Below are 105,296 nucleotides of genomic sequence, written 5' to 3'. Positions count from 1 at the left end.
CATTCTGATCATGGCTGGCATTATAGACATATTTCATACAAAAACTTTCTGCGAAAAAAAGGCGCTGTACAAAGTATGTCCAGAAAAGGAAACTGCCTTGATAATGCAGTAATTGAAAACTTCTGGGGAACCTTGAAATCAGAATGGTTTTATCTTAATAAGTTTTCTTCAGTTGAAATATTTCTGGAACAACTAGAACATTACATTTATTATTTTAATTATGAAAGAGATTCAGGTGTCCTTAATTATCGGACACCTGTTGATGTTCGTAATGAAAAACTGGTAGCATAAAAACTGTCCAAAAAATTGGGTTCAGTTCACTTCCAGGGCCCGCTAACGCTCGGTCTTTTTGCCCGCCAAGGCGTGCAAAAATCCTTGCCTTCGGCAACCCTTCCAGTGCCTCACACATCTAAAATCATTCAATCACAATTTATTACCAAATAATCTGAAAAATAAATTACTTGCATCACTGTATATTATAATATACAATTAAAGCATGTACAGTATTCTCCAGACTGAAACATACAAAAAATGGTTCAAAAAGCTGAAAGACCAGACTGCTAAATTCGCGATAGGTCAAAGACTTGAACGAATGAAAACTGGAAACTTTGGTGATTCAAAAACTGTTGGAGAAGGAGTATTTGAATTAAGAATTGATGTCGGTCAAGGATACCGAGTCTATTTTACAAATGATGGCAAGAAAATAATAATTCTGCTTGTAGGCGGAAATAAAACCTCACAAGATTCTGACATAAAAACAGCCAAGAAAATGGCTAAGGAGTTTTAGAATGGAAAAATTAACAGAATTTGACATGGCAGAATATCTCGATACAGAAGAACTTCAGAAAGGATATCTTGATTACAATGCAAAAGAAGGAACTCCAGAAGATTTACTCAGTGCTATAAATACAGTTGCTCGCGCAAGAGGAATGACTAAAACCGCTAAAGAAGCTGGCATTACAAGAGACGGTCTATATAAAGCCTTGTCACCTGATGGAAATCCAACTTTTTCCACAGTCTGCAAAATTCTTCGCGCAATAGGCTATACATTAACACCTACACCAATTGCTCATAATGTAAATGTATAATAACAATAATCGAAAAAAGAGTTAAAAAAAATCAACCTCAGATTTATCCGGTAAGTTCTTCATTATGAAAAAACGAATTTTTCATAACAGTGATGCCTCCAAGTCAGTCGCCCCTATAAACTCAGACTTAGAGGGAAGTGATTAAAGATTTCATTATGCAACAACTCGTATCAATTATATTTTTAACCCTAATTGTTTAGCCTTTACTGTTAAAAAATGTTCATAAGCTTCTTTTCCATAAAACTTTCGCATATGTTCAGCTTCTTCCTTTATTTTTGGCTCATCAATCAAATCTAACAAATCATCGAAAGAGTTAATTCTTGACTTTAGCTCTTCAAGAGAATCTTCTTTTTTCTCATCTGCTACTAAACTTTCAGATGAAGTAACTTCTGCATCAGATATATTATTGCAAGAAAGTTTTTCTAATTTAGATTCAACCATACTTTCCAAAGCTTTGATCTCTTCATATGTAGCAACCTGCCAAGCATATTTATCATTAATTATAAATAACCTAATAACGCCTATTACACCGCAAACTAAAAACCCTAACCAAGAATAATCTTCATACTTCCAACTATCCTTCATCCAGTTATAAACACAAATACCAATAATCACCCAACTCACAAGCGCAAGAATTGCATGAATACGATTTAATAAAGTTTTAACCTCAACATTAATTTTTTCTGTCATAATCAACCTCTCAAAAAAAATATCATACGTTTAGTTAATTTCTCATATGAAATATTTTTAATATGTTCTCAATTAATGAGAACCCAACCCCTTTTCTTTTTTTTACCTCCTATATTTTAATCTTCAAGATAATAACCTATGAAGTTCATCTGAAAAATCAAATTCGAAAGAATTAATTTTGTCCATATCTAGGCCAATTAAAAAACTAGAAAATATAAAAACTAAAAAAATACTTTTAATTCATATTCAATTACATATTTATAACACTATGTAATTACATAAATATTAACTTCAATAACATAATCTGTCAAATTTCAATTACACAAATTGTTTACAATTTAATTATGAGTAAATTACAAGAAGAGTTCAAAAAGAGATTAATCGATGAATTGAATTTTCAAGAAATTTCAAATAAAGAATTTGCTCAAAAAGTGGGGATAAGTAATAGTACATTAAGCATGTATCTCTACCGCGGTTCCATCCCCGCCGCTGATGTTGCCGTAAAAATGGCAGAAGTTCTTCACACAACAACAGAATATCTTATTTTAGGAATTGATAAAAATAACCCAAATACAAAACAATCCACAAAATCCGACTGGCAAAAACGCGAACTAACAAACATCGCAAACAGTCTTTCTTCAACACAATTAGACAACTTTCTGGAAATTGCCCGAGCATTTAAGAATGCAGTTTCAAATCATCAAGATTTCGAAAATTAGAAATTTCAGAATAAATTTTCTTCAAATATTCTTGGAAAAATAAATTTCTATCGTCATTAAAATTTGAATGTACTATGGTTCCATCATTTTTAAGTAAAATGGATTCTGCAGTCTTACAATCTTCAAAGCAGACATCATTTTCTGTGTATGTAATTAGAATACCGTCTTTTTCACAAAACTCTTTTCGCATAACCTACCCCCTTTCTTGTCTTATTATATCACACCTTTTAAAATAAAAAAGACGCTCAACCGAGCGTCTTTTTCATCTATTAGAACTTAGCTTTTCTCAAGCGTACCTGTTCGATGTCCTCACAGAACAACTGTCTCAAGTCATTCAATCCAAGTGCCATCAAAGCCATACGGTCAATACCGATACCCCAGGCAAGAACAGGAACGTCAATTCCCATTGCGCGGGTTACTTCCGGACGGAAGATACCTGAACCACCAAGTTCGAACCAGCCCAGAACAGGGTGTTTGATGTGAACTTCAATAGAAGGCTCTGTGAACGGGAAGTAACCAGGAACGTATTTAACTTCTGTTGCACCGGCAATTTCTGTAGCAAACATCTTAAGCATACCAAGAAGGTTGCGGAGGTTTGCATCCTTTCCTACGATAATACCTTCTGTCTGGTAGAAGTCTGAAAGGTGAGTTGCATCAACTTTGTCGTAGCGGAAACAGCGGGCAATACCGAAGTATTTTCCAGGAATTGTTGCCTTGTGAAGCTGATGAGCTGACAAAACAGTTCCCTGAGAGCGGAGGATAAGGCGGCGTGTGAACTCGTTATCAAAAGAGTAGTTCCATCCGCGGCTTCCTGTATTTCCGCCAGTTTCATGGGCAGCCTTAACGTTGCTCAAATATGGTTCTTCAATAAATTTTGCGTGAGTAGGATTTTTGATGCGGTAAACATCGTGAATATCGCGGGCAGCGTGGAACTGAGGCATGAAGAGAGCATCGCCGTTCCAGAATTCAGTTTCTACAAGCGGACCGTCAAACTCTTCAAAACCAAGAGAACAAAGCTTGTCTTTTACAGATTCAAGGAACTGAACATAAGGGTTTGTGCGGCCAGGAATAATACGAGCAGGAGGAACAGCAATGTTGTAACCGCGGAAGGTACCGTTTTTCCAGTCGCCAGTTGCAAGCATTTTTGGTGTGATTTCACCAATTTCGTTACCAGTAATTCCGGCCTTTTTAAGTTCTTCAGTAACCTTTGCAAAGGCTTCTGTAAGTTTGTAAGTTACAGTTTCGCGTTCTATCATCTTGAAAGGAGAATCTCCGGCACCACGTTTTTTAGCCAAAGTAGAAATTACTTCAACTTCGTCAGCGCTTAAATCATCCTTATTCAAGATTCCGTCAGTAGCGGCAGCACCCTTCTTAATAATTTCAGAAGCCTTTGTAACACGTGCAGGAAGTTCAGCACCTGTATATTCAGCCTTCTTTTCTGCATTCATCTTAAGAACGCCTTCCTTAGAAAGGGGACCGAAAGCAGAACCAATGTCTTTATTTTCAATTGCAAGGGCAGCGGCGATTTCCGGCAAAGCGTGAGCGCCGTTGTCGCGAAGGTAATTTACCATGCGCTCTTCAACAGTTCCTGTTTTTGCAAGAGCCTTACCCAAGTCTGTGATTTCATAATATGTGTGAGGAGTTCTGCGGATTTCCTTAAGAAGCTCTTTTCCACCCAGCCAGCTGAATGCCTGGTTAGCGTGACCTTCTTTATAATCCAATTCCTTCTGGAGTTTTTCTGAAGTAAGTTCATCCTTTGCTGTGTATTTGAGCAAAACTTTAATTTCAAGCGGATGAAGATTTTTGATGATGTTTTTGATATCCATTTTTTAGATCCTGTTAAAAAATAAAACCGACAGCCTTTTGACTATCGGTTTTATTCTACAATATTTCACATAAAAACTGAATAGGTAGATGGAGTTTATTGTGCTTCTGCTTCAGAAGTCTCTTTAGTTGCACCTTTTACAGTTTTCATATTGCTTTTTTCTACCATCTGAACGTAGCAGAAATAAACAGTGTACTTCTTCTTAGGTTTAGCTTCCTTATCAATATAAGAGCTTTCCTTTGGAGTCTGGAGATATTTATATTTTGTATATCCATGCTCCTTCTGGAAATCCTGGAGAACTGCAAGAACAGTATTCATTGCTTCACCCTGATCATATGATGCAAAACTTGTTGTATAGGTTACTCGAACTTCATCGTACATAGGATTGAATTCAAGTTCAACTTTTGCATTCTTATCTACAGTATGCTGATTTTCAGGAACAATCTTTATTGTTTTTGTTTTCTGCTCTTCATAGCGTTCTTCAGCAGACATATTTTCAAAGATTTCATCTGTTTCCTGATCAGCAAAAACAGAACCAGCTACCAAAAACAACGTTGTAAGAACTAATAATAATTTTTTCATGCAAAACTCCTCAATAATAGTTGAATTGTTGTTAAATGCTAACTACGTATTTTAGTACGTTGTATACTTAATTATTCTATCGCGTTCTAGGAAAAAATCAAGAAATATCGCATATTGCCCTTCTGTAATTCCAACAAGAGGAGGATTTCTGATTAAGACCGAACCGGAAATTTCCTTGGGTTTATTTTTGATTTCCGCACGGTAGCGGGCACGAACAGCTTCTTTTAAGGCATTTTTTGCTGCATTTTCAATTCCCTCAAAACCGTCAGAAATCTTTCCAAGTCCACGTCCCTTAATCACAGAATTTTGAATTCCGCTCCAGAGCTTATAATTCTGAATCTGATAATCAGTGCGTTCGTACTCGCACCAGACAGTAACCTTATTTTCTTCAAAAAACTGATCCGAATATCGAATTTTTGCTTTATCCTGTTCAGTAAATGCAAGCTCAGGAATAACTTCCAGATACTCCTCTACTCTGCGAACTTTATCCGAAGGAGTGTAAACAAACTTCCAGCCGTAAACCATTCCTTCCATTAAAAACTCGCTCAAGTCTTTAATTCGGGTTCGAGTATAAGAAAGCATATCATCACTTTTTTCATAAAGCCCGGGATAGGCATCAAGTTCCGCCCATACAGCAAACCTTATCGTTCTGAGATTAACAGGACTCTGAGCCAGAATAAGTGAAAAATTAAGGGCAAGAGCCGCAAAAATGAGCATTTTTTTTACAAAGCGCATTTTTAATTTCATCTGTAAGTGTCCCGCCAGATTTTAAGAGGATGAATTCCCATTCTCACAACAAAGTAAATCCAGGCTGCAAGGAAACCAAAAAGATGAGTCATATGAGCCACGCCCGAAGCCGGATTAAACTGACTGAAAAATTCAATTGCCGCGTAAATTAAAACCAGAACCGGGGCAGGAACAGGAATAATTCCCCAGATAAAAATTACAGAGCGGGGAAAGAAAACCGCATAGGCAAACAAAACCGCATAAACAGCTCCGCTGGCACCCATCAAACGAACGCTATACTGCCCTGTGTACAAATAAACCAGATAAGAAAGAGCTCCGCTGGCAATACCGCAGAAAAGGTAAAAAAGCACAAATTCCTTAGAACCGATTGCTTTCTCCAGCTGCAGGCCAAATACCAGAAGACCAAGCATATTAAAAAGAATATGACGAATGCCCGAATAATCATGAACGAACATATAAGTCAAAAACTGCCAGTACATGTGATATTTTTTGACTGCCACCGGATTCATCGGGCCATAGTAGTAAATGTATTGAGCAAGTTCTCTGTAAAGCTGTGCAATTCCGTAAACTGCAAAATTTAAAAGAATTATTAAGATTACGCGATGTTTATATTCGTATCTGAACGGATGTCTAAAAAAGATTTTTCCCATTTGCCTATTATCGTGAATTATCAGGCTTTCTGTAAAGAGTTACGCGGTTTCGGCCTTTACTTTTAGAAATATAAAGGGCCTGGTCAGCCTGATTAACAAATTCATTAGGTGAATTAACAAGATTATCAGTTGCATCAAAAACAGAAACACCGCAGGAAATCGTTACGTGAAGATGCATATTATTATAGATAAAATCGTGAGTATCGATTGCGGCGCGAATTCTTTCTGCAACAAGAATTGCTTCTTCTGTCTTTGTATTTGGAAGAAGAACCGTAAACTCTTCTCCACCGTATCGGCTTGCAGTATCACTTTCGCGAAGGCTCTTACGGATAATATTTGCAACTTCCACAAGAACGTAATCACCGCATTCGTGTCCGTGCGTATCATTAAAATTCTTAAAGAAGTCGATATCAAACATCAAAACGCCGATATTTTCATTCTGCAAAAAAGCCTGGTCAATTGCTTCCGAAAGGATATTAAAGAAGTAGAATTTCAGTTTCAGGTGAGTCATCATATCAGTTGATGACTGTTCGATAAGGGCCGCATTATTAATTGCCACCGACGCAAGGGAAGCAATCGACATAATCTGGCTCTGCTCATACTCGGTGTAGGAAACATCGTCTTCAATCGCAATTCTTTCCTGCAAAATCAGAAGACCGTTAAGGTGAGTTTTCTGAATGAGCGGAACAATAAGAGTTGGCGAAAGAGCCTTTAAAGTTTCCAGAGTTTTCTGATCATCAATCAAAAGTTTCAGCTCTTCAAAGGTAATAGGCATCTGAACATCCAGAAGCTTCTTTGTGATTGGTGATGAAACAGGAATAGAAGGCTTGTCGCTGTCATCAAAAAGGTCTTTGGCAGTTTCAAGCACGTAGTTTTCATTAGTGATTAAATCTCTTACAAAAATTTCGGCGCCCAGAACATGCATCTGAGCCATACAGATATAAACGATGGATTCAAGAAGGTTATCAAAATCAAGGTTCTGGCAGAAAGATTTAGCAATATCGAGCATCTGCTCAAGGTCGTAAATTTTCTTTTCATATTGAAGTGACAAATCAAGAGCGTCAGTTTTCTTTTCTAATGAGGAAATTTCTTTTTTTGCTTTGGAAACGACTTCGTTTACCTTACTTCTTCTGCTCATTTTTTACATCACTTGTATTAATAATAACATAGTTTTTCATTATCTCAAAAAATATTTTCCAGTTAGGGAACTGATAATCTAACAAATTAGTTCGGTCTTTGTTACGCGAAGACAGAAGCAATACTTTTAAATTCTGAATGATTTCGCTTGAAGGCTTTTTAGCATCCGCAAGCAGCTCGCCCAGCTCTTTATGAAGAGCCCAGAGATTTGTTACATGTGTCTGAAGAAGATTGTGGGCTTCGTTATTTACGGTAACAACCATTTTTTCAAGGCGAGTATAGAAGGATTTATCTTTTCTGCTGTCTTTTATGTAGCCTTCCATAACGGCAATACTGTTTTTTTCGTTCATTGAGAAGGAATTTTCAAAGGCATAGAAATCCTGGTCAGCATTAATTGCCGCATAAACAATCTGAGAAAATGATGTTTTATAGGTAGAATTATTGAAAAATCCTTCAATTACAATGTCATCAAGCAGGGCTTTAACACCATCAGAGATGTACTGCTTTTCAAAAGTCTTAAGAACCCTGATAGGCAAAATCCACTGGAAAGACAAAGGAGTTTCTGCCTGAAGTTTTTCGCTGTAATCCTGATTGTAGCCCTGAACTTTTTCAAGTCCATTTTCAGGGAAGAGAGTCTGAATTTCCTGAGTAAGCTTTTCATCCTGAATTTCAGATTTAATGCGCTGTTCGTCTGAATCAAATTTTGACTGAAGCATTGTGGCAAATTCCTGACGAGGAGAACCTGTATACTGGGCAACGGCAGGCTCGTAATTCGGGTCGGCCCTGAAATAACGGATAATTGCCTTAAGCTTTTCAGGCTGAAGAACCTGCTTGATTATGTAATTTATTTTTTTCAGATTTCCAAGAATGCTGTTTTTTTCAGAAGGTTCCAGGTCGGCACACCTTCTCAAACGGTAAAGGGCAAGAACGGCAGCTCCCGTTGAATTTGAAATGTTAAGTCCGTAAAGCTGATAATAAAGGTCTTCCAGAAGATTGATTGCCTTTCCTACATCAACTTCGCTGTATGCCGGTGTATAAGTGCTGTCAGCAGGAACAAAATTGCTGTCAAAAAGCTGCATGAAAGGCACATAATTATAATGACAGAAATCTACAAGCTGACGCAGCATTAAAATATCGCGGTCAATTTTTTTGAACTGTTCGGAATTAAGATCTTTAAGGATTTTATCAAGAAGGTGGCGCTGATGGATGTAAATTCGTTCAGAATTATTAAACTCTGCAAGAATATCATCTTTTCGGTTCTGAAACTGAAGTTCCGAAACAATTTCCTGATCTTCTGCATTATAGCCGGTGATTACAAGCTGAGCCTCAAAACGGTGGCGGCGGGGCAAATCATTTGTGCTTACAGTCTCAATAAAAAGGCGGTCAAGAATACCGCAGTTTTTATAAAGTGTAAAAATTGCCTCTCCAAAATTCGGCTGCAAATAACCGGACTTACAAATCATGGGGGAAAAGCCCTGAATTTCAACGTCCATCTTTTTTAAAAGCTGCTTTCGCTGAACTTCCGGTGAAGAACGTCTGAAAATTGAATCAAATATATCAATAAATGTTCCAATTAAACTCATTCCCTAAATTTCCCCAATAAACTCAAAATATCCTTATAGTACAAAAATACTAAAGATTTTGCTTTTATTCTACTTTATAATTGGCCATTTTGCGAATTTTCTTCTTCAAATGCCTGTAAAACAGGCTCAAAAATCTTCTTATAATCTTCGACAGTGCTTGCGTGAACAATCTGAAGGCGAAGGGCTGCGCCGTTGTGAATTCCTTTAGAATATGCAGCAAAACGCTTTCGCATTTCCATGCAGGCGTGCTTTTCTTCCGTGTCTTTAACAAGGCGTTCAAGCTCGGCAAAGCCTGTTTTTATGCGGACATCAGGAGGAACAGGCTGATAGCTTCCGGTCTGCAAAAGTGAGGTTGCGTCTTTAAAAATAAAAGGATTTCCCATTGCGCCGCGGGCAAACATAACAGCATCTGCACCGGTTTCTTCCAGCATTTTTTTAGCATCTTCCGGCTTAAAAAGGTCGCCCGAGCCAAAAACTGGAATTGATGTTCCGTGAGATTTGTTCCACTCGCCGACAAATTCTACCAGAGCCTTCATTATGCTCCAGTCAGAATGCCCTTCGTAGCCCTGAGCGCGGGTTCTGGGGTGAATTGTAATTGCGCTGGCTCCTGCTTCCAGGGCCGCCTGAGCCGCTTCCTTCCAGGTAATCTGGAACTTTTCCCAGCCCGAGCGGATTTTTACGGTGACGGCACGGTCGCCGGCAGCGTCTACTACCGCCTTTGCAACTTTATAGAGCCTGTCAGGGTCGCGTGTTAAAGCGGAACCGGCTCCTGTCTTTACGATTTTAGGCACCGGACAGCCGCAGTTAATGTCGATACATTCGCAGTTTGTCTTTTCAAGAACGATATGAGCCGCCGCATTCATAATGTCAGGCTCCGGCCCGAAAATCTGCACGGAATAAACGTCTTCATTGTAAGCGCGGCGCATCAAAATCTCTGTTTTCAGATTCTTTCGCACAAGAGCTTCTGCGCTGACCATTTCGGTATAGGTAAAGCAGGCCCCGTTTTCTATGCAGACAGAACGAAAGGCCATGTCGCTGTAACCGGCAACAGGCGCTAAAAAGAGATTTCCTTTGAGTTCAATGTTTTTTATTCTTACAGGATGATACAGTTCCACCTGTGTCTCCCGTTACATTTCAGGTAAATTGAAAGCCTTGCAGCTGTTCTTCCAGAGCTGAACGCTGAGTTCTTCCAGATCCATATCCAGCATTTCGGCAAGGAAGCGGGCTGTAGAAGGCAGCATGGTTGGCTTTGTGCGCTTTTTCTCACGGAATTCAGCCGGAATCATAAACGGACTTTCAGTTTCAATCAAAATGCGGTCAACCGGGATGTTCAAAACTGTCTCGTGAAGGTTGCGTGCATTGCGGTAAGTAAGGTTACCTGCAAAACTGAACCAGACGTTCATATCAAGACATTTTTTTGCATAAGCGGCATCTTCAGAATAGCAGTGGAAAATGGCACCGGCATCAGGCAAACGTTCTGTCAAAACATCATAAATATCTTTTCCCGCATCACGGTTATGAATAATTACAGGCTTGTTGTATTTCTGAGCAATTTCAAGCTGAGTGATAAAAAGCTCAATCTGGCTTCTCTTGTCACCAAACTGCTTGTAGTAGTCCAGACCTGTTTCACCAACTGCAACTACATTTGGCAGAGAAAGAGACTTTTCGATTGTGTTAATCCAGTCCGGGCCCGGATTTGTTACTTCAGACGGAGCAACACCTACCGCGTGATAAATTCCGCTTACAGATTTGAGGGTAGCATAAACCTTCTGAAAATCCATAAGAGAGTTATTAATGCTTATGATACGTGTAACTCCAGCCTGCTTTGCCTGCTGAATAACGCGTAATTGTTCAATAGGATCATCGTATATAAGCCCGATGTGAGCGTGAGTATCAAAAAAATTCATGGCTTTCTTCCTAGAAAAATTGTGATGAGAAGAGCGAAAAAGTTTTTTTAACGCTTCTTTTTTAATTATTTATAATAAAGATAACACAGGTTTTTCTACTCGTCAACGTAATATCTGACGATAATAATAGCAAAAATGCACCTGATGCTTTAGCAGCAGGTGACAGCCGGTTCGAGCACCTCGGAAACTGTCAGGAAGCCTTTTCAACCGGCGCAATAATTAAACAGTAGAATTTATAAATGCAGAATGCTATAATTTTATGATTTATTATTGAAGATAATGAGGTCTAATATTGCCTAAAACACAAAAAGCCATGAAAAAGATGGAAAAGCGGGCTGTCTCAAACCTTGCGCAGAATTTTTCTTCTGCCTTCCGTTCGATCGGTTCTGCCTTTGTTAAACTTTTTCGTATTTTTGACAGCAAATTAACAATAATGATTGTTCCTCACTCTCAGAGCAAAGTGCTGAATTTTCAGACTAACGTATTTGCGCTTTTATTTGGGCTTTTGCTTTTTATTGGAATCCTGGTTTCCTTCTTCTACTTCAATCATCATTCAATTTCTGCAAACATGCAGATTAACAGCCTTACAGAACAGAACCGCGCTACCCTTGCCAGCCTTGATGAACTCCGTGATGAAAATGCTAACCTCTTCCAGGCCGCAAAAAGATTCCAGACATCTCTTTCACAGAGCCTTTCACTTTTGGGAATCTCTCAGGGCGAAAACACAAACAATTCTACAATTTCTTCAAGCGACCTTTCATCAATGTTTAATTCAACAGAAATTGCAAAAGGAACAACTCGAGAACTTGCTGATATCCGCGAGCTTACTTCTTACCTTGAAAACTCAATTGAACCAATCGAGCAGGTTGGTAAGATGCTTAAGACTCAGCAGAACCTGTTTACAGAAATTCCAAGTATCAATCCTGTAAAAAATCCTAACGTTCACGTTTCAATGCCTTTTGGTCCTAACGTTCACCCGCTCAACGGAAACTGGTACATCCACAAGGGTATGGACTTCTCAACATGGCGTTCAGGTGACCCTGTAATGGCAACTGCCAGCGGTCAGGTTGTAACAGTAGGTTTTGACAACAGCTTTGGTAACTTTGTAATCATCAAACATAACCACGGTATTTATACACGTTACGCTCACTTGAGTTCCTTCAGAGTAAAGCGCGGTCAGCTTGTTGACCAGGGACAGATTATCGGAAATATCGGTAACACAGGTATTTCTACTGGTCCTCACCTTCACTATGAAGTTCACATCGGTTCTGATGTAGTAGACCCTGCAAAATATATCAACATCAATCTTCAGAAGTAGGCTTTTATGGCATTCAAAATTGACGACATTTCAATCAACACAATCATTGGTGGCGGTTCGGCAATTCAGGGAAACATAAAGGTCAACGGTTTTGTCCGTGTTGACGGTGACATAGACGGAAACCTTGATACAGACGGAAACATCATTATCGGTGAAAACGCAAGAATTCGCGGAAACGTAAATGCAAAGGCAATTATTGTGGGCGGAATCATTCTTGGTGATGTTTTTGCAAATGAAAGCGTAAAGCTTCTTTCAAAGGCAGCAGTTGTAGGAGACATTGTTACCCACAAAGTTCAGATTGATGACAACGCCCTCTTCCATGGAAACTGTATTGCAGTAAAAGATGATGAAGAATACAACCGCCTTTCTTCAGAATTCCTTCAGTCTAAGGCTATCAAGCAAAAGGCAGCGCTTTAATGGCAGAAATTGATTCTTTAGGAACGAATTTTTACTATGCAGGAGTTCAAAACTCCCAGAATCAGGCGCTAAAAAATCAAAAGGCAGAAAAATCAGAAAAAACAAAGGGTTCTAAGTTTGCAGATTTAATAAAGGGCTCAAAGGCTGAAGAAACGACAGCACCAAACGGACTGCCAGCTGAAATTCAGACAATGAGCATTGATGAAGCGGTTATCTTTTTACGTGACCGCGTAGACAATGCCGGTAATGCCCTTTCAGAAGAACTTACAAAAGAAAATCTTGATAACTTCAAGGAAGCCGTAGGGCAATTCATTAAGTATATAGTAGATAATAATTTTGAAGTGAACGCCCGCAGGCCCCGCCGAATGCAGATTGTTTCACCGACAAACTTTTTTTCAAACTATTCGATGCCGGCCCATCCAAAAGATCCGAAAGTTCAAATAAATGTTATCAATGAAAAACTTGATAACCTGACACGAGATATGCTGAGCACCCAGATGAATAACCTGAAAATTCTTGCCCAAGTCAACGAAATCAAGGGTTTAGTTGTCGACTTGCTCCGCTCCTAAATGCTATAATTTTACAAATTAAGTTGGTAAAAAATGAGTGATATTTTTGAAAGTGATATAGACGATCAGACAGAAAACCTTTCTGAACTTGAAGACGATGAGGGGATTTCTGATACTTCCGAATTAACAATAGATACTCCCCTTTATAACCTTAAGCTGGATTACTCCTGCGAAACCCTTTACGCAAAAGTTCCTGAAAAAATCAATCTTAAGGCAGGTGATTTTGCAATTATTCCGACCCGCTATGGAAAAGATATGGCCCGTGTTCTCGGTATTGCAAAAAAGCCGATCGGAATCAAACAGTCTGACATTGTAACTGTTGAACGCAAGGCAAGCGAAAAAGATTTGGAAAAACGCGCTGAACTCAAGCAGAAGGAAAAAGATGCCTTCCCTATTTTCAAGGAAAAAGTTGCCGCACATAAGCTTGAAATGAAGCTTGTAGAAGTTCACTTTTTGACAGAAGAATCTAAGGCCCTCTTCTTCTTCAGCTCTGATAACCGAGTAGACTTCCGTGAACTTGTTAAAGACCTTGTTTCAATCTTCAAAATGAGAATTGAACTTCGCCAGATTGGTGTACGTGATGAATCACGCATTACCGGCGGACTTGGAATTTGCGGACGCCCGTTCTGCTGCCACGGAGTTTCTGATAAACTTCGCCCTGTTTCAATCAAAATGGCAAAGGACCAGAATCTTTCGCTTAATTCAATGAAGATTTCTGGTCAGTGCGGAAGACTTTTATGCTGTCTTTCATACGAATACGACTGGTACAACGAAGCTCGCCGCAAGCTGCCAAATGAAGGCGTTCGTCTTTTTTACGACGGCACTGACTTCAAGATTACAGAAGTAAATCCTCTTACTTCAATGGTAAAAATGATTGGCGAAGACGGCCGCATGCTTGAAGTAAATGCTAAGCGCTTTTATAAAGAAAATAATCGCTGGAAAATCAACTAAATAACAACTTTTTATATCTTGAATTTACTGTAATTTGTTTTATAATAAATTGTATATGATTTATATAAAAAAATGGCTTGAAAATTACGGTGAACTCTTTCCGATTGCAGACTCACAGATTGATTTTTTTGATAAAATAGGCAAGGAATTTTCTTCCCCTGTCAAATTTGTAAGCCTTGAATGTGGTACTGCATCGCTTGCTCAAGAACTCCTGATGCACAATTTTGACGTTACTGCTACAGATTCTTTTAAGGAATTTATTGATTTAATTAAGATAAAAAGCGCAAACTCAGAACCAAAAATTAAATCATTTAACCTTTTCCCTCAGGACATTGGCCGTTACCTGGGAAAAAATTTCTATAATATCATTTACTTTGGTGATTACCGTGTTGTTTTTATGCGCGACAAAATTTACATTTCAAAACTGATGATGGACGCTAAAGCTATGCTTACAGACGGCGGCTATCTGATTTTTGATTTGATTAACTTTACGAAATTCGATTTCTCTAATGATGAAATCCAGCTTCCGAAAAAAACTTCTTCCCGCGCAACCCTGCATTCATGGATTACAAAGGATAAGGAAAATGTAACTTACCTTTTGAACCAGCAGGTTGAAACTTCAAACGGAAAAATCATTGATGAAGTAAAAGACGAACCTATTACTCCTATCAGCCTTGAATCTTTCCAGAAGTTCGCTAAGGAATTAGGATTTTCATCATTTAATTTCTACGCAGACTACAAGATGAATCCTCTCACAGCTGATTCAGAAAAGATTGTGTGCGTACTGAAGAAATAAGACGACGGTCGTAATCCACACTACAGGTATGCGGTGCCTGGAACCGTCTATAACTTGCGCAAGCGCAAGTTGTTGCAACGTTTTTCAACTAAAATCTCCCTAGATTGTAATTAAGTGCATTTTTCAATAGAATAATTACTATGAAAGCAAGTAGAACTATTATCTCAACACTGCGCGAAGCTCCAAATGACGCAGTAATTGCAAGCCATCAGCTTATGATGCGCTCTGGTCTTATCAGAAAACTTGGAAACGGTCTTTATGTTTATATGCCGCTCGGCTACCGTTCTTTAATGAAGGTTCAGAAAATTATCCGCGAAGAACTTGATAATGCTGGTCTTTTGGAAATTAAACCTACAGTAATTCAGCCAGGTGACTTATGGCGCGAATCTGGCCGCTGGGATAAAATGAGTGGAGAAATGCTTACTGCTCAGAACCGCCAGGGTCAGGATATGGTTGTTTCTCCAACAGCCGAGGAAGCTTTTACAGCCATTGTACGCGACGGCCTTTCTTCTTACAAGCAGCTTCCATTCACTCTCTATCAGATAAATACAAAATATCGTGATGAAATCCGCCCCCGCTACGGTGTAATGCGCGGCCGCGAATTCACTATGATGGATGCTTACTCTTTTGATAAAGATGAAAAAGATTTAAACGCATCTTACGACAATGTTGCAGCTGCTTACCGCCGCATCTTCAAGCGCATGGGACTTAACACAATCAGCGTAAAGGCTGATACAGGTTCTATGGGTGGTTCAGGTTCAGAAGAGTTCATGGTAGAAAGCCCAGTTGGTGATGATACTTTGCTTTTGTGTCCTAACTGCGATTATGCCGCAAATGTAGAAAAAGCTGCTTGCGCAACAGAAGTTCCTTTGAACAACGAAGGAAAGCCACAGGTAAAAACAGACCTTCCATATGAAGAAGTTGCAACTCCAAACGTTTTCAGCATTGAAGACATGGAAAAATTCTTCAACGCAAAACCTACAACTTTCTTGAAATCACTTGTTTACAAGGTTTACAACAGCGCTGTTGGCCTTACAAAACACGAATTCTACAAGAATGCAGAAACTGTTACAGAAGGCGGACAGACTTACATTCCAGAAAGCTTTGTATGCGTAATTATCCGCGGTGATCTGGAAGTAAACGAAGCTAAACTTGCTGCAGAACTTAAAGCAAGCGGCGCAGAACTTGCAAGTGACGAAGATGTTCTTAAATATTCAGGTGCTCCACACGGATTTGTTGGTCCAGTTGGAATCAAAATCCCTGTAATTGCAGATAAATCTACTGTTGATATGCACGACTGTATCACTGGCGCCGGAAAAGCAGGCTATCACATTCAGCATGTTGAACCAGGCCGTGACTTTACAGCTTTCATTACAGCAGATGTTCGCACTTGTAAAGAAGGCGACAAGTGTCCAGACTGTGGCGGAACTTTCTACATGAAAAAAGGTAACGAGCTTGGACATATCTTCAAGCTTGGAACAAAATATACAAAATCAATGAACGTAACATACCTTGCAGAAAACGGAAAACCAGTTACACCTCTTATGGGATGTTACGGAATTGGTGTTGACCGTACTCTTGCAAGTATCATCGAAGGTCACAACGATGAAAAAGGTATCTGTTGGCCAATGAGCGTTGCTCCATATCAGGTTGCAATTATTCCTATTCAGTACAAGGGACAGATGCAGGAAGTTGCAGACAAGCTTTACGATGAGCTTACAAAAGCCGGCATAGAAGTTATTCTTGATGACCGCAACGAGCGTCCAGGTGTTAAGTTCACAGACTCTGAACTTATCGGTTACCCGGTTCGCATTATTGTTGGTGACAAGAACCTTCCTAACGTTGAGTTCAAAATCCGTACAGCAGAAGCCGCTGAAATGGTTCCTGCAACAGAAGCTGCTAAAAAAGCCGCTGATTATGTACGCGACGAACTTAATAAATTAAATAATTTTTAAAATTAATCTATTATGTAAAACTGGCTCCCAGTCGCGGAGCATGTGACAAAACCGCGCGATATCGCGCTACACGCTGATTGTTGCAAAGAAACTATAAAATTGACCGCTTTCGCGGTCACAACAATCAGAGTGTTTTTGCCCCACGCTCCACTCCTTCGCGCCAGTTTTACTTTATAGGGCTCTTTTATGAAAAAATTATTATCTTCATTTTTTACCTTTATTTTATGTGCAGGACTTTTTTCAATGCCTGTTTTTGAATCCTATATTCCTGATACCTCTGGTGAATTTGTTTACTATCAGGATAAATCTTTTGAACGCGTAAGCTACGTGGGAATCCTTTATTATGATGACGAAACTTTCCAGATTCGCTATTATGCTCCAAAAGATGAAGCAAAGTTCTTACCTGAAAAGGAAATCAACCTTCTTATTTCTGTAAATCCAGAGGCTGACCACTGGGACATGACTGGAGAACGAATTCTTACAAGCATCAGCCCGGATCCGGCAAGTGATGACGCTCAGATTGTAAACTACCTGCACGATTTGCTTTACGAATTTTCATCACGCCGTTCTCACCGCCCTGTAATTAATTTTCAAAATCAGCAGGAAGAAAGCTTTTTCACAGACTTTGTTCAATTCGGCGGAAACGTAAAGGTTGTCTATGACTGCATCGTACCTCTTTTCAATATCCGTTCAATTGAAGACACAAATGGCAACAAAGTATTTGACTGTGTTACAATCGGTCAGATTAAAGATACAAACGATCCTACTTTTGATGATTTTAAGGGATTTGAAGCTATCTGCAGAACCGATGAAAAGAAGGTAAAAACCTACAGCAAGGCTAAGGCCCTCAATGTTACTTTCCAGAACCAGCAGCTTACGCTTGATAAAAGCTGGAATCAGCAGCTGGAAAACTTCTGGACTTTGAATGAAGATTCATTAATCGCCCTTTCATCAATTCCGAATTTTTATGATGATAAGGCCAAGAATAACTGCTTTATTATCAGAAAACTTCTTTTGAGTGCCAAGGAGTCCTATACAGTTTTCAATGCAACTGAGTATTTTATCAAGGACGGAAAAATCAAAATTGTTTCAAAAACCGCTCAGACAAACTCAAACCGCATGATTTGCAATACAAAGCTGCTCTGCAAGAATGAAAAGAATAAGAATCTGGATTATTTTTCAATCGCAACCTACGAGAACGCCTATAAGGCAAATCAGGGGTATTTTGAAAAAATAATTAAATCTTACAAAAATTAAAGCAAAAAAAAAAGCGGGTCCCAGCGACGGCGTAAATCAAGGTATCACCCCCTCACGGGCAAAACGCTTTATACCGTCGCGTTTTGCCTTACTTTCCGCCTGCGTCCCACTTTTTTTTATCTTACAATTGTCAGCTTTTCTAGAAACTAGATTTGCTTAAAGGCGTGTCTATTCTAATTCCTTCTTCACCCAAGAATTGTTTTTTCTGCCCATTAATAAGGAACTGCACGCTGCTGACTGTAGAAAAGTTAGTAGCTGTGTAGACAACCTGCATCAGCTGATTAATCTGTCCTACAGTACCTTCCTGATTGAATTCAAAATTATCACTGAAATTAAGATAAGCAACGCCGTTACTTACACGGGCGCCAAGAAGTTTTGTTCCCTTTGGAATAAAACTTGTAAGGTTTCTTTCTGCAGCATTTGAGTAATCTGGTCCTGCAAGAAGAAGATTTATTGCAGTTGTAAGAGGTGAATCATTTTTTGGAACCGAACGCTTAATCATTTTGCGAACGACGCTTCCGTCTGCATCAATAACTGTAAAGCAAAGCTGAAGTTCTGTTTTTGTTACAGGCTTTGGCGCAGGTGTTTTACTTTCAACCTTCTTAGGCTCTTCAGGCTTTTTCGCAATTTCTTCTTTTTTTGTCACTTCAGGCTCAGTATACTCTTCTTCTACAGCCGGGCGGTTATAATCAAGGTTTTCACTTTCACCCTTAAGCTCATTGATTGTAATTGTTGAATCGTTATTTTCGGCTTCAGGCTTAGTCTGTTCTTCTGCAGAACCGTCTCCGCCTTCCGAACTTGAATCACCGCGAAGGTTCAGAATTACAGTATCACCATCTTTTGATGCAGAAGGCTTTGTTTTTCCTTCCTGCTCACTGATAAAAGTCGGTGTATTTCCAAAAACGCGGTCAAAAAAAGCGGTTTCTTTAAGATTATTTGATATCTGATCTTTCTTTACAAGAAAGGCAATGGCTATTATTAAAAGCCCAAGGGCAAGACAAGCAGCACCAAAAAGGTTAGCCTGTTTTTTTTTGTTATTTTTTGATTTTGATTTGTCGTTCTTGTGTGTAAGCATAGTACTTATATTATCGGAATATAAAATTGAAAGTTTATATCTACCACAAAAAACAAAGCTGCGGGTCCCAGCGACGGCGTAAATCAGGGTACCACCCCCTCACGGGTTCCCCCCTAATTTCCGCCTGCGTCCCACAGCTTCATTTTTTGAACTAGACTTACATTTTCTTTTTCGAAAAATTAACCAGCAAGATACTCATTAATTGCTTCAGCAGCTTTTCTTCCTTCACCCATCGCTAAGATAACGGTTGCGGCACCAAGTACGATGTCTCCACCGGCCCAAACTTTTGTGTGGGAAGTAGCCTGCTTTTCATCAACTGTGATGTGGCCTTTTTTGTCTGCATTCAAACCTGGTGTTGTTTTTACAAGAAGTGGGTTTGAACCGTTACCAAGAGCAACAATCATAGCATCACATTCAACGTCATGTTCACTGCCTGGAATTGCAACAGGAGAGCGGCGACCAGAAGCATCTGGTTCACCAAGTTCATAAGAAAGGCAGCGTACACCACGAACCTTTCCTTCTTCGTTTCCAAGAACTTCAACAGGATTTTCAAGGAAGCGGAACTTAATTCCTTCTTCTTCTGCGTGAGCAATTTCTTCCAGACGGGCTGGCATTTCGTTGCGGGTACGGCGGTAAACAACATCAACTGTTTCTGCACCAAGGCGGAGAGCCATACGGGCAGCATCCATTGCAACGTTTCCGGCACCACAAACTACAACGTGTTTAGCTTCGTAAACCGGAGTTGCGGCGTGCTCTTTGTCATAACCCTTCATAAGGTTAGCGCGGGTAAGATATTCGTTAGCAGAGAATACACCAATCAGGTTTTCGCCCGGAATGTTGAGGAACTTAGGAAGTCCGGCACCTGTTCCTACGAAAGCGGCATCAAAGCCTTTTTCTGTAAGAATCTGTTCCAGAGTATTTGTACGGCCAACAAGGAAGTTCAATTCGAACTTTACGCCGATTTTCTTAAGATTGTCGATTTCTGCCTGAACGATTGCTTTTGGAAGACGGAATTCAGGAATACCGTACATCATTACACCGCCGGCTTTGTGGAAGGCTTCAAATACTGTAACTTCGTGACCAGCGCGGGCACAGTCAGCAGCAACTGTAAGACCTGCAGGACCGGCACCAATAATTGCAACCTTCTTTCCTGTAGCAGGAGCACATTCCGGAAGAGCAACCTTACCATTTTCGCGTTCCCAGTCAGCAACAAAGCGTTCAAGACGACCGATAGAAACAGCCTTTTCTGCACTCTTGAAAACTTTACCTACAGTACATTTTCCCTGACACTGTTTTTCCTGAGGACAAACACGTCCGCAGATTGCAGGAAGAAGGGATGTCTGCTTAATGATATCAACAGCACCCTTGAAGTTTTCGTTTGCAATTTCCTTGATAAAAGCCGGAATATTGATGTTTACAGGGCAGCCTTCCATACAGAAAGGCTTTGCACACTGAAGACAGCGGTTAGCTTCAACAACTGCCATTTCCTTTGTGTAGCCAAGGGCTACTTCACCCATTTCGCGGGCACGCTTTTTAGGATCGCGTGAAGGCATTTCCATCTGAGGAATTGCATTGCGGTCCTTTGCAGTAAGTTTTCCACCGTTAGCGGCAAGCAAATCCTTGATTTTGTTATATTCTTTTACGGCATTTTCTGCCAATTGTTCGTTTGTCATACTATTCTCCAAATCGATTGTACAACTTCCGCGAAGCGGAAGTTAAGCAAAGGTACGGTTCTCTCACGTGTATCAGAGCCTTACGACCTTTGCAAATTATTTTGCAAGTGCATCAGCCTGAGCCATCATCTTACACTTGTGATAATCTTCCTGTTCGCGGGCCTTGAAAGACTTCATACGAAGGGCCATATTATCCCAGTCAACCTGGTGAGCATCAAACTCCGGACCATCAACACAAACAAACTTTGTCTGTCCACCAACACTTACACGACAGCCGCCGCACATACCGGTTCCGTCAATCATGATTGTATTCAAAGAAACTGTAGTCGGAACATTGTATTCTTTAGTTGTAAGGGAAACGAACTTCATCATAACCGGAGGTCCGATTGCGATTACTTCTGCAGGTGGAGTCTGGCTTTCGCAGGCTTCCTTTACAGGAACTGTAGATACCCCCTGACGTCCGGCAGAACCGTCATCAGTCATAATGATAACTTCATCAGCAATAGCCTTCATTTCATCAACAAAAATCAAAAGATCTTTGTTGCGGGCACAGATAACCATAATTACTTTGTTTCCGGCTGCCTTGTGAGCCTGAACGATTGGATAACAAGGGGCAACACCAAAACCGCCGCCAACAATCATAACAGGACCGTCTTTCTTTTCAATAATTGAAGGATTTCCCAGCGGGCCGAGTACAGCAGGAAGTTCGTCACCAACATTTTTGAGGGAAAGAAGATAAGAAGTTTTTCCAACTGCCTGGAAAACCAAGGCAATCCAGCCTTCTTTAGCATTTGCATCTGCAATTGTAAGAGGAATTCGCTCACCGAATTCTTCTTCAACCTGAACAATTACAAACTGTCCGGCTTTTCTGTTACGTGCAATCTCGGGAGCTTCGATTTTCATGTAATTTACGTCCTGAGACAACTGACGTTTTTCGATAATTTTGAACATGTAGAGCCTCTTATTAAAAACTTTAATCCCATTTTGACATAAAAAAGGCAAAATGTCATTAGTTTGAGTAATTTAATAAGAGTAAAATTATTTAGTATTATTAAATTTTGCAGCAAAAACGAATTAATATCATATCTTTACAGCAAAAAGGCCGCCTATTCCAGTTCCGGCTAAATAATATTCTCCAAAAATAAAAGCTATACCCACCGCCTGATACAGTAAGTATAGCTTATAATTACAATTCTAACAATTTTTTTAGACGGAAAATTCTGTTAAACCGTAAACTGATCGATTTCCTCACCGATTTTCTTAATAGAATCGCTGACCTGACTTGAAATTTCAGAAAGGGCCGCACTTGTCTGATTCATGCTCTTGGCTCCGGCAGACATTTCCTGCATACTGTCCTTAATGACAAGTGTTGTATTCTGCAGGTTCTGAACCTCACCAAGAATCATCTGGTTTCCTTCCTTCATTTCATGCGAAGCATTTTTAACTTCAAAGGTGTTATCATTCATAATCTTGATAGAATCAAGAATCTGCTTAGAACCTTCATTCTGTTCTTCCATTGCCGAGCGGATGTGGCGTACAAGCTCGTCGGTTGCACCAATCAGCTCAGAAACCTGGGCAAAGCTTTCAGAAGTCTTCTGGGAAGCTTCTACAACACTGTTAATTGTTTCAACAATCTTGTGAAGTTCCGCACCAATTCTCTTTGACTGCTCAGATGAAGTTTCAGAAAGCTTACGGATTTCATCAGCAACAACCGCAAAGCCCTTTCCTGCTTCACCGGCATGAGCCGCTTCAATTGCCGCGTTCATGGCAAGGAGGTTAGTCTGGCTGGCAATGCTTGCAATAGCATGGTTGGCATCCTGCAGGGTCTTAGACTGCTCAGCAACTTCAGAAACCTGACGGTTAACAAACTGCTGCTGTTCAATTCCCTCTCTTGAGTTTTCCTCCAGAGCTTCAAAAGAATGAGCCATCTTTTCTACCGACTGATTTACGGAATTAATGTTTCCTACCATTTCTTCAACCGCAGAGCTTGCAGTAGAAACACCACTCGCCTGTTTTTCAATCATGTTTTCAAGACTGTTGATGTTTTCTGCAATTTCGGCAACAGCCGCAGAAGTCTGACTTACCGCATTTACCTGATTCTGAACCTGAGTTCCAACGCTTTCTATATTAGAAAGAATTTCCGTAATAGAGCTTGAAGCATCATGAACGCTGGCACCAAGGCTTTCCTTAACGTCATTAAGGTTATCCTTAGAGCACTGAATCTGAGAAATAATATCCTGAAGCTTTTCTACGAACTTGTTAAAGCCGGTTTCAAGGCTTCCGATTTCATCATTACTGTCAACCTTAAGACGCTGGGTCAAATCTGCATTGCCCGAAGCAATCTGATTTACGGTTGTATCTACAGTTTTGATAGGATTTACAATCTTTGTTGCAAAAATAAAGGCAATAATAATTGAAACAACAAGGGCAATTACAGCCATTACAACAATTGTCGTAACGTTCTGAACAAATGCCTTGAAAATTTCACTTGAGCGGCCGACCGTTACAAAAACCCAGCCGTTTGATTTAGCAATAGGAGCACAGGCAAAATACCAGCCCTTTGTATTGAGATCCAGGAAGGAATCACCAAGGCGGGCCTTATGACCTGCAATATCCTTGTAATCATCAAAGAAGTTTGCGTTCATGATTTTTTTGGTATCTTCATTGGTAAGGTAATTTCCGTTTTTATCAATAAGGAAAGACAAACCACCGTCTGAAATTTTAAGGTTACCAATCATCGAATGAAGGGTATCCAGCATGATATCAATACCAAGAACACCGCGAACATATCCGCCGGTTCGTGATGCATAAGAAACAGAGGAAACAAGAGAGCCTGTAGTTTCATCAACATAAGGCTCAGTATAAATTACATCCCCCGATTTTACGGCATCATCATACCAGTCACGGCCTTCTTTATTGTAATTCTCATCAGGAACCCAGTTATCGCTGGAAATAAAGCGGCCGCCACGGTTCATAGGAACAGCATCAGCATAGTAAAGACAATAAAGCGAAGGATCCCCCTTTATCATGTCAAGGAAGTCCTTTTCTGTCTGCTTCTGCTCAAGAGGAGCCCGTTCCACATACTTTGCAGCTGCCTTTACAATGTCAGCCGGTTTTGACAAAAAGGAATCAATAGAAAGTGTAGCTGCCTGCATCTGCGATTTGGCTATAGCGTTAAGATTTCCCTTAATTTCACTAACCTGAGTTACCAGAATAGGTACGGAAATCAAAAGAATAGAAAAGATAACAACAAACATGTAGCCAAGCAGCAATTTTGCGCGAATTTTCTTCATGTAAAGTTTACCTCATATTATAGAAAATAATGTTATATCATTTAAAATGATACACCCGAATTCCCCACTTGTAAAATTTTAGTGAAGAATTCGGGTGCCGATGAAGAAAAAAAGAGGGGGAAGTCTCCCCCTGCGCGCACACTTCGTTGTGCGCTACCCTCTCTGCGGGCTCAATCGCCGCCCGCAACGCCTGCTCTCTTATTTATTAAAGAAAGCTGCAAATGGATTGTAGCTCATGCCGTCATCGCTGCCGGAATTGTAGTTACCGCGGCCACCGTTGCGGTTATTGTTGCCGCCCCGGTTAGCATTTGCGTTTCCTGCAGATCCGCTTCCAGCCTTTTTTACAACAACTACGCGCTTTTTACCGTCGCCGGCAGCTCCTGTAGAAGCAGGCTTTGTGCCTCTTCCCATTCCGCCGCCCTGCCCGATTCGGCTTGCAGCGTCGCTCTTCAAAGAAAGACCGATTCGGCGCCTGTCTTTATCAAGCTGAATGATTGTAAACTCAAATACATCGCCAACTTTTACAACTTCCATTGGGTCGCTTACAAAGTTGTCGGAAAGCTCACTTACGTGAACAAGACCTGTTTCATGAAGACCGATATCAACAAAGGCACCAAAGTCTACTACGTTACGGATTTTACCGGTAACCTTCATGCCTTCCTTCAAATCTTCAAACTGCAGAACGCCCTTCTGCATGATAGGGGCTGGATAGCCGTCACGAGGGTCGCGATTAGGCTTCTGAAGCTCATCAATAATGTCATTAATTGTTGTTTCACCGATATTATATTTTTCGCAGAGTGCCTTGCGGGTTTCGTTAGAGATTTTTTCACCTTTTTTAACTGCATCGTAAACTTCACGGGCAACATCATAGTTTTCCGGGTGAACCCAGGTGTTATCAAGAGGGTCAGAGCTTTCTGCAATCTTAAGGAAGCCGGCACACTGTTCAAAGGCCTTTGGACCAAGACCAGGAACCTTTTTCAAATCTTCGCGGCTTGTAATTTTTCCGTTAGCATCGCGGTAAGCAACGATTTTTTTAGCAGTACTTACATTAATACCAGAAACGTACTTCAAAAGCATGTAAGAAGCGGTGTTCAGGTTTACGCCAACCTGGTTTACAACCGAGCCTACAACTTCATCAAGCTGCTCGGCAAGCTTTTTCTGGTTTACATCGTGCTGGTAAAGACCAACGCCAATTGCCTTAGGGTCAATTTTTACAAGCTCAGCAAGAGGGTCCTGAAGACGGCGACCCATAGAAATAGCACCGCGAACCATTACGTCAAGGTCTGGGAATTCTTCTGTTGCAACAGGGCTTGCAGAGTAAACCGAAGCACCAGATTCATCAACAACAGTAAATTCAACATCGCTGTCCTTGTAGTTTTCGCTGATAACCTTACTTACGATAGCCTGAACTTCCTGAGAACCAGTTCCGTTTCCAACAGCCAGAACCTGAATGTCATACTTATCGATTGCGTCGTTGATTGCGTCGTAGGCACCCTGTGGATCCTGCTCCTGGAAAATCTTAAAGAAGCCAAGATATTTTCCTGTTTCATCAAGGGCGGCACACTTTGTACCGTTGCGGTAACCTGGGTCAACACCAAGTACGCGGCTTCCCTTAATTGGCTGCTGCATCAAAAGGTTTTTAAGGTTTTCACTGAAGATTCCAATTCCGTGGTCATCTGCATCATCAGCTTCGTCACTGCGGATTTCACGAACAACAGCAGGGCTGAGCAAACGAACAACACCGTCTTCAATTGCGTCTTTATGATAGTGATTGTGGATTGCGGCTTTTTTCTGAAGATCAGCAACTGCCGCATCAACATCAATGTCGATTGTAACTTCAAGAGCGCCCTCACGTTCACCTCGGTTAATAGCAAGAATGCGGTGAGGTTTAACCTGATTAAGAGGCTCTGAGTAGTCCCAGTACATCTGGTAGGTAGAAGTTTTTTCTGCCTGTTCAGCGTCCTGTCCGTCTGGAACAATCCCCTTTGTTACGATATTTCCTGTAGCAAGGTAAAGGTCGTGGATTGCTTCACGGTTCTTTGTTTCCTGGCTTACGCGCTCAGCAATAATGTCCTGGGCACCGGCAAGGGCGTCAGCGGCAGTTTCAACATTAAGAGCGGCATCTTCATTATCAGTTTTGATGAATTTTTCAGCTTCTTTTTCGCATGCTGCATCGTCGTTTTCTGCAAGGATAAAGTCTGCAAGAGGTTCCAGTCCTTTTTCCTGGGCAACCATACCGCGGGTCTTCTTCTTTTTCTTGAATGGAGCCCAGAGGTCTTCCAGAGCTGTAAGAGTTGTTGCGCTCATTACTGCATTGTAAAGTGATTCTGTGAGTTTTCCCTGAGCAAAAATGCCCTTTACAATTTCAAGGCGGCGTTCTTCAAGATTTTTATATGATTTGAAAAGGTGGTCGCAGTCGCGAACCTGAACTTCGTCCAGATTGTCAGTTTTGTCTTTGCGGTAGCGGCTGATGAAGGCGATTGTACAGTCTTCATTAATCAGGCTGATTACAGCGCTTACCTGCTGCACGCGGATGTTGAGCTCCGTTGCAATTTTTTTCATGATTTCCACTTCGTTAACAACGAGTGCGTCGATTGATTCTTGTGTAAATTCCATAGTAGAGGAAGTTTAACGGAATTTTGACTTTTGAGGAATATGAAAAAGACTAAATCCTGTCTTCTTCGATGTCGTTCAATTCTTCAACTTCTGCGTCCAGACCTTCAATGCTGAACTTGTTGTAAATCTGGTTGAGAAGGTTCTTGCAGTTTGCGTTCATAAGCTGATAGATGTTTGGAACCAAAAGCTGTTTGATACGCTGATCAAGACCGTTTGCGCCGGTAGAAGAAACAAATGCGAATACATAAAGCTCTTCACCATTTACGGGACGCTGCATAATCAAAACTGCATCAGAACGGAACATAAAGCCGCGGATATTAAAGTGGAAGTCGGAAATCTTTTCGTACATCTGAACAGAAAGACGTCCTTCCGGGAATACAAAAGAGAAATGAGAAAGACTTATATCCTGCAAAACACCGTTGTGAGTCTGGTTGTTTACAGTGCAGGAGAAAGTACAGGCCTTAGTACAGAGGGCACGAATGTTCTTACGGCGTCCCTGAGCCTGGTTTGCATACAAAATCTTTTCGATAATGCCGAAGTTAGATTTTTTCTGATATTCAAGCTGAATACAACCACAGGCAAGTCCGATTTCGTAGAGATATTTATATTCAAGCTTTGTTTTTTCATCTTTAGACTGGCGTTTTGTATAAAGAACGCCAATACAAGCCTGATTTCTGTACTGTTCGGTAATACGTTTAATGAAAAGAGGCCATTCTACATCAGGAATGTTATAATCGATATTAAAGAAGATAATTACGTCGTGAAAAATCGAAATCAGAATGTCTATTTTCTTTTTCAGACTGATTCGCTTGTCGTACTCAATAAAATAGCACTCATAACCTAGGGCAAAATAATCTTCCAGAAAAACTTCCGGGATAAGCGAGGTATCTGGTGTAATAAAAAATGTCTTGCGGCCTGCGACTATCTCTTTGATTGAAATGCCCAAAATCTTCTCCTATGTCATTAAATTATAACACTAAATCGCAAAACCACAAGAATTTTCCGAAGCAAATTAAATAAAATGCTGAGCCTTATGATGCTCGATTGTTTTATTCTTTACGGCAATCAGATAGCTTCCGTACATGGCGGTAACAGTATCAAAAAGCATAGAGAATGAACAGATTATAAGGGATGCAGGCTTGAGTAAAAGGAAGCTTGTTTCAAAACCGCGGGCATAATTCTGGCACAAGATTGTTACAAGAACAAAGGCGCAGCCAGAAGGAAGTCCGCCAAGCAGGAATGAGAATACAAAAGAAAATCCGAAAATCCAGAGAATATCACCAAGAGGAATATTCAGGCTGGAATATGAACGCCAGATTACGATAAAACTGATTACGCTTACCAGAGCCGAACCACCGCGGGAGAAAATCGAAAAAATCGGGAAGGTAAAGCCCGAAGTACGGCGGCGAATTCCAAGACTTTCTTTTCCGTGGCGGATTGTAAGAGGCAAAGCAAGGTTAGCGTCGCCACCAATGAAGGAAAGCAGAGCAGGCGCAATTGAAGCATACAAAACGCGATAAGGATATGGGTCGTGACAGATATAGCGGATAATCACAGGATAGATAATTCCTGCAACAATCACAAAGTCTACTATAAACATAATCAGCATTGGTGTGTAAATTCCTGAGAAGATGATTGTACGGAATTCAACAAACCACTTTGTCATAATCATCACCATCATAAAGGCCATGATTTCTGTGATGAACTGAGCAATATTATAGAAAAGTTTAGAAAGTGAGTCGAAAAGCTGATAAACGGGTTTAAATAGCGGAGTATCTACGGCTGTTGCGCTTTCAAATCCTATCAAAACGGCAAAAATAAAGCTTACCAAAAGGAAGGAACCTTCTGTGAGGGCCGCAAAAGCTGATGTCGGGAAGAGGGATAAAATCAGGCTTGCAATATCAAGCTTAAAGAAATCTGAACTTGTATCAACTGTGATAGGAATTCGAGGGAGCTTTACAATCAGAATTGATAGCATTCCCACGATTGTCATAATGAAGGTTGAACAGAGGATTACGATTGCAGTCCAGCGAACAGTCTTAAAAAAGAGCTTTGAAGAACGAAGCTTGTTTACAGAAACGATTGCTGTTGAAAAAACTAGAGGCACTACAAGATAGCGGCCGATACGAACGAATAATTCAGTTACAAAATTTATAAAAGAAGAAATAGCCGGGTTATTAACCGGAAGCAGAATGGCAGCAAGAATGCCAAGTAAAATTGCAAGTAAGTATTTTATCCAAAGTTTCATATTTTAATTATAGCATAGAAAGTAGATAATCGGCAATTTGTGATGTATAATCAAAACATGGCTAAAATGTTACTTATTGGAAAAGATATTCCCGAGGGCTATGATTTTGCCAAGGGACTGGCAGGAGCGGAAAACCAGGTTTTTTGCGCTGAGTCAGATTCAAATACAGACAGCGGAGACTTAAACGAAAGGATTTTTACTGCATCCTGGAACAAGGCTTCGGCAATTTCGGCTCATTCACTTTTAATTAAGGCTGAAACCAGGCTTGAAACAATCGAAAACGTAATTTTTTATTTTGACGCTGACTACCTTTCCAGCAGATTTCTGGATAACAGCACGGACGAGATTTCTACAGCAATCGACACAATGATTACACCTTTCCTCTATATTACAGCTGAACTTTTGAGACGCGCTGAGCAGAAAGGAAGCAAACTTTGCGCTGGTTTTATTGTAAAAAATCTCAGGCCGGAACAGACAAGCGGAATCGTTAAGATTGCAGAGGCAGCTTTTTGCCAGCTGGCAGAAAACTTTGCCCAGAATGTAAGTGACCGCGATTACCTGAGGGTTTTCCTTGCAAAAAGCAGCGCCCTCACCGAAGCGTTGGCAGGGGAAGCAGCGCTTGGAGAGTGGGCTGCCAAGGCTTTAGGCGACATTTCAGATAAAAAGCAATCTGTAAAGCAGGCGACGGCATGGAACAAGGCCGGAGCAAAACTTGGAGCCGGATTTCCATTTTTCAAATAGGGGGCATAGACAGCTATGATTGATTTCCATTTACAGGACACATTATTCAACCACACAATCGTGATTTTTTTGATGCGGGCTTTTTTGAGCGTTTTCTGCGGCTTCTGCCTTGGACTTGAACGCAAAATCAAAAAGCATCCGGTGGGAATCAGAACCCTTGTTTTTCTCAGCCTTTCTTCCTGCCTTTTTGGTATAACTTCCATTACCATGGCAAAACAGGGAATTATGACCGGTGATACAACCCGTATTGCAGCCGGAGTTGTAAGCGGAATCGGATTTTTAGGCGCCGGCGTAATTGTTCACCAGGGTTTTAACATTCACGGTCTTACTACCGCAGCGATTATTTTTATGGCAAGTGCCCTTGGTCTTGCCTGTGCCGACGGACTTTACATTCCGGTTTTCATTACCCTGGCCCTCTGCCTTATCGTTATGACTTTGATTGAAAGACTGGAATACGTTTTATTCCCGCCAGAGACAGCAAAGCTTGTAAAAATTGATTTTTCTGATGATAACGTTGATGAAAGTGAAATTGAAGTTATCTTTAAGAGATGTAAATTAAAGCTTGCAGATAAAAACTACAATTACAACATTGAAGGAAAAACTGTTTCTATCGCCTATAAGGTTTATAAGCCCAACAAATTTGATTTTTCAGATTTTTCTCAGAAAATCCGCCAGATCAAAAATGTACGGGCCTTCAGCATAACCCAGGGCGATATAGACTAAAATCTTCCTGTTGTCAGATAGCGGCGGATTTCATCACAGAATTTCTTTGCTGCTTCTGACTCAGGCATAAAGGCCGAAGAAAGAGCATCAGCTCGGGCACCATAACGGCAGCTTGCCGCAAAAAAGCGCACATCATCAGCCTGAACGTCAAAACTTTCACCACGAAGGGCAACCGGCGCCAGCTGGCTTCCCATAGAAAGAGCAGACTGAATGTCTTCTGTCAAAAGTTTCTGAATAACCTTATCATTTACATTCTTTTTTGAAAGCTTGATTGCGCAAAGCGATGGCGCAATAAGAGCGTGATCTACCTGACCTGAAAGAACAGGAACTCTTTCGGTAGAAAAATCACGGATAAGTTTATATGGAATATTTCTGTGAACTGAAAGTTTTGTAAAAAGAAGGGCAACCTGGCCGTCTTCTACAAAGGCAAGGATATCACGGTATTTTGCATGGAACCAGTTAGGATGAACAATGCCGTTTTCCTGCCAGCTTCTGAAAAGATCCAGAACAGACTGGAGGGTCAGCTCTTCCCCTGCCCCGGAAGCCCCTTTTAGCCCTGCATCAGCAAGTTTTAGAGTCATAAGCTTTTCGGCAGAAGGCGATTTTTTAAGGGCTTCTACAAAAGTGCTGTAAGCCTTATAGCCGCCTTTTGCTTCGATAATTGCAGAAATCAAACCAAGCAAAATCTCATCATCACCGCCGTTAGTAAAAAACGGAGTAAAAGTATATTTCTTGGCTTTTTCAAGGTAGGTCAGCATTTCGTCAAAAGTCTGAGGATTTTCCATCGCGATTTTTGATTCAACCAGTTTGCTGTATGAAAATTCAAAATGATCGAGAATGATCGGAATAGACTTGCGATCATTTGGCTCGTTCTGACGGCGCAAAGATGTCGGAAGATAATTAAAAAGTTTGGAAGGAATATTGGCAGCTTTTGCCTTGATAGCTTCTGAGGCAAGGCCGTCGTAAGTAAAAACAAGGTCGTATGATTTGGCGGCCTTATCCTTTTTCAAATCATCAAAAGAAACTGTCTTGAAAGTTACCCTTCCGATTTCAGCTTTTTTGATGTTGTCTTCAAGAACCTTTGCCTGTTTTTCCGGAATATTATAGAAAGCAACGTTTACGTTTTGCTGTGCGGCAGACTTTCTTTGCCTGATAAAAAGGAAAGAAAGCGCCACAAGAAAAAGAAGTGAAAAAATAGTAATTAAGACTACTTTTTTATTCATATTATTAGTCAGTAAAACGTACTCGCTGCCAGATGTTGTAGAATTTTTCTACGTTATCACCAAGATCTTCTTTAAGAGTACAGGTATTTGCCTGCTCTGGTGGATACATAGAAGGTTTTGTTGTGTACTGCAAAGCTTCTGTGTTTACGATACATGGATAGCGGAAAGTATCGATGAAGATTGCATACATTTCAGGGCGGTGAATAAAGTTGATGAACTCATTAGCAAGTTCTGGATTTGGCGCATCCTTAAGGATTACCATACAGTCCATTGTTGCAGGACCACCCTCCGGCGGAATAAAGAATTCAATTGTATCTTCCCAAAGGCTTTCGTCTACTTCGCCGTAAACGATTTCAGGGTAACCCTGACAGAGCCAGAAGTCACCGTTTGCGAAAGATTTACCAAAACCTTCAGCATCGAATTTTACAAGGTTAGGACTCCACTTGTTTTTTACAAGGTCTTCAGCTTCTGCAAGTTCTGCATCATTAAGGCTGTTCAAATCATAACCGAGGTGAACAAGGGCACAGCCGAGAACTTCGCGCATTTCATCCATCATAGTTGCGTGGCCTGCAAAGCGGGCATCTTCAAAAATGCTGTAATCGCGTGGATAGTCACCTGTAACTTTATTTTTATTTACCATTACGCCAGTTGCACTGAAAGCGTAAGGTACGCAGTATTTCATTTCCGGGTCAAAAGTAAGTTTTTCTGTAACAACCGGATTGATTTTATCGCGGTTTGTGAATTTTGACTGATCGAGTTCCTGAATCATTCCCTGTTTCAACATGATAGAAACAAAGTCATTTGAAGGAATTACAAGGTCATAGCCTTTAGCACCAGCTTTAAGTTTTGCATACATCTCATCACAAGTTGCATAAACGTCAAGTTTTACCTTGCAGTTAAATTCTTCTTCGAATTTTGCAATTACTTCATCAGGAGTGTAATAAGTCCAGTTGTAAAGGTAGAGAGTTTTTTTCTTAGAGCAAGAAAAAAGCGACAGAAGGGAAGCTGCGAATGTTACAGCCAAAAGTGATTTGTAGAAAGTTTTCAATTGAAGACTCCCGGACGCGTACGTCCTAAAATTGTTATTGTTGGTTATACCCCAAAATTTGGCAGGCCTGTTAGACCCGCTTTAGAATATGCAATTTTAGCACGAAAGAAGTGTTTGTTACAATATTATGTAAAATTGGCTTCCGGTCACAGAGCAGGGAGCAAAACCGCGCAATAATGCGCTACACGCTGATTGTTGCAAAGAAACCATAAAATTGACCGCTTTCGCGGTCACAACAATCAGAGTGTTTTTGCCCCCTACTCTGCTCCCTTGCGCCAATTTTACATACTTGTGTAACCGCCATCTACCGGCAAGATTACACCTGTTACGTAGCTTGAGGCTGGGCTTGCAAGGAATATTGCGGCTGTATCAAGCTCACCTTCGTTTCCGTAGCGGGAAAGAGGAATCATTGTCTGGGCATTCTGCTGGAAGAAATCTGAATCAAGAGTTTCCTTTGTAAGTGGGCTGTAGAAATAACCCGGGCAGATTGCGTTTACGTTAATGCCGTACTTTCCCCATTCAGAAGCAAGACCGCGGGTAAGGTTTACAACACCACCCTTTGCGGCATGGTAAGGAGAGCATGGAGCAACCTTGTTTCCAACCAGACCGTACATAGAAGCTATGTTGATGATACGGCCATATTTTGCAGGAATCATTGCTTTTTTAGCAACAGCACGGGCAACCTTGAAGGTTCCTCCCAGATCTACGTTAAGTTCACCGTTGAACTGCTCATCTGTAATATCTTCTGCAGGGGCAACAGCACCAGTTCCCGCATTGTTGATTACGATATCAATGCGGCCGAATTTTTTCATAACTTCATCTACGGCAGCGTTTACCTTTTCTGTATCTGTGATGTCACATGGAATTGCAAGAGTTTCTACTTTATAAGTATCTGCAATTTCCTTAGCAACAGCATCAATCTTTTCCTTGCGGCGGGCAATTGCAACAATTTTTGCACCCTGATTAGCAAGAGCCTTAGCCATCTGAACACCAAGACCTGTTGAACATCCGGTTACAATCGCAACCTGACCACTTAAATCAAAATAATTTTTAGACATATAGTACCTCGAAAAAAAGATTTGCTCTTATAAAATACTTCTATAATTAAATTAGTAAAGTAATTTTTACTTGTCAATGCAAAAGTGTCCAAAAAAAGTGGGACGCAGGCGGAAAATGAGGGGGGACCGCAGACGGGTTGAGACCTCATTTTTCGCCGTCGCTGGGGCCCGCTTTTTTTGGACAAACTGGTAGAATAAGTTTTAATATTCCTTTATAATGAGGTCTCAGTATGAAAAATCTGGCGAAACAAAACTTACTGAAACACACACTTTGTTGCGACGGCTATTTTTTCTATTATTATTTTTGAATTTTACAAAGCTGAATTCGATTTTTTCGAGTTCAGCTTTTTTTTAAGTCTGAAGGGCTGAAAGAGCTGCTTTCGGGCGATTTTTGGAAAAAGTGAGGTAGATTGTGGAAAAGGGATGCGAAAAAAAAGCTGTTCTGCTGCTGGCAAACGGCATGGTTTTTGAAGGAAAAAGTTTTGGAGCAGAAGGCTGTGTTATCGGAGAAACAGTTTTTACTACCGGTATGAACGGCTATCTTGAAACACTTACAGATCCAAGCTATTACGGTCAGATTGTAACTCAGACTTTTCCGTTGATTGGAAACTACGGCGATATTGCAAAAGATTACGAAAGCGCTAAATGCAATCTTCGCGGCTATATTGTCCGCGAATGGTGCCAGACTCCTTCTAACTTCCGCTGCGGCGGAGACCTTAACTCTTACCTCAAGGCTCAGAATATCATTGGTCTTTATGATATTGATACAAGAAAACTCACAAAGATTCTGCGTGAAACCGGCGTTATGAACGGTATGCTTATTAGCGGCGACAGCGCAGAAGCAAAGGAAGCATTTGCAGCCCTGGAAGATGAAGGTAAAAAAGCTGAACTCCTCAAAAAAATCAAGGATTACTCAATTGTAAATGCAGTTGCTTCGGTAACAGGAAGTGCTACAGGTGTTGAAGAGCCAGCTGACGTGGTTTTCAGTGAATCTGCAAAATACCGCTTTGTACCTGTTAAGGCTGACGGAACTAAAATCAATGATCCTGAACTAGCCATGAAAGACGGAAAGGGCAAAAAAGTTGTTCTCTGGGACTTTGGTGCAAAGGCAAATATCCGCCGTGAGCTTTTGAAGCGCGGTCTTGAAGTTATTACAGTTCCTGCCAGCTACAATGCCCAGCAGATTCAGGCCCTTAATCCTGATGGAATTATGCTGAGTAACGGTCCCGGAGACCCTGCAGAAAACGTTACTATTATAGAAGAAATTAAAAAACTTTTGAAAACCGGTATTCCGATTTTTGGAATCTGTCTTGGCCACCAGCTTTTAGCACTGGCAAGTGGCGCCGAAACAATGAAGCTTAAATACGGTCACCGCGGTGCAAACCAGCCGGTAAAATACCTTAAAACCGGTCGCGTTTACATTTCAAGCCAGAACCACGGCTATGCTGTAAAAAATGAAACTTTGCCGGCAGGCGCAGTTTTGAGCTTTGTAAACACAAACGACGGAACCTGCGAGGGGCTTGTTTACACAAATACACCGGCCTTCAGCGTGCAGTTCCATCCGGAAGCATGCTCGGGTCCTCTGGACACAAGCTTTTTGTTCGACGAGTTTGTAAAGCTGATTAACAATCACGAGTATTTTAAGAACTTCAAGGCTGAGTTCGAGCGCGTGGATGCAATAGCTTACTTTGCTTCGACAATTAAACAGACAAAAAATAGGTAAAGCTAAAAAATTGCTGCATCGCAATTTTTCTTAACGCTTTGCTATAGAACACCGCGGGCTCTGACCGGCCCGCTTACACAGGAGAAAACAAATGCCTTTAAACAAAGATCTTCATAAAGTAATGGTTATCGGTTCTGGTCCGATTATTATTGGCCAGGCTGCGGAATTTGACTATGCGGGAAGCCAGGCTTGTAAGGCTTTGAAGGAGCAGGGACTTGAAGTTGTTCTTGTAAACTCTAACCCGGCTACTTTGATGACTGACCACAGTATGGCTGATCACATCTACATTGAGCCGCTTACTGTTGAAACTGTTCAGAGAATTATTGAAAAGGAAAAACCGGACAGCATTCTTTCTTCTCTTGGCGGACAGACTGGTCTGACTCTTTGTATGGAGCTTGCAAAATCGGGCTTCCTTGAAAGTCACAATGTACGCCTGCTTGGTGCAAAACCGGAAACTATTGATAAGGCAGAAGACCGCCAGATGTTCAAGGACACGATGGAAAGCATTGGTGAGCCTTGTATTCCTTCTAAGGTTGTTACAACTTATGAAGACGCCCTTGATTTTGTAAAAAACGGAATCGGATTCCCGGCAATTATTCGTCCTGCATTTACGCTTGGTGGAACCGGCGGCGGTATTGCCCATGATGAAAAAGAATTTGACGAAATTGCTCATAACGGACTTCACCGCTCGCCTATTCACCAGATTCTGGTTGAAAAATGTATTTCGGGCTGGAAGGAAATTGAGTTTGAAGTTGTTCGCGACCACAGCGGAAACGTAATGACTGTCTGTTCAATGGAAAACTTTGACCCGGTTGGCGTTCACACCGGAGACTCTATCGTTATTGCGCCTGCTGTAACTCTTAGTGATAAAGAATATCAGATGCTGCGTTCTGCCAGCCTTAACATCATTTCTTCTCTGGGAATGGAAGGCGGCTGTAACTGTCAGTTTGCATTGAATCCTGAAACTTTTGAATATGCCGTAATCGAAGTAAACCCTCGTGTAAGCCGTTCTTCGGCCCTGGCTTCTAAGGCAACAGGATATCCTATTGCAAAAGTTGCGGCTTTGATTGCGATTGGCTACAACCTGGACGAAATTCCAAACTTTGTTACAAAACAGACAGCTGCCTGCTTTGAACCGGTTCTGGACTATGTTGTAGTAAAATTCCCTAAATTCCCATTCGACAAGTTTGTTTACGCTGCCCGCAAGCTTGGAACTCAGATGAAGGCAACCGGCGAAGTTATGGCCATCGGCCGTACCTTTGAAGAAGCCTTGATGAAGGCTGCCCGCGGTGCTGAAATCGGCGTAAACTCGCTCAACCTTAAGGTTTTTGCAGAAGAAAGCGACGCAAAAATCAAAGAGCGTGTTGCAGACTGCACCGACCAGCGCGTATTTGCCGTTTTCCAGGCCCTTAAACGCGGAATTATGAGCGTTGACGAAATCCACGCCGTAACAATGATTGACGAATGGTTCTTAAACAAGATGAAAAAGCTTGTGGACCGTGAAGCTCAGTTTGCAGAAATTAAGGCCGGAAAAGCTCAGCTCACCCAGGAACTTTACCTGGAAGCTAAAAAAGACGGCTATCCTGACAAAGTAATTGAAGACATGACCGGCGTAAAGATTCCGGGAAGCACTGGTGTTATCGAACACGATAAAAACGAAGCTTCTACCGCGAATACAATCGACGCCAACAATAAAAAGCTGGCCGACCTTCGCGCACAGGGAAAAGTTACCCACATTCCAAGCAGCTTTAAGATGGTTGATACCTGCGCCGGCGAGTTCAGTGCAGAAACACCATATTTCTACGCCGGCTACGACCAGGAAAACGAAGCTGAAATCTTCCTGAATAATTTACACGCAGGGGTTTTAGGGGGCGGCAGCCACCTAGGCGAAGGGGTAGCGGAAGATGCTTCAGCAGCTGGAGCGAGGGGAAGACTTTCCCCTTCCAAAGGCACAATTGTCGTTCTTGGTTCAGGCCCTATCCGAATTGGTCAGGGAATTGAGTTCGACTATGCCAGCGTTCAGTGCGTATGGAGCCTTAAAAAGCTTGGCTACGAGGTTGCAATCATCAACAACAACCCGGAAACCGTTTCTACCGACTTTGACACAGCAGACCGCCTTTACTTTGAACCGCTCACTCCGGAAGATGTTATGGGCGTTATCAACACAGAAAAGCCGGTTGCAGTTGTAGTTGCATTCGGCGGCGGTACGGCAATCAAGCTTGCAAACTTCCTTTCTGAGCAGGGAATCCCGATTCTTGGTACAAGTGCTGATGCAATCGACCTTGCCGAAGACCGCGAGCGTTTTGAAGAGCTTTGTGAAAAACTCAACATTAAGCGTCCTAAGGGACTTACAGTCATGAATACCGATGAAGCCCTTGCCGCAACAAAAAAACTGGGTTACCCGGTTCTGCTGCGACCTTCTTACGTTCTGGGCGGTCAGAACATGATTGTTGCCTTCAACGATGCCGACGTAAAAGAATACATGAAGATTATTCTTGCCCAGGGAATTGAAAATCCGGTTTTGATTGACCAGTACATGATGGGAACTGAGCTTGAAGTTGACTGTATCTGTGATGGCGAAGACGTTCTGATTCCGGGAATCATGGAGCATATTGAGCGAACCGGTATTCACTCAGGCGACTCGATTGCTGTTTATCCAAGCTGGAATCTCAACGATGTTCTGCGCGAAAAAATCATAAATCAGTCTACAGACCTGGCCCTTAAGCTTGGAACAAAAGGACTTGTAAACATCCAGTATCTGATTTACAACAACGATCTCTATATTATTGAAGTAAACCCTCGTTCTTCCAGAACTGTTCCTTACATTTCTAAGGTTACAAACGTTCCAATGGTTGAACTTGCTACCCGTGCCATGCTGGGAGAAAAAATCCGCGACATGGGCTACGGCACCGGTCTTTACCGCCTGCCTCCTTACTTTGCCGTAAAAGTTCCTGTATTCAGCTTTGAAAAACTGATGGACGTAGATACACACCTGGGACCTGAAATGAAATCTACAGGTGAAGTTCTGGGAATTGCTTCTACAATGGAAGAAGCAATTTTCAAGGGACTTATCGGCGCCGGCTACAATATGAAACGTGCCGGAGATTCAGCTTCCGGCGAAGACGGAGAAGGCAAAAACGGCGGCGGAGTTCTTTTCAGCGTCCGCAAAACCGACCGCTACGAGCTTCCTGACCTTGCCCGCAAGTTCTACGATCTTGGCTTTAAGCTTTACGCAACCGAAGGAAACGCAGAAACAATCCGCGACTTTGGAATGGAAGTTGAAGTTGTAAACAAGATTCACGAAAATCCTGATGACAACCTTTTGACCCTGCTGGATTCAGGCAAAATTGACTATGTAATTTCCACTTCTGCAAAGGGACGCGACCCTCGTGCCGACAGCGTAAAAATGCGCCGCCACGCCGTAGAACGCGACATCCCTTGTCTTACAGCAATCGATACCGCAAACGCAATCGCAAACTGCCTTAAGTCAAAATACTCGGTAGAAAACGTTGAACTTGTCGATATCAACCAGCTGCGCGACAAAAAGCAGAAAATCCGCTTTACAAAGATGGATTCAACCGGCAACGACTTTATCGTCATCAACGCAATGGAACAGGAAATCAAAAATCCAGCCGGCCTTGCAGTTCGCCTCTGTGACCGCAGAAACGGCGGAATCGGAGCAGACTCCCTTGTTCTTATTGAAAACTCTTCTCTTGCCGACGCCAAAATGCGCTTCTTCAACCTGGACGGTTCAGAAGGAAAAATGGCCGGAAACGCCATCCGCTGCGTAGGAAAGTACCTCTACGACTACAACGTAAACGGAATCTGCGAAAAATACGGAAAGAAAACCGACGCAACCGAAACAATCACAATTGAAACCGGAAGCGGCGTAAAAACCCTTATCCTCTACAAACAGAACGGCAAGGTTACTTCGGTAACAGTTGATATGGGAGAGCCGACCTTTGCTCCGGAAACTCTTCCTACAACTTTGAAGCTGGCAGATCTTCCCGCAAGCGAAATCAACGCAAATCCCGACTCTGCGGCCCTTCTGCCAAAACAGGCAATCATCAACCAGCCGCTCAAGGTGGACGGCAAAACTTACAAGGTTACCTGCGTTGGCGTTGGAAACCCTCATGCCGTAATCTTCAGTAAGTTTGTAGATAAAGAGCCGGTTTGCGAAGACGGACCAAAAATCGAGCATCACAAGGCCTTCCCTCAGCGTACCAACACCGAGTTTGTGCGCGTTGTGGGCTCTAACGAATTGAAGATGCGCACCTGGGAGCGCGGAAACGGCGAAACCCTTGCCTGCGGTACCGGTGCCTGTGCAGCCGCAGTTGCCGCAGTTTTGAACGGCTTCAGCCCGGTTGACCAGAACATCACCGTAAAAGTCCGCGGCGGCAACCTGATTGTTAAATACACCGGCAAAACCGTCTTCCTCAGCGGAAACACCAGCATCTGCTACGAAGGAGAAGTGGAGATTTAAGTTCCACCGCAAAATACCCCGGCAACTTCCGCAAAAACGGATCTTGCCGGGATTTTTTTTGGGCGAGTGCCCCCTTCCCAGTCGCCTTCCGGGCTCCCCTACGGTCGGTCTTGCTTCGCAAGACTGGCTTCGCCACCCTCCACGCTCGCGCCGGGGGAAAACTACAATATAAAGTGCTGACTCCTGAATTTACAAAACAAATAAAAGCTGCCATACCTTCCGGCACTCATTTGCAACCCATCTTCTTGAATCCGGCTACGACATCCGCATAAAAACTACTAATTATTCATAATTTGATATAAAATAAACATATACGACATTTCCATAAAAGTCTTATACCGACACTTTTTTGTCAGCATAAGACTTTTATGCCGGATACGTAGAAATTTTGTTATGTGGACGCCCGCACTGGGGCGCTTAGGAGAAAGATGGAAAAACTAGAACATTTGGCTCTAATGCTGAATAAAAGAACCAAAGGTAAAAAATATGAAAATTTTGTCATAAATTCTATTTATACAAAAATCGCAAATCCAGATTTAATTCCTATTACTCAGCAATATGTAAAAAATCCTAATTATTCAAAAACAAATAAGAAAAAATATTATTTATTAGACTTGTATTTTCCACAACTAAAATATGGAATTGAAGTTGATGAAAGTCATCATTTAGCAGAAGAAAATATAATTTTAGATGAAATCCGAGCAGAAGATGTTCTATCGGCAATTCAATGTGAAGAAGGAAGAATTGCAATTTTTAATTCTGATGGTTCTCCAAAAACTTATGATGAAGTAAATGCTCAAATTTGTGAACAAGTAAACTATGTAAAAAAATTAATATCAAAAAAAGAAAAAGAAGATGGAAAAAGCATTTCGTGGGAAAATAATGAACAGAGAAAAAAAGCAATTTTAGAAAAAGGCTTCTTTTCTACTACAGATGATGTTGATTATGAAGGTGTAACCGAGATCTATAATTTACTGGGTCATAATGTAGAAAATTTAGGTAGATGTTTCGTAAAATTAAATTCTTCATACAAATTATGGGTTCCATATCTTGCAATAAAACTTGATGACGGAACTGTAAAAACTAAAAATGGCTGGGAAAACACATTAAGTGAAGATAAATCAACTATCTTTGAAGTTGTTGGAGATATGGAAAAATGTGATACAAAAAATGTTCCCGATGGTGATTGGCATGATGTTGATCGTGTTATTTTTATGCATATCAGAGACAGTTTCGGAATGGATAGAGTAAAATTCCTTGGTGTATATAGTCCGTCAAATTTAAAAACAAATAATGGTGTTCAAACAAGAACTTATAAACGTATTGCTACTGAAATAAAAATAAAAGATTTGTTTCCTGTGCCATAAAATACAAATATTAAGAGAACCTAACATGGATTTTACTGAAGATATTTTTTAAATTTTAAAAAGAAATTTAGTGGTTATTTTATGGATTTACTTCCAGATGAAATACCAGTTTATGTAGATTCAAAAGAAAATATATTTATATTGGAAGACAATGTAAAAGAATTAATTGAAAAAAGTCTAAAGGAAAATAAAAAATATCTTTTAGGCTATGAAAGGATAATTTTAAATCCAAATGTATATTATTAATACTATGAAATTTATAAAACACTATCTATAATTAAAAAACCACATAACCTTTGAATCAAAAAATGTCTGGAATAAATTTACAGGCCTTAGCGCACTGAACAAAAAACTTTTCGGGAAAGCATAATGAGTACAAAATCGACTATATTGCAAATCTTAACTTCTTCAAAAGAGGGAGCTGTGCTAAGCGGCGAAGAGCTTGCCTCGCTTTGCGGGGTGAGCCGCGCTGCCGTCTGGAAGGCAATTAATTCTTTGCGCGAAGAAGGCTACAACATAAACGGCACAACAAACGGCGGCTACGTCCTCGCTTCCAGCGACGTTTTGACGACAGAAGCCCTAGCCACAGCCTTTAATGGCTCCTTCCCCCAGTTTGCGGGCGCCAGAATCGAAGTTTTTAAGGAAATTGACTCAACAAATATTCAGGCAAAACGCTGGCTTTCTGAATGCGGCTCTCTGCGTACAGCTGACGGCCAGCTCACTTCTGCCGGAAAAACCTATAATAACGCTGTAATCGTTGCAGAAAAACAGACCGCAGGTCGCGGACGCTCGGGGCGCACTTTTGTTTCTCCGGCAAAAACCGGAATTTACCTTACAGTAATATATGCGCCAAAGGGGGGCATTACAGATCCTGCAAAAATTACAGCCTTCAGCGCCGTTGCAGTCTGCCGGGCAATCAAAAAACTTTATGGCATTCAGCCTTCAATCAAATGGATAAACGACATTTTTTATAATGGAAAGAAAATCTGTGGAATTTTGACAGAAGGCACGACCAATTTTGAAACCGGCATAATTGAAGCTGCCGTAATCGGAATTGGTGTGAACATTGAAGAAAATGCCGAAGCCTTTGGCGGGGAGCTTTCTAAAGTGGCAGGAGGCATTTTCGATGCCGCCACTACCCGCTCAGTAACCCGAGCCCAGCTGGCAGCCCAAATCGCGGGCGAAACTCTTCAAGTGCTTGGAGAACCGGCTACATCAGTCATCGAAGAATACAAAGCGCTCTCTTTCATAATCGGCCGCGAGGTTGAAGTTCACACTTTAATCGACAGTACCCAGGGCATCTACAAAGCCACCGCAGTCGACATAGACCAGAATGCCGCCCTTGTAGTGCAGCTTCCCGACGGCACAAAAAAAACTCTGATTTCCGGCGAAGTCAGCCTTAAATCAGAGTCCTTTGTCTGAAAAAAAATTTATATAAGCTTTAGAAAGCCTTTTTTACAGTAATTTCAAGTTTCGATTCACGCAAGCCAACAATTACATCGTCTGCAATATTTGCGATAATCGATTTTTCCAGTTCATCCCATTTTTCATCCTGGTCTTCTTTTGCCTTAGCGCGGTAATTATTCAAAGTCCAGCTTCCAGAATGACTGTTGTTTCCTACTCCAGAACCAAAAGTAACAAATGACGGAGCATTTGCCAGAGAATTTTCATAATCAATCAGCATAAATTCTGCCGCAATTTTAATTTTAGACATAATTCCGGCTGCGGCGGCATTCTTTCCATCAGAAGAAAGAGACAAAATCTTTTCACGCTTTTCAGCAGTAAGGTTGTCGTGAGGAACAAGAGAAATATGAAGTTCAACAGAAGAACCTTCACATTCAATCCAGAACTGACCTTTATTAAAGCTGAGAAGTTCAGGAAGCATTCCAATCAGCTCCTCGGCAAGAAGTCTAAGTTCCCTAGTCTGCTGTTTATTTAAATTTGCATAAGAAGCAGTTTTTTCACTTTCTTTCAATAAAACTTCAAGTGAACCGGCATTCGTATTAAGTTCATATACTGTAGATTTCATATTTTCTCCTCTCTAAATAAAATTATATTATGAAAATTTCGTATTTTCAAAATTTTTTATTTTCCGTATTCCTTAATCAGATTGTCTGCATATCTTTCAGCACGCTCTCTGTCTTTCATCGAAAGCATAAGGAAATCTACCATTAATTCCCTGCCGTAGCGTTTATTAACCAGTTCCGCATGGCACAAGAAGCGAAGGGCCACCGTCGAAGAAAGAATATCCAGATCCGAAGTGGCAAGAAGCTTTTCTATCATCTGCATTGCAAGGGAGTAATTGTCCGCCAGCATCTGCTGAAGATCTCCGATTGTACGCTTTTTCAGCCAGTCCAGCTGTTCAAGGTAGTTATCCGGATTTTCCTTTGAAATTTCAGCCTCGCAGACATTGGAAATTGTACGCAGAAAATTCTGCATGCTCTTGCTGTTATTCATGTATTCTTCAAGTGAAACTGAATCAATCGGAATATCACCGGCTGTATCTGCAATAATTCTTTCGTGAACTTCTTTTGTATAATCAGAAACACTGTCCCTGATGCTTACAAAATGCTCGTCGGCAATTTCCAAAAGCCCCGCAAGTCGGAAAAAATCACGTTTAACCGCAGTCGGAACACCAAATTTAGTCTTATAGCCCAAATCATGTTCCATGACTGCCCAGATGTGCTGCATAAGGGAACACATCTGAACTTCAAAGCGTTTGTTTATGAGCTCAGGCGGATATTTTCCGTTTGGTTTTAAAGAACAGATATAGTGAACCGAAAGGTAACCAAAAGTGTTTACATCAAGATATTTACGCTTATCGATTGACTCATTCCAGTCAACGTCAAAACGCTTTTCAATCTGAGCCGCAAGCTTATCAACTTCATCGGAAAAGAAGCAGACAACGCGGGTTCCAAGGATATCCGTAATATCAGAAAGGGATGAATATTTATCGCCCTTGCGTTCAAGTTTGCCCGCAAGACTTTTTTCTTCCTTAACGCGGTGATTTATTGCATAAATCTGAATATTGCAGCTGTCGGCAATGTCCTGCAAAATGGCAACGACTTCTTTTTCAAGCCGCTCGAAATCGGGTTTTGACTCCCGATATTCTTCCATAATCATTTTTTCTTTTGCATTCATATCTAAAAACTCTTAACAAAAATTGTAATATGAAATTTTCAATTTTCAAAGAATTTTTATTTTTTTATTCTGCCCTTCTGACTGCTACTGCGCGGGCTGCATTATAGGCCTGTTTAATTCCAACGCTGAAAAATACCGGGAAAATCGATTTCATCATTTTGATGCCGCTGCGGCCGCCACGGGCAAGCCAGGCTCTTTTTGAAAGCTGCCAGTTTTTGTAAACCATTGGGATAAAGCAGATAAAAAGCGCTATTGTGTCGGTTAAAGTATTTTTTTTGCTGACCGGAAGGATTTTTCTGATGGCAGTTTCAATTACGCCTATTCCCTCGCGGATTTGAAGGGTTGTTGAAGTTTTGAAGAGGATTGAAGCGCTCTGCATGACGCAGAAAAGTTTTACCAGCATTTTGAAAGTTTCATGATTTTTAAAAGTGATGATGAAAGATTGGTATAAGGCCTCCTTCCAAATGCCGGTGCCGTCCTCAGCTGTCAGCGCCGCACACAAGTTTGCAATAAAACCTGAAACGTACAAAATCACCGCATAATATAAAACCGGTCGTAAATCACGCAGCTGTTCGCGAAGTGTAAATTTAATCGCAAAAGCAAGCGCCGCCTGAAAAATCAAAAATCCCAGGGAAAATTCAAAAGGAAGGTTAAAAACCAGGATATTTACAAAAGGAATAAGGAGGATTTTTGCCACCGGGGGCATTTTGTGAATAAAAGAGTTTCCCGCTTTGTAAGAGAATGCAAGGCTGTTTTTACCGGATTTTATCATAAGGTCACCTTCCGCCCGCTACCAGATTAAATCTTCAACATTCTTATAAGAATTAAAGGGGTTTCGGATATTCCAGTCTTCCACGTTGACAGTGCCGCTGCCCCCTGCCCCTGTGCCTATTTCCCCGGGCGCCCCGTCAAAGGCCTTTTCCCCGCGGAAAAGCACGATAAAGCGGTCTGCAAGGCCGAGACATTTTTCAATTTCGTGGGTAAGAAGAATTATTGTTTTTTTCTGGGCTTTCAAATCACGCAAAAGGGCGTTCACCTGTTTTACGCCCTCGTAATCAAGATTTGCGTAAGGTTCGTCCAGAATCAAAACCGGCAGATCCATGGCGAGCATACAGGCAACTGCAAGACGGCGTTTTTCCCCGCCCGAAAGAAATCGTGCAGGAAAATCTCGTTTTTGGGTCAGGCCAGTTTTTTCAAGGGCAGTCTCCACCGCTTCCTTCACACGGTCGCGGCTCCAGCCTAGATTTTTCGGACCAAAGGCAATATCCTCAGCGGGAGTTTCGCCTAAAATCTGCGTTTCAGCCTCCTGAAAAACTAGTCCAACCTTGCCAAAGCAGCTAACCTTACCGCTGTCAGCCTCTTCCAGACCCGCAATAATCGACATCAAAAGGCTTTTTCCACTGCCGTTTTCACCGCCGATTACCGTAAAGCTTCCTTCATCAATTTCAAAGCTCACGTTTTTCAAAACCTGGCGGCGGCCTTTTATTGTGTTAAAACCCTTACTGATATTATCGATTATTAGTTTCTGCATATTTTATTCCGCATTCTGTCCGGCATCAGCATATAAATACTGTGCGATTACCGGTCTGATTTTAATGGCAATCGGAAGACAGATAATATATTTTACCAAATCACCCGGAATAAATGGAATAACGCAAACTCCCATTGTGTAGGCAAAGACAGACTTATCAGCAGGAACCTTACCGGCGCCTGTCGCCCAGTTTGCAAAATGAATAACGCCCGGAATATACAAAATGGCAAGACCCAGAAGCATTGCAAGGGCAAGACGGACAATCACTACAGGCTGAAGTTTTTTCTCAGAAATTGAAGGTTTTCCTGCGACAAATCCTGCCACAATAGCGCCCAAAAGATAGCCTGGCAAAAATCCGCCGGTAGGTCCAATCCAGACTGCAGGGCCGCTGGAACCGCCCGCATAAACCGGAAGGCCGATTAAGCCCGCAAGCAAAAAGAGAGCAGTCGGAGCTCCAGCCCAGATTCCGCCCAGAAGCAGAGCACATAAAATACAAAGGGCATTCTGTAAAACAATTGGAATAACGCCAAGAGGAATTCTGATAAAACAGCCGACACAAATTACCGCCGCAAAAAGCGCGATGAAAGAAAGACGCAAAGTAGATTTATTTTTCATAAGGCCAATGTATACCTTTTTCAAAGTATTGTAAACCTCAAACTTAAAATAAAGTTTACAATATCAATTTCATTTTTTCCCCTTTATTCCCCAAAAGCCTGATTTTTACTATAATAAATATTCTCTTATGAAAGTGCTGATAAAAAAATATAAAAATATCACTAAATTTTTACTTCTCATCTTTGTTTTTTTATTTTTCAGCTGCCGTACAACACGCACTGTTCAGATTTTTGATGATTACAAAGAAAAAGTTACTATAGAGGCCCCGGAGCTCGCTGCTACGGAGGAAGAAGCCTATATTTTCTTCCGTCTCTACAATCCCTGCTATTCAAGCCCCCTCAATGTTACAAACCTTTTGAAGTTCGGAATCAGCACAACAAATATCAGCGACATTTTTGTAAGCCACGCTGCCATCGGTTTTGATTTGAACGATGATTTTTACGGCGTAACTCTTGGCGGAAAGCAACAGCTCAAGCTTGAAATCTGCACAGACCTTTCAAACAATCCTTATATGAGAAAGTGCGACCCGGTTTCATCAGAGCTCTGGGTTTATGCCATGAAGGTGCCACGCTCTGAATACGATGCCACCCTGCAAATGGTTCAGTATTTTCTTGATAACGTGACTGTAAAATATTCTGTAATGCAGAATTTCCCATATACCTGCTATAACATCAGACGAAAATTCTTTGTCAGCAAAAAAAATCAGGGATTCGGAAGTCCTAAGCTGACAAAAAAAAGCTACAACATCTATAAAGACCTGAATCCAAAAAGAACACCTAAAAAATTCGTATGTTCAACCTTTATGGCTTATGTTTTAATGCATAATGTTACTGAAATTCAAAATCTCTTTATCGAAAAAAATATCAACTACCGCTATGTTGTTCCGGGCGATTTCACAAGCTTTCCGGGCGTAATCAAGCTTTTCTACTCAAGTTGGGAAGATTACCTTGTTGCAGCTCAGAAATTCGTAGAAGAAAATCCTGATTTCGCGCCATATTTTAATCAATATCAGTCAAACTAGAAGAAGTTGATAATAGATTTAAATCGCAATATAATTAAGTACTTTACACTTTTTGCAAAATTGTCATTTTATTTTAAATGAGGTTTTTATGGTATTTGAAGAAAACTACACTGTAGCAAAGATGATTAAAACGTCTGCAGAAAAATGGCCTGAAATTCCTTCTCAGTACAGACGTCTTAAAAACGGTGATTTTGAACCTATCACATATAGAACAATGTATCAGACTGGTCTTGATTTTGGTGCCGGTCTTCTGGTTCTTGGCGTAAAGAGAACTGAACCTGTTGGTCTTATTTCTGATAACTGCCCGGAATGGCAGCAGTCGGATATCGGTATTCTTTCGATTGGTGCGGTTGACGTTCCACGCGGATGTGATGCAACTTTAATCGACCTTGAACAGATTCTTGCAATCACTGAATGTAAATATGTAATTGCCCAGAATAATTCACAGGTAAAGAAAATCCTCAGCCTTAAGGAAAAACTTCCTGCCCTCAAAAATCTCATCGCTCTTGAAGACGATATTAAGGATGAAGTTCGTGGAGCCTGCAAGGCCGGCGCAGTTGAACTTTACACCTTTAATCAGCTAGTAAACAGCGGTAAAAAATGGCGTGTAGAACACAAGGATGAAATTGAAGCTGAAGTTGAAAAAGGAACTGGCGACGACCTTGCTACAATCATCTTTACTTCTGGAACAACAGGAACTCCAAAGGGCGTAATGCTTACTCATAAAAACTTCCTGGCCCAGCTTGATGAAATTCCTGAGCGAATTTATATTAACCCGGGCGACCGCGCCCTCAGCGTTCTCCCGGTATGGCACGTTTTTGAACGCGAAGTAGAATACGTAATTTTGATTCAGGGTGGAGCAATCTGCTATTCAAAACCAATCGGTTCAATTCTGCTGGCAGATTTCAAAAAGCTCAATCCTCACCTGCTTCCTGCCGTTCCTCGTGTTTTTGAAGCTGTTTATGACGGCGTTACTAAAAAAATGCGCAAAACTGGCGGACTTGTACTTAAACTTTTCAACTTCTTTGTTGGAGTTGCAAAAATTCATAAGGCAATGCAAAGAAAGATGTTCAATCAGAATCCTTGCTTTACAGCATACCGCCCGGTTCTCTGGTGGATTCTCTTCATTCTGCCTTGGTCTTTGATGTGGCCTCTTTACTGGCTGGGTGATCTGCTTATTTTCCGCAAGATTAAGGTTATGCTGGGTTCTAACTTCCGCGTTGGTATTGCAGGCGGTGGTGCTTACCCTAAAAATATTGATGAATTCTTCTGGGCTATCGGTGTTGAAATCGTAGAAGGTTACGGTCTTACAGAAACAGCTCCAATCGTTTCGGTTCGTCCTATTGCAGCCCCTATTTACAGAACAATCGGTTCTCCAATCCGCGGAGTTCAGGCCCGCATTGTTGATCAGGACGGTTATGTTCTTGAACGCGGTCAGCAGGGTATTTTGCAGATTAAGGGTCCTACTGTAATGAAAGGCTACTACAAGCGCCCTGATTTGACAGAAAAAGTTATGACTGTTGACGGCTGGCTCGACACAGGCGACCTTGCAGTATTTACAATTCACAACGAACTTCAGATTAAGGGACGTATTAAAGATACTATCGTTTTGCGCGGTGGAGAAAACCTTGAGCCTCTTCCAATCGAAATGAAGCTTTCTGAATCACGCTTTATCAAGCAGGCAGTTGTTCTTGGCCAGGATAAACGCTATCTTGCAGCTTTAATTCTTGTTGATGAAGACGAAATTAAAAACTATGCCGCAGAAAACGGAATTCAGTACGATACTTACGAAAACCTGCTTGCATCGAATGGAATTCAGTCTCTTTACGAAGGCGAAATTGCAAACCTCATTTCTTCTAAGAACGGCTTTAAGATGTTTGAACGTATCAATAAGTTCACTCTGATTACAAAGCCTTTTGAAGTTGGCGTTGAACTTTCTGCTAAGCAGGAAATTATGCGTTTCCGCATAAACGAAATCTATAAAAAGCAGATAGAAGCAATGTTTGTGGAAGAGGATTAGCATTGCAAATATATTACCTTTTTTTAAATTAAAACTGGCGCGAGGGAAAGAAGCCTGAGTCAAAAACATTCTGTTTGTGGAGTGCCGCGTGAGCGGCACATTTTATAGTTACTTTGCCGCAAACAGCATGTAGCGCGATATCGCGCGGTTTTGACTCAGGCTTCTTGACCGGGAGCCATTTTGGAGAAATAAATGAACGTACACATACTTGAAATGCCATTGGATTTTGGCGCCAGCCGTCATGGGTCGGATATGGGTCCTTCTGCAATCCGACTGGCCGGAATTAAAGAGAAGATTGAAAGCCTGGGTCACAAGACTTTTGAGCACTCTTCAATCTTTCAGGCAACTACACAGGAATACGAAAAAATCGGAAATCCTAAGGCAAAATACCTTGAGCCAATCACAAATGCCTGCACCAAGCTCGCAGCACTGGTAGAAGAAATTGCAGATAAGGATGAGTTCCCCCTCACAATCGGCGGTGACCACTCCATCGCGCTAGGCTCAATTGCCGGTATCGCTGCCAGCGCAAAAAAGCAGGGCAAACGTCTGGGCGTGCTCTATGTAGATGCGCACGGCGATTTCAACACCACAGAAACAACACCAAGCGGAAACATTCACGGTGAATGTCTTGCAGCATCTGCCGGCTATGGAATTCCTGAACTTACAAATCTTTACTACGACGGTGTAAAAGTTGATCCTAAAAATATCTGCTTTGTAGGTCAGCGCGACCTGGATGAAGGCGAGAAAAAACTGATGAAGGAAGCCGGTGTAACAGTTTTCACAATGAGCGACATCGAGCGCCAGGGCTTCCCTGCAGTTCTCAAGCAGATTGTATGCTTCTTCCGTTCCCGAGTAGATATGATTCACGTAAGCTTTGACATGGACGTTCTTGACCCCATGTTTGCTCCTGGAACCGGTATTCCCCTTCCCGGCGGACTTACAAACCGCGAAGCCCTGCTCTTAATGGAAGAAATGGCCTCTACAAACATGGTAAAATCCGCAGAAATCGTAGAAGTAAATCCAATTCTTGACATCCGAAACCAGACTGCTATACTAGCTGTAAGCCTTGCTGCAAGAATTTTAGGGGAAACACTCTATTAAGTTTTTGTTTCCCTAAAAAGGAGAGCTTTTTATGGAAGCTGATGAATCATTTGATTTGACTAAATACGTTGCAGACGATATTGCAAAATACAGCGGTATTTCGATGCCTGTAAAAGCCGGTCTACTTCAGCGGCTTCTGATAAAAAAACTTCCCTGCAAAAAACTTCATATGAACCCGGATGACGAATTTACTCATCCGGAAGTTGGTCCAAGCTACAGGGTTATTTCAGAATACACACAGAAATTTGTTCATAATTACGAAGTCACAGGTAATTACTTTTTCCAGCAGGAACCACTGATTGTTGAAAAACTCTATCCTGATGGATACAGAATCTTAAACGGCCATCACCGCTGGGCAGCTGCCTTCAAACTCAAAAAGAAGAAAATCAACATAAATATCGTTAACATGACCCACGAGGCCGAAATCAAGGAAATCATCCGAAATTCAAAGCATGATAAACGCGTTACCATGGATCTGGATGAAATCGTATTCTTTGATGAAAAAAATACCGCCCAGGACAAGGCAGAAAAAGCATTAGGCTTCCCTTTCAACCGCATTTACAAAGAACGCCTTAGACTTGGAATCCCTGCCCTTTTCAGATGTCTTGAAAGAAACGGCTATGACATCTGGGTTTTCAGCGCAAAATATTATTCAAATGATTATATAAAGGCCCTTTTCCGAAAATATCACGTAAATGTAACGGGAATTGTAACCGGTACAGAAAAACGAAAAGATAAGGTAAAGGGCAAATACGACAATCTTCTTAAGGAAAAATACAAGCACACACTCCATATCGATAATGATTTAGTTCTTCAGATTGATACAGCTTCTGGAGATTTCCACGAACATAATATCGACGCATCTTCAGGCTGGTCAAAAGCAGTGATTGATATTATTGAGGAGATGGCAAAGAGTGAAGAACAATAATCAGCAGGAAAAAATGAGGATTTCGTTTGATTTGGACGAAGTTCTCTTTGTTTCGCCAAAAACTCATAAGATAGAAAAGCCTCCTGTTTTCCCTTTCAGCGCCATATACAAGGAACGCGTTAGATTTGGCGCCACAGAACTCATAAACAAACTTCAGGAACTTGGCTACGAAGTCTGGGTTTATACTTCATCTTACAGAACTCAAAGCTACATTAAAAAACTTTTCAGATTATACCACATACGATTTGACGGCATTGTAAACGCTCAGCGCCATCTGGCCGAAGTTCAGCGTGACAATAAAACAATTTTGCCTCAAAAACTTCCTAACAGATATAGAATTTCCCTGCATATTGATGACGAGACCATCGTCTGCACACTGGGACAGCAGTACGGCTACAACACCTACCAGCTCAACGCCCAGGACGATGACTGGAAAGAAAAAATCATCGAACGGGCTGCAGAGATTAAGAAAAATTTAGGGATTTAGTTAAATATCTCTTCCGCGTAGCGCACGGTTTCCATGGCGTCGTGGCAGTATTTGTCGGCGCCAATCATGTCGGCGTAGTTTTGGGTCATTACGGCGCCGCCTACCACTACTTTAGCAGGACTTCCCGCTTGTCGCAGGAGTTTAATTGTTTCTTCCATGGCAGGAACGGTCGTTGTCATAAGGGCGCTTAAACCAACCAGGCGGATATTTTCGCGCTGAACGGTATCTACAATCAGCTGAGGGTCAACATCTTTTCCCAAATCGATTACATCGTAGGCGTAATTTTCGAGCAGAACTTTTACGATGTTTTTTCCAATATCGTGGATGTCGCCTTTTACTGTGGCTAGCACGATTTTGCCTTTTTTCTGCTGGTCACCGCCGGCAGCGGCCAAAGTCTGCTTTATAACACCAAAGGCGGCACTGGCAGCTTCTGCGGCCATCAAAAGCTGAGGAAGGAAGACTGTCTTTTTTTCAAAGCCTTTTCCTACGATATCCAGAGCGGGGATAAGTTCCCCATCGATAATTTCCAGGGCATCTTTTGTTTTAAGGTAATCTGCTGTAAGGGCAGCGGCACGGTCTTTAAGTCCACGTTTGATAGCTTCAATTAGTTCTGATGTGTTTGAAGTGCCTTCTGGCTGGGTGGCAGGGGACACTGCAGAAGCAGCTGATGGCACTGCACTTGCAGCTGCCGCCACAGTCGCAGGTAAATTAGTTGCAAAATCAATGTAGTTAGCGCAGTTCTGGTCGACCGCAAGAAGGGCGCAGTAAGTGTAGTAGGCCTTCATCATCTCGAGAGAGCTTGGATTCATGATTCCGGCATTGAGGCCGTTGTGCATTGCCATCGTGAAAAAGCTTGCGTTGATAAAATCGCGGTTAGGAAGGCCGAAAGAAATATTTGAAACGCCAAGGCTTGTCTTTCCGTTCAGCTCCTCTTTAATGAGGCGCAGGGCATCCAGCGTGGTGATGGCACTCTGCGGGTCAGAGCTGATACTCATTGCAAGCGGGTCGATAATAATATCTTTTGGCTTGATTCCGTATTCAGCGGCGCGGGCATAGATTTTGCGGGCAATTTCTACGCGGCCTTCTGCAGTTTCCGGGATTCCGCTTTCATCAATCGTAAGGGCAACGATAAGTCCGCCGTATTTTTTTGCCAGCGGGAAAATCTCCTTCATGATTTCTTCTTTGCCATTCACCGAGTTTATCATTGGTTTTCCGTTGTAAATACGGAGAGCCTTTTCCATGGCAACAGGGTTTGTCGTATCAATCTGAAGAGGCAAATCAATTACCGCCTGAAGTTCCTTTACAACGTCAATCATCATCTGAGGCTCGTCGATTTCCGGCAGTCCAACGTTTACATCAAGAACATCCGCCTTTTTTTCTTTCTGGGTAAGCGCTTCGCCCAGAATATAGTCCATATCGCGGTTGCGCAGGGCTTCCTTAAACTTTTTCTTTCCAGTCGGATTGATTCGTTCACCGATGAGCACTGGCTTTTTATCAAAAATCACGCTATGTGTGTAGCTTGTGATGATTGTATCATTTTTAGGAGTAACTTCGTGCGCCTTGTGAGTTCGCACAGCGTCACTCATAGCCTTAATGTGAGCCGGAGTAGTTCCGCAACAGCCGCCAAGCATTGTAGCGCCAAGGTCAGCGATTTTTTCCATAGATGCGGCAAAATCAGCTGGGGCAACGTCGTAAACAGTTTTGCCGCCTTCTGAACGAGGAAGTCCCGCATTCGGGCTTACGACAACCGGCACGCTGGCATAGCGGGCAAGCTGCTCAACGATCCCGAACATCTGGTCAGGCCCAAGACTGCAGTTTACGCCTACGGCGTCAGCGCCAAGACCTTCCATAGTTGCAACTACGGTCATCGGGTCAGCGCCGGTCAAAAGCTTTTCTGATTCATCGTAAGCAGTGGTAATAAGCACCGGAAGATCGCAGTTTTCCTTTGCGGCAAGTAGGGCGGCCTTTGCTTCGTGAAGGTCGTTCATCGTTTCAATCAAAACAAGGTCAGCGCCGTGTTTTGCACCGATTTTTACTGTATAAGAAAAGATTTGTACGGCATCTTCAAAATCAAGATCGCCAAGCGGCTTTAAAAGTTTACCAAGCGGACCAATGTCCAGGGCAACAAAATGAGGCTGATTTCGCACAGCTTCCGGGGTGGAAGGGTCGCTTTCAACCTGGCGGATAGCCTCGCGGGCATTTTTAATTGCCGCACCAATTACAGCATCCAGGCTGAACTTAATGTCGCCCGGCTGAAATTTATTGATATTTGCGCCAAAAGTATTTGAAGTCAGGATATTTGCGCCGGCAAGCAGATAATCGCGGTGCATTTTCTGAATGATTTCCGGATGAATGATATTCCAGGTTTCCGGCAGTTCGCCAGGCTGTAGGCCCTGAGCCTGCAAAATTGAACCGCATCCGCCGTCAATAAAAACAAAATCCGAATAAGCTTTCTTGAAAATGTCCGCTGCCTTTACCATCGCAAGCCCCGCTTTTAATTTTTATATTTATCCAATCAAAGATTTCTGCTTTTTGCTGACCGGTTCGCAGGTCAAATCAACACCCAGCTTTTTGAAAATCTTGCGGTCAACCTCGCTGAGCATAACGCTTGCGTGAACCTGACAGCCCTTAAGCTTTGGAAGCTGCTCCATAGCTTTACGGCAGTTTTCATCCTCGCGGCTGAGCATGGCAAGGGCAACAAGAACCTCGTCTGTGTGAAGGCGAGGATTATTTCCCGCAAGGTAATTTACCTTCATCTTCTGAATAGGCTCAATCATTTCAGCCGGAATAAGCTTTACCTTGTGGTCGATGCCTGCAAGATGCTTTGTCGCATTCAAAAGCAAGGCAGCGCTTGTTCCCAAAAGCGGAGAAGTCTCGGCAGTAATAATAGTGCCGTCTTCCAGCTCAATAGCCGATGCCGGACCTTCCGCACGGGCAGCTCTTTCTTTAGCCGCAACAGTCACCTTACGCATATCAGTTGTGATATTTGCCTGCTGCATCAAAAGCTTGATTTTATTAACTTCTTCTTCAGTGCCGCTTCCATCCGCAAAACGGTTAGTAGCAGTGTAATAGCGGCGGATAATTTCCTGGAAGCTGGCTTCGCGGCAAGCGTCATCATCATAAATACAAAGACCAGCCATGTTTACACCCATGTCAGTCGGTGATTTATAAGGATTGTCCCCGTAAATACCCTTGAAAATCGCATCAAGAACAGGATAAATCTCAATATCGCGGTTGTAATTTACAGTAGTTTTTCCATAAGCCTCAAGATGCCATGGGTCAATCATGTTTACATCGTTAAGGTCGGCAGTAGCAGCTTCGTAAGCAATATTTACAGGATGTTTAAGAGGCAGGTTCCAGATAGGGAAAGTTTCAAACTTAGCATAACCAGCCTTAATTCCGCGTTTATTTTCGTGATAAAGCTGACTAAGACAAGTAGCCATTTTTCCAGAACCAGGTCCAGGGGCAGTAACAACAACAAGAGGACGACTTGTTTCTATATAATCGTTCTTTCCGTAACCCTCGTCACTGTCGATAAGGGCAACATTCGAAGGATACCCCGGAATTGTATAATGGTAGTAAGCCTTAATGTTCATCTTCTTAAGGCGGGCACGGAAGGCTTTTGCACTTTCCTGACCAGTGTAATGAGTGATGCAGACAGAACCTACCATAAGTCCACGGCTCTGGAATTCATCACGAAGGCGAAGAACGTCCTTATCGTAAGTAATTCCCAAATCACCGCGCACCTTGTTCTTTTCTATATCAACTGCGCTGATTACAATTACAATTTCAGCAACATCTGCCAGCTGCATAAGCATCTTAAGCTTACTGTCCGGCTCAAAACCCGGCAGTACGCGAGACGCATGGTAGTCGTCAAACAGCTTTCCGCCAAATTCCAGATACAATTTGTCGCCAAACTGGGCGATTCTTTCCTTAATGTGCTCTGACTGAATCTTCAGATATTTTTCGTTATCAAATCCGTATTTCATACGGGAATATAATTTAACACATTTTTGGGATTTTAACAATGCAGGGCGCATCCGCCTGCGGCGGTCGGGCTTTTCGCAGTTTCGCGCATAACGCGCTTCATACTTTGCTTCGCAAAGTACGGCTTCGCCGCTGCTCCAATCCCTTGCGCTGCAAGCTCGCAGGCAGGTTTACAAGCTATATTTTTCCCGGATATTTGCTATAGCTTCGTCTACATCAGATACTTTACCTGTTTTTTAATTTTCTTCCGTAATAGCAAGTTTTGAATAAATATCATTCATAAATTTTGTAATGCCTGATTTTTTCATATATTCTTTTTCAGAAATAATTTTCTCATCAGGAGACACTTCTGACTGTAATTTTATGATTGTAAACAGATTTTGCATTGTTAATTATTTGTTCTTCTTTTTTTCTTATAATTCGAATTTCGTTGTATAGTTTTTTTTACATTGGTATCAAGATAAGGATTTTCCATAGCATATTGTGGCCAAGAATCTATATTTTTAATCCAGCCTCTATTAAATGCTTTGGCCTCAGTAATAGTATGATAACAGTAATAGAGTCTAGTTTCTTGTGTACTAGATACATAAATATACTCTATAAATTCTTCATATTTATTTCCTTCAGATACATAACTTGAACAAGAAAGAAATAATGTAGATAATAAAGTTAATACAAATAATAATCTTTTCATAATATAAATAATATAGACAAAGCCTGAACTTTATTATGAAAATGATTTTAATCAAGTATTTTGTTCAATAAATAAAAACTTCCTATAACAATTCCGCAAATACCAGCAATACCTAATAAACACATTAACATATAACCTAAAGATTCTAACATAGTTTATAGAATAGCTTTAAAATAATAGAGCCTTGGATTTTTACTTCCAAGGCTTTTAGATAATTGATTGGATTTGATTAGTTAGCATGTAAATGTGCTGCTTTATAAGAAGCAATAGCTTTATCAAAGTCAGTTTTTTTATCTTTAGGAATATGATATGAATGCATATAATCACCAGAAGAGTAAACATAATAGGTTCCAGAGTTTTGCTCATTCTTAGTTATTTCCGTAAAGCCATTTCCTGTATATTTATAATCTTGTGCTTCAGCATCTAAAATAATACATGGCTCTTCAACAGGATTTGTATTACATGTTGCTAATCTTGCAATATGTGTTTCATCATTACCACAAAGTTCTTCCAATGTCACTGTAGTCTTTCCTCCGGTGTTATTATCTGTAACAAGGGCAGGAGGATAACTAGAATTGTCATCAGTTGGCTGGGCACAACTTTGCATACCAAGTGATGCTGTTCCTATAAGTCCTGCCGCTAAAAGTGCTTTAAGCTTTGGACTAAGCTTTTCTTCCAAGCTGTCCAGCTTACCAAATTCATTATAAACTGATTCGAATATTTTACTGATTACTCTAAACATAATTATTCCCTATATGCACTATAATTTTTTTCTACAAATTCCTTAAAATGAATAAGGCCTTGCAAAGTCCTAGTATTGTTCTTGCTAACTTGTGAATACTTTGCCCCACCTTTTGAATATAAAGGAATTACACTATTAATATCTCTTGCAAGTTCATCAATACTTTTTTGTTCCCAATTAGCTACATTGTCTACAGCATCAACATAGTTTGTTATACTGTTTTGTGTATTCTTAGTTGAATGAACAGTATAGCCTAATGCCAAAAGGTATAAGTAATATCTGTTTAATAAATCCATAAAATTTTTCCCCCACAACTATGTTGCGAAAACGAGCGTAGCGAAGTTTTCGCAACATAGGATCTATGCAATCCTATGTTCAGTGTACACTGAACATTTTTCGCGAAGCGAAATTTTTAGGGGAGAATTTTTGATTGGGAAGGTTAAATTTACAATTGAAAACTTGCCCCGGCGCGAGAAACGAACAGTGCCGAAGGCAGTTGAGCGGAGCGAAACCGCGCGTTAGCAAGCTGTGAGTTGCGACTGGGAAGGGGGCATAACGCCCCGTTATCCCTTCAAACCTGCAGCCAGTTCTTTTACTTTTTCCAAAGGGAGATTTATAGCCTGCGCAATTTGTTCATGTGAGCATAGATTCATTTTAAGCAGATTAGTGGCAGATTCAATTGCCTTAGCTTCCTGTCCATCCTCAAAGGCTTCTTCCTGTTTTGCAGCGATATCATCTTCATAACTGTATTCTGCTATCAGCATATTTATAACCTCCTTGGATTTTCGTTGTAAGTATTCAGAAAGATTATCCTCAGAAATTGACTGCCTTATTGCCGTCTTAAAACTTTCCAGTTTATTTTCCGGGTCATAATTTTGGTTTACAATCTCTATAAATCTTGAATACTGCTTTAGAATATCACAATTTTTCTGTAACGGCAAATTTTCTGACTTTGAGCAGTCCAAAAACTGTAACCGTCAGTTCCAGCTTACATCATTATTAAAAGTTTTGATTAATGACTGTTCAATTCTTTTACGCTCCATGGGCGTTTCATCAACTTTATAATCACTTCCAGAAATAGCGTTATAAAGCGAAATAAAGTTTTCTTTACAGTCACGGTCTGCACCAAACAAATCCGTAAACACAGTGTCCTGAAAAGTACGATTTTTCTTTGCCATAGAAAAACTCCAGAAAAAAATAAGATTTAGAAATAATTCCTTATCTATATAATTTCCAAGAGTTTGAGGTTTTGACAAAAAACTGGCAAAAAATTTTAAGATTTTTAAATATTTTTTGCCAGTTTACTAGACAAATGTTATTATCAGTAAATTCCCAGAACTCTTACCTCTTCCGTAGCGTCCCTTAAATCTGCCAATACCTCTTCCACGTCTTTTTTGCCCTTAATGTCCGCTACCGCGAAGAACCAGTACTTCCACGGCTCTCCTCCAATCGGGCGGGATTCAAGGCGGGTAAGGTTGAGCTTGTGACTGTCAAAAACGCCAAGAGTGCGGTAGAGGGCACCGTGCTCGTTCTTTGTCTTAAAGATAAAGGTGGCATTTGAAGGCTTGCTGGACTGAATCTTGATTGCAGGGTGCTTGTCCTTGGCGGCAATCACCATAAAGCGGGTGAAGTTTCCCGGGTTGTTTTCAATGTCTTCCTGCAAAACTTCAAGGCCGTACAAAGCGGCATTATTTTCGCTCGCAATCGCCGCATTTTCCTTACTGTTCCAGTCGCGCACATTGTTTGCGGCAGTCGCAGTCGAAACTGCGTCAATTTTTTCCCAGTCTGCATGAGAATCAAGGAACTTTTTGCACTGACTCAAAGCCTGTGGGTGAGAATAAACTTTTTTTACGTCAGAAAGCTTTGCTCCCTTCACGCCAAGCAGGGCATGGCGCACGTTCAGTGTAATCGACCCGATAATTTCAACATCGGCAAAGCGGGTAAAGTTATCGTAGTTTTCGTAAATAGTGCCGGCAAGAGAGTTTTCAATCGGAACCATACCAAAATCAGATTTTCCGTCCGTAACTGCCTGGAAGATTCCCGCAAAAGAATCCTCTGCCTGAGCGCGGACATTGTCGCCGTCAAAATAGCGGTTGATTGCCTGCTCTGCATAAGCACCGCGCTTTCCGCTGAAAGAACAGATTACTTCGTGCGGCTCCTCCGATTTTTTAGTCTTAACTACCGCGTGGCTATCGTGAGCCGCTTCATCATCACGTATGTGAGCAACTGCCTTTCCCAAAACCGGCGCAAAAGCTTCTACATCGTGCATAAGCTTATCAAACTGTTCTGGAAGAAGCGCCTGAGGTCCGTCGCTCATGGCCTTTTCCGGGTGATTATGAACTTCTACAATAATGCCGTCTGCTCCGCTGGCAATTGCCGCAAGTCCCATCTGCGGAATCATACTGCGGATTCCAACCGCATGGCTCGGGTCAACAATAATCGGAAGGTGGGTAAGACTTCGTAAAACAGGAACGGCACTCAAATCCAGAGTGTTGCGGGTAGCACGCTCAAAAGTCCTGATACCGCGCTCGCACAAAATTACTTTTTCGGTGCCGCTTGAAAGCAGGTATTCCGCACTCATCAAAAGATCGTCAATTGTAGCCGCAAGACCCCGCTTCAAAATTACAGGCTTACCAAGCGCTCCGACCTTTTTCAAAAGCTCAAAGTTCTGCATGTTTCGCGCGCCAATCTGGTAAACATCCACCCCGTATTTTTCCATCACGTCCACAAGCGATGTATCAACAATTTCCGTAACGATTGGAAGACCGTACTTGTCACTTGCCTCGCGAAGGTATTTCAATCCCTCTTCGCCAAGTCCCTGAAAAGAGTAAGGCGAAGTTCTTGGCTTGTAGGCCCCTCCCCTCAGCATGACAGCCCCGCATGCCGCAACCGAAGCCGCAATTTCCATCATCTGTTCCCTGCTTTCTACCGCACATGGCCCCGCCATCGTAACTATTCTAGGCCCTCCCACGCGCACAATCTGCCCGCGGCTGTTAGGGATTTCCACAACTGTATCTTCTTTTTTATATTCTCTGCTTGCTAATTTGTAAGGTTTTGTTTCCATAGTTTATCTCCTATATAAAAATAATTGTTTGATTGAGAAAAACTATTTAAAGACAAAAAAAGCGACATTATCATTACTATGGCTTCGGCTGTCGAATCCCAGTAAAAATAATATCGCTTTAATGTCAGTATGAATCAGATGATTCAGTGCTGTATTTGAGTTTATCTTATTTCTTCTATTTTTCTTCCAGTTTTCCATGTGCTTTTACCTCCAAACGCCATATCTTTACCATTAAAAAATGCTGAAAATGCAAAGCTAAAAAAGCTAAATGAGAAAAAGTTAAAGCTTTTAAAGGAAAAATTAAAAGTCATTTTCAGCCTCCATGTAAAGATAAGCGCGCAAAAGCACACTAAAACTAGGAAAATATAGCGGATTTATTTTTCTGTGTCAAATAAATAAAAGATTTTTTCTAAAAAAAAAAGCTCCCGGTCGCAGTTCATGGTGCAAAACCGCGCAATAATGCGCTACACGTTTTTTGTGGCAAAGAAACTATAGAACAGGTCGCTTTCGCGACCACCACAAAAAAAGTGTTTTTATCCCATGAACCGCTCCCTCGTGCTAGTTTTATTAAAATTATTTATTAACGTTAAAAAAAATCCCCAGAACAAAACTTGCCCTGGGGAAAGGTTTTATTATTGGTGGATTAATTTCTGAATACAACTGCGAAGCAGTTGCTAGGAACCGCTCAATATGCTGACATTTTTAGTGGAATTGTACCGGTTCCGTAATATTGGTGGATTTATAATCCTAAAAAACTATTTTACTAAGAAGCGTTTCTGTGTGTTTCAACAATGGCGTTTTCAGAATAGAGATAGCTGAACAAAGCCTTTGCTGTGTCGTAAAGCGGATGCTTAACTGTAAGCTGGCTGTCAAATCCTACACGGTAGAGGAATGAAGCAGCGGCAGTTGTTGAGCATGGCTTCCAGAGTTTTGCGCTTTCAATGTTGAAGAATTCGCAGCGTTCAGAAGATGCAATTGCCTTGATGTGGCGGTTCATGTCGCCGATTGTCTGGCTTGCAGTTGGATTGCAAATTGAAACAAGCTGGATTCTCATTTTAGAATTAACAGATTTGAGGTAACTAATGAAATCAAGATAGAGAGAATCGAATTCTGTTGGGTTTGACTTGAAAAGTTCAATATCGTTTTCGCCAATCTGAACGATAAGAGCTTCAGCTTTCAAAGATTCTGCTGCATGTTTGAACTGTACTTTTGCATTTTTAATAGAAAGATTTTCTAGACTTGCGTTTTCAACCTTAAAGTTGAAACCGAAAGATTTGCAAAGTTCAGCAACAGGAATTACTTTTGCTGTGCTTCCTCCAAACAAAACTGTCATATCCTTTGCTTTTTCAACTTTAGGAAATCTGTAAAAATCAAAATCAAATGCTTTCATAATGTTACCTCCGTTTTTATATTTTATGCACCCAAAGTTTCACGTTTTGGATAGCTGATAACTGCTGTTCTCTTATCTAATGCACGATTTCTGAAATAAACCAGAAGATTTGTTGTAACGATTGTCAGGTTCAGGAAGTAAACAACAAGAACATAACCGACAGCATGATTCAAGAACTTTGCGATAATACCAGCAATATAACCGGTAATAATCAAAAGGATAAATGGAAGACTTGTTCCTTTTGCTGTGCGTGCTCTGTAAGCTTTAAGAACATTCAAAGGCCAAGAAAAACCAAAACAGATAAGCATAAGGCTTTCAAAAATCGGTGCTAAAGACATTTTATCTAACTCCTGTGTAAGCCCGCCGGTCAGAGCGGGCGGTGTTCTATAGCAAAGCGTTAAGAAAAATTGCGATGCAGCAATTTTTTAGCTTTACCATTTTTTAATCTTGACCTTAGTATAATCCAGTCCAAAAAATTCACAATTTTTTGAAAGAAAGAAAAATATTTTCCAAGTTTTTTTCATTTTTTTTAGTTTAAAAAGAGTTAAAAAAGCCTTAAAAAGCTATTTTGTGTTAAAATTAAAATATGAAAAATAAATCGGCAGACAATATCAGAAGAGAAATCCAGCACACTCATCTTCTTCTTATCATCATTATTACAATTCTCTTCAGTCTCGGCGGGGCCGCCATCAACGTAAATGCCCACGACAAGGCCTTCGACTTAAACCTGCAGAACACGGCAGAATTGATTTCCCGCCTTTACAGCTTTACACGGGACTATTCACCGGAAGATTTACGCTCTTATTTTGATTCAGTCGAGCAGAGCCTGCCGGAAGTTGACGTCATTTCTATTGTAGACAAAAGCCATATCAGACTTTACCACACAAATCATGCTTTAATAGGCACCCTCTACGACGGAAAAGTGCCTGACCTTACCCAGCATCAGAACGGTTTTTACACAGAAAGTGACATAGGTCCTTCCGGCCCTCAGCGAAGAACCTACTACGCCCTTTTTGACAAGGACGGAAATTACGACGGCTTTTTGATGGCAATCGTGCTTAAAACAACAATTCACTCAATTACAATCAAGACAATCATGCTTTTTGCAGCAATCACTCTTGGCGCAATTCTGATTGAGTTTTTCCTTTCAAAGGGAGTTTCCCATAAAATCAAAAAACGCCTGCTTGGTTTTGAGCCGGATACCTTTACTTCGATGTATAAAATCCGCGACAACATTCTTGAATCGATTAACGACGGAATCATCGCCATTGACCGCCACGGCAACATTCAGTTTTCAAACGGCGTTGCAAAAAAAATTCTCAACTGCTGCGGTGAAAATGAAAAAGTCGAGCTGATAAAAAAGAACGTTTTTGCAGAAAAATTCCTTATGCCTGTAATCAGCGACGGAACTTCTCAATTCGGACTTCAGGAAACTCTGGAAAATAAAACTCCGGTTCTGATTGACTGTATCCCGATTAAAGAAGAAAACAGCGTAATCGGTGCAGCGGCCATTCTTCACGACCGGACTGAATACACAAAACTGATGGAAGATCTTTCGGGCACAAAATACCTTGTTGATTCCATGCGGGCAAACAACCACGATTTTACAAACAAACTTCACGTAATCTTGGGCCTCATCCAGATCGGACAGTACGAAAAGGCTGTTTCCTACATTGAAAATATTTCTATTATTCAACGGGAAACTTTAAGCGTCATTATGCACGCCGTTGATAACGCAACCTTAGCTGCCCTTTTGATTGGAAAAATCGCCCGAAGTTCTGAATGTAATGTGCGTTTTATCCTGCGCGAGGGAATTTCTTACAAAAATTCTGACATCAACCTGCCGTCAGAAGCCCTGGTTACAATTGTCGGAAATCTGATTGATAACGCCCTGGACTCTATGAATTCAACAAATTCTGATTTACGCGAGCTGGAATTCGGAGTATTTACCCAGCCGGGCGAGCTTTTAATCACTGTAGATGATACAGGCTGCGGAATTGCCCCGGAAAATTACGAAAACGTCTTCTTAAACGGATTTTCAACAAAGGGAAAGGGACGAGGAGTTGGCCTCTACCACACAAAACAACTGATTGAAAGCCTTGGCGGAAATATAAGCTTTGAAAGTCAGGTGGGCGTAGGCACCTCATTTATGGTAACATTCAAGAAGAATGGCTCAGATTCTCAGGTGGAGGCTGAATAATGGATTCTTACAAAGTTCTGATAGTTGATGACGACCCTATGGTCGCAATGATAAACGAGCAGTATGTCTGCAAAAACAAGCAGTTCAAGGTAATCGGGAGCTGCCGCAACGGAAAAGACGCCCTGGATTTTCTTGAAGCAAATCCTACCGACCTTGTGATTCTGGACGTTTACATGCCTGATATGGACGGCATTGAAACTTTGAAAAATATCCGGCAGAAAAAAATCAGCTCCGAAGTAATTATGGTAACGGCCGCAAACGACGTTGCAACACTTGAAGACACAATGCACCTGGGCGTTATCGACTTTTTGATTAAGCCATTTGCCTATGAACGCTTTCAGATTGCGCTTGAAAAATTCCTGGCAAACCGCAAGGCCTTTAAGGATTCTGCAGTTTTGAATCAGAGCAGCGTAGACAGCATCATCACAAATACGACAAAAGCGGGCGGAAAGGAATATCCGAAAGGAATTCAGGAAAAAACCCTCAGTTTGATTCGTGATTATTTTGAAGAGAATGTTTCAAAGGACGGCTGGTGTACTGGAGAAGCAATTGCTGATAAGGTAGGCCTTTCTTCTGTAACAATCAGACGATACATGAACTTTTTGGTTGGAAGCGGTGAAGTGGAAGAAAGCATTAATTACGAAACCGGCGGAAGACCTAGTATGTTATACAGAAAAAATTAAGGCGACCCCAGGCGCGAGGCTGGAGGGGAAGTGCGAAGCACCGAACGTAGTGGAGCCCGGAAGGCGAGTTGGTAATTCAACTCGCCCATTTTTTTTCTACTTTGAAGACCAGAGACCGTGCAGATTACAGTAGGCATAGGCTTCATTTACCGTATTGCCGTCTACAACTGCAAATGTTGCCTTAGGTTCCTGGCCCGGCTTCAAAGTTTTAATGTGAATTCCCTGAGCCGACTGAAGGGCAATCCATTCGATATAGTGCTTGTCTTCCATTGGGTGGGCAACCGAACCAACGTTAATTTCTACAATATTGTCATGAGTTGTTACTACAGGAACATGCTTTTCAACTGCACCGTCAGTAGTTCCGGCGTGAAGCTCTACCATTTCCTCGCCGCAGCAGATTGTTGGAACATCTGTTTCCTTAAGAATTGCAATAACTTTGCCACAATGTTTGCACTTAAAAAATCTCATTTTCATATTCGTCTCCTTAAAACTAAAATATGCTATATAGCAATAATTATAAATGAAAAATCGGGAAACGCTAGAATTTCTTTTATAAAAGTTTTTTATGCCGGCGCTTTTTATCACCAAGCCAGGCTTTCATAATTTCTGAAAGCCTGGCTTCAGTAATAACTTTACTAATCTGCTTCAATTAATTTTAAAATTTCTGCCTGATCCGGCATTACGCAAAGGGCCCCCTTCCTTGTAGTGATCAGGGAAGAAGCCGCATTTGCAAACCTCAGCATCGCCCCCATTCTTTCCATAGAAAAGTCTTCATAGCCATTTTTAAGTATTTCATGCAGTATGCAGGCGCAGAAAGTATCGCCGGCTCCTGTTGTATCAATTGTTTTTACATTTGAAAAAGTTTCAGCCTCGAGGAAAAGCTCGCTTCCATCCTTTCCAAGATAAGAAGAAGCGCTTCCATGCTTTCCCATTGTGACAGTAATCAAAGGAATTTTATTTTTTTCCCTGATTGCGGAGATTCCCTTTTTTATATCCTTTTCGCCTGTGATGAATTCAAGTTCATCCTCAGAAATTTTAAGAATATTGCAGACAGAAATTCCATACCAGATGCGCTCTTTTGCCTTTTCAAGGGAATCCCAGAGGGGCTTGCGAAGATTCGGATCAAATGAAATTAAAAGTCCTGCATTTTTTGCCTTTTCCAGAGCAAATTCTGTGGCTTCGTTTATAACAGGATTTGTCATGGAAAGAGTCCCAAAATGGAAAATACGGGCATTTTTAAAAGCCTCAGCCTTAATACTCTCTTTTTTCAAAAAAGCATCAGCGCCGGTTTTCCGGTAAAAAGAAAAATCCCTGTCGCCATCCGGGGCTGTGTGAACAAAAGCCAGAGTAGTATTGTATTCATCAGACAAAATAAGATTTGATACATCAATTCCGATTGCGGAAACTCTGTCCTTCAGCATTTTTCCGAACATATCATTTCCGACTTGTCCAAGAAAAGCAGTTTTATGCCCCAGTTTTGTAAGCATGGCAAGCACGTTGCAGGGAGCTCCGCCTGGATTTGCTTCCATCATCCAGTTGCCGGCCTGACTTATTCCATTCTGCGTAAAATCAATCAAAAGCTCACCAAGAGCAATTACATCATTTTTCATTTAGTTCTTCTCCTGAATTTTCCAGAAATCATAAGTGAGTGACTGATTTGTACCGTTTTCAATGACTAAATCAGATAAAACATCACTCATAAAAAAAATATTGGTAAAAGTCATAATTCCGTCATTTATAAAAACTTCCAGCGAACAGGTATCACAGATTATCTGAAATTTAAATTTTCCGCCGGTCTGGCTGTTTTCCCCGCCGGCATTTTCCTCAGTTCTGATTTTTGCCTTTCTATAAGGAATTTTTCCCGCAACAAGGCTTTCTGATCTGTCAAAAGAAATGGATTTATCATCCAGATTGATTTTGAGCATCACTTTTTCAGTCCCGCCCGCGAGACTCAGATTTATCTGACCAGAAGCGGACTGACTTTTAAGATCCAGTTCAAAATGCCTCCTGGCCTTTTTAAAAATACATTCATTTTTGCCGCCGGCAATTTCTCCTGCCCTGGCATCAGACTTCCAGCTTTCAAGCTCCCTTACAGGCTTCTGGTAAAGCCTTCCATTTTTTAAGGAAAGCTCGCGGGGCAGAGTCATCATTCCCGACCAGATGTAATTTTCCGGTGTAATATAAGATTCCCAGGCCTGCATCCAGGCTGTCATAATAAGGCGGCCGTCAGAAAGCTGCAGACTTTCAGGGGCATAAAAATCAATTCCATAATCAACAAGGGCGGCAGTATAATTATTTTCAGGACGACGCTCGCGGGTAAAAATGCATTTTTCGTAATCCAGTTTTCCGCTTACATAAATGCTGTTGTTGCCATCGTGAAAGCCAAGCTGATAATTTTCCTTCATCTCCTGAGGTGAAAATATCAGAAGCTCTTTTCCATTTACTACAGAAATATCCGGACATTCCCACATAGTGCTGAGTCCGTCACGACTTGAATCAATCACGCCTTTGTAAGTCCATTTTTTTGCATCCGCTGATTCAAACATTACAAGACAGCCTTTTCCGTCCTTCTGCTTAAGTCCGCAAATCATATAGATTTTTCCATCTTTCTTCCAGATTTTTGGATCGCGGAAGTGGGCATGAATATAATCAAAAGGAATATCGCGTGCAGTAATTACAGGCTGACTGCTGACTTTTTTGTAATTTTTTCCATCCCCAAAGGCTAAACACTGGTTCTGAACTTCACCTTCTTCATTTTCAGAAACTCCGGTATAGGCAAGGAGGTGCTTTCCTTCATATTCAATTGCCGTCCCGGAAAAACAGCCTTTAAAATCAGCCTCACAGTCAGGAGCAAGGGCTACCGGCTCCAGCTGCCATTTAAGAAAATCGCCAGATGTAACGTGGCCCCAGTGCATGGGCCCCCACTGTGTTGAATATGGATGATACTGATAAAAAAGATGAATTTTACCAGCAAACTCAGAAAAGCCGTTGGGGTCATTACACCAGCCGCCGGGAGTTGCAAAATGAAAAAGAGGCCTCTGGTCTTTAATTTCCTCTGATGTCGCAATAATGCCAGTCAATTCATCCTGTTTTTTCTGAGCCTTCAATAATGTGTCAGTCATAAAATTATCCCTTAACCGCCGAAGAACCGACTGATTCTATAAAGTTTCGCTGGAAAATAATAAAAAGCACAAGAACCGGCAGAAGCATTACAACGCTAGCCGCCATAAGCTGATCCCAGTAAATATCTCCGCCTGTTCCTGTAAAAGACGAAAGTGCAACAGACATAGGGCGCACCTTCTGGTCAGTTGTAACAAGCAGCGGCCACAAATACTGATTCCACATATCCATTCCCTGAAGAATACAGACTGTGATAATCGGGGCTTTATTCATCGGAAGATAAATGTCCTTAAAAATCTGCCAGAAAGAAGCTCCTTCCAGCTCGGCATTTTCCGAAAGCGAAACAGGAATCTCCTTAAAATAATTATAAAAAAGATAGATGTAAAGCGGACTTGCCACAAAAGGAAGAATCTGCACGGAAAAAGTATCCGTAATCCCCCATGAAGAAACCTGATACATCAAAGGCAGCATGATTGCTTCCATCGGAATAATGTAAAGCGAAAGAACTACAAGAAAGATAAATTTCTTGATTTTAAGCTTTCCCCTCTGAAGGGCATAACCTGCCATGGAACAGACTATCGAAGTCAGCACGACAGTAACCGAAAGTACGATTATAGAATTAATAAATGAACGGCCAAAATTCTGAACTGACTCAAAAAGCACTTCTTTAAAGTTGTGTAAAGTCGGATGCAGAACAAAAAAGGCCTTAAGGCTTCCCATATCACGCATAATTTCATATCTGTCATCCTTGAGCGAAGAAATGAACATGAGGAAAATCGGAGTGATAATCAGAAGTCCAAGAATAAATAGAAAGCCTGCAAAATATAAATCTTTTTGTCTATTTCTTACCATAATAATATCTCCAGTTCAGCTAGTCCCGTGATTTTTCTTCTTTTCCACGCAAAAGCTTATTTTGAACAAGGAAAATCACAAGAATCAAAAGGAAGAGAATTACAGAAGCGGCCGAAGCATAGCCGATTTTTTGTCCTGTAAATCCGCTCTGATATATATAATGAACAAGGGTATTTGTGGCACCGTTAGGACCACCCTTTGTCATGATATTTACCTGAGTAAAAAGTTTTAAAGCCTGAATTGTTGTAATAATAAGAACAAGGGTGTTTGTTTCTTTCAGGGCTGGCCAGGTGATATTGAAAAAAATCTGACGGGAATTTGCACCATCAATATTTGCAGCCTCATATAGTGAAGAAGGAATGCTCTGCAAGGCACCAAGATAAACAATCATCTGAAAACCGAAAGCCTGCCAGGCAGAAAGCAGAGTAATTGCAATCAGGGCTGAATTTTTATTTCCCAGCCAGTCTAAAGGTTTTCCAAGACCAAGAGTACAAACTTTAAGGGCAAGATTTGCAATACCGTCCGGATACTGATAAATAGATTTCCAGATTACGGCTACAATAACCATTGGAGTAATATATGGAAGAAAAAACATGCTCCTCAAAAAGCTTTTGATAAATCTGACTCTGTTCAGTGCATTTGCCATCAAAAGGGCAAAGCCGCACTGCAGGGGAATTACCATAAGCGTAAATAGAATTACGTTTTTAAAAGCCTGCCAGAAGCTTATATCCTTAAAAATCTGAATATAATTTCTTAATCCTATAAATTTGGCCGGAACCATAGGATTTGGAATCAGCTTTTGATTTGAAAGCGAAAGGCCGAAAGCTGAAAAAAAAGGCGCAACCATAAAAATAATGAGCAGTACGCAGGCCGGAAGAAGCATTAAGATTTCCTGCCGGATATTCTTTTCCCCAAGGGATTTAAATACTGAGTTCTTCATATTTTACTCTCTGAAAAAAAATTAGAGGGAAGTCCCGGAAAAATCAGGAGGTTAATTCTTCCGGGATAGTTTTAATTATTATTACTTTCCAAATGGAGGATATCCGCCGTTATCGCTGATGTCTTCATCAATTTTCTGGGCAGCCTTATCAAGTTCAGTCTTGATGTCAGCGCCGTTAAGAACAGCTTCAAATGCATCAGAGAAAGCAAGTGTGATTGTCGGATAAGCTGGATGGTTAGGACGGCTTACAGCGTAGTTTGACTGCTCATAAGCAATAGCCATTTTTGCAGGATCCATATAAGTTTCACAGCGGGCTGCAAACTTTTTCAATGCAGGATAGCAGGCATTTGCTTCCATAGCATCAAGGAAGTCTGTATCAGTCATCATAAAGCTCAGGAATTTTCCGGCTTTATCAGCTTTTTTACTTGTTGCAGAAATACCCCAGATCCAGGTTGCGTTTGGAGTACGAGTTCCCTTTCCAAAGTTAGGAAGAGGAAGGGCAATTACTTCGTCACCCATAGCAGCTTCACAGGTAAGGAAGTTCCAGTTTCCGTTCCATGCAATAGCTGTCTGACGCTTGTCATTGTAAAGGGTGTTTTCTCCGGCAGATTTTGGAACAATCCAGCCCTTTGTACCCCATTTCTGGAAGTATTTCAAAACATTTACTGATTCAGGACTATTCAAAGTTCCGTCAGCCTTCCATGTTGCGCGGTCAATAAGATCAGAACCACCGGAAGCAAGACATTCATAGAAAGCATAAGTTCCCCATTCAGAACCCGCAATATTCCATGCCCACATCAAATCAAGAGGCCATGTAACTTCAGGAAGGGCAGCAAGTTTTGTAAGGATGTCGTCAAATTCTTCAATTGTCCAGGCATCTTCTACCGATTTTGGAATTCTTGCACCAATTTTATTAAGATATGTTTTATTACAGTAAAGTAATACTGTTGAATCTGCATAACTGATGGCATAAAGCTTATTGTCTACAGGATAAGTACACTGAGCAATGTTAGAAGGTGTCATATCTTTTATGATTTCTGAATCGATATAAGGCTCTACGCACTGAATAACGCCTGACCATGCAAGGCTTGCCAGAACAGGACCATCAACACTGATGATATCAGGCACATTTTTGTTTTTAATAAAGCTTGCAAGCTTAGATGTATAAGAATCGTGAGGAGTGTACAAAAGCTCAACATTAATTCCAGTCTGTTTTGTAAATTTTTCTGAGCAGGCCTTGATTGCGGCCTGTTCAGAATCCGAACCCTGGAACATAATGCTGATTGAATTTGATTTACCAGACTTTTTACATCCCGTAAAAACCGATACAGCCAGTAAAGCTGCACACAAAATTAGATTCGTTTTTTTCATAAAATTCTCCATAATTTACTTTTCATAATAAAAGGAAGCCGGCCAAGCCTTAGGATTCCCTTTTTACAAGAGACGGATGGAAGATAATGCTTTGCGGACATTTTTCCCCATTCTTCCCTTCTTTTATTTTGCGGCACAAAAGATTAAAGCTTTCGGCGGCTATTTCTTCCAGCGGCTGACTGATTGAAGTCAGAGTCGGATAAGCCATGTCGCATATCATTGTATTGTCAAAACCTACTAGACTAAGCATGTCTGGAATTTTGACATTGTTTCTGTGGGCAGCTCTGATTGCACGAACCGCAAAAAGGTCATTTACACAGAAAAGACCGGTTTTCCGGTCAGAAAGCTTTTTCTGCATAAAATAATCCATCTGACCTGAGGCTTCATCAAAATTTGTAGAATACCAGTCGTTGTCACCAAAGGTCTGAATTTTTTCCTCTGCAATTCCTTCTTTCAGCAGTTCCTCTTTAAATCCTGTAAATTTTTCATCATCTTTTCGGCCGAAAAAGAAAAATGACTCACAGTGATTTTCAAGTAAATGCCTTGCAGCCAGAGCACCACCTTCCTGATGATCAATGCAGACAGAATTCAAGCCTTCAATATTCTGGCTCATTACGACAACCGGGAAGGTCGCCTGAGTTAGAACCGGAATTGATTCTGACTTATACTTTGTCATGGCAATAAACATTCCGTCTGCCTGACGTGCCATCATTTTGTTTACAATGTCCTTTTCCTTTTCACTGTCACCCTTGGAGTTAAAGAAAATCATTGAATAGCCATGACCCACGCACTGATTTTCGATTTCTGAAAGAAGTCGTGAAAAGTAAGGGTTTTCTACATCCGGAAGAATTACGGCAATAAGTCTGGATTTTCCTGCGGCCATGGTTCTCGCAGTTTCATTCGGGAAAAAGCCGGATTGGCGGACCAACTCCATGACGCTTTCCTTCGTTTTTTCAGAAACCTTATCGCTTCCGTTTAATACCCTTGATACTGTGGCAAGAGAAACTCCCGCAGCATCAGCCAGTTCCTGCATTGTAGTTATCTGTGTAAGCGCTTTCATAGTTAAAATGTAAACGCTTACATTTTGTCTGTCAAGTTTTTTTTTCGAAATCCGGCTGAATTTTTGACATTTGAAAAAATGCCGGACCTAAAAACAGAAATTTCTCGCACGCCAGCCGCTTTAATGCTATATTTATATACGCATATTTTTAGTTTTTATAGGGGCATTTTATGGCAAGTCCAAAAGAAAAGTTTTATGAGGTTCAGGCTGCCGGGATTATCAAAAATCTCAGCAAACGCAAGATGGAAGGTTTTTACTGCGCAAATGTCGAGGAAGCAAAAAAGAAGCTTTGCGAACTTCTGGCACACACAGAGGAAGGCCAGTCAGAAAAGAAATCAGTTGCTTACGGCGGCTCGATGACTCTGGACGAAAACGGATTTAAGGACGCTGTAAAAGCAGCCGGTCACGAACTGATTGTCCGCGAAGATTACAAAACAGCAGAAGAAATAAAAGAGCTCAAGGCAAAAACTGTAAATGCCGACGCCTTTTTGATGAGCACAAACGCCATTACTCTGGACGGCGAACTTATAAATATTGACGGTCGCGGAAACCGTGTAAGCTTTTTGATTTACGGCCCTGAAAGTGTAATCGTAATTGCAGGAATGAATAAGGTTGTTACAAATGTGGAAGATGGTATCCGCCGCGTACGTAACATTGCTACACCGCCTAACTGCATCCGCCTTGACTGCAAGACCCCTTGCGCCGTAACAGGCAAATGCGGCGAGTGCTTCGGCGACTCAATCTGCTGCCAGTTCGTAGTAACCAGAATGAGCCGCGTACCGGGCCGCATCAAAGTGATTTTAGTTGGGGAAGAGTTAGGATACTAGGAAGAAAAAACTGGCGCGAGGGAACGTAGCGTGGAGCAAAAACACTCTGAGTGTTGTGACCGCGTGAGCGGTCAATTCTATAGTTTCTTTGCAACAATCAGCGTGTAGCGCATTATTGCGCGGTTTTGAACCATGCTTTGTGACCGGGAGCCAATTTTAAAGTTGATTAAAACAACTTAAGACTTGCTCCTACCGAGAACATGAACAATTTCTTGCTTAAGTCGATGTCATATCCTGATTTTGTATAAGTTGTATCAAAATACTTAACCCAGGTTCCACCGGCAGTAATTGTAAGGATTTTAATTGGCTTGATTTCTGCACCAAAACCAATCTGGAAGCTGTCCAGAATCGGGTTGAATACATTGTTTGCAGAGCTTGTTGTTCCCTGTTTACCGTAAGCAAATCCACCACTTACAAGAACGAAATCGTTGATTTTGTAGTCTGCGCCAAGAGCGATTTCGAATGAATCATCATAAGAGTTTGTTCCGATTACAGAATCACAGTCAGCTGATTTATTGAAGTAGTAGTTGAAGCTTGTACTCAAATAAAGAGGCTCGATTACGCGGTAACCTAGGCCAAGGTTCAATACAGTCGGAATATCTGAGTGGAAAGTTGTATCTTCTGTAATTCCGTTATCACCAATCTGAGCGGCAATTTTCTTTCCTGTTACGCTGTTTACTTCGTACTTCATTTTTGTAATTACCTGAAGCTGAGCAGCCAAATCAAGTTTTTCAAAAAGACGAACGTGAGCACCGAATACAGGACTTACACCAAAGGCGAATGACTTACAGCTTACTTCGTTTCCTTCACCAGAAATAGCATTGAAATATGGGCTTTCAAGGGTAAGTTTCTGGTCACCCTGCAAAAAGCGAACTGCGGCAGAAAGTGAAATAAGGTCGAAGAGATTGTAAGCAAGACCAATCTGCTCACCATAAGTGATTGAAGAAATTGTGAGGGAGTGGTTTAATGCAGCTTTTTAAAGGTTCTGTGCCTGTGTTCCATATTTTGCATAATTAGCCATATCATTTTTAGCATAGGCTGTAGCAGCAGCAGTTTTTGCCTCGCCAGCTTTTCCCAAGAATGCCAGTGCAGTTACGCTTGTTCCTTCTGAATATTCAAGCTTACCACCACCGGCATAAATTCCGAAGTTTCCGAAGAAAGCGAAATTATTCCATTTATAAACGATGTCGATATTCGGGTAGAACCAAACGATTGTTTCATCATTTGATTTTGTTCCATCTTTAACAAGAACGGCACCTGAAGAAGGATCTTTTACATTTGTTGCAATAGTATTTGAGTACTCCTTAAAAATGAACTGGTTTCCAGCTTCAATGTGAAGACCTTTTTCCATAAAGCCTGTACCGGCAATGTTATAGAAGGAAGATTCAGGGCGTTCTGCTTCTACGTTGCGGCTTGGGTTACGAAGATAACCTGTGCTCATGTTTGTTTTGTTTTCAATTCCACCTGCAAAAGCGAATCCGGTAACAAGTGCACCGGCAAATAATAAAGCAATTGATTTTTTCATAGTTTTCCCTTTAATCAGATATAAATAGATTGTTATTATGACATTAATTGTCTTTATGTCATTATGACAAATGGTATCAAAAGTGTCATAATAAAGTCAAGTATTTGTAAGTGCGAAAATGCTTTCGCGTGGAACCGTGCTTTGCTTCACCAGCTTTTCGCTCGCCGCAAGCTACGCTTGCTCTGTAGGCTTATTTACGCGTTGTATTTCCCTTATCGCGAAAAAAGCTTAGCAAAGCGCGAACCCACGCTGCGCATTTTCTAATCTTCAAAGTCTTTCTATAGTATTGTGAAAATACTTAATTCTCTTTAATATAATTAAAAAATCACTTTTCGAGGCAATTTATGGAACAGTCTATCAACACAAAATGCGTTCAGGCAGGTTATACACCTAAAAACGGCGAGCCACGCCAGATTCCTATCATTCAATCTACAACTTTTAAGTACGACACCAGCGAGGACATGGGAAAACTTTTTGACCTTGAGGCCAGCGGTTATTTTTATTCACGGCTTCAGAACCCGACAAATGATTATGTTGCGGCTAAGATTGCAGCTTTGGAAGGGGGCTCTGCGGCTATGCTTACTTCAAGCGGTCAGGCTGCAAACTTTTTTGCCCTTTTCAACATCTGCGAAGCAGGAAGCCATATCGTAGCATCCTCTTCAATTTACGGCGGAACCTTCAATTTGATAGCCGTAACCCTCAAAAAAATGGGAATTGATTCAACTTTTGTTTCTCCAGATGCAAGCGAAGAAGAATTGAACAAGGCTTTCCAGCGCAATACCCGCGCCGTTTTTGGCGAAACAATCGCTAACCCTGCTTTGACAGTTCTGGATATTGAAAAATTTGCCAAGGTTGCTCACGAACACGGAGTTCCTCTTATCGTGGACAACACTTTCCCTACACCTGTAAACTGCCGCCCGATTGAATGGGGTGCTGACATCGTTACTCACTCAACTACAAAATACATGGACGGACACGGAGCAGCAGTCGGCGGCGTTGTAGTAGACAGCGGAAAATTCAACTGGATGGCACATGCAGACAAATTCCCTGGCCTTTGTACTCCGGATGACAGCTACCACGGAATTACTTATGCTGAGCGCTTCGGTCAGGCGGGCGCCTTCATCACAAAAGCAACAGCTCAACTTATGCGCGATTTGGGATGTATTCAGTCGCCTCAGTCGGCATTCATTTTGAACCTTGGACTTGAATCACTTCACGTTCGCATGCCTCGCCACGTAGAAAACGGACAGGCAGTTGCTGAATTCCTGGAAAAACAGCCTCAGGTTGCAAGCGTAAGCTACCCGGGACTTCCAAGCAACAAATATTACAAACTTGCACAGAAATATCTGCCAAACGGCGGCTGTGGTGTAGTAAGCTTTGAATTGAAAGGCGGCCGCGCAGCAGCAGAAAAGTTCATGAAGAACCTTAAGCTTGCCGCAATCGAAACTCACGTTGCAGATGCCCGCACCTGCTGTCTGAATCCTGCAACTTCAACTCACCGCCAGATGACCGACGAGCAGCTTGCCGCCGCAGGAATTCCTGCAGGCCTTGTAAGAATGAGCTGTGGATTGGAAGACAAAAACGATTTGATTGCCGACATCAAAAACGCACTTGCGGCTATCTAGATAAAGCTGAAAGTGGCGCGAAGGAGTGTAGCGTGTGACAAAAACACTCTGATTGTTGTGACCGCGTGAGCGGTCAATTCAATAGTTCCTTTGCAACAATCAGCGTGTAGCGCGATATCGCGCGATTTTGGCATACGCTACACGACTGGGAGCCACATTTAGGTTGATTCTTTTATCGACCCCAAGTGAGGATTAAGTCGTAGTTATCTTCGCGCACTTCAAAGTACGGATTCTTTTCACCACAAGTAGGACAGAATTCAGGAGCAACAGGGCCAGTTACGATGTGACCGCAAACCAGGCACTCCCAAACCTTAATTTTTCCGTTCTTAATCTGCTCTTTTGTATCTTCGTCCTTCAAAAGTGAACGATAGCGCTCTTCGTGGCGTTTTTCAATTTCAGCAACAGCGCGGAATTTTGCAGCCAGCTCAGGGAAACCTTCCTTTTCAGCAGTTTCTGCAAAGCCAACATACATGTCAGTCCATTCATAGTTTTCGCCGTCAGCCGCATTTTTCAAGTTTGTAGTTGTGTCGTTAATTCCAGCAAGTTCCTTCAGCCAAATTTTAGCGTGATTTTCCTCGTTGAGGGCAGTTTTTTCAAAAACTTTTGCAATCTTGTCGTTGCCTTCTTTTTCCGCAACCTGAGCAAAATAAGTGTATTTGTTACGAGCCTGCGATTCTCCCGCAAAAGCCGCCAAAAGATTTTTTTCAGTCTGTGTGCCAGTGTACTTTCCCATAGTTGTTTCTCCTGTGTCAGCGAGCCGCTCAAAGCCCGCACTATTAATATGTTAAAATCAATTATAGCACGGGAATTTAGGAAAGCAAAATTTTTAGCAGCCTATTTCCGCATGCTCATCTGCTTGAACATATTTCTCTTTCGGAAGCGTTCGATTGAATTTCCGAAGGTTTTAGTCCATACATAGCCGAAGTTACTGTTTAAAAAGTTCAGGCAGTTTTTGCAGACATAGTAGCCGTGTACGTAAGAGTGGTTGTAAATCGGCATGAAAAGGAAAATGCTGCTGCCTTCGGTTATCATTTTTGACGGCACAAGATCCCGCACATTCAAAATCTCGCGCGGATATTTTTTGTCATTCTGAATTGAAGCAATAGCCTGAACCTGAGTTCCATAGGAAAGATTTTGCGGCAGTTTTTCTTCAGTGTTAATCAAAACGCTGGACCAGTCCGCTTTCAAAAAGATACAGAAATCCGACCCTTCAAAAAGATGCGACTTCTGAAAAAGTCCTTCCAGATTTGTAAGCAGGGAAAATACGTCGGTAGCCTCAGAAAAAGTGTCGTTCAGCATTTCAATCTGAGTATTGAACTTTTCCTTCTGGTTCAAATTATCGACAATTTCCAGCGCGTAAGATTTTCCGCCAGGAGCAGACTTGCCTTCGCAGCCGCAGGAAGCCCTGTACAAGGCTGAACTTTTAATCTTAAGCATCTGAGTTTCGCCGGTCGGATTCAGCACCCGGTTCGCCGCCTCAAAACCAACCTGCTCGGCGTTACTTCGTACCGTCGTAATTGAAGGTACAACTGTCTTTCCCCATGCAGTATCACCATAGCCAATCACCTTAATCTGGTCAGGCACCTTCACACCGCGTTCTTCACAAATCTTCATTACCGCAAGCGCGATATAATCGTTTGCGCAGACAACCGCCTGAGGTTTAGTCGCCCCAGCCTTCATCGCAGTCATGAGATATTCATAGGCATCGTTATAGCTGCTGGTCGGAATTGTGTGGATATTTTCTACATTAATAGGAATATTATTATCATTGAGCGCCGTCCTGTAAGCCTTGTAGCGCTCCGCAATATCAATAGAAGTTTCCTTTCCGCCAATCCAGGCAAAATCTGTCAGCCCGTGGTCTTTTATCAGATGAGTCATCAGCTCATAGGCGCCGGTGTAGTTATCAACCTTAAGGCAGCTGATATCCTTCATAGCAAGATTAATCGAAATTGCAGGCTTCCCCGCCGCCAGGATTTTCTGCCTCTCCTTTTCCAGCACGCGGGCATTCTGAATAAGGTCGGAAAGGATAATAACCCCATCGTAATCCTCATAATTTATCAGATTATAAATCGAAAATCCCGAATTGTTGATGTAGCCGTTAAATTCGACGTAGTTGTAGCAGTTAAAAACGTAAACGTCCGTGTCCTTTTCGTCCACAGCCCGCTTAATTCCGCTGATAAAATCTGTCAAAAAATCATACGACCAGCCGCAGCTTAGCACCGCAAGTTTTTTCTTCATTCTTAAATTTTCGCACGGAATGAGGATTTGTCAAATTTTTTATTGGGGCGGGTTCTGTCACCCAGTCGCAATTCGGCGCTTGCTACGCGCGGTGCTTCGCAGCAAAGCAGCTTCGCACTGCCTGACGGCACGCCTCATTTCTCCCGCCAGGCGGCATTTTAAAATCTTAGTTAAAAACTCCTAAGCAAATTAACCATTTCGATAGCGCCGGCAGCACATTCAGCGCCTTTGTTGCCGGCTTTGCTGCCTGCACGCTCGATTGCCTGCTCGATGTTATCAGTTGTAATTACACCAAACATTACCGGCACTCCGTTTTTAACGCTGGCCTGGGCTACGCCCTTAGAAACTTCAGCACAGACATAATCATAATGACTTGTAGAACCGCGGATAACAGCCCCTACTGCAATTACAGCGTCGTATTTTCCGCTGGCAGCCATTTTGTCAGCCGCAAGAGGGATTTCGAATGCGCCCGGAACCCATGCCGCTGTAATGTTGTTTTCATTAACACCGTGGCGTACAAGTCCGTCCACCGCGCCCCCCAGCAGCTTGTTCACAATAATTTCGTTAAATCGCGACGCAACGATTCCTACCTTCATGCCTGCCGGTGCAACCAGCTTTCCTTCTAATAAATGCATATTAAATCCTCCTACAACTTGCGTGCTAATGCGCGCAAGTTAAGCAAATGTACGGGTTATTCGGAAGTTGTAAAATTTCATTACAACATTTGCAAAATGTGACCCATCTTATCCCGCTTGGTAATCATGTAGAACAAATCATACTTCTGCGGTGTGATTTCAATAGCTTCACGGCGTTCAACCTTAAGTCCAAAGCCGTCCAGACCGTAAATCTTCTGCGGATTGTTTGTCAAAAGTCTCAGCGATTTGCAGCCCAAATCACGCAAAATCTGAGCGCCAATCCAGTATTCACGCAAATCCGGCTTAAAGCCCAGCTTTACGTTTGCTTCAACTGTGTCGTAGCCCTGCTCCTGCAAGGTGTAGGCCTTAAGCTTGTTTATCAGCCCGATTCCGCGTCCTTCCTGACGCATGTAAAGAATAACTCCCCTGCCTTCGTCGTTTACCCGCTTCATTGCAGCCTTCAGCTGAGGACCGCAGTCGCAGCGCTGGGAACCAAAAACGTCGCCGGTCAAACATTCAGAATGGACACGGCAGAGAACGCCCTCACCGTCTCCGATTTCGCCTTTTACAAGGGCAACGTGGTGCTCGCCGGTCAAATCGTTTACATAGCCGTAAATATCAAAATCACCGAACTCAGTCGGCAGCTTTGCCTTTGCCTCGCGTACAACGTGCTTTTCATTCACACGAAGGAAGTCCTGCAGGGCTGCAATCGTGATGATTTTCATTCCAAAGCGCTTGGCAAGTTCAAAAAGGCCGTCCTGGCGCATCATAGTGCCGTCTTCCGCCATAACTTCGCAGCAAAGTCCGCATTCTTTAAGGCCTGCTAAGCGGCAAAGGTCTACGGTTGCTTCGGTGTGCCCGTTACGAACAAGAACGCCACCTTTCCGCGCGATAAGGGGGAACATGTGGCCGGGGCGGCGGAAGTCTTCGGCGCGGGAAGCTTCGTCTACGCAGGCGCGGGCAGTAATTCCGCGTTCCACAGCACTGATTCCCGTCGTTGTAGAAACATGGTCTACGCTTACCGCAAAGGCGGTTCCGTGATTATCGGTGTTCAGCGCTACCATCGGGGAAAGACCAAGTTTTTCTGCGCGCTCAGCGCTCATCGGCATGCAGATAAGGCCCTTTGCATAACTTGCCATCATATTCACGTTTTCTGTGGTGGCAAATTCAGCGGCGCAAATCATATCACCTTCGTTTTCCCGGTCTTCGTCGTCAGTTACAAGAATGATTTTTCCTGCCCGCAAATCCGCCAGGGCTTCTTCAATTGTATTAAAGTTATTTTCCATATATACATGGGTAAAAGCAGTATAAATAATTTCATCTAAAAGTTGGCTCCCGGTCGCGTAGCGTGGTTCAAAACCGCGCGATATCGCGCTACACGTATTGTGTGGTAAAGTAACTATCAGACCTGCCGCTCACGCGGCAGCCACACAATAAGTGTTTTTGCCCCACGCTCCGCTCCCTCGCGCCAGCTTTACGTAGAGTATTTCTACCGCCTCTTACCCTTCTCCTAGCCATGTTAATAATTTTTCTTCGCGCTCGCTCTGGAGTCTTTGCGCTGCACTTCCCCCCAGCAGCCGCTCCACGTACTTGGCGATTATGTCGTTCTCCAGATTCACGCTGTCTCCTGCACGCTTTTCGCCCAGCGTAGTTTCCCCAAGCGTGTGGGGAATAATGCTGATGCTAAAGTCCGAATCGCTGACGCTAACCACAGTCAGGCTGATTCCGTCTATCGTTATCGAGCCTTTTTCTACAATCAACTGCAGGATTTTTTCATCAGCCGCAATCCAGAAGCGGACTGCATTTCCGTCATTTTGAATTTTTGTTATTTTTCCCCTTCCGTCGATGTGACCGCTCACAATATGACCGCCAAAACGTCCGTCAGCTGCCATAGCGCGTTCAAGATTTACATGACTTCCCGCAGTCAGCTCTCCAAGATTTGAGCGGGAAAAGGTTTCAGGCATTACGTCAGCATAAAATCCGCCCTGGGTCAGCCTTGTAACCGTAAGGCAGACTCCGTTCACAGCAATAGAATCGCCGATATGAGTTCCGTCTAAAATTTTATCTGCTTTAATAAAAAAAGAGGAGGCATCGCATTTTGCTACGACGCCCACAGTTTCAATTATTCCCGTGAATGACATATTCTTACGGGGAAATAGTACGATATAAAACTAATTTAATCAATATAGTTTTATATAAAACTTAATAAAGATTGCGCATTCCTACACCAAAAATCCACTTGCCTTCTTTTTCCCAGGAGTCAGCATTGTGATTGTAAGACCAATCCCATTGGTAGAAAACTCCAGTCTTAATTCGCATATCAGCCTTACCAATATTAATCAGAGAACCGCCAAACTTAAGGCTTAATTTGTCATACTTATTGGAGGTAGCAGTCTGGAATTTTAATTCATTGGTCAGCTCATATTCGTCAATATGTTTTCTTTCATACATAAATCGTCCAGAGACTGCAAAAGCATTAAAAAGACTGAAAACAAGATTTGTATCAAAATAGTTTTCCGCAAATCCTTTTCCGTTGACTGTATCTCTGATAGAAACATTGGCAGGCGGGATTACAGTAGAAGACTCAAGACGCTTGTAATAATTAACATCTATGCTAACATCAGTATTGAACCAGTAAAAATATAAAGGAGCATAAAGAGCATCTACAGTAACCGAAAATATTTTACTGACAGGCACATTAAATGATGTTGAATAATAAGGCCGGATTATATATCTTTTTTCACTTTCCGACATTTCAAAAAGAAAAAGAATATCCTCATCAGGATAAGCAGAACCTCTTCCCTCTTTTTTCAGTGTCACATCCCCATTTTCAAATTCCATTCGGAAATTCATACCTGGTTCAATTGTAAAATAGGATTTTTTTTCCATTCCAACATTAACCTGCTTTCCCCAGGGAATAAGCTTAAAATCAATAGCCTTGTCTTCCTTTTCGAACTTAGAAACATAGGAAGAAGGAATATTCTTATAGGATTTATGATCTATATCCAGTGTAGTTCCATAATTAAAGAGCAGTCTAGAAAAAATCTGTTTTTCATCAGACCAGCGGTATTTTAGATTGAAATATGTAAGGCTTCCGTGCAGGGTCGGTTCACAGCCTAAATCATAGCCAAAAGGAAGATGCATGAAGAAATTTGCTGTACGAACAAAAAAATTAGGCTTTTTCTGAGGCGCTTCTGAAACAGCCTGACCAGGTTGACTTTCACTTTCCTCTTCTATTACAGCCTCGTCTACCTCGCCCATTTCCTGAGCATAAAGCTGCCCCGAAAGAGCTAGTGAGAAAAAACAAAATCCTAAAGCAAAAAAATGTCGAATTTTCATAAAAAATCCCAAACTTTATATAATTTGTTATATACAGAGTAAGTGGCGGATTTGTTTTTGTCAAAAAATTTATCGCAAAATATTGGAAAATTATTTTTCGTATTCCAGCAAAATGTCGTCGTCGAACTGGCGGATTTTAGACAGCCTGAAAGTAAAGGCCTCCTCCACGCCTTCAATGCCGGCACCAGCGACAGGGGTTTTGGCCGCTCTTCCACCGAAAAGCTTGGGCGCGATAAAAGTGTACAGGCGGTTTACGAGGCCCCATTTCAGCGCGGAATAATTAATTTCAGAGCCGCCTTCTATTAATAGGCTGTCGATTTTACGTTCGCCCAGGGTGCGGACAAGGGCCTCTAAGTCAATGCCACCTTCCGGGCTGGCAGAAAATTCCAGTACCTCTACTCCGGCGGTTTTTAGTGCAGAGATTTTCTCAGCGGCCTCTTGCCCTGACGCTACCCCTTCCTCGCAGGCAACAATAGTCGGGATTTCATTCGCACTTTTTACAATCTGACAGTCCAGCGGAATTCGTAAGTTTGAGTCACAAATTACTCGAAGGGGATTGTGGCCGCCTTCCATTCTGCAATTCAGCATTGGGTTGTCAGCAAGCACAGTACCAATTCCGCACAAAATTGCGGCATAGCGGTTACGAAGCTCGTGAACATAGGCGCGGGACTTTTCCCCAGTTATCCACTTTGAAGCGCCGGTCTTTGTTGCAATTTTGCCATCAGCGGTCATTGCATATTTAAGGGCAATGTAAGGACGCCCAGTTGTAATGTAATGGAAGAAAATAGGATTTAAAGCGTCACATTCCTGTCGGAGAAAATCTTCTATAACTTCTATGCCATTTTCGCGTAAAAAAGCGTTTCCCTTTCCGTGTACAAGGGGATTGGGATCGCGGCTTCCGACAAAAACACGCTTAATGCCGGCTTCTACAAGAGCCTGACTACATGGCGGCTGTTTTCCAAAATGGCAGCAGGGTTCTAGTGTAACGTAAATATCTGCACCGGCAGCATCATTTCCACGTTCCCGGCAATTTTTAAGAGCCTCGCGTTCTGCGTGAAGTTCCCCGTACTTATGGTGCCAGCCTTCGCCAATCACATTGCCGTCTTTTACAATAACAGCACCCACCAGCGGGTTAGGATTAGTCCAGCCCTGGCCGTTTCGGGCAAGCTCAATCGCCCTGCGCATGTAGTTTTCCTTTTCTGCCATAAAGGAATATTAGCAAAATATTTGAATGTTTATCAATTATGGCTTGCGGTCACGGAGTATTTCCTACAAACTTTACAATTTTCATTACTGTCCAGAAAGTCTCCTCGCCCAAAAATCAATTGATAGTAAAGCTCTAATGCTTTATAATTATATAAATTTCATTTGGAGGAAATGTAAAAAATGAAAAAGATTATTCTTGCAGCTCTTATGGTTGCAATGGTTTGCTCATCAACTTTTGCTGCAAAAAAAGCAAAGAAGGCTAAATCAAGCGTTCGCATCGCAATGGTAACTGACTCGGGAGACATCACAGACCAGTCATTCAATCAGACAACTTATCAGGCATGTAAAGACTATGCAGATGCTAACGGATTGGACTTCCAGTACTACAAGCCAGCTGGTGACTCTACAGCTGACCGCGTTGCTTCAATCGACGCTGCTTATCAGGACGGATACAATGTAATCGTTCTTCCTGGATTCCTTTTTGGTGAAGCTATCGTAAAAGTAGCAAAAGACTATGATGATGCTAAATTCATCGGTTTGGATATTGGTGAAGGCGACCTTGGAGGAGCTGCTGTTCCTTCTAACGTTTTCTGTGCAGTTTATGCTGAGGAACTTCCTGGTTTCTTCGCAGGTTACGCTGCTGTAAAAGAAGGCTATCGTCACCTTGGTTTCTTGGGTGGTATGGCTGTTCCAGCTGTAGTTCGCTTCGGTTATGGTTTCGTTCAGGGTGCTAACAAGGCTGCTGAAGAACTCAAAATCGCTGACAAAGTAACTGTTGAATACGTTTACGGTGGTCAGTTCTACGGTGACCAGACAATCACAGCTACAATGGACGGTTGGTACAAGAACCGCGGTGTAGAAGTTGTATTCGCTTGTGGTGGCGGTATCTGGACATCTGCTTGTGAAGCTGCTGCAAAAGTTGGCGGAAAAGTAATTGGTGTTGATACAGACCAGACAGCTTTGATCAACAACTACGGTGCTGGTATGTGTGTAACATCTGCTATGAAAGGTTTGGGAGCTACTGTAGAAGCTGTTCTCAACGCTATCAAAGAAGGTAAATGGGCTGACTACTCTGGAAAAGTTTCTTCACTCGGATTGGTTTCTGGAACTAACTTGAACGTAAACTTTGTAGGTCTTCCACTCGACACATGGTCAATGAAGAAATTCACTCAGAACGACTACAAAAAGCTCGTAAGCGATGTTTATGCAAAGAAAACTCCAGTTTCTAACGCTATCGACAAGGCTCCAGCTACTTCTGTTAAGGTTAATTACTACCAGAATATTAAGTAATAGCGATAATAGCAAATCCGTTAAAAACTGGGCTGCGACAGCGGGCCAGTTTAGGATTTACGAGAAAATGCTTCCCGGCGAGACTAGCGAGCCGGGGCTGACAATTAGTAAGGTGAATTCCATTTGGGATTCACCTTTTTTTTATTTTAAATGATTTTTCTATTGTTTTCGTTTATAATGTAATTTATGAACGAAAATTATATTATAGAAATGCTTAACATAACCAAGCGTTTCCCTGGAATTATTGCAAACGACAATATCACCCTGCAGTTAAAAAAAGGTGAAATCCATGCCCTTCTTGGCGAGAACGGTGCCGGAAAATCAACTCTTATGAGCGTTTTGTTCGGTCTTTACCAGCCGGAAGAAGGCGAAATCCGTAAGAATGGAGAAAAAGTTGATATCCGAAATCCAAATGATGCTACTTCTCTTGGAATCGGAATGGTGCACCAGCACTTTAAGCTCGTAGAAGTTTTTACAGTTCTTGATAACATCATTTTGGGCAGCGAAACCTGTAAATATGGTCTTATCGACCGCAAATCAGTCCGCGAAAAAATCATCAACCTTAGCCAGCGCTATGGTCTTGCCGTTGACCCGGACGCAAAAATCGAAGACATTACAGTTGGAATGCAGCAGCGCGTAGAGATTTTGAAAATGCTCTACCGCGATAACGAAATCCTGATTTTTGATGAGCCTACAGCCGTTCTTACTCCTCAGGAAATCAAAGAGCTTATGCAGATTATGAAAAATCTTGCGGCAGAAGGAAAATCAATCCTCTTTATCACTCACAAGCTCAACGAAATCATGGAAGTTTCTGACCGCTGTTCTGTTTTGTGTAAGGGACGCTACATCGGAACTGTTGAAATTTCCAAAACAAATAAGGAAGAGCTCAGCCGCATGATGGTTGGCCGCGACGTTCAGTTCACTGTTGATAAGGCTCCAAGCAAGCCTGGAAAAACTATCCTTGATATTCAGCATTTGAGCGTTGCAAGCAAGCTTCACAAAAAACTTGCCGTAAATGACGTAAGCCTTAAGGTTCACGCAGGCGAAATTGTCTGCATTGCGGGAATCGACGGAAACGGTCAGTCGGAATTCATTCAGGGAATCACTGGTCTTGAAAATTTCGTTCATAACCCTGAAACAAAAATCCTTCTTGATGACGTTGACGTTTCAAAGAAATCAATCCGTGAAAAATCAAAGGCCGGCATGAGCCATGTTCCGGAAGACCGTCATAAGCATGGACTCGTGCTCGATTACACTCTTGAACAGAATATGGTGCTGCAGCGTTACTGGGAGCCTGAATTCCAGAAGCATCAGTTTATTAAGACAAAGGAAGTTACTACTTACTCTCAGGAATTAATCGATAAATACGATGTTCGAAGCGGTCAGGGCTGTAAAACTCCGGCCCGCGCAATGAGTGGTGGTAACCAGCAGAAAGCAGTTATCGCCCGCGAACTTTCGCACGACCACAAGCTTTTGATTGCCGTTCAGCCAACCCGTGGTCTTGATGTCGGCGCAATCGAATTCCTTCATAAAGCAATTATTGCTGACCGCGACGCAGGAAAGGCTGTTCTCCTGGTTTCTTATGAACTGGAAGAAGTTTTGAACCTGAGCGACCGCATTCTTGTAATGTACGAGGGCGAAATTGTCGGAGAGCTCAATCCTAAGGAAACTACACCTGAGGAGCTTGGTCTTTATATGGCCGGTGCAAAACGTCAGAACAAGGTGGAGGCATAAAATGGCAGATTCAAAATCAAATAAATTCAAGGCAATTTTAGATTCCGGCTCATTTCATTCAATTCTTTCGGCAATTTTGTGCGCCGTTCTGGGAATATTAGTCGGATTTATCATCCTTTTGATTATCAACGCTGAACACGCACCAAAAGCAATCAGCGTAATTCTTAAAAACTTTATGTATTACCGCAACGTTGGAAAACGCTGGTATTACCTAGGCCAGACTTTAGTAAAGGCCGTTCCTCTCATTTTGTGTGGAATCGGCGTTCTCTTTGCTTATAAATCAGGTCTTTTCAATATCGGAATCGCTGGTCAGTACTGTATCGGAATCGGTATTACCTTGTGGTCGGCACTTTACTGGCACTTACCTTGGCTTGTCTGCATTCTTTTTGCAGTTCTGGCTGCGGCAGCGTGGGCGGCACTTGCAGGTCTTCTAAAAGCCCTATGCAACGTAAACGAAGTTATCGCCGGAATCATGCTGAACTGGATTGGACTTTATCTTGTAAACATCCTTATGCAGAATGAAAAGGTTATGAACGTTGGTAAATCTGAAACCTTCTCTATTGCCGCAACTTCACCTCATTCACTTTTGCCAACCTGCGGTCTTGGAAAATTCTTCCACGACAATGAATATGTTTCTATCGCTATCCCGATTACAATTATTGTTGCCGTAGTAATTTACATTGTTCTTACAAAAACAGTTCTGGGCTACGAGCTTCGTGCAACCGGTCTGAACAAACACGCCGCAAAATATGCAGGTATGAAAGACAAGCAGAACATCATCCTTACAATGATTATTTCGGGCGCAATTGCAGGCCTTGGAGCTGCACTTTACTACCTCACAGACATCCAGCCATGGAAGACAAGCTCTGTAGTTCCCGGTATGGGCTTTAACGGAATTGCGGTTGCCTTCCTTGGCGCCCTCAATCCAATCGGTGTAATTTTTGCAGGCTTCTTTATTCAGCACATTACTCAGGGCGGAAGCTTTATCGATACTAAATACTTCAACCCTCAGATTGCTGATTTGATTTCTTCTATTATAATCTACTGCTGCGCATTCATGTTCCTTCTCAAAACATTTATTGCAAAACTTCTTGATAAAAAAACAGCCGAGACTAAAAAGCTAAGATAAGGGGAAGATTATGTTACTTATTCAATATACTTTAATTTACGCATCAGTTTTGATTTTCGTAGCCTTCGGCGGAATGTTTAGCGAACGCAGTGGTGTCATCAACCTGGGTCTTGAAGGAACTATGGTTATGGGTGCGCTTGGCGGTGCCTTTGTTTTGTATTCCCTGCCTGCCGGAACTCCAGCAATCTGCATTATTTTTCTGACGATTTTGACCAGCATTGTTTTCGGCATGATTTATTCGCTTTTCCTTGCGGTGGCCGCCATCAACTTTAAGGCTGACCAGACTCTTGTAGGAACTGCCATGAATATGCTGGCAACTGCGGCTTCGGTTGTAATTGTAAAGAGTTTTAATAATGCGCGCTCGGCAGGACAGAATCCTTCTGCAATTCTTGATTACATTCAAAACCGTAAGGTTTTCCTTCTTGGTGATTTCAACATCTACATGATTTTGACTTTGATTTTGATTGCAGTTGGCTATGTAGTTCTCTTCAAAACCCGCTTTGGACTTCGTCTTATGGCTTGTGGTGAACATCCTCAGGCAGCAGCCAGCGTTGGTATCAACGTTTTCAAAATGCGCTATTCCGGAGTTTTGATTTCCGGCTTGTGCGGCGGCGTTGGAGGAATTATCTATATTTCTGCCGCAAACAGTCAGTGGGACTTTATGTACGGTGTTGCAGGCGCAGGCTTCCTTGCCCTTGCCGTTATGATTTTTGGTCAGTGGAATCCTCTGAAGATTGCCGCAAGTGCCCTGCTTTTTGGTGCCTTCCGCGCTGTAGCCGACACTTACTCAGCTTTTGACTTCTTAATCCACCTTGTACCTGGCGACGTTTACAAAATGCTGCCATACATCATTTCACTTGTTGTACTTGCCTTTACATCACAGAACTCACGCGCACCTAAGGCAGAAGGCATCCCATATGATAAGGGTACACGCTAGGGCTAGTTTTACGTAGTAAAACTAGGTAGTGCGGCTCGATGCCTCCGCAAGTTGGAAGAATGCCTTACGGCCGCACGCAATAAGGGTACTCGCTAGAAGCACACTTTTTATACATAAAAAGTGTGTGAGTGCGGTTCACAAAACCAACAATTTGATATATTGCCGGACTTGATCCGGCAATGACACTTCCATTTTTTTGTTTAAAAAATCTTAATACATGTTATAATTTTAAAGTTGCAAATATGATTAAATTTAAATCATTACTCTGCATACTTTATGTCATACTTACAATCTGTACTGCCAGCTTCATTGTGATATCAGGTGTGCACAATGAAAAAATTCCTACAGAATCTCTAGAACTGGATTTGAGTGACAAATTTACCTGGGGTCTTATTGACCATTCTCAATATCCAACTACAGAAGAAATCGAAACCATTAACAAACCCCTTAAATTTGGAAAACAGAATCTTTGTAAAATCGTAGGACTTGGCGGACATTTTATCTGGCTAAAAGCTGAATTCACCCTTCCCGAAGAGCTTCAATATAAAGATTTAGGACTTTTTATTACTTACATACATTTCGCAAATAAAGTATGGATAAACGGAAACTTTGCAGGACAAAGCGGTTCCTTCCCGCCAACAGAAACTTCACAGCTTTATCTTCCCGGTATCTACAATCTACCTAAAGAAAGCCTTAATTCAAACGGAAAGAATACCATTTTAATTCAGGTTTACAATCACGGAAAAGGAGAAATTTCAGGAAAGGCATTTGTTTCAACTCAGTACAGAAGCAAACGGGCCGCAAAAATAACTTCATTCTGGAACACCTACAACTATATGTTCTATATAGGCGGTATGTTCGCCTCAATGATTTTATTTCTGTTCCTTTTCATTCTGCATCATCATAAGCCTGCATATATCTGGTTTGCTGTTTTAAACCTCTGTACCATCGTTTTCTGCAGTACACTTTTTGCTCCTGCCATGCCTTTTGTGCATGAGATTTTAGGCATTCCATTTTATAAATTTTACCGCACAAGCCTCTGTTTTACCGGAATAGTAGATTTTGCCCTCTGGATTTCCTTTGCAAGAAACTATATTGCGCTTCCAAGGAAAAAATATCTTGATATCATAAGAGTTGTCATTCTTACGGCACAAATTATCATTCTTTACAGCACTCATAATTATGACGAACTTATCAGCATTACTAAAATTGAATTTTTTCTAACTTTTATCCATATACTTATTTTTATAAACTGCGTTATCCGGGGTATTCTGATTCCAGCCTGCAGGTACAGGGCAATTAACATCACAATCTGTCTGGCACCATTTGTTCTTTCTGTTATTGCAGATATCATTGTCCGGGGATTTCTTGGAATTACAACCCTGCCTTTCTTCAGTTACTTCGGCTGGCAGCTCAATATCATCAGCTATCTCTTTATGCTGTCGCACAGTCATGCAAGCGCCCTTGAAAAAAATGAATATTTGAATAAAAACCTTCAGGAAGAAGTCCGCAAGCAAACCGAAAACCTGCACGAATCAAATGAACGCCTGCTTGAAAGAATTCACCGTTCAAACATTGATTTGCAGATGGCTTCGGTTGTACAGCAGAGACTTTTCCAGGCTCCCCACAAAAGCTACAAGGGCTGGGATATTGCCGTTTCCTACGACCCCCTGAGTGAAGTTTCGGGTGACTTCTTTGACTTCTACGGATTGGGAACAACTCTTGACGGTATGTGCCTCTTTGACGTTTCCGGTCACGGCGTTGCAGCCAGCCTTGTTACAATGCTTTCTAAGAGCATCGTTTATAATGCCTTCCAGAAAAGCCGCTTTTATGATGTGCCGATTTCAAAATGTCTTCTTGATGTAAACCACGATTTGATTGTTGCAAAAGGCGCGATTGATAACTACATGACCGGAATTATGATGCGCATCAGGGAATTTAAGGAAAATGACGAGTGTAATATAGATTATTCGAATGCAGGCCATCCACGCCCTATTATTTACAGAGCCGAAAGCGGCGAATGTGAAGAAATTGTAGGTAACCGTGATTCTGAGCAGTGTGGAGCAATCGGTATGTACAACGTTGACGTTAAATTCCGCGATGTAAGTTTTTCAATGAACAAGGATGATATTCTTGTTACTTTTACCGACGGTCTTACTGAAGCAGAAAATTTACAGCATGAAATTTTTGGTCGGGAACGCATTATGGAAATTCTTAAAGAAAACCACTCAAAAAGCGCCCACCACATTCTTAATGAACTGACTTATGCTGTTAAATTCTTTGTAGCCGAAGCTGACAGAAAAGATGATATAACGATTATTGTTATGAAGCGTGAAGATTCGAAGGACTTCCTGGAAGCACTGGATAGTGACTAAGGATATTGCTAAGTAAAATAGATAAAAAAAGCCATGTGGGACGCAGGCGGAAATTAGGGGGGAACCCGCGAGGGGGTGGTACCCTGATTTACGCCGTCGCTGGGACCCGCATGGCTTTTTTTTCTTATTATTTATGCTTGCAAAGCGGTTACGGCAACTGTTGCAACGATATCGTCTACGTTACAGCCACGGCTGAGGTCGTTCAATGGTTTTGCAAAGCCCTGGCATACTGGGCCAATTGCCATCCAGCCACCCATGCGCTGACAGATTTTGTATCCAATATTACCAGCGTTAATGTTAGGGAAGATGAATGTATTTGCGTGTCCAGCAACCTTGCTTCCTGGAGCCTTGAGTTCTCCTACTTCTGGAGCAACCGCAGCGTCGAACTGGAATTCACCGTCCAATGCAAGCTCTGGTTTTGCAGCTTTTGCAAGTTCTGTTGCTTTCTGAACTTTAGAAACTGTGTCATAGAATTTTGCATCGTTTCCTGAACCTTTTGTAGAGAAAGAAAGCATTGCAACGCGTGGTTCAATTCCTGCAATCTTCTTTGCTGTATCAGCAGATGCCAGAGCGATGTCGCAGAGTTCTTCTGCGCTTGGTTCAATGTTGATAGCGCAGTCACCAAATACTGCAACTCCCTCTGGAACGTAAGCGTTTCCGCCTTCTGGAGCTACCATGATGAAACAAGAAGAAACTGTCTTGAAGCCAGGAGCTGTTTTGATTACCTGAAGACCCGGGCGGAGAGTGTTAGCTGTTGAGTGACAAGCACCTGAAACGAATCCGTCTGCATCGCCAGCTTTCAAAATCAAAGCACCATACATTGTGTGGTCTTTAAGAATTGCGGCTTTTGCTGCTGCAACATCAGCATATTCTGGTTCCCCTGTTTTTTTGTTGATTTTTCCTTCACGAGCCTTGAACAAAAGCTCTGCATATTTGTCTGCATTTGAATCTTTTGCAGGATCAACGATTGTAACACCGCTCAAATCAGCGTTAGAACCGCTAGCCTTAATATCTTCATCGCTTCCAATCAAAATGATTTTTGCAATTCCGTCTTTTACGATTTTAGAAGCTGCTTCTACAACGCGTTTATCTTCGCCTTCGCAAAGAACGATTGTTTTGTTTGCAGCTTTTGCCTTCTTAAGCAATTCGTCAACAAATGCCATTATATTTACCTCTATATAAAAATTATTACATTAATAGAATATAACTATGATTTGCATTATTCAATATAAAAACGAATAATCCATGCCACTTGCTTATAAGCAAGTGTTAGCTGGTTCAGGACATTCGGAAGTTGAAAATTTAATTACGACCAGCGTACATTGCGCATAATCCTTCTTTTCATTAAAATAACAGAACACTTTTATAGAAGAAAATAATTTTTTTAGAGGTTTTATATGTCAGAGAAAGAAGTTCGTGTAAGATACGCACCATCTCCAACTGGTATGCAGCACATTGGTGGCGTTCGCACAGCACTTTTTAATTATTTGTTTGCACGTTCTCAGAACGGAAAATTTATTCTTCGTCTTGAAGATACAGACCGCACTCGCTATGACGAAAAATACGTTCAGAACCTTTATGACACAATGGCATGGCTTGGAATTGAATGGGACGAAGGCGGAGCTAAAGGCGGAGATTTTGGTCCTTATGTTCAGAGTGAACGTTTTGAACTTTACAAAAAATATGCTATGAAGCTTATTGAAAACGGCGAAGCTTACTACTGCTTCTGTGATGCAGAACGCCTTGACCGCATTCGTAAGATTCAGACAGAAAACAAGATGGCACCAGGTTATGACCGCAACTGCCGTCACCTTACTCCAGAAGAAGTAAAGGCTAATCTTGATGCAGGAAAACCATACGTTATCCGTCTTAAGGTTCCAATGGAAGGCGAAACAAAATTCCACGACCACCTTCTTGGCGACATCGTTTGGAAAAATGAAGATATTTCTCCGGATCCAGTTCTCTTGAAGTCAGACGGATTCCCAACATACCACCTTGCAAACATCGTAGATGACCACTTGATGGAAATCAGCCATGTAATGCGTGCTCAGGAATGGATTCCTTCTACTCCACTCCACGTTCAGATGTACCGCTCATTCGGCTGGGAACACCCTGAATTCTGCCACCTTCCAATGGTAAACGGTTCAGACGGTAAAAAACTTTCTAAACGTCACGGTTCAACTTCTTTGAACGAATTCCGTGCACGCGGTTATCTTCCACAGGCAATTGTAAACTACGTTGCAATGCTTGGATGTTCTTACGAAGAAGGAAAAGAATTCTATACTCTTGATGAACTTGCAAAGGCATTCAAACTTGAGCACCTGAACAAGGCTCCTGCTGTATTCGACTACAAAAAGCTTGAATACTTCAATGCCAACTACATCCGCCAGCTTAGCACAGAAGATTTGTACAAATGGACTTTGCCATTCATCACTGGTACTGGCGATGCTACACTGGAAATCAACCCTGAAAACCCACAGCCAAAACCAAATGTTGGTCCAGAATTCTCTGGCGTTGCACTTGGCGAAGACGGCGAGCCTTACTGCGTAGACAAATCAATGAATATGTCTTCTGCAGACGTTAAAAAGACTTTGATGGGACTTATGCCTCTTATTCAGGAACGTCTTAAGTTCTTAACAGAAGCTGCAGAAATGGTTCATTTTATGTTTACAGAACCAGCTGTTCCACCAGCAGAGCAGATTATTCCTAAAAAGCTTGATGCTGCAAAGACAAAAGAAGTTCTTGAAAACGCAAAAGAGTTTGTTTCTAAAGTATTCGAACTTGACCATGAAGGTGCAGAAGCCTTTGCTAAGGCAAAAGCAGAAGAACTTGGTATTAAACTCGGTGACTTTATGATGCCGGTTCGTATGGCCGTAACAGGAAGCCGCGTTTCTCCACCGCTTATCGGTTCAATTGCAGTTTTGGGCAAAGAAAAGTCTTTGGCTCGAATTGAAAGAACATTGGCAACTTTGTAGGACTAACTCGCATTTTAAGAAAAAAAAGTGGTGCGAGGGAGTAAAGCATGGGGCAAAAACATTCTGATTGTGGAGTGCCGCGAGAGCGGCAGGGTAAATAGTTTCTTTACCACAATCAGCATGTAGCGCGGTACCGCGCGGTTTTGAACCATGCTTTGCGACCGGAAACCACTTTTTTTTATTTTAAATATTATTTATAAAGTACAAAGATAGCCGGGATTTTGTTTAATTCTGGGATTTTTGATTTCTGTTTTTTCCACTGTTCAACAGTCAAAGTTTTGATATATTCATCCGGTGTAGTAATTCCCGCTGCAATACAGAGTTTTGTCTGAGGCTTAAGTGCCTGCAAAATTGTATCAATCATTTTTGCATTGCGGTAAGGAGTTTCTATAAAGCTCTGTGTCTGATCTTCGTTATAGATTTTAGTTTCCAGTTTTTTTAATGACTTTATGCGCTGTGGAGTTTCTACCGGAAGATAGCCGTTAAAGGCAAAAGACTGACCATTAAAGCCGCTTCCCATAACAGACATAATGATTGAGGAAGGACCAACAAGAGGAATTACACGTAGTCCTTTCTGCTGGGCAATCGCAACTACATCAGCACCCGGGTCTGCAATTGCAGGACAACCAGCCTCACTGATGATTCCAACTGGCTTTCCTTCGGCAAGAGGCTTTAAGTATTCACTGATGAACTTACGTTCTGTGTGACGATTGAGCTCGTAGAAAGTAAGTTCGTCTATATCAATTGATTTTTCAACTTTTTTGAGAAAACGTCGTGCCGAACGGATATTTTCTACAATAAAATGTTTAATTCCAACTATAATGTCATGGTTGTAGCCCGGAAGTACCTGAAAAACCGGAGTTTCACCAAGGGTAACAGGAATAAGGTAGAGTGCCGCCTGCAATTCCGGGAGAGGTGCTTCCTGTGGGAGAGATTTTTCTTTTTTTGGGCTTTCTGATTCCATATAATGTTCTCCTATAGATGCTCGGGTCAAGCCCGGGCATGACACTCATTTAGACCTGGCATGACAGGTATTTAAAACTCCATCAATGCTTCGCTGGCAGATTCCCATTCAGCGGTTTTTGCGTCTATCTGATTTGAAACTTCTTCTATTTCTCGCTGAACGGCCTTTGCCTTTTCTCCGTTTGAATAAACTGAAGGATCTGCCATTTTTGCTTCAAGCTCAGATTTTTTTGCTTCCAGAGCTTCGATTTCACTTTCAATTTTGGCAACGAGTTTTTCTGCCTTGCGGCGCTCGGATTCCAGGCGTTTCTGTTCTTCGTAGGAAAGACGGCCGGTGGAAAGGTCGGGGCGTTGAGGGGCGGCTTCCGTCGTAACTTTACCACCAACACTGGTGCCGTTAACGGAAGCACCAACCTTTTGCTTTGCAAAAGCTTGCGATTGTGCATCCTCGTTTTCCTCTTCCTTAGCAATCTGTTCCATATAAAACTCGTAGTTGCCCGGGAAGGTACGGAAGTGCCCTGGAGTCAGCTCAATAACGCGGGTTGCAAGCTGCTCGATAAAACCGCGGTCGTGGCTTACAAAAACAACGGTGCCGCCAAAAGATTTGAGGGCTTCGAGAAGGACGTCCTTACTGTGAATGTCAAGGTGGTTGGTCGGTTCGTCGAGTACGAGAAGATTTACAGGGCTGAGCAAAAGCTGAAGCAGGGCAATTCGTGCTTTTTCACCGCCGGAAAGAACATCAAGGCTCTTGTAAACGTCGTCGCCGCGGAAAAGGAAGGCACCCAGCATATCGCGGAGCTTTGGAATGAGCTCAAGAGGAGCTTCACCTTCAAGGTATTCAAGGATTGTCTGCTTTCCCTTAATTGTTTCGGCGTTATCCTGGCTGAAGTAACCGATTTTTACACCTGCCCCCGGAATAACCTCGCCGGTAAAGTCGCTGTCCTGCTCTGCAATAATGCGAAGGAGAGTAGATTTACCCGCACCGTTTCGTCCTGCAACTACAAGGCGATCGCCGTTTTCAAGCTGGAGTTCAAGATTATCCAGAACATTGTGGGCGCCGTCATAACTTTTGCAGATTGAGTTCATGCGGTAAACAAGTTTTCCTGCATGAGGAGCGGGCGGAAAGCTGAAATGTATCTTTTTAAGCGATTCAGGGATTTCGATGCGAACCATTTTTTCAAGGCGCTTCTGATATTCCTGAGCCTGAGCCGCCTTAGTTGCCTTAGCGCCAAAGCGGTTTATAAATTCTTCAAGTTTATTGATTTCCTGCTGCTGCTGTTCGTATTCAGCAATCAGGGTTTTAAGTTCTACTTCGCGTACTTTTTCGTAGTGAGTAAAGTTTCCAGGGTAACGTTTAAGGTCGCCGCCAAAAAGCTCGTAAACTTCGTTGATTGTAACGTCCAGAAAGTAGCGGTCATGACTGACGAGCAAAAAGCCGCCGTTAAAGTCTTTCAAAAAGCCTTCAAGCCAGTTGCGGGCTTCAATATCAAGGTAGTTTGTTGGTTCGTCCAGAAGCAGAATATCAGGATTTTGCATAAGAGCCTTGGCAAGGGCAATACGCATCTGCCATCCGCCCGAAAATTCTTCTGTACGCTTGTCAAAATCTGCGCGGGAAAATCCAAGACCTAAAAGAACACTTTCTGCAGCTGCTTCGCGGCGGTGCCAGCCGCTTTCCTCAAGTGCCTGAATTAAATCTGCCTGACGCACAGCAAGATTTGTGTTCGAAGGGTTTGCCGCCATCTGCTCGCCAAGTTCGTCAATCTGGCGCTGCATCTCGTAGCCAAATTCAAAGGCCTTGTCTGCTTCTTCGCGAAGACTACAGCCGTGGTGGGTGAGTCCGCTCTGTGGAAGATAGGCAATGCGGCTGTCTTTCTGAACTGCGCGGGTACCGCTGTCCGGCTGAACAAGCCCCGCAAGAACTTTGATGAGGGTAGACTTTCCGGCTCCGTTTGCACCTGTCAGTGCAACCTTGCTTCCAGTCTGAAGGTTTATAGTAACATCTTTAAGAATATCGCGGTCACCAAATGCCAGCGATACCTTAGAAAATTGAACAAATGCCATAAAAAATCCTGTGTTTTACTTTCAAATAACTATTGAGCTGAGCCCGAAGAAGACTGGCGCTTAAAGTAAACAATAATCGGGCTGGCGCTTCTTTCCTTAATCTGATTTCCGTCAATTTTTGCACTTGTGGCGTCTTCAAGGCGGAGTCCGTCATCTTCAAGGCGGTAAAGGAAGTTTACTTCCTCATTCATTCCGTTGAATTTGAGGGTAACAACGCCGTCATAATTCTGTGCAAGCGACTTAGAAATCGTATATTTTACCTGAGCTGTTCCCGCATTCTTTGCAGTAGATTTAATTACAGAAGGAACGAGCAGGCGAAAGTTTGACCACTGGAAAGAACCGTCTTCATCAAATACAAGCTTTCCGTAGTTTGTACTTGTGTAAACCGGACCGCGCGACCAAATCTGAAGATATGACCATGAACGGCGAGTGCGTTCGTTCTCAATAATCTCATTCAAATCAGCATCGATTGTAACAAAATCAAGTTCCTGAGGCTTGCCGTCTTCGCCAGTATAACGCAGAACGATGAAGTTTGAACGGCGCGAAATAATCACTACAGGAATATCTGTAAGGGCAAATTCGCGGTCATCATTCTTTGTGTAGCCCTTATAATCCCAAGTTTCGTGAATATCTTTGGTGTTAAGGCTTACCTTTTTGTTTTCTGTATCAATTCTGAAGTTGAATGACGGATGCATGCGTGACAAATCGATATTATTCGACTTAATCATTGTGTCAAAATAATCAGGATACCAGATCTTCTGGGCAATTTCGGTAAAGACAACGTCTTCGGTTTCTTCTTCAGCAATCACTTCGCCACCAAGCTGATTTCCAGTAACATCAGTTTCATAAAGATTAAGGTTGTAAGAAAAACACCAGCCCTGAGTTCCGTCTTTTGTAAGGATGCGGAACCAGTCACCTTCAAGCGCAGTTTTTCCGGCCATTACAACCTGGCCTTTTCCCTTGTAAAGGATTTTGATAACTTCACCCTTGCGGAGGCGGTAAACCTGCTTTGCAGTATTTACAGGCTCGGCGCGGCAAGGAAGTCCGTCAAGTTTTACAGAAGCATAAGTGCGGGCATATTCCTCATAGCGGACTTTAGACTTAAGGTTCTTTTTCTTTGAAAGAGGATCTGTAAGCTGCCAGAGAGGAACTTCGATCTTTTTTCCATCTTCCAGTCCGATTACGTAAACGTGCGAAATATTTGATTTGATGTAAACCGGCACTACATCACCGCTCTGAAGATTGCTTTCCGGAATATTCCAGAGAACTACCGACCAGCCCATAACTTTGTCTTTGCAGGATGTAAAAATTAAAGTTGAAAATAAAATTGTGATTATTAATGATGATGAAAAAAAGCGTTTCATATTTAGAAGTGAACTCCTGTTCAAAAATGCCTTCGCAAATTAAAAAAGGCACCGATTACGATGCCTTTGAATATTAACATATATTGAAAATAATGTCAGTTGATAGAAGAAAGTGTAAAATTAATCTTCTTCAGAGCCATCTTCCCCCTCTCTCACTTCTACAACCTCAGCATCAACGACGTTTTTCTCAGACATCAGTGTAATTGCTATCATAAAAATTCCAAGAATAAAGGCTGCAAGACCGATAAGACGCACAATAAAAATACCAAGACGCTCAGGAGAAATTATGATGAGGGCAACAGCAAGCAGCAAAAGAGAAAGATTTTCGAAAACAAAGCGCTTGCGGTCAATTTCCGTAGATTTCAAAAGGGAAACCGAATAAAAACCGATGATGGCAGCAAGAAGAAGATATACAATCAGCACGTAAATCATGGTTTTCCACATAGCATCAGCAACAGCAATCGGAAGAATTACAGAAATAGAACCGATAACAATACTGAAAACAGATTTTACGAGAATTACAGTTTCATACATTGAATCCTGATAAACACGCTTAGTTACTAAAAGGTTATAAAGGCCATATGCAACGGCTCCAAGCCCTACGATAAAAACAACAAGATTTATCCAGAATGTCGGAAAAATCAAAACAAGAAGACCCAGAAGCGAAATTCCGCCAAATATTGCTAAATTATAGTTTTTCATACAAACCTCTCATTTATATTTTATAGTCAATTTGACTATCTGACAAATAAATAATGATGAAAATGGGAATAAAAGGCAAAAAATTCGTTAAAATTTCACTTTTTTTTCAAAGCAAAGGCATTAACTATTGACATTTTTTTATAAACAACCTATAGTATTGCTTACCTATTGGAGCGATACCAAAGCGGTCGTACTGGGGCGGTCTTGAAAACCGTTGTAGCGCAAGTTACCGGGGGTTCGAATCCCTCTCGCTCCGATAAAACTGGAAAACTTTCCGGTTTACAACTGGAAGCGTGGTAGAGCGGTAATACAACGGATTGCTAATCCGTCACTTCCGTAAGGGGTGGGCAGGTTCAACTCCTGTCGCTTCCGAGAAAGCAGCTCTGCTGCCCACATTATGAATGAGATTGTAGCTCAGCTGGATTAGAGCACCACCCTGCGGAGGTGGGGGTCGCACGTTCGAATCGTGTCAGTCTCAAAAAACGAAAGGCTTACAAGTAATTGTGAGCCTTTTTCATTTTAAACTAAAGTATTAAAAATCTAAAACACGATTCGAAACATTTAATATCGAAGAACCGTTAAGAAAAAGTGCGAAGACATGGAGCACTTTTTTAGGTTCATCCATTTTACAAAAATTGCCATGGATGGCAATTTAGCGAACGGAGGCGCCGCAGAGGGAGCAAACACGACGTTTGCGACCGTCGCGGCGAATCGTGTCAGTCTCAAAGACGAAAGGTTCATCAATTAATGAAGTTTGTCACTTCACTTTTATTATAAGGCATAGACACTGCGGGCGTATTACAAAAACTCGAAAGAATTGCAGCGATTAATTAAAATCTATATCCATAAAACGCACTTGTCTAACGCAGCCACTTGTAAGCACGTAATCATTAACCCCGTTTTTAAGTTCGTCGCATATTACATCTTCATTCTTTGGCGACAAATCCGCAGCATTTTTCTTTTGCAATTCAGCTGTTAAAAATCCTTAACAGGTGCCATTGTTATTTCAAGCGCCGTTACTTTATCGTCGATTTTGTAACCGAAAACATTCACCTGGCTTGACGGATGTTTCCGTCTAGTTAAACGGACATGTCCGTCAAGTCAGGCGGACATATCCTCCTAGTCAGGAGAATTTATCCGCTCTACTAGACGAACATTTCCTCCTAGTTTGACAATTTTTCCTTCACAGCCGTTAACACATTAATATATGTATGATTACTCCTCATACACCGGCTCAAAATCCTCAGCCGGGTGACCACAGATCGGGCATTCAAAGTCCGCTGGCAATTCTGAACCCTTATACACATATCCGCAAATTTTACATTTCCAGGCAACAATCTTTTTGCCAGGGGCAGCCGCATCAGATTTCTTAGGTTTTACATTTGCCTGGTAGTCGGCATAGGTTAGAGGCGCATTCTGGCTGACAACTTTTGCATCGGTAACTTCAGCAACAAAAAGAGTATGGCTTCCCAAATCTTCGCTCGATACAACCTTGCATTCAAAGACTGAACAAACCTGCGAAGTAACGAAAGGGCATCCGTTCGAATCAAGCAAGTAATCAAATCCCGCAAATTTATCTGCATCGCGGCCACTCTGATAACCAAAACGCGAAATCGTATCAAAGGTGCAGGTCTTATCCAGAACAGAAAGAGAAAAAACACCCGATTCCTTAATCATCTGGCAGGTAAGATTCTGATTTATACAGGAAATTGCCACCCTCACAGGATTCGCCGCCGCCTGAAAACAGGTATTTGTAATGCAGGCATTAATTTTATCCCCAGATTTCGTCCCAAGAATAAACACCCCATAAGAAAGATTGTAAAACGCCTTTTGTTCCATAATTGCCTCCAGACTAATTTTACAATGACCTCGCGATTTTTTAAAGAAACTTTTGTGCCAGCCTCAACACCTAGTCGCCTTCCGGGCTCCCCTACGGTCGGTGCTTCGCACGCGCTTCGCGCCCCTCCACGCTCGGGCATGACAGCAACTGCCAGTTATTCATCATCTTGTACTAAAGTATAGTTTTACCCTGAATTTTCCTCAAAATTCTCAAAGTTTTTTCCAAAGTCCTTTCCGATTTTTACTACATCGAAGCCATATTATCTATAGAGAATTTTAAAACCCCAGGAGATAAAAATGGCAAAAAACAAAAAATTACCTAATCCAGAATCAACAGACATTGAAGAAAAAGCAAAGCGTGACTATAAAGACACGTTGTTCCGCTTTATCTTTAAAGGCGAAGATGACAGAAGTAAACGCTGGCTTCTTTCTCTTTATAACGCACTCAACGATTCAAACTACACAGACATCAATGATTTACAAATCACAACAATTAAAAATGCACTATTTATAACAATGAAAGATGATTTATCCTTCTTAATAGATTCGGAAATGAATTTATACGAACACCAGTCTACTGTAAACCCTAACATGCCACTTCGCGGTCTGATGTATTTTGCAAAGCTGTACCAGTCGCATATTGCCGAACGTAAACAAATGCTTTACGGTAGTACGATTATAAAAATCCCGACACCAAACTTTGTTGTATTTTACAACGGGGAGACAGAGCAGGAAGATATGATAAAATACCGCCTCTCCGATGCATTCAAAAAGCCGAATGAATCGGGTGAATTTGAATGGACAGCAACAGTAATAAATGTAAATGCAAATCATAACCCAACTCTTCAAAAAAAGTGTAAAGCGCTGTATGATTATAGTAGTTTTGTAACAAATGTCCGAAATAGAATTGCAAGCGGACAAGACAGAGACGAAGCCGTAAAGACAGCTGTTGATGATGCAATTAAGGGCAAACTTCTGGACGGCTTATTTGAAGAACAGAAATGGGAGATTATTGGTTTGATGTTAGCCGAATTTGACCAGGAAATATACGAAAAAACAGTCCGCGAAGAGGGTCGTAAGGAAGGCCGCGTAGAAGGCGCCCAGCAGAAAGCCGTAGAAGCTGCAATTAATCTTCTCAAAATGAAAATCCTGTCCGACGAACAAATTGCCCAGGCAGAAGGTCTCCAGCTTGAAAAAGTCCTTGAACTCAAAGGGCAGCTGGAAACGGAAACGGTGAATTAGTAAAATAAATATTCATCTATTACAGAGCGGATTTTCTGAAGCTGGTCGGGGGTAAAATAGGCTTCGTGGCCAAGGCCGGCTACGGGAGCGTTAGTTGAAGCGATCCAGTAGCGAACATCATCAGACTGCTTATCTGGTACACGGCAATTTGCAAGAACCGGGGCAAGACCTGTTTTCTGGCATAAATTTTCCTGGTATTCCGCAGAAAGCAAAGCTTCAATTATCGAATAAACCTTATCATCAGATTTCAAAGGAACGGCAAAAGTTGAGTTCGCCGTAAAATGTCTTCCTGACGGAGAAAGTTTAGACGGAAAAAAGATAGAACTATAGCGGGAAATTGCCTTTTCGTTATAACCTCTATGAAGCGACAGTGTTGTAAAGAAAATGCTTGTCAGACGATAAATGACAAAAGAATTTATATCATTATGAACCAAATCCTTTGATGCTTTTGAAATCAGCCCCTTATTAATCAATTGCTTAAGGTAATACAACGAAGAAGGGAGCGGTGCATCTTCATCAAGAAAAAGAGATTTTACAAGCACAGTTGCATCAAAAGAATCAGGAGAGCTTTTTGCTTTTACGGATGCCTTTGCCAAAATCTCGGTAGCCTTATTATATCCATCATATCCGTCAAACGCTTCTCCGATTCCGCCAAGTAAATCAAGAAGAAAAACCGGCTCTGCACCTGCAAAACTGATTGGCTCAAATTCTTTATTCAAAACTTTTTTCGCCAGCTGTTCTATATCCTTCCAGGTTGCAATTCGTTCCATACCAGACATTTTAAACTCAGAAATATCGATATCAATTTCAAGGTTATCAACAATAAGCGGAACGGCCTTATTCTTTCCATGAAAGGCAATTATAGCCTCACGCATAGAAGAATACATCCCCCCAATAACCTCATTTGAAATATTTACATCCTTTTGCGCACTAGCTGTAGAATTTTTGAGGGCATAACCTGCGGCACATATAATCAAATCAATTTTATTTTTCTGAATCTGATTTGAATATAAATCCGGAGTAACTGTAAAAAAAGAAACATTTATTTTTTTATCCAAACAGATTGCACTGATACAATCAGTAAAAGCCTTTTCCTGTACTTCGCTTATATTATAAAAACCAACTTTAATTGAGTGATTTTTGCTCGTTGTAAATTTTATACCGGCAAAAATCAGGAAAAATACAACTAATGGAATACAAATTGATAAAAGTGATAATTTTCGTTTCATAATGATAGATGCATTATACCACGTTTTTTAGCAGAACTGAAAGTAAGTTAGATTACTGCGTTTAATGTATAGGTGTTCTCAAAAAAAATTCTTCAAAATTCTCAAAGTTTTTTCCAGAATTTTTGTCAAAACAACATTATCTGAGAGAATTTATATACAGAAAGTTTAAATCAAAAAAAACGGAGACCAATATGGCAAAAACAAAAAAATTACCAAATCCTGAATCTACAGACATTGAAGAAAAGGCAAAACGGGACTACAAAGACACGCTGTTCCGTTTCATTTTCAAAGGTGAAGACGACAGAAGTAAAGGCTGGCTGTTATCACTTTACAATGCTTTGAATGATTCGAATTACACGGATATCAACGATTTACAAATCACAACAATTCAGAATGCACTTTTTCTGACAATGAAAGACGACCTTTCTTTCCTTATAGATTCTGAAATGAATTTATACGAACATCAAAGCACCGTTAATCCAAATATGCCGCTTCGCGGACTGATGTATTTTGCAAAACTGTATCAGTCGTATATTGCCGGACGCAAACAGATGCTTTACGGTAGTACTGTTGTAAAAATCCCGGCTCCAAAGTTTGTGGTCTTTTATAATGGCACAACTAAACAGGATGATATCATAAAATACCGTCTTTCAGATGCATTTGAAAAATCAACAGAACCAGGTGAATTTGAATGGACTTGCACGGTACTAAATGTCAACGCAAATCACAATCCGGCTCTTCAAAAAAAATGCAAAGCACTGTATGATTACAGTAACTTTGTTGCAAATGTCCGAAAGCGAATTACAAGCGGACAGGAAAGAGACGAAGCTGTAAAAGCCGCGGTTGATGATGCAATTAACGGAAAACTTTTAGACGGCTTGTTTGAAGAGCAGAAATGGGAGATTATTGGTTTGATGTTAGCCGAATTTGACCAGGAAATATACGAAAAAACTGTCCGCGAAGAAGGCCGTGCCGAAGGTGCCCAGCAGAAAGCCATTGAAGATGCACGTTCATTTTATGAAAATGGAGCATCAGTAGAACTTATTGCTAAATCTCTAAAAATGACCGTTGAACAAGTCAAAGAAATTGTAATGCTGCCTATTAAGCAGAAAGCTGAAACAGCGCAGGCATAACTTTTACTTGAAGAAAATTTTCAATAACATTAAAACAACATTTACAAAATAAAGTACCCCGGTTTTCATGTCTTTTAGAACAGGAAAACTGGGGTGCTTAAATTTATGGCGCAACTCTGCCTTCCCAGACGCAATTGAACTGAACCCAATTTTTTGGATAGTTTTTATGCTACCAGTTTTTCATTACGAACTTCAACAGGTGTCCGATAATTAAGGACACCTGAATCTCTTTCATAATTAAAATAATAAATGTAATGTTCTAGTTGTTCCAGAAATATTTCAACTGAAGAAAACTTATTAAGATAAAACCATTCTGATTTCAAGGTTCCCCAGAAGTTTTCAATTACTGCATTATCAAGGCAGTTTCCTTTTCTGGACATACTTTGTACAGCGCCTTTTTTTCGCAGAAAGTTTTTGTATGAAATATGTCTATAATGCCAGCCATGATCAGAATGAATAATTACCCCGTTCGGATTTTTTATTTTCTTGAAAGCAATTTTTATCATACTCATTACAAGT

Annotated in this window: 95 protein-coding genes and 3 tRNA genes; 38 read left to right on the top strand and 60 right to left on the bottom strand. The window is 41.7% G+C overall.

The window, feature by feature from the left end:
• From T530_RS0109660 to T530_RS0109650, 3 genes are all read left to right on the top strand, one after another.
• Positions 1-291, top strand: a 291-nt coding sequence (locus T530_RS0109660; protein ID WP_156011614.1) for an IS3 family transposase, incomplete at its 5' end; no start/stop codon positions are given.
• Positions 292-496: 205 nt separating this feature from the next.
• Complete coding sequence (locus T530_RS0109655; protein WP_027728830.1) at positions 497-787, top strand: type II toxin-antitoxin system RelE/ParE family toxin; 291 nt, start codon at positions 497-499, stop codon at positions 785-787.
• 1 nt (position 788) lies between these two features.
• A complete protein-coding gene (locus tag T530_RS0109650; protein ID WP_027728829.1) occupies positions 789-1,088 on the top strand; it encodes an addiction module antidote protein in 300 nt (99 codons plus the stop codon).
• Positions 1,089-1,262: 174 nt separating this feature from the next.
• Here the strand turns inward: T530_RS0109650 and T530_RS0109645 are convergent, their stop codons facing one another.
• Positions 1,263-1,778, bottom strand: a complete 516-nt coding sequence (locus T530_RS0109645; protein WP_027728828.1) for a hypothetical protein — start codon at positions 1,776-1,778, stop codon at positions 1,263-1,265.
• Between the two features lie 344 nt (positions 1,779-2,122).
• Between T530_RS0109645 and T530_RS0109640 the strand changes: the two genes are divergently transcribed.
• A complete protein-coding gene (locus T530_RS0109640) occupies positions 2,123-2,497 on the top strand; it encodes a helix-turn-helix domain-containing protein (RefSeq protein WP_027728827.1) in 375 nt (124 codons plus the stop codon).
• 269 nt (positions 2,498-2,766) lie between these two features.
• Here the strand turns inward: T530_RS0109640 and T530_RS0109630 are convergent, their stop codons facing one another.
• The 8 genes from T530_RS0109630 to T530_RS0109595 all read right to left on the bottom strand — a co-directional run bounded on the left by T530_RS0109630 (position 2,767) and on the right by T530_RS0109595 (position 10,928).
• Positions 2,767-4,323 carry a phenylalanine--tRNA ligase subunit alpha gene (locus T530_RS0109630; RefSeq protein ID WP_027728825.1) on the bottom strand — a complete coding sequence of 519 codons (1,557 nt, stop codon included), beginning with the start codon at positions 4,321-4,323 and terminating at the stop codon, positions 2,767-2,769.
• 95 nt (positions 4,324-4,418) lie between these two features.
• Positions 4,419-4,904: a hypothetical protein gene (locus tag T530_RS0109625; protein WP_027728824.1), complete on the bottom strand. Its 486-nt coding sequence runs from the start codon at positions 4,902-4,904 to the stop codon at positions 4,419-4,421.
• Positions 4,905-4,955: 51 nt separating this feature from the next.
• Positions 4,956-5,651, bottom strand: a complete 696-nt coding sequence (locus T530_RS14110) for a hypothetical protein (protein WP_051537931.1) — start codon at positions 5,649-5,651, stop codon at positions 4,956-4,958.
• On the bottom strand, positions 5,648-6,301 hold the full coding sequence (locus tag T530_RS0109615) for a rhomboid family intramembrane serine protease (protein WP_027728823.1): 654 nt from the start codon (positions 6,299-6,301) through the stop codon (positions 5,648-5,650). Before T530_RS0109615 ends, T530_RS14110 begins: the two co-directional genes overlap by 4 nt.
• A 7-nt stretch (positions 6,302-6,308) precedes the next feature.
• Positions 6,309-7,439 (bottom strand): diguanylate cyclase DgcA, encoded by a 1,131-nt coding sequence (dgcA, locus tag T530_RS0109610; RefSeq protein ID WP_027728822.1) that lies wholly within the window; start codon positions 7,437-7,439, stop codon positions 6,309-6,311.
• Positions 7,423-9,021, bottom strand: coding sequence for a DUF5312 family protein (locus T530_RS0109605; protein ID WP_027728821.1), 1,599 nt, complete (start codon positions 9,019-9,021; stop codon positions 7,423-7,425). Before T530_RS0109605 ends, dgcA begins: the two co-directional genes overlap by 17 nt.
• A 74-nt stretch (positions 9,022-9,095) precedes the next feature.
• Complete coding sequence (gene dusB / locus T530_RS0109600) at positions 9,096-10,136, bottom strand: tRNA dihydrouridine synthase DusB (protein WP_027728820.1); 1,041 nt, start codon at positions 10,134-10,136, stop codon at positions 9,096-9,098.
• A gap of 12 nt (positions 10,137-10,148) precedes the next feature.
• Positions 10,149-10,928 carry a TatD family hydrolase gene (locus T530_RS0109595; RefSeq protein WP_027728819.1) on the bottom strand — a complete coding sequence of 260 codons (780 nt, stop codon included), beginning with the start codon at positions 10,926-10,928 and terminating at the stop codon, positions 10,149-10,151.
• Between the two features lie 313 nt (positions 10,929-11,241).
• On the opposite strand from T530_RS0109595, the gene T530_RS0109590 reads away from it, so the two are divergent.
• From T530_RS0109590 to T530_RS0109560, 7 genes are all read left to right on the top strand, one after another.
• Positions 11,242-12,246, top strand: coding sequence for a M23 family metallopeptidase (locus tag T530_RS0109590; protein ID WP_027728818.1), 1,005 nt, complete (start codon positions 11,242-11,244; stop codon positions 12,244-12,246).
• 6 nt (positions 12,247-12,252) lie between these two features.
• Complete coding sequence (locus tag T530_RS0109585; protein ID WP_027728817.1) at positions 12,253-12,663, top strand: polymer-forming cytoskeletal protein; 411 nt, start codon at positions 12,253-12,255, stop codon at positions 12,661-12,663.
• Positions 12,663-13,232: a YaaR family protein gene (locus T530_RS0109580; protein WP_027728816.1), complete on the top strand. Its 570-nt coding sequence runs from the start codon at positions 12,663-12,665 to the stop codon at positions 13,230-13,232. Before T530_RS0109585 ends, T530_RS0109580 begins: the two co-directional genes overlap by 1 nt.
• Positions 13,233-13,265: 33 nt before the next feature.
• Positions 13,266-14,183, top strand: a complete 918-nt coding sequence (locus tag T530_RS0109575) for a regulatory iron-sulfur-containing complex subunit RicT (RefSeq protein WP_027728815.1) — start codon at positions 13,266-13,268, stop codon at positions 14,181-14,183.
• 55 nt (positions 14,184-14,238) lie between these two features.
• Positions 14,239-14,979 (top strand): hypothetical protein, encoded by a 741-nt coding sequence (locus T530_RS0109570; RefSeq protein WP_027728814.1) that lies wholly within the window; start codon positions 14,239-14,241, stop codon positions 14,977-14,979.
• Positions 14,980-15,119: 140 nt separating this feature from the next.
• Positions 15,120-16,934 (top strand): proline--tRNA ligase, encoded by a 1,815-nt coding sequence (locus tag T530_RS0109565; protein ID WP_027728813.1) that lies wholly within the window; start codon positions 15,120-15,122, stop codon positions 16,932-16,934.
• A 186-nt stretch (positions 16,935-17,120) separates the two neighbouring features.
• The gene (locus T530_RS0109560; RefSeq protein ID WP_027728812.1) at positions 17,121-18,191 is read left to right on the top strand and encodes a hypothetical protein; all 1,071 of its coding nucleotides are present in this window, start codon (positions 17,121-17,123) and stop codon (positions 18,189-18,191) included.
• A gap of 139 nt (positions 18,192-18,330) precedes the next feature.
• Here the strand turns inward: T530_RS0109560 and T530_RS14815 are convergent, their stop codons facing one another.
• The 7 genes from T530_RS14815 to T530_RS0109525 form a co-directional block, all read right to left on the bottom strand.
• Positions 18,331-19,266, bottom strand: a complete 936-nt coding sequence (locus tag T530_RS14815; RefSeq protein ID WP_051537930.1) for a GerMN domain-containing protein — start codon at positions 19,264-19,266, stop codon at positions 18,331-18,333.
• Between the two features lie 179 nt (positions 19,267-19,445).
• Positions 19,446-20,939 (bottom strand): NADPH-dependent glutamate synthase, encoded by a 1,494-nt coding sequence (gene gltA / locus T530_RS0109550; RefSeq protein WP_051537929.1) that lies wholly within the window; start codon positions 20,937-20,939, stop codon positions 19,446-19,448.
• Between the two features lie 96 nt (positions 20,940-21,035).
• On the bottom strand, positions 21,036-21,890 hold the full coding sequence (locus T530_RS0109545; RefSeq protein WP_027728810.1) for a sulfide/dihydroorotate dehydrogenase-like FAD/NAD-binding protein: 855 nt from the start codon (positions 21,888-21,890) through the stop codon (positions 21,036-21,038).
• 272 nt (positions 21,891-22,162) lie between these two features.
• Complete coding sequence (locus T530_RS0109540) at positions 22,163-24,232, bottom strand: methyl-accepting chemotaxis protein (protein WP_027728809.1); 2,070 nt, start codon at positions 24,230-24,232, stop codon at positions 22,163-22,165.
• A gap of 198 nt (positions 24,233-24,430) precedes the next feature.
• Positions 24,431-26,848 (bottom strand): helix-hairpin-helix domain-containing protein, encoded by a 2,418-nt coding sequence (locus tag T530_RS14100; RefSeq protein ID WP_038074333.1) that lies wholly within the window; start codon positions 26,846-26,848, stop codon positions 24,431-24,433.
• A 49-nt stretch (positions 26,849-26,897) separates the two neighbouring features.
• Positions 26,898-27,794 (bottom strand): hypothetical protein, encoded by an 897-nt coding sequence (locus tag T530_RS0109530; protein WP_009105289.1) that lies wholly within the window; start codon positions 27,792-27,794, stop codon positions 26,898-26,900.
• A 66-nt stretch (positions 27,795-27,860) separates the two neighbouring features.
• A complete protein-coding gene (locus T530_RS0109525; RefSeq protein ID WP_027728808.1) occupies positions 27,861-29,096 on the bottom strand; it encodes a dicarboxylate/amino acid:cation symporter in 1,236 nt (411 codons plus the stop codon).
• A 57-nt stretch (positions 29,097-29,153) separates the two neighbouring features.
• Between T530_RS0109525 and T530_RS0109520 the strand changes: the two genes are divergently transcribed.
• Both T530_RS0109520 and T530_RS14095 read left to right on the top strand, forming a co-directional pair.
• Positions 29,154-29,837, top strand: a complete 684-nt coding sequence (locus T530_RS0109520; protein WP_156011612.1) for a hypothetical protein — start codon at positions 29,154-29,156, stop codon at positions 29,835-29,837.
• A 15-nt stretch (positions 29,838-29,852) separates the two neighbouring features.
• Positions 29,853-30,560: an MgtC/SapB family protein gene (locus tag T530_RS14095; RefSeq protein WP_051537928.1), complete on the top strand. Its 708-nt coding sequence runs from the start codon at positions 29,853-29,855 to the stop codon at positions 30,558-30,560.
• Here T530_RS14095 and T530_RS0109510 read toward each other — a convergent pair.
• The 3 genes from T530_RS0109510 to T530_RS0109500 form a co-directional block, all read right to left on the bottom strand.
• The gene (locus T530_RS0109510) at positions 30,557-31,783 is read right to left on the bottom strand and encodes a hypothetical protein (RefSeq protein WP_027728805.1); all 1,227 of its coding nucleotides are present in this window, start codon (positions 31,781-31,783) and stop codon (positions 30,557-30,559) included. The two genes, T530_RS14095 and T530_RS0109510, sit on opposite strands and share 4 nt — an antisense overlap.
• A 4-nt stretch (positions 31,784-31,787) precedes the next feature.
• Positions 31,788-32,831, bottom strand: coding sequence for an extracellular solute-binding protein (locus tag T530_RS0109505; protein ID WP_027728804.1), 1,044 nt, complete (start codon positions 32,829-32,831; stop codon positions 31,788-31,790).
• Between the two features lie 281 nt (positions 32,832-33,112).
• Complete coding sequence (locus tag T530_RS0109500; protein WP_027728803.1) at positions 33,113-33,889, bottom strand: SDR family oxidoreductase; 777 nt, start codon at positions 33,887-33,889, stop codon at positions 33,113-33,115.
• 412 nt (positions 33,890-34,301) lie between these two features.
• Between T530_RS0109500 and T530_RS0109495 the strand changes: the two genes are divergently transcribed.
• The 5 genes from T530_RS0109495 to T530_RS0109475 all read left to right on the top strand — a co-directional run bounded on the left by T530_RS0109495 (position 34,302) and on the right by T530_RS0109475 (position 42,884).
• Positions 34,302-35,612: a carbamoyl phosphate synthase small subunit gene (locus T530_RS0109495; RefSeq protein WP_027728802.1), complete on the top strand. Its 1,311-nt coding sequence runs from the start codon at positions 34,302-34,304 to the stop codon at positions 35,610-35,612.
• A gap of 91 nt (positions 35,613-35,703) precedes the next feature.
• Complete coding sequence (gene carB / locus T530_RS14090; protein ID WP_081773712.1) at positions 35,704-40,095, top strand: carbamoyl-phosphate synthase large subunit; 4,392 nt, start codon at positions 35,704-35,706, stop codon at positions 40,093-40,095.
• A 428-nt stretch (positions 40,096-40,523) separates the two neighbouring features.
• Complete coding sequence (locus tag T530_RS0109485; RefSeq protein ID WP_156011610.1) at positions 40,524-41,462, top strand: AbaSI family restriction endonuclease; 939 nt, start codon at positions 40,524-40,526, stop codon at positions 41,460-41,462.
• A gap of 81 nt (positions 41,463-41,543) precedes the next feature.
• On the top strand, positions 41,544-41,708 hold the full coding sequence (locus T530_RS15145) for a hypothetical protein (protein WP_156011608.1): 165 nt from the start codon (positions 41,544-41,546) through the stop codon (positions 41,706-41,708).
• Positions 41,709-41,831: 123 nt separating this feature from the next.
• Positions 41,832-42,884: a biotin--[acetyl-CoA-carboxylase] ligase gene (locus T530_RS0109475; RefSeq protein ID WP_027728800.1), complete on the top strand. Its 1,053-nt coding sequence runs from the start codon at positions 41,832-41,834 to the stop codon at positions 42,882-42,884.
• Between the two features lie 19 nt (positions 42,885-42,903).
• Here T530_RS0109475 and T530_RS0109470 read toward each other — a convergent pair whose 3' ends face one another.
• The 5 genes from T530_RS0109470 to T530_RS0109450 form a co-directional block, all read right to left on the bottom strand.
• On the bottom strand, positions 42,904-43,491 hold the full coding sequence (locus tag T530_RS0109470) for a hypothetical protein (protein WP_027728799.1): 588 nt from the start codon (positions 43,489-43,491) through the stop codon (positions 42,904-42,906).
• 56 nt (positions 43,492-43,547) lie between these two features.
• Positions 43,548-44,603 carry a GTP pyrophosphokinase family protein gene (locus T530_RS14085; RefSeq protein ID WP_051537926.1) on the bottom strand — a complete coding sequence of 352 codons (1,056 nt, stop codon included), beginning with the start codon at positions 44,601-44,603 and terminating at the stop codon, positions 43,548-43,550.
• A 64-nt stretch (positions 44,604-44,667) separates the two neighbouring features.
• Entirely contained in the window at positions 44,668-45,375 is a 708-nt protein-coding gene (locus tag T530_RS14810) for a hypothetical protein (RefSeq protein WP_027728798.1), read from the bottom strand.
• Between the two features lie 18 nt (positions 45,376-45,393).
• A complete protein-coding gene (locus T530_RS0109455; protein ID WP_027728797.1) occupies positions 45,394-46,134 on the bottom strand; it encodes an energy-coupling factor ABC transporter ATP-binding protein in 741 nt (246 codons plus the stop codon).
• Positions 46,135-46,137: 3 nt separating this feature from the next.
• Positions 46,138-46,749, bottom strand: a complete 612-nt coding sequence (locus tag T530_RS0109450; protein WP_027728796.1) for a biotin transporter BioY — start codon at positions 46,747-46,749, stop codon at positions 46,138-46,140.
• A 127-nt stretch (positions 46,750-46,876) separates the two neighbouring features.
• On the opposite strand from T530_RS0109450, the gene T530_RS0109445 reads away from it, so the two are divergent.
• From T530_RS0109445 to T530_RS0109425, 5 genes are all read left to right on the top strand, one after another.
• Complete coding sequence (locus T530_RS0109445) at positions 46,877-47,770, top strand: hypothetical protein (RefSeq protein ID WP_027728795.1); 894 nt, start codon at positions 46,877-46,879, stop codon at positions 47,768-47,770.
• Positions 47,771-47,858: 88 nt separating this feature from the next.
• Complete coding sequence (locus T530_RS0109440; protein WP_027728794.1) at positions 47,859-49,790, top strand: long-chain fatty acid--CoA ligase; 1,932 nt, start codon at positions 47,859-47,861, stop codon at positions 49,788-49,790.
• A 192-nt stretch (positions 49,791-49,982) separates the two neighbouring features.
• Positions 49,983-50,891 (top strand): arginase, encoded by a 909-nt coding sequence (gene rocF, locus T530_RS0109435; RefSeq protein ID WP_027728793.1) that lies wholly within the window; start codon positions 49,983-49,985, stop codon positions 50,889-50,891.
• A 31-nt stretch (positions 50,892-50,922) separates the two neighbouring features.
• Positions 50,923-51,819, top strand: coding sequence for a ParB/Srx family N-terminal domain-containing protein (locus tag T530_RS0109430; RefSeq protein WP_027728792.1), 897 nt, complete (start codon positions 50,923-50,925; stop codon positions 51,817-51,819).
• Positions 51,806-52,306, top strand: a complete 501-nt coding sequence (locus T530_RS0109425) for a hypothetical protein (protein ID WP_027728791.1) — start codon at positions 51,806-51,808, stop codon at positions 52,304-52,306. Before T530_RS0109430 ends, T530_RS0109425 begins: the two co-directional genes overlap by 14 nt.
• Here T530_RS0109425 and T530_RS0109420 read toward each other — a convergent pair.
• The 12 genes from T530_RS0109420 to T530_RS0109370 form a co-directional block, all read right to left on the bottom strand.
• Positions 52,303-54,786 (bottom strand): homocysteine S-methyltransferase family protein, encoded by a 2,484-nt coding sequence (locus T530_RS0109420; RefSeq protein WP_038074330.1) that lies wholly within the window; start codon positions 54,784-54,786, stop codon positions 52,303-52,305. The genes T530_RS0109425 and T530_RS0109420 overlap by 4 nt on opposite strands.
• Before the next feature lie 27 nt (positions 54,787-54,813).
• Positions 54,814-56,295 (bottom strand): DUF1846 domain-containing protein, encoded by a 1,482-nt coding sequence (locus T530_RS0109415; protein WP_027728789.1) that lies wholly within the window; start codon positions 56,293-56,295, stop codon positions 54,814-54,816.
• Positions 56,296-56,529: 234 nt separating this feature from the next.
• On the bottom strand, positions 56,530-56,679 hold the full coding sequence (locus T530_RS15140; protein ID WP_156011606.1) for a hypothetical protein: 150 nt from the start codon (positions 56,677-56,679) through the stop codon (positions 56,530-56,532).
• 2 nt (positions 56,680-56,681) lie between these two features.
• Positions 56,682-56,987, bottom strand: coding sequence for a hypothetical protein (locus T530_RS14075; protein ID WP_038074327.1), 306 nt, complete (start codon positions 56,985-56,987; stop codon positions 56,682-56,684).
• A gap of 229 nt (positions 56,988-57,216) precedes the next feature.
• A complete protein-coding gene (locus tag T530_RS0109405) occupies positions 57,217-57,729 on the bottom strand; it encodes a hypothetical protein (protein WP_027728788.1) in 513 nt (170 codons plus the stop codon).
• A 2-nt stretch (positions 57,730-57,731) separates the two neighbouring features.
• Positions 57,732-58,025, bottom strand: a complete 294-nt coding sequence (locus T530_RS0109400) for a hypothetical protein (RefSeq protein WP_027728787.1) — start codon at positions 58,023-58,025, stop codon at positions 57,732-57,734.
• A 267-nt stretch (positions 58,026-58,292) separates the two neighbouring features.
• Positions 58,293-58,493: a hypothetical protein gene (locus T530_RS15135; protein WP_027728786.1), complete on the bottom strand. Its 201-nt coding sequence runs from the start codon at positions 58,491-58,493 to the stop codon at positions 58,293-58,295.
• Positions 58,494-58,706: 213 nt separating this feature from the next.
• Complete coding sequence (locus T530_RS0109390; protein WP_027728785.1) at positions 58,707-58,907, bottom strand: hypothetical protein; 201 nt, start codon at positions 58,905-58,907, stop codon at positions 58,707-58,709.
• Positions 58,908-59,050: 143 nt separating this feature from the next.
• Positions 59,051-60,793, bottom strand: coding sequence for a 3-deoxy-7-phosphoheptulonate synthase (gene aroF / locus T530_RS0109385; RefSeq protein ID WP_027728784.1), 1,743 nt, complete (start codon positions 60,791-60,793; stop codon positions 59,051-59,053).
• A 161-nt stretch (positions 60,794-60,954) separates the two neighbouring features.
• Positions 60,955-61,104, bottom strand: coding sequence for a hypothetical protein (locus T530_RS15130; RefSeq protein WP_156011604.1), 150 nt, complete (start codon positions 61,102-61,104; stop codon positions 60,955-60,957).
• Between the two features lie 452 nt (positions 61,105-61,556).
• Entirely contained in the window at positions 61,557-62,183 is a 627-nt protein-coding gene (locus tag T530_RS0109375; RefSeq protein WP_027728783.1) for an SGNH/GDSL hydrolase family protein, read from the bottom strand.
• A 23-nt stretch (positions 62,184-62,206) separates the two neighbouring features.
• Positions 62,207-62,521: a hypothetical protein gene (locus tag T530_RS0109370; protein ID WP_027728782.1), complete on the bottom strand. Its 315-nt coding sequence runs from the start codon at positions 62,519-62,521 to the stop codon at positions 62,207-62,209.
• A gap of 248 nt (positions 62,522-62,769) precedes the next feature.
• Here T530_RS0109370 and T530_RS0109365 point away from each other — a divergent pair, with 248 nt between their 5' ends.
• Both T530_RS0109365 and T530_RS0109360 read left to right on the top strand, forming a co-directional pair.
• Complete coding sequence (locus T530_RS0109365; RefSeq protein ID WP_027728781.1) at positions 62,770-64,383, top strand: sensor histidine kinase; 1,614 nt, start codon at positions 62,770-62,772, stop codon at positions 64,381-64,383.
• Positions 64,383-65,066 carry a response regulator gene (locus T530_RS0109360; RefSeq protein ID WP_038074325.1) on the top strand — a complete coding sequence of 228 codons (684 nt, stop codon included), beginning with the start codon at positions 64,383-64,385 and terminating at the stop codon, positions 65,064-65,066. Before T530_RS0109365 ends, T530_RS0109360 begins: the two co-directional genes overlap by 1 nt.
• Positions 65,067-65,162: 96 nt before the next feature.
• Here T530_RS0109360 and T530_RS0109355 read toward each other — a convergent pair whose 3' ends face one another.
• The 7 genes from T530_RS0109355 to T530_RS0109320 all read right to left on the bottom strand — a co-directional run bounded on the left by T530_RS0109355 (position 65,163) and on the right by T530_RS0109320 (position 72,409).
• On the bottom strand, positions 65,163-65,540 hold the full coding sequence (locus T530_RS0109355; protein WP_027728779.1) for a desulfoferrodoxin family protein: 378 nt from the start codon (positions 65,538-65,540) through the stop codon (positions 65,163-65,165).
• 161 nt (positions 65,541-65,701) lie between these two features.
• A complete protein-coding gene (locus T530_RS0109345; protein ID WP_027728778.1) occupies positions 65,702-66,676 on the bottom strand; it encodes a carbohydrate kinase in 975 nt (324 codons plus the stop codon).
• Positions 66,677-68,188 carry a GH32 C-terminal domain-containing protein gene (locus T530_RS14065; protein ID WP_051537924.1) on the bottom strand — a complete coding sequence of 504 codons (1,512 nt, stop codon included), beginning with the start codon at positions 68,186-68,188 and terminating at the stop codon, positions 66,677-66,679.
• 4 nt (positions 68,189-68,192) lie between these two features.
• Entirely contained in the window at positions 68,193-69,038 is an 846-nt protein-coding gene (locus tag T530_RS14060) for a carbohydrate ABC transporter permease (protein WP_051537923.1), read from the bottom strand.
• Positions 69,039-69,057: 19 nt separating this feature from the next.
• The gene (locus tag T530_RS0109330; protein WP_027728777.1) at positions 69,058-69,978 is read right to left on the bottom strand and encodes a carbohydrate ABC transporter permease; all 921 of its coding nucleotides are present in this window, start codon (positions 69,976-69,978) and stop codon (positions 69,058-69,060) included.
• Positions 69,979-70,059: 81 nt separating this feature from the next.
• On the bottom strand, positions 70,060-71,349 hold the full coding sequence (locus T530_RS0109325) for an extracellular solute-binding protein (protein ID WP_027728776.1): 1,290 nt from the start codon (positions 71,347-71,349) through the stop codon (positions 70,060-70,062).
• 49 nt (positions 71,350-71,398) lie between these two features.
• Positions 71,399-72,409, bottom strand: a complete 1,011-nt coding sequence (locus tag T530_RS0109320; protein WP_027728775.1) for a LacI family DNA-binding transcriptional regulator — start codon at positions 72,407-72,409, stop codon at positions 71,399-71,401.
• A gap of 170 nt (positions 72,410-72,579) precedes the next feature.
• Between T530_RS0109320 and T530_RS0109315 the strand changes: the two genes are divergently transcribed.
• Positions 72,580-73,236: a lactate utilization protein gene (locus tag T530_RS0109315; protein WP_027728774.1), complete on the top strand. Its 657-nt coding sequence runs from the start codon at positions 72,580-72,582 to the stop codon at positions 73,234-73,236.
• 166 nt (positions 73,237-73,402) lie between these two features.
• On the opposite strand, the gene T530_RS0109310 is transcribed toward T530_RS0109315, so the two are convergent.
• Together T530_RS0109310 and T530_RS0109305 are read right to left on the bottom strand one after the other, a co-directional pair.
• The gene (locus T530_RS0109310) at positions 73,403-74,158 is read right to left on the bottom strand and encodes an OmpP1/FadL family transporter (protein ID WP_371180456.1); all 756 of its coding nucleotides are present in this window, start codon (positions 74,156-74,158) and stop codon (positions 73,403-73,405) included.
• A gap of 54 nt (positions 74,159-74,212) precedes the next feature.
• Complete coding sequence (locus T530_RS0109305; protein WP_027728772.1) at positions 74,213-74,761, bottom strand: hypothetical protein; 549 nt, start codon at positions 74,759-74,761, stop codon at positions 74,213-74,215.
• A 344-nt stretch (positions 74,762-75,105) separates the two neighbouring features.
• Here T530_RS0109305 and T530_RS0109300 point away from each other — a divergent pair, with 344 nt between their 5' ends.
• Positions 75,106-76,386 carry an O-acetylhomoserine aminocarboxypropyltransferase/cysteine synthase family protein gene (locus T530_RS0109300; protein ID WP_027728771.1) on the top strand — a complete coding sequence of 427 codons (1,281 nt, stop codon included), beginning with the start codon at positions 75,106-75,108 and terminating at the stop codon, positions 76,384-76,386.
• Between the two features lie 172 nt (positions 76,387-76,558).
• On the opposite strand, the gene rbr is transcribed toward T530_RS0109300, so the two are convergent.
• The 7 genes from rbr to ribD all read right to left on the bottom strand — a co-directional run bounded on the left by rbr (position 76,559) and on the right by ribD (position 83,804).
• The gene (rbr, locus tag T530_RS0109295; protein WP_027728770.1) at positions 76,559-77,119 is read right to left on the bottom strand and encodes a rubrerythrin; all 561 of its coding nucleotides are present in this window, start codon (positions 77,117-77,119) and stop codon (positions 76,559-76,561) included.
• A 101-nt stretch (positions 77,120-77,220) separates the two neighbouring features.
• Entirely contained in the window at positions 77,221-78,624 is a 1,404-nt protein-coding gene (locus T530_RS0109290) for a substrate-binding domain-containing protein (RefSeq protein ID WP_027728769.1), read from the bottom strand.
• A 170-nt stretch (positions 78,625-78,794) separates the two neighbouring features.
• The gene (ribE, locus tag T530_RS0109285; protein WP_038074321.1) at positions 78,795-79,259 is read right to left on the bottom strand and encodes a 6,7-dimethyl-8-ribityllumazine synthase; all 465 of its coding nucleotides are present in this window, start codon (positions 79,257-79,259) and stop codon (positions 78,795-78,797) included.
• Positions 79,260-79,339: 80 nt separating this feature from the next.
• On the bottom strand, positions 79,340-80,545 hold the full coding sequence (locus T530_RS0109280) for a bifunctional 3,4-dihydroxy-2-butanone-4-phosphate synthase/GTP cyclohydrolase II (RefSeq protein ID WP_027728767.1): 1,206 nt from the start codon (positions 80,543-80,545) through the stop codon (positions 79,340-79,342).
• A 213-nt stretch (positions 80,546-80,758) separates the two neighbouring features.
• Positions 80,759-81,400 carry a riboflavin synthase gene (locus T530_RS0109275; protein ID WP_038074318.1) on the bottom strand — a complete coding sequence of 214 codons (642 nt, stop codon included), beginning with the start codon at positions 81,398-81,400 and terminating at the stop codon, positions 80,759-80,761.
• 61 nt (positions 81,401-81,461) lie between these two features.
• A complete protein-coding gene (locus tag T530_RS0109270) occupies positions 81,462-82,598 on the bottom strand; it encodes a hypothetical protein (RefSeq protein ID WP_027728765.1) in 1,137 nt (378 codons plus the stop codon).
• 90 nt (positions 82,599-82,688) lie between these two features.
• Complete coding sequence (ribD, locus tag T530_RS0109265; protein WP_027728764.1) at positions 82,689-83,804, bottom strand: bifunctional diaminohydroxyphosphoribosylaminopyrimidine deaminase/5-amino-6-(5-phosphoribosylamino)uracil reductase RibD; 1,116 nt, start codon at positions 83,802-83,804, stop codon at positions 82,689-82,691.
• Positions 83,805-83,984: 180 nt separating this feature from the next.
• Between ribD and T530_RS0109260 the strand changes: the two genes are divergently transcribed.
• The 5 genes from T530_RS0109260 (at position 83,985) to T530_RS0109240 (ending at position 91,269) form a co-directional block, all read left to right on the top strand.
• Complete coding sequence (locus tag T530_RS0109260; RefSeq protein ID WP_027728763.1) at positions 83,985-85,094, top strand: BMP family protein; 1,110 nt, start codon at positions 83,985-83,987, stop codon at positions 85,092-85,094.
• A 186-nt stretch (positions 85,095-85,280) separates the two neighbouring features.
• Positions 85,281-86,828, top strand: a complete 1,548-nt coding sequence (locus T530_RS0109255; protein ID WP_027728762.1) for an ABC transporter ATP-binding protein — start codon at positions 85,281-85,283, stop codon at positions 86,826-86,828.
• A 1-nt stretch (position 86,829) separates the two neighbouring features.
• Positions 86,830-87,957 carry an ABC transporter permease gene (locus T530_RS0109250; protein WP_027728761.1) on the top strand — a complete coding sequence of 376 codons (1,128 nt, stop codon included), beginning with the start codon at positions 86,830-86,832 and terminating at the stop codon, positions 87,955-87,957.
• Positions 87,958-87,967: 10 nt separating this feature from the next.
• The gene (locus T530_RS0109245) at positions 87,968-88,894 is read left to right on the top strand and encodes an ABC transporter permease (protein WP_197018265.1); all 927 of its coding nucleotides are present in this window, start codon (positions 87,968-87,970) and stop codon (positions 88,892-88,894) included.
• A gap of 242 nt (positions 88,895-89,136) precedes the next feature.
• Positions 89,137-91,269: a PP2C family protein-serine/threonine phosphatase gene (locus T530_RS0109240; RefSeq protein WP_197018264.1), complete on the top strand. Its 2,133-nt coding sequence runs from the start codon at positions 89,137-89,139 to the stop codon at positions 91,267-91,269.
• Positions 91,270-91,400: 131 nt separating this feature from the next.
• Here the strand turns inward: T530_RS0109240 and pta are convergent, their stop codons facing one another.
• Complete coding sequence (pta, locus tag T530_RS0109235) at positions 91,401-92,432, bottom strand: phosphate acetyltransferase (protein WP_027728758.1); 1,032 nt, start codon at positions 92,430-92,432, stop codon at positions 91,401-91,403.
• Positions 92,433-92,666: 234 nt separating this feature from the next.
• Between pta and gltX the strand changes: the two genes are divergently transcribed.
• Complete coding sequence (gltX, locus tag T530_RS0109230) at positions 92,667-94,244, top strand: glutamate--tRNA ligase (RefSeq protein ID WP_027728757.1); 1,578 nt, start codon at positions 92,667-92,669, stop codon at positions 94,242-94,244.
• A gap of 190 nt (positions 94,245-94,434) precedes the next feature.
• Here the strand turns inward: gltX and T530_RS0109225 are convergent, their stop codons facing one another.
• The 4 genes from T530_RS0109225 to T530_RS0109210 all read right to left on the bottom strand — a co-directional run bounded on the left by T530_RS0109225 (position 94,435) and on the right by T530_RS0109210 (position 99,334).
• A complete protein-coding gene (locus T530_RS0109225; RefSeq protein WP_197018263.1) occupies positions 94,435-95,208 on the bottom strand; it encodes an SAM-dependent methyltransferase in 774 nt (257 codons plus the stop codon).
• 71 nt (positions 95,209-95,279) lie between these two features.
• Positions 95,280-97,268: an ABC-F family ATP-binding cassette domain-containing protein gene (locus T530_RS0109220; protein WP_027728755.1), complete on the bottom strand. Its 1,989-nt coding sequence runs from the start codon at positions 97,266-97,268 to the stop codon at positions 95,280-95,282.
• Between the two features lie 29 nt (positions 97,269-97,297).
• Entirely contained in the window at positions 97,298-98,632 is a 1,335-nt protein-coding gene (locus T530_RS0109215; protein ID WP_027728754.1) for an SH3 domain-containing protein, read from the bottom strand.
• 120 nt (positions 98,633-98,752) lie between these two features.
• The gene (locus T530_RS0109210; protein ID WP_027728753.1) at positions 98,753-99,334 is read right to left on the bottom strand and encodes a hypothetical protein; all 582 of its coding nucleotides are present in this window, start codon (positions 99,332-99,334) and stop codon (positions 98,753-98,755) included.
• 170 nt (positions 99,335-99,504) lie between these two features.
• Between T530_RS0109210 and T530_RS0109205 the strand changes: the two genes are divergently transcribed.
• The 3 genes from T530_RS0109205 (at position 99,505) to T530_RS0109195 (ending at position 99,812) form a co-directional block, all read left to right on the top strand.
• A tRNA-Ser gene (locus T530_RS0109205) sits at positions 99,505-99,590 on the top strand.
• Between the two features lie 31 nt (positions 99,591-99,621).
• Positions 99,622-99,706, top strand: a tRNA-Ser gene (locus T530_RS0109200).
• Between the two features lie 31 nt (positions 99,707-99,737).
• A tRNA-Arg gene (locus T530_RS0109195) sits at positions 99,738-99,812 on the top strand.
• A gap of 737 nt (positions 99,813-100,549) precedes the next feature.
• Here the strand turns inward: T530_RS0109195 and T530_RS0109185 are convergent.
• Positions 100,550-101,173, bottom strand: a complete 624-nt coding sequence (locus T530_RS0109185) for a flavin reductase (protein WP_027728752.1) — start codon at positions 101,171-101,173, stop codon at positions 100,550-100,552.
• A 297-nt stretch (positions 101,174-101,470) separates the two neighbouring features.
• Between T530_RS0109185 and T530_RS14055 the strand changes: the two genes are divergently transcribed.
• Positions 101,471-102,415 (top strand): hypothetical protein, encoded by a 945-nt coding sequence (locus tag T530_RS14055; protein ID WP_051537922.1) that lies wholly within the window; start codon positions 101,471-101,473, stop codon positions 102,413-102,415.
• Here the strand turns inward: T530_RS14055 and T530_RS0109175 are convergent.
• Positions 102,412-103,644, bottom strand: a complete 1,233-nt coding sequence (locus T530_RS0109175; RefSeq protein ID WP_027728751.1) for a hypothetical protein — start codon at positions 103,642-103,644, stop codon at positions 102,412-102,414. The two genes, T530_RS14055 and T530_RS0109175, sit on opposite strands and share 4 nt — an antisense overlap.
• Positions 103,645-103,835: 191 nt before the next feature.
• Here T530_RS0109175 and T530_RS14050 point away from each other — a divergent pair, with 191 nt between their 5' ends.
• The gene (locus tag T530_RS14050) at positions 103,836-104,777 is read left to right on the top strand and encodes a hypothetical protein (RefSeq protein ID WP_051537921.1); all 942 of its coding nucleotides are present in this window, start codon (positions 103,836-103,838) and stop codon (positions 104,775-104,777) included.
• Positions 104,778-104,941: 164 nt separating this feature from the next.
• Here the strand turns inward: T530_RS14050 and T530_RS15205 are convergent.
• A partial coding sequence (locus T530_RS15205; RefSeq protein WP_027728750.1) for an IS3 family transposase occupies positions 104,942-105,296 on the bottom strand: 355 nt, incomplete at its 5' end.

Source organism: Treponema sp. C6A8, assembly GCF_000619925.1.
GTDB lineage: Bacteria > Spirochaetota > Spirochaetia > Treponematales > Treponemataceae > Treponema_D.
The sequence above is the reverse complement of the archived record's forward strand: the minus strand, read 5'-3'. Positions and strand labels throughout refer to the sequence as shown.

What these genes read in the sequence shown, in the direction of transcription:
- T530_RS0109655 (WP_027728830.1), top strand. Translation starts at nt 497, where the DNA reads ATGTACAGTATTCTCCAGACTGAAACATACAAAAAATGGTTCAAAAAG.
- T530_RS0109650 (WP_027728829.1), top strand. Translation starts at nt 789, where the DNA reads ATGGAAAAATTAACAGAATTTGACATGGCAGAATATCTCGATACAGAA.
- T530_RS0109645 (WP_027728828.1), bottom strand. Translation starts at nt 1,778, where the DNA reads ATGACAGAAAAAATTAATGTTGAGGTTAAAACTTTATTAAATCGTATT.
- T530_RS0109640 (WP_027728827.1), top strand. Translation starts at nt 2,123, where the DNA reads ATGAGTAAATTACAAGAAGAGTTCAAAAAGAGATTAATCGATGAATTG.
- T530_RS0109630 (WP_027728825.1), bottom strand. Translation starts at nt 4,323, where the DNA reads ATGGATATCAAAAACATCATCAAAAATCTTCATCCGCTTGAAATTAAA.
- T530_RS0109625 (WP_027728824.1), bottom strand. Translation starts at nt 4,904, where the DNA reads ATGAAAAAATTATTATTAGTTCTTACAACGTTGTTTTTGGTAGCTGGT.
- T530_RS14110 (WP_051537931.1), bottom strand. Translation starts at nt 5,651, where the DNA reads ATGAAATTAAAAATGCGCTTTGTAAAAAAAATGCTCATTTTTGCGGCT.
- T530_RS0109615 (WP_027728823.1), bottom strand. Translation starts at nt 6,301, where the DNA reads ATGGGAAAAATCTTTTTTAGACATCCGTTCAGATACGAATATAAACAT.
- dgcA (WP_027728822.1), bottom strand. Translation starts at nt 7,439, where the DNA reads ATGAGCAGAAGAAGTAAGGTAAACGAAGTCGTTTCCAAAGCAAAAAAA.
- T530_RS0109605 (WP_027728821.1), bottom strand. Translation starts at nt 9,021, where the DNA reads ATGAGTTTAATTGGAACATTTATTGATATATTTGATTCAATTTTCAGA.
- T530_RS0109595 (WP_027728819.1), bottom strand. Translation starts at nt 10,928, where the DNA reads ATGAATTTTTTTGATACTCACGCTCACATCGGGCTTATATACGATGAT.
- T530_RS0109590 (WP_027728818.1), top strand. Translation starts at nt 11,242, where the DNA reads ATGAAAAAGATGGAAAAGCGGGCTGTCTCAAACCTTGCGCAGAATTTT.
- T530_RS0109585 (WP_027728817.1), top strand. Translation starts at nt 12,253, where the DNA reads ATGGCATTCAAAATTGACGACATTTCAATCAACACAATCATTGGTGGC.
- T530_RS0109580 (WP_027728816.1), top strand. Translation starts at nt 12,663, where the DNA reads ATGGCAGAAATTGATTCTTTAGGAACGAATTTTTACTATGCAGGAGTT.
- T530_RS0109575 (WP_027728815.1), top strand. Translation starts at nt 13,266, where the DNA reads ATGAGTGATATTTTTGAAAGTGATATAGACGATCAGACAGAAAACCTT.
- T530_RS0109570 (WP_027728814.1), top strand. Translation starts at nt 14,239, where the DNA reads ATGATTTATATAAAAAAATGGCTTGAAAATTACGGTGAACTCTTTCCG.
- T530_RS0109565 (WP_027728813.1), top strand. Translation starts at nt 15,120, where the DNA reads ATGAAAGCAAGTAGAACTATTATCTCAACACTGCGCGAAGCTCCAAAT.
- T530_RS0109560 (WP_027728812.1), top strand. Translation starts at nt 17,121, where the DNA reads ATGAAAAAATTATTATCTTCATTTTTTACCTTTATTTTATGTGCAGGA.
- T530_RS14815 (WP_051537930.1), bottom strand. Translation starts at nt 19,266, where the DNA reads ATGCTTACACACAAGAACGACAAATCAAAATCAAAAAATAACAAAAAA.
- gltA (WP_051537929.1), bottom strand. Translation starts at nt 20,939, where the DNA reads ATGACAAACGAACAATTGGCAGAAAATGCCGTAAAAGAATATAACAAA.
- T530_RS0109545 (WP_027728810.1), bottom strand. Translation starts at nt 21,890, where the DNA reads ATGTTCAAAATTATCGAAAAACGTCAGTTGTCTCAGGACGTAAATTAC.
- T530_RS0109540 (WP_027728809.1), bottom strand. Translation starts at nt 24,232, where the DNA reads ATGAAGAAAATTCGCGCAAAATTGCTGCTTGGCTACATGTTTGTTGTT.
- T530_RS14100 (WP_038074333.1), bottom strand. Translation starts at nt 26,848, where the DNA reads ATGGAATTTACACAAGAATCAATCGACGCACTCGTTGTTAACGAAGTG.
- T530_RS0109525 (WP_027728808.1), bottom strand. Translation starts at nt 29,096, where the DNA reads ATGAAACTTTGGATAAAATACTTACTTGCAATTTTACTTGGCATTCTT.
- T530_RS0109520 (WP_156011612.1), top strand. Translation starts at nt 29,154, where the DNA reads ATGGCTAAAATGTTACTTATTGGAAAAGATATTCCCGAGGGCTATGAT.
- T530_RS14095 (WP_051537928.1), top strand. Translation starts at nt 29,853, where the DNA reads ATGATTGATTTCCATTTACAGGACACATTATTCAACCACACAATCGTG.
- T530_RS0109510 (WP_027728805.1), bottom strand. Translation starts at nt 31,783, where the DNA reads ATGAATAAAAAAGTAGTCTTAATTACTATTTTTTCACTTCTTTTTCTT.
- T530_RS0109500 (WP_027728803.1), bottom strand. Translation starts at nt 33,889, where the DNA reads ATGTCTAAAAATTATTTTGATTTAAGTGGTCAGGTTGCGATTGTAACC.
- carB (WP_081773712.1), top strand. Translation starts at nt 35,704, where the DNA reads ATGCCTTTAAACAAAGATCTTCATAAAGTAATGGTTATCGGTTCTGGT.
- T530_RS0109485 (WP_156011610.1), top strand. Translation starts at nt 40,524, where the DNA reads ATGGAAAAACTAGAACATTTGGCTCTAATGCTGAATAAAAGAACCAAA.
- T530_RS15145 (WP_156011608.1), top strand. Translation starts at nt 41,544, where the DNA reads ATGGATTTACTTCCAGATGAAATACCAGTTTATGTAGATTCAAAAGAA.
- T530_RS0109475 (WP_027728800.1), top strand. Translation starts at nt 41,832, where the DNA reads ATGAGTACAAAATCGACTATATTGCAAATCTTAACTTCTTCAAAAGAG.
- T530_RS0109470 (WP_027728799.1), bottom strand. Translation starts at nt 43,491, where the DNA reads ATGAAATCTACAGTATATGAACTTAATACGAATGCCGGTTCACTTGAA.
- T530_RS14085 (WP_051537926.1), bottom strand. Translation starts at nt 44,603, where the DNA reads ATGAATGCAAAAGAAAAAATGATTATGGAAGAATATCGGGAGTCAAAA.
- T530_RS14810 (WP_027728798.1), bottom strand. Translation starts at nt 45,375, where the DNA reads ATGATAAAATCCGGTAAAAACAGCCTTGCATTCTCTTACAAAGCGGGA.
- T530_RS0109455 (WP_027728797.1), bottom strand. Translation starts at nt 46,134, where the DNA reads ATGCAGAAACTAATAATCGATAATATCAGTAAGGGTTTTAACACAATA.
- T530_RS0109450 (WP_027728796.1), bottom strand. Translation starts at nt 46,749, where the DNA reads ATGAAAAATAAATCTACTTTGCGTCTTTCTTTCATCGCGCTTTTTGCG.
- T530_RS0109445 (WP_027728795.1), top strand. Translation starts at nt 46,877, where the DNA reads ATGAAAGTGCTGATAAAAAAATATAAAAATATCACTAAATTTTTACTT.
- T530_RS0109440 (WP_027728794.1), top strand. Translation starts at nt 47,859, where the DNA reads ATGGTATTTGAAGAAAACTACACTGTAGCAAAGATGATTAAAACGTCT.
- rocF (WP_027728793.1), top strand. Translation starts at nt 49,983, where the DNA reads ATGAACGTACACATACTTGAAATGCCATTGGATTTTGGCGCCAGCCGT.
- T530_RS0109430 (WP_027728792.1), top strand. Translation starts at nt 50,923, where the DNA reads ATGGAAGCTGATGAATCATTTGATTTGACTAAATACGTTGCAGACGAT.
- T530_RS0109420 (WP_038074330.1), bottom strand. Translation starts at nt 54,786, where the DNA reads ATGGTAAAGGCAGCGGACATTTTCAAGAAAGCTTATTCGGATTTTGTT.
- T530_RS0109415 (WP_027728789.1), bottom strand. Translation starts at nt 56,295, where the DNA reads ATGAAATACGGATTTGATAACGAAAAATATCTGAAGATTCAGTCAGAG.
- T530_RS15140 (WP_156011606.1), bottom strand. Translation starts at nt 56,679, where the DNA reads ATGCAAAATCTGTTTACAATCATAAAATTACAGTCAGAAGTGTCTCCT.
- T530_RS14075 (WP_038074327.1), bottom strand. Translation starts at nt 56,987, where the DNA reads ATGAAAAGATTATTATTTGTATTAACTTTATTATCTACATTATTTCTT.
- T530_RS0109405 (WP_027728788.1), bottom strand. Translation starts at nt 57,729, where the DNA reads ATGTTTAGAGTAATCAGTAAAATATTCGAATCAGTTTATAATGAATTT.
- T530_RS0109400 (WP_027728787.1), bottom strand. Translation starts at nt 58,025, where the DNA reads ATGGATTTATTAAACAGATATTACTTATACCTTTTGGCATTAGGCTAT.
- T530_RS15135 (WP_027728786.1), bottom strand. Translation starts at nt 58,493, where the DNA reads ATGCTGATAGCAGAATACAGTTATGAAGATGATATCGCTGCAAAACAG.
- T530_RS0109390 (WP_027728785.1), bottom strand. Translation starts at nt 58,907, where the DNA reads ATGGCAAAGAAAAATCGTACTTTTCAGGACACTGTGTTTACGGATTTG.
- aroF (WP_027728784.1), bottom strand. Translation starts at nt 60,793, where the DNA reads ATGGAAACAAAACCTTACAAATTAGCAAGCAGAGAATATAAAAAAGAA.
- T530_RS15130 (WP_156011604.1), bottom strand. Translation starts at nt 61,104, where the DNA reads ATGACTTTTAATTTTTCCTTTAAAAGCTTTAACTTTTTCTCATTTAGC.
- T530_RS0109375 (WP_027728783.1), bottom strand. Translation starts at nt 62,183, where the DNA reads ATGAAAGCATTTGATTTTGATTTTTACAGATTTCCTAAAGTTGAAAAA.
- T530_RS0109370 (WP_027728782.1), bottom strand. Translation starts at nt 62,521, where the DNA reads ATGTCTTTAGCACCGATTTTTGAAAGCCTTATGCTTATCTGTTTTGGT.
- T530_RS0109365 (WP_027728781.1), top strand. Translation starts at nt 62,770, where the DNA reads ATGAAAAATAAATCGGCAGACAATATCAGAAGAGAAATCCAGCACACT.
- T530_RS0109360 (WP_038074325.1), top strand. Translation starts at nt 64,383, where the DNA reads ATGGATTCTTACAAAGTTCTGATAGTTGATGACGACCCTATGGTCGCA.
- T530_RS0109355 (WP_027728779.1), bottom strand. Translation starts at nt 65,540, where the DNA reads ATGAAAATGAGATTTTTTAAGTGCAAACATTGTGGCAAAGTTATTGCA.
- T530_RS0109345 (WP_027728778.1), bottom strand. Translation starts at nt 66,676, where the DNA reads ATGAAAAATGATGTAATTGCTCTTGGTGAGCTTTTGATTGATTTTACG.
- T530_RS14065 (WP_051537924.1), bottom strand. Translation starts at nt 68,188, where the DNA reads ATGACTGACACATTATTGAAGGCTCAGAAAAAACAGGATGAATTGACT.
- T530_RS14060 (WP_051537923.1), bottom strand. Translation starts at nt 69,038, where the DNA reads ATGGTAAGAAATAGACAAAAAGATTTATATTTTGCAGGCTTTCTATTT.
- T530_RS0109330 (WP_027728777.1), bottom strand. Translation starts at nt 69,978, where the DNA reads ATGAAGAACTCAGTATTTAAATCCCTTGGGGAAAAGAATATCCGGCAG.
- T530_RS0109325 (WP_027728776.1), bottom strand. Translation starts at nt 71,349, where the DNA reads ATGAAAAAAACGAATCTAATTTTGTGTGCAGCTTTACTGGCTGTATCG.
- T530_RS0109320 (WP_027728775.1), bottom strand. Translation starts at nt 72,409, where the DNA reads ATGAAAGCGCTTACACAGATAACTACAATGCAGGAACTGGCTGATGCT.
- T530_RS0109315 (WP_027728774.1), top strand. Translation starts at nt 72,580, where the DNA reads ATGGCAAGTCCAAAAGAAAAGTTTTATGAGGTTCAGGCTGCCGGGATT.
- T530_RS0109305 (WP_027728772.1), bottom strand. Translation starts at nt 74,761, where the DNA reads ATGAAAAAATCAATTGCTTTATTATTTGCCGGTGCACTTGTTACCGGA.
- T530_RS0109300 (WP_027728771.1), top strand. Translation starts at nt 75,106, where the DNA reads ATGGAACAGTCTATCAACACAAAATGCGTTCAGGCAGGTTATACACCT.
- rbr (WP_027728770.1), bottom strand. Translation starts at nt 77,119, where the DNA reads ATGGGAAAGTACACTGGCACACAGACTGAAAAAAATCTTTTGGCGGCT.
- T530_RS0109290 (WP_027728769.1), bottom strand. Translation starts at nt 78,624, where the DNA reads ATGAAGAAAAAACTTGCGGTGCTAAGCTGCGGCTGGTCGTATGATTTT.
- ribE (WP_038074321.1), bottom strand. Translation starts at nt 79,259, where the DNA reads ATGCATTTATTAGAAGGAAAGCTGGTTGCACCGGCAGGCATGAAGGTA.
- T530_RS0109280 (WP_027728767.1), bottom strand. Translation starts at nt 80,545, where the DNA reads ATGGAAAATAACTTTAATACAATTGAAGAAGCCCTGGCGGATTTGCGG.
- T530_RS0109275 (WP_038074318.1), bottom strand. Translation starts at nt 81,400, where the DNA reads ATGTCATTCACGGGAATAATTGAAACTGTGGGCGTCGTAGCAAAATGC.
- T530_RS0109270 (WP_027728765.1), bottom strand. Translation starts at nt 82,598, where the DNA reads ATGAAAATTCGACATTTTTTTGCTTTAGGATTTTGTTTTTTCTCACTA.
- ribD (WP_027728764.1), bottom strand. Translation starts at nt 83,804, where the DNA reads ATGGCAGAAAAGGAAAACTACATGCGCAGGGCGATTGAGCTTGCCCGA.
- T530_RS0109260 (WP_027728763.1), top strand. Translation starts at nt 83,985, where the DNA reads ATGAAAAAGATTATTCTTGCAGCTCTTATGGTTGCAATGGTTTGCTCA.
- T530_RS0109255 (WP_027728762.1), top strand. Translation starts at nt 85,281, where the DNA reads ATGAACGAAAATTATATTATAGAAATGCTTAACATAACCAAGCGTTTC.
- T530_RS0109250 (WP_027728761.1), top strand. Translation starts at nt 86,830, where the DNA reads ATGGCAGATTCAAAATCAAATAAATTCAAGGCAATTTTAGATTCCGGC.
- T530_RS0109245 (WP_197018265.1), top strand. Translation starts at nt 87,968, where the DNA reads ATGTTACTTATTCAATATACTTTAATTTACGCATCAGTTTTGATTTTC.
- T530_RS0109240 (WP_197018264.1), top strand. Translation starts at nt 89,137, where the DNA reads ATGATTAAATTTAAATCATTACTCTGCATACTTTATGTCATACTTACA.
- pta (WP_027728758.1), bottom strand. Translation starts at nt 92,432, where the DNA reads ATGGCATTTGTTGACGAATTGCTTAAGAAGGCAAAAGCTGCAAACAAA.
- gltX (WP_027728757.1), top strand. Translation starts at nt 92,667, where the DNA reads ATGTCAGAGAAAGAAGTTCGTGTAAGATACGCACCATCTCCAACTGGT.
- T530_RS0109225 (WP_197018263.1), bottom strand. Translation starts at nt 95,208, where the DNA reads ATGGAATCAGAAAGCCCAAAAAAAGAAAAATCTCTCCCACAGGAAGCA.
- T530_RS0109220 (WP_027728755.1), bottom strand. Translation starts at nt 97,268, where the DNA reads ATGGCATTTGTTCAATTTTCTAAGGTATCGCTGGCATTTGGTGACCGC.
- T530_RS0109215 (WP_027728754.1), bottom strand. Translation starts at nt 98,632, where the DNA reads ATGAAACGCTTTTTTTCATCATCATTAATAATCACAATTTTATTTTCA.
- T530_RS0109210 (WP_027728753.1), bottom strand. Translation starts at nt 99,334, where the DNA reads ATGAAAAACTATAATTTAGCAATATTTGGCGGAATTTCGCTTCTGGGT.
- T530_RS0109185 (WP_027728752.1), bottom strand. Translation starts at nt 101,173, where the DNA reads ATGGAACAAAAGGCGTTTTACAATCTTTCTTATGGGGTGTTTATTCTT.
- T530_RS14055 (WP_051537922.1), top strand. Translation starts at nt 101,471, where the DNA reads ATGGCAAAAAACAAAAAATTACCTAATCCAGAATCAACAGACATTGAA.
- T530_RS0109175 (WP_027728751.1), bottom strand. Translation starts at nt 103,644, where the DNA reads ATGAAACGAAAATTATCACTTTTATCAATTTGTATTCCATTAGTTGTA.
- T530_RS14050 (WP_051537921.1), top strand. Translation starts at nt 103,836, where the DNA reads ATGGCAAAAACAAAAAAATTACCAAATCCTGAATCTACAGACATTGAA.